At 40.1% G+C, this 115,343-nt stretch carries 98 protein-coding genes and 2 tRNA genes (2 of these 100 cut by a window edge); 42 read left to right on the forward strand and 58 right to left on the reverse strand.

The window, feature by feature from the left end:
- A protein-coding gene (locus PTET_RS09145) for a Bcr/CflA family efflux MFS transporter (protein WP_013465163.1) crosses the window boundary here: on the forward strand, nucleotides 1–795 show its 3' portion. Its footprint begins 405 nt before the window's first position; 795 of the gene's 1,200 nt are visible here — the last part of the coding sequence; its start codon lies off the left edge, out of view; it ends in the stop codon at nucleotides 793–795.
- Between the two features lie 27 nt (nucleotides 796–822).
- Here PTET_RS09145 and grpE read toward each other — a convergent pair whose 3' ends face one another.
- Nucleotides 823–1,434 (reverse strand): nucleotide exchange factor GrpE, encoded by a 612-nt coding sequence (gene grpE, locus PTET_RS09150; protein ID WP_013465165.1) that lies wholly within the window; start codon nucleotides 1,432–1,434, stop codon nucleotides 823–825.
- A gap of 58 nt (nucleotides 1,435–1,492) precedes the next feature.
- Complete coding sequence (locus PTET_RS09155; protein ID WP_096038518.1) at nucleotides 1,493–2,458, reverse strand: HrcA family transcriptional regulator; 966 nt, start codon at nucleotides 2,456–2,458, stop codon at nucleotides 1,493–1,495.
- 339 nt (nucleotides 2,459–2,797) lie between these two features.
- Between PTET_RS09155 and nadK the strand changes: the two genes are divergently transcribed.
- From nadK to PTET_RS09175, 4 genes are all read left to right on the forward strand, one after another.
- On the forward strand, nucleotides 2,798–3,682 hold the full coding sequence (gene nadK / locus PTET_RS09160; RefSeq protein ID WP_024602951.1) for an NAD(+) kinase: 885 nt from the start codon (nucleotides 2,798–2,800) through the stop codon (nucleotides 3,680–3,682).
- Nucleotides 3,683–3,957: 275 nt separating this feature from the next.
- Nucleotides 3,958–4,515 (forward strand): hypothetical protein, encoded by a 558-nt coding sequence (locus tag PTET_RS09165; protein ID WP_013465168.1) that lies wholly within the window; start codon nucleotides 3,958–3,960, stop codon nucleotides 4,513–4,515.
- A gap of 75 nt (nucleotides 4,516–4,590) precedes the next feature.
- Nucleotides 4,591–6,264: a DNA repair protein RecN gene (recN, locus tag PTET_RS09170; protein WP_096038519.1), complete on the forward strand. Its 1,674-nt coding sequence runs from the start codon at nucleotides 4,591–4,593 to the stop codon at nucleotides 6,262–6,264.
- Nucleotides 6,265–6,312: 48 nt separating this feature from the next.
- Nucleotides 6,313–6,630, forward strand: coding sequence for a hypothetical protein (locus PTET_RS09175; RefSeq protein ID WP_013465170.1), 318 nt, complete (start codon nucleotides 6,313–6,315; stop codon nucleotides 6,628–6,630).
- 222 nt (nucleotides 6,631–6,852) lie between these two features.
- Here the strand turns inward: PTET_RS09175 and PTET_RS09180 are convergent, their stop codons facing one another.
- The gene (locus PTET_RS09180) at nucleotides 6,853–8,268 is read right to left on the reverse strand and encodes an FAD-dependent oxidoreductase (RefSeq protein ID WP_096038520.1); all 1,416 of its coding nucleotides are present in this window, start codon (nucleotides 8,266–8,268) and stop codon (nucleotides 6,853–6,855) included.
- 9 nt (nucleotides 8,269–8,277) lie between these two features.
- A complete protein-coding gene (gene gltB / locus PTET_RS09185) occupies nucleotides 8,278–12,735 on the reverse strand; it encodes a glutamate synthase large subunit (protein ID WP_090492327.1) in 4,458 nt (1,485 codons plus the stop codon).
- 726 nt (nucleotides 12,736–13,461) lie between these two features.
- Here gltB and PTET_RS09190 point away from each other — a divergent pair.
- From PTET_RS09190 to PTET_RS09215, 6 genes are all read left to right on the forward strand, one after another.
- A complete protein-coding gene (locus PTET_RS09190; RefSeq protein WP_096038521.1) occupies nucleotides 13,462–14,718 on the forward strand; it encodes an efflux RND transporter periplasmic adaptor subunit in 1,257 nt (418 codons plus the stop codon).
- Nucleotides 14,719–14,753: 35 nt separating this feature from the next.
- Entirely contained in the window at nucleotides 14,754–15,464 is a 711-nt protein-coding gene (locus PTET_RS09195) for an ABC transporter ATP-binding protein (RefSeq protein WP_013465175.1), read from the forward strand.
- A gap of 3 nt (nucleotides 15,465–15,467) precedes the next feature.
- The gene (locus PTET_RS09200) at nucleotides 15,468–16,781 is read left to right on the forward strand and encodes an ABC transporter permease (RefSeq protein WP_096038522.1); all 1,314 of its coding nucleotides are present in this window, start codon (nucleotides 15,468–15,470) and stop codon (nucleotides 16,779–16,781) included.
- Between the two features lie 14 nt (nucleotides 16,782–16,795).
- Nucleotides 16,796–18,001: an ABC transporter permease gene (locus PTET_RS09205; RefSeq protein ID WP_167378574.1), complete on the forward strand. Its 1,206-nt coding sequence runs from the start codon at nucleotides 16,796–16,798 to the stop codon at nucleotides 17,999–18,001.
- A gap of 85 nt (nucleotides 18,002–18,086) precedes the next feature.
- The gene (locus PTET_RS09210; RefSeq protein WP_096038524.1) at nucleotides 18,087–19,415 is read left to right on the forward strand and encodes a sigma-54-dependent transcriptional regulator; all 1,329 of its coding nucleotides are present in this window, start codon (nucleotides 18,087–18,089) and stop codon (nucleotides 19,413–19,415) included.
- Nucleotides 19,415–20,719 (forward strand): sensor histidine kinase, encoded by a 1,305-nt coding sequence (locus tag PTET_RS09215; protein ID WP_096038525.1) that lies wholly within the window; start codon nucleotides 19,415–19,417, stop codon nucleotides 20,717–20,719. The genes PTET_RS09210 and PTET_RS09215 overlap by 1 nt, the downstream gene beginning before the upstream one ends.
- A gap of 202 nt (nucleotides 20,720–20,921) precedes the next feature.
- Here PTET_RS09215 and PTET_RS09220 read toward each other — a convergent pair whose 3' ends face one another.
- Nucleotides 20,922–21,260 carry a Grx4 family monothiol glutaredoxin gene (locus tag PTET_RS09220; protein WP_008113155.1) on the reverse strand — a complete coding sequence of 113 codons (339 nt, stop codon included), beginning with the start codon at nucleotides 21,258–21,260 and terminating at the stop codon, nucleotides 20,922–20,924.
- A gap of 264 nt (nucleotides 21,261–21,524) precedes the next feature.
- Here PTET_RS09220 and PTET_RS09225 point away from each other — a divergent pair, with 264 nt between their 5' ends.
- From PTET_RS09225 to PTET_RS09245, 5 genes are all read left to right on the forward strand, one after another.
- Nucleotides 21,525–22,106: a superoxide dismutase gene (locus PTET_RS09225; RefSeq protein ID WP_010388603.1), complete on the forward strand. Its 582-nt coding sequence runs from the start codon at nucleotides 21,525–21,527 to the stop codon at nucleotides 22,104–22,106.
- Between the two features lie 209 nt (nucleotides 22,107–22,315).
- Nucleotides 22,316–24,238: a PrkA family serine protein kinase gene (locus PTET_RS09230; protein WP_096038526.1), complete on the forward strand. Its 1,923-nt coding sequence runs from the start codon at nucleotides 22,316–22,318 to the stop codon at nucleotides 24,236–24,238.
- A gap of 31 nt (nucleotides 24,239–24,269) precedes the next feature.
- The gene (locus PTET_RS09235) at nucleotides 24,270–25,553 is read left to right on the forward strand and encodes a YeaH/YhbH family protein (RefSeq protein WP_058154832.1); all 1,284 of its coding nucleotides are present in this window, start codon (nucleotides 24,270–24,272) and stop codon (nucleotides 25,551–25,553) included.
- Between the two features lie 18 nt (nucleotides 25,554–25,571).
- The gene (locus PTET_RS09240; protein WP_028835074.1) at nucleotides 25,572–27,086 is read left to right on the forward strand and encodes a SpoVR family protein; all 1,515 of its coding nucleotides are present in this window, start codon (nucleotides 25,572–25,574) and stop codon (nucleotides 27,084–27,086) included.
- A 5-nt stretch (nucleotides 27,087–27,091) separates the two neighbouring features.
- On the forward strand, nucleotides 27,092–27,973 hold the full coding sequence (locus PTET_RS09245; protein ID WP_096038527.1) for a universal stress protein: 882 nt from the start codon (nucleotides 27,092–27,094) through the stop codon (nucleotides 27,971–27,973).
- 10 nt (nucleotides 27,974–27,983) lie between these two features.
- Here PTET_RS09245 and PTET_RS09250 read toward each other — a convergent pair whose 3' ends face one another.
- Together PTET_RS09250 and PTET_RS09255 are read right to left on the reverse strand one after the other, a co-directional pair.
- Nucleotides 27,984–28,955 carry a sensor domain-containing diguanylate cyclase gene (locus PTET_RS09250; protein WP_013465184.1) on the reverse strand — a complete coding sequence of 324 codons (972 nt, stop codon included), beginning with the start codon at nucleotides 28,953–28,955 and terminating at the stop codon, nucleotides 27,984–27,986.
- A 6-nt stretch (nucleotides 28,956–28,961) separates the two neighbouring features.
- On the reverse strand, nucleotides 28,962–29,966 hold the full coding sequence (locus PTET_RS09255; RefSeq protein WP_013465185.1) for a response regulator: 1,005 nt from the start codon (nucleotides 29,964–29,966) through the stop codon (nucleotides 28,962–28,964).
- A gap of 221 nt (nucleotides 29,967–30,187) precedes the next feature.
- On the opposite strand from PTET_RS09255, the gene tpx reads away from it, so the two are divergent.
- Nucleotides 30,188–30,769, forward strand: coding sequence for a thiol peroxidase (gene tpx, locus PTET_RS09260; protein ID WP_013465186.1), 582 nt, complete (start codon nucleotides 30,188–30,190; stop codon nucleotides 30,767–30,769).
- A gap of 75 nt (nucleotides 30,770–30,844) precedes the next feature.
- Here tpx and adk read toward each other — a convergent pair whose 3' ends face one another.
- The 11 genes from adk to PTET_RS09310 form a co-directional block, all read right to left on the reverse strand.
- Entirely contained in the window at nucleotides 30,845–31,489 is a 645-nt protein-coding gene (gene adk / locus PTET_RS09265) for an adenylate kinase (protein WP_013465187.1), read from the reverse strand.
- Between the two features lie 363 nt (nucleotides 31,490–31,852).
- On the reverse strand, nucleotides 31,853–33,766 hold the full coding sequence (gene htpG / locus PTET_RS09270) for a molecular chaperone HtpG (protein ID WP_028835071.1): 1,914 nt from the start codon (nucleotides 33,764–33,766) through the stop codon (nucleotides 31,853–31,855).
- Between the two features lie 130 nt (nucleotides 33,767–33,896).
- Nucleotides 33,897–34,610 (reverse strand): RluA family pseudouridine synthase, encoded by a 714-nt coding sequence (locus tag PTET_RS09275; RefSeq protein ID WP_024602878.1) that lies wholly within the window; start codon nucleotides 34,608–34,610, stop codon nucleotides 33,897–33,899.
- A 105-nt stretch (nucleotides 34,611–34,715) separates the two neighbouring features.
- Nucleotides 34,716–35,324 (reverse strand): recombination mediator RecR, encoded by a 609-nt coding sequence (recR, locus tag PTET_RS09280; protein ID WP_024602877.1) that lies wholly within the window; start codon nucleotides 35,322–35,324, stop codon nucleotides 34,716–34,718.
- Between the two features lie 6 nt (nucleotides 35,325–35,330).
- A complete protein-coding gene (locus PTET_RS09285) occupies nucleotides 35,331–35,657 on the reverse strand; it encodes a YbaB/EbfC family nucleoid-associated protein (protein ID WP_010388590.1) in 327 nt (108 codons plus the stop codon).
- A gap of 60 nt (nucleotides 35,658–35,717) precedes the next feature.
- Nucleotides 35,718–38,051 carry a DNA polymerase III subunit gamma/tau gene (dnaX, locus tag PTET_RS09290; protein ID WP_096038528.1) on the reverse strand — a complete coding sequence of 778 codons (2,334 nt, stop codon included), beginning with the start codon at nucleotides 38,049–38,051 and terminating at the stop codon, nucleotides 35,718–35,720.
- 3 nt (nucleotides 38,052–38,054) lie between these two features.
- A complete protein-coding gene (gene apt / locus PTET_RS09295; protein ID WP_013465193.1) occupies nucleotides 38,055–38,600 on the reverse strand; it encodes an adenine phosphoribosyltransferase in 546 nt (181 codons plus the stop codon).
- Between the two features lie 161 nt (nucleotides 38,601–38,761).
- Nucleotides 38,762–38,884: a hypothetical protein gene (locus tag PTET_RS19285; protein ID WP_255314607.1), complete on the reverse strand. Its 123-nt coding sequence runs from the start codon at nucleotides 38,882–38,884 to the stop codon at nucleotides 38,762–38,764.
- A 72-nt stretch (nucleotides 38,885–38,956) separates the two neighbouring features.
- Nucleotides 38,957–39,709, reverse strand: coding sequence for an HvfC family RiPP maturation protein (locus PTET_RS09300; protein WP_096038529.1), 753 nt, complete (start codon nucleotides 39,707–39,709; stop codon nucleotides 38,957–38,959).
- 54 nt (nucleotides 39,710–39,763) lie between these two features.
- On the reverse strand, nucleotides 39,764–40,621 hold the full coding sequence (locus PTET_RS09305) for an HvfB family MNIO-type RiPP peptide maturase (RefSeq protein WP_096038530.1): 858 nt from the start codon (nucleotides 40,619–40,621) through the stop codon (nucleotides 39,764–39,766).
- A 68-nt stretch (nucleotides 40,622–40,689) separates the two neighbouring features.
- Nucleotides 40,690–41,157: an HvfA family oxazolone/thioamide-modified RiPP metallophore gene (locus tag PTET_RS09310; protein WP_096038531.1), complete on the reverse strand. Its 468-nt coding sequence runs from the start codon at nucleotides 41,155–41,157 to the stop codon at nucleotides 40,690–40,692.
- Between the two features lie 188 nt (nucleotides 41,158–41,345).
- On the opposite strand from PTET_RS09310, the gene PTET_RS09315 reads away from it, so the two are divergent.
- Both PTET_RS09315 and PTET_RS09320 read left to right on the forward strand, forming a co-directional pair.
- Nucleotides 41,346–42,326, forward strand: a complete 981-nt coding sequence (locus PTET_RS09315; protein WP_096038532.1) for a tRNA-dihydrouridine synthase — start codon at nucleotides 41,346–41,348, stop codon at nucleotides 42,324–42,326.
- Between the two features lie 59 nt (nucleotides 42,327–42,385).
- Nucleotides 42,386–42,712 (forward strand): TraR/DksA family transcriptional regulator, encoded by a 327-nt coding sequence (locus tag PTET_RS09320; protein ID WP_013465198.1) that lies wholly within the window; start codon nucleotides 42,386–42,388, stop codon nucleotides 42,710–42,712.
- A gap of 14 nt (nucleotides 42,713–42,726) precedes the next feature.
- Here the strand turns inward: PTET_RS09320 and PTET_RS09325 are convergent, their stop codons facing one another.
- The 9 genes from PTET_RS09325 to pyrC form a co-directional block, all read right to left on the reverse strand.
- Entirely contained in the window at nucleotides 42,727–43,770 is a 1,044-nt protein-coding gene (locus tag PTET_RS09325) for a hypothetical protein (RefSeq protein WP_096038533.1), read from the reverse strand.
- Between the two features lie 61 nt (nucleotides 43,771–43,831).
- Nucleotides 43,832–45,091, reverse strand: a complete 1,260-nt coding sequence (locus tag PTET_RS09330) for a tetratricopeptide repeat protein (protein WP_096038534.1) — start codon at nucleotides 45,089–45,091, stop codon at nucleotides 43,832–43,834.
- Between the two features lie 11 nt (nucleotides 45,092–45,102).
- Nucleotides 45,103–45,720 (reverse strand): energy transducer TonB, encoded by a 618-nt coding sequence (locus PTET_RS09335; RefSeq protein WP_008109338.1) that lies wholly within the window; start codon nucleotides 45,718–45,720, stop codon nucleotides 45,103–45,105.
- Nucleotides 45,720–46,124, reverse strand: coding sequence for an ExbD/TolR family protein (locus PTET_RS09340; protein WP_006792384.1), 405 nt, complete (start codon nucleotides 46,122–46,124; stop codon nucleotides 45,720–45,722). The genes PTET_RS09335 and PTET_RS09340 overlap by 1 nt, the downstream gene beginning before the upstream one ends.
- Before the next feature lie 14 nt (nucleotides 46,125–46,138).
- Complete coding sequence (locus tag PTET_RS09345; RefSeq protein WP_096038535.1) at nucleotides 46,139–46,663, reverse strand: MotA/TolQ/ExbB proton channel family protein; 525 nt, start codon at nucleotides 46,661–46,663, stop codon at nucleotides 46,139–46,141.
- Complete coding sequence (locus tag PTET_RS09350; RefSeq protein ID WP_013465203.1) at nucleotides 46,663–48,027, reverse strand: MotA/TolQ/ExbB proton channel family protein; 1,365 nt, start codon at nucleotides 48,025–48,027, stop codon at nucleotides 46,663–46,665. The genes PTET_RS09345 and PTET_RS09350 overlap by 1 nt, the downstream gene beginning before the upstream one ends.
- Nucleotides 48,028–48,033: 6 nt before the next feature.
- Nucleotides 48,034–48,804, reverse strand: a complete 771-nt coding sequence (locus PTET_RS09355; protein WP_013465204.1) for a DUF3450 domain-containing protein — start codon at nucleotides 48,802–48,804, stop codon at nucleotides 48,034–48,036.
- Between the two features lie 855 nt (nucleotides 48,805–49,659).
- Nucleotides 49,660–49,863, reverse strand: a complete 204-nt coding sequence (locus PTET_RS09360; protein WP_004588138.1) for a cold-shock protein — start codon at nucleotides 49,861–49,863, stop codon at nucleotides 49,660–49,662.
- A 420-nt stretch (nucleotides 49,864–50,283) separates the two neighbouring features.
- A complete protein-coding gene (gene pyrC / locus PTET_RS09365; protein ID WP_028835052.1) occupies nucleotides 50,284–51,324 on the reverse strand; it encodes a dihydroorotase in 1,041 nt (346 codons plus the stop codon).
- A 206-nt stretch (nucleotides 51,325–51,530) separates the two neighbouring features.
- On the opposite strand from pyrC, the gene PTET_RS09370 reads away from it, so the two are divergent.
- From PTET_RS09370 to PTET_RS09380, 3 genes are all read left to right on the forward strand, one after another.
- Nucleotides 51,531–53,900, forward strand: coding sequence for a bifunctional diguanylate cyclase/phosphodiesterase (locus PTET_RS09370; protein ID WP_090492295.1), 2,370 nt, complete (start codon nucleotides 51,531–51,533; stop codon nucleotides 53,898–53,900).
- A gap of 759 nt (nucleotides 53,901–54,659) precedes the next feature.
- The gene (locus tag PTET_RS09375; protein ID WP_008114241.1) at nucleotides 54,660–55,547 is read left to right on the forward strand and encodes a LysR family transcriptional regulator; all 888 of its coding nucleotides are present in this window, start codon (nucleotides 54,660–54,662) and stop codon (nucleotides 55,545–55,547) included.
- 54 nt (nucleotides 55,548–55,601) lie between these two features.
- Entirely contained in the window at nucleotides 55,602–56,366 is a 765-nt protein-coding gene (locus PTET_RS09380; protein ID WP_244186356.1) for a YdcF family protein, read from the forward strand.
- Between the two features lie 152 nt (nucleotides 56,367–56,518).
- Here PTET_RS09380 and PTET_RS09385 read toward each other — a convergent pair whose 3' ends face one another.
- Nucleotides 56,519–57,094 (reverse strand): DedA family protein, encoded by a 576-nt coding sequence (locus tag PTET_RS09385; RefSeq protein WP_033104383.1) that lies wholly within the window; start codon nucleotides 57,092–57,094, stop codon nucleotides 56,519–56,521.
- Between the two features lie 343 nt (nucleotides 57,095–57,437).
- Entirely contained in the window at nucleotides 57,438–58,190 is a 753-nt protein-coding gene (locus PTET_RS09390; RefSeq protein WP_058154849.1) for a Nif3-like dinuclear metal center hexameric protein, read from the reverse strand.
- A 150-nt stretch (nucleotides 58,191–58,340) separates the two neighbouring features.
- Here PTET_RS09390 and PTET_RS09395 point away from each other — a divergent pair, with 150 nt between their 5' ends.
- Nucleotides 58,341–58,703 (forward strand): hypothetical protein, encoded by a 363-nt coding sequence (locus tag PTET_RS09395; protein ID WP_008114254.1) that lies wholly within the window; start codon nucleotides 58,341–58,343, stop codon nucleotides 58,701–58,703.
- A gap of 32 nt (nucleotides 58,704–58,735) precedes the next feature.
- Here PTET_RS09395 and PTET_RS09400 read toward each other — a convergent pair whose 3' ends face one another.
- Nucleotides 58,736–59,212: an HPP family protein gene (locus PTET_RS09400; protein WP_058154851.1), complete on the reverse strand. Its 477-nt coding sequence runs from the start codon at nucleotides 59,210–59,212 to the stop codon at nucleotides 58,736–58,738.
- Nucleotides 59,213–59,313: 101 nt separating this feature from the next.
- Here PTET_RS09400 and PTET_RS09405 point away from each other — a divergent pair, with 101 nt between their 5' ends.
- Nucleotides 59,314–59,889, forward strand: coding sequence for a TetR/AcrR family transcriptional regulator (locus PTET_RS09405; RefSeq protein WP_096038537.1), 576 nt, complete (start codon nucleotides 59,314–59,316; stop codon nucleotides 59,887–59,889).
- Between the two features lie 63 nt (nucleotides 59,890–59,952).
- Here the strand turns inward: PTET_RS09405 and PTET_RS09410 are convergent, their stop codons facing one another.
- From PTET_RS09410 to PTET_RS09435, 6 genes are all read right to left on the reverse strand, one after another.
- Nucleotides 59,953–63,126 (reverse strand): amidohydrolase family protein, encoded by a 3,174-nt coding sequence (locus tag PTET_RS09410; protein WP_096038538.1) that lies wholly within the window; start codon nucleotides 63,124–63,126, stop codon nucleotides 59,953–59,955.
- A gap of 99 nt (nucleotides 63,127–63,225) precedes the next feature.
- A complete protein-coding gene (locus PTET_RS09415; RefSeq protein WP_096038539.1) occupies nucleotides 63,226–64,050 on the reverse strand; it encodes a M90 family metallopeptidase in 825 nt (274 codons plus the stop codon).
- A gap of 94 nt (nucleotides 64,051–64,144) precedes the next feature.
- On the reverse strand, nucleotides 64,145–67,027 hold the full coding sequence (locus PTET_RS09420; protein ID WP_096038540.1) for a ligand-binding sensor domain-containing diguanylate cyclase: 2,883 nt from the start codon (nucleotides 67,025–67,027) through the stop codon (nucleotides 64,145–64,147).
- A gap of 116 nt (nucleotides 67,028–67,143) precedes the next feature.
- On the reverse strand, nucleotides 67,144–67,806 hold the full coding sequence (locus tag PTET_RS09425; protein ID WP_096038541.1) for a CatA-like O-acetyltransferase: 663 nt from the start codon (nucleotides 67,804–67,806) through the stop codon (nucleotides 67,144–67,146).
- Nucleotides 67,807–67,957: 151 nt separating this feature from the next.
- Entirely contained in the window at nucleotides 67,958–68,998 is a 1,041-nt protein-coding gene (locus tag PTET_RS09430; RefSeq protein ID WP_096038542.1) for a Leu/Phe/Val dehydrogenase, read from the reverse strand.
- Between the two features lie 433 nt (nucleotides 68,999–69,431).
- Nucleotides 69,432–70,958, reverse strand: a complete 1,527-nt coding sequence (locus PTET_RS09435; protein ID WP_008112774.1) for a fumarate hydratase — start codon at nucleotides 70,956–70,958, stop codon at nucleotides 69,432–69,434.
- 166 nt (nucleotides 70,959–71,124) lie between these two features.
- On the opposite strand from PTET_RS09435, the gene pabB reads away from it, so the two are divergent.
- From pabB to PTET_RS09450, 3 genes are all read left to right on the forward strand, one after another.
- Nucleotides 71,125–72,483 (forward strand): aminodeoxychorismate synthase component I, encoded by a 1,359-nt coding sequence (gene pabB, locus PTET_RS09440; protein WP_096038543.1) that lies wholly within the window; start codon nucleotides 71,125–71,127, stop codon nucleotides 72,481–72,483.
- Nucleotides 72,476–73,051 (forward strand): NUDIX hydrolase, encoded by a 576-nt coding sequence (locus PTET_RS09445; protein ID WP_008112778.1) that lies wholly within the window; start codon nucleotides 72,476–72,478, stop codon nucleotides 73,049–73,051. The genes pabB and PTET_RS09445 overlap by 8 nt, the downstream gene beginning before the upstream one ends.
- 101 nt (nucleotides 73,052–73,152) lie before the next feature.
- Nucleotides 73,153–74,529, forward strand: coding sequence for an L-serine ammonia-lyase (locus PTET_RS09450; RefSeq protein WP_008112780.1), 1,377 nt, complete (start codon nucleotides 73,153–73,155; stop codon nucleotides 74,527–74,529).
- Between the two features lie 264 nt (nucleotides 74,530–74,793).
- Here PTET_RS09450 and cysB read toward each other — a convergent pair whose 3' ends face one another.
- Nucleotides 74,794–75,771: an HTH-type transcriptional regulator CysB gene (gene cysB, locus PTET_RS09455; protein ID WP_008466190.1), complete on the reverse strand. Its 978-nt coding sequence runs from the start codon at nucleotides 75,769–75,771 to the stop codon at nucleotides 74,794–74,796.
- A 295-nt stretch (nucleotides 75,772–76,066) separates the two neighbouring features.
- Between cysB and PTET_RS09460 the strand changes: the two genes are divergently transcribed.
- A complete protein-coding gene (locus tag PTET_RS09460) occupies nucleotides 76,067–76,822 on the forward strand; it encodes a hypothetical protein (protein WP_096038544.1) in 756 nt (251 codons plus the stop codon).
- Between the two features lie 115 nt (nucleotides 76,823–76,937).
- Here PTET_RS09460 and PTET_RS09465 read toward each other — a convergent pair whose 3' ends face one another.
- On the reverse strand, nucleotides 76,938–78,230 hold the full coding sequence (locus tag PTET_RS09465) for an NCS2 family permease (protein WP_008113045.1): 1,293 nt from the start codon (nucleotides 78,228–78,230) through the stop codon (nucleotides 76,938–76,940).
- A 118-nt stretch (nucleotides 78,231–78,348) separates the two neighbouring features.
- Here PTET_RS09465 and PTET_RS09470 point away from each other — a divergent pair, with 118 nt between their 5' ends.
- The 3 genes from PTET_RS09470 to PTET_RS09480 all read left to right on the forward strand — a co-directional run bounded on the left by PTET_RS09470 (nucleotide 78,349) and on the right by PTET_RS09480 (nucleotide 80,083).
- On the forward strand, nucleotides 78,349–78,810 hold the full coding sequence (locus tag PTET_RS09470) for an SEL1-like repeat protein (RefSeq protein ID WP_033104392.1): 462 nt from the start codon (nucleotides 78,349–78,351) through the stop codon (nucleotides 78,808–78,810).
- Nucleotides 78,811–79,132: 322 nt separating this feature from the next.
- A complete protein-coding gene (locus PTET_RS09475) occupies nucleotides 79,133–79,567 on the forward strand; it encodes a SulA-like leucine-rich domain-containing protein (RefSeq protein ID WP_013465228.1) in 435 nt (144 codons plus the stop codon).
- 39 nt (nucleotides 79,568–79,606) lie between these two features.
- Nucleotides 79,607–80,083, forward strand: a complete 477-nt coding sequence (locus PTET_RS09480; protein ID WP_090492276.1) for a YchJ family protein — start codon at nucleotides 79,607–79,609, stop codon at nucleotides 80,081–80,083.
- Nucleotides 80,084–80,150: 67 nt separating this feature from the next.
- Here the strand turns inward: PTET_RS09480 and PTET_RS09485 are convergent, their stop codons facing one another.
- Nucleotides 80,151–80,453 (reverse strand): DUF6172 family protein, encoded by a 303-nt coding sequence (locus tag PTET_RS09485; protein ID WP_096038545.1) that lies wholly within the window; start codon nucleotides 80,451–80,453, stop codon nucleotides 80,151–80,153.
- A 212-nt stretch (nucleotides 80,454–80,665) separates the two neighbouring features.
- Complete coding sequence (locus tag PTET_RS09490) at nucleotides 80,666–81,193, reverse strand: VC2046/SO_2500 family protein (protein WP_096038546.1); 528 nt, start codon at nucleotides 81,191–81,193, stop codon at nucleotides 80,666–80,668.
- 112 nt (nucleotides 81,194–81,305) lie between these two features.
- Here PTET_RS09490 and PTET_RS09495 point away from each other — a divergent pair.
- Nucleotides 81,306–81,390: transfer RNA gene (locus PTET_RS09495), tRNA-Tyr, on the forward strand.
- A 49-nt stretch (nucleotides 81,391–81,439) separates the two neighbouring features.
- Nucleotides 81,440–81,524: transfer RNA gene (locus tag PTET_RS09500), tRNA-Tyr, on the forward strand.
- A gap of 25 nt (nucleotides 81,525–81,549) precedes the next feature.
- Here the strand turns inward: PTET_RS09500 and PTET_RS09505 are convergent.
- A complete protein-coding gene (locus PTET_RS09505) occupies nucleotides 81,550–82,242 on the reverse strand; it encodes a M48 family metallopeptidase (RefSeq protein ID WP_096038547.1) in 693 nt (230 codons plus the stop codon).
- Nucleotides 82,243–82,487: 245 nt separating this feature from the next.
- Between PTET_RS09505 and PTET_RS09510 the strand changes: the two genes are divergently transcribed.
- Nucleotides 82,488–85,799 carry a PAS domain S-box protein gene (locus PTET_RS09510; protein WP_096038548.1) on the forward strand — a complete coding sequence of 1,104 codons (3,312 nt, stop codon included), beginning with the start codon at nucleotides 82,488–82,490 and terminating at the stop codon, nucleotides 85,797–85,799.
- A gap of 17 nt (nucleotides 85,800–85,816) precedes the next feature.
- Nucleotides 85,817–86,812: a response regulator gene (locus PTET_RS09515; RefSeq protein WP_096038549.1), complete on the forward strand. Its 996-nt coding sequence runs from the start codon at nucleotides 85,817–85,819 to the stop codon at nucleotides 86,810–86,812.
- Nucleotides 86,813–86,859: 47 nt separating this feature from the next.
- On the opposite strand, the gene PTET_RS09520 is transcribed toward PTET_RS09515, so the two are convergent.
- Both PTET_RS09520 and PTET_RS09525 read right to left on the reverse strand, forming a co-directional pair.
- Nucleotides 86,860–87,288 carry a VOC family protein gene (locus PTET_RS09520; RefSeq protein ID WP_244186357.1) on the reverse strand — a complete coding sequence of 143 codons (429 nt, stop codon included), beginning with the start codon at nucleotides 87,286–87,288 and terminating at the stop codon, nucleotides 86,860–86,862.
- Nucleotides 87,289–87,292: 4 nt separating this feature from the next.
- A complete protein-coding gene (locus PTET_RS09525; protein ID WP_028835036.1) occupies nucleotides 87,293–87,949 on the reverse strand; it encodes an HD domain-containing protein in 657 nt (218 codons plus the stop codon).
- A 139-nt stretch (nucleotides 87,950–88,088) separates the two neighbouring features.
- Between PTET_RS09525 and PTET_RS09530 the strand changes: the two genes are divergently transcribed.
- The gene (locus PTET_RS09530) at nucleotides 88,089–89,279 is read left to right on the forward strand and encodes a class I SAM-dependent methyltransferase (protein WP_013465236.1); all 1,191 of its coding nucleotides are present in this window, start codon (nucleotides 88,089–88,091) and stop codon (nucleotides 89,277–89,279) included.
- 9 nt (nucleotides 89,280–89,288) lie between these two features.
- Here PTET_RS09530 and PTET_RS09535 read toward each other — a convergent pair whose 3' ends face one another.
- From PTET_RS09535 to PTET_RS09555, 5 genes are all read right to left on the reverse strand, one after another.
- Nucleotides 89,289–89,585: a PilZ domain-containing protein gene (locus PTET_RS09535; RefSeq protein WP_013465237.1), complete on the reverse strand. Its 297-nt coding sequence runs from the start codon at nucleotides 89,583–89,585 to the stop codon at nucleotides 89,289–89,291.
- Between the two features lie 8 nt (nucleotides 89,586–89,593).
- Nucleotides 89,594–89,974, reverse strand: coding sequence for a response regulator (locus tag PTET_RS09540; protein ID WP_013465238.1), 381 nt, complete (start codon nucleotides 89,972–89,974; stop codon nucleotides 89,594–89,596).
- 226 nt (nucleotides 89,975–90,200) lie between these two features.
- Nucleotides 90,201–94,088 (reverse strand): ATP-dependent RNA helicase HrpA, encoded by a 3,888-nt coding sequence (gene hrpA, locus PTET_RS09545; RefSeq protein WP_174818632.1) that lies wholly within the window; start codon nucleotides 94,086–94,088, stop codon nucleotides 90,201–90,203.
- A 128-nt stretch (nucleotides 94,089–94,216) separates the two neighbouring features.
- Nucleotides 94,217–95,251, reverse strand: a complete 1,035-nt coding sequence (locus PTET_RS09550) for an isoaspartyl peptidase/L-asparaginase family protein (RefSeq protein ID WP_096038551.1) — start codon at nucleotides 95,249–95,251, stop codon at nucleotides 94,217–94,219.
- Nucleotides 95,252–95,375: 124 nt separating this feature from the next.
- Nucleotides 95,376–96,080, reverse strand: coding sequence for a SapC family protein (locus tag PTET_RS09555; protein WP_013465241.1), 705 nt, complete (start codon nucleotides 96,078–96,080; stop codon nucleotides 95,376–95,378).
- 296 nt (nucleotides 96,081–96,376) lie between these two features.
- On the opposite strand from PTET_RS09555, the gene PTET_RS09560 reads away from it, so the two are divergent.
- Nucleotides 96,377–97,087, forward strand: a complete 711-nt coding sequence (locus tag PTET_RS09560) for a DUF6445 family protein (RefSeq protein ID WP_096038552.1) — start codon at nucleotides 96,377–96,379, stop codon at nucleotides 97,085–97,087.
- A gap of 3 nt (nucleotides 97,088–97,090) precedes the next feature.
- Here PTET_RS09560 and PTET_RS09565 read toward each other — a convergent pair whose 3' ends face one another.
- The 8 genes from PTET_RS09565 to PTET_RS09600 form a co-directional block, all read right to left on the reverse strand.
- Nucleotides 97,091–98,626, reverse strand: coding sequence for a tryptophan halogenase family protein (locus PTET_RS09565; protein WP_096038553.1), 1,536 nt, complete (start codon nucleotides 98,624–98,626; stop codon nucleotides 97,091–97,093).
- A gap of 76 nt (nucleotides 98,627–98,702) precedes the next feature.
- Nucleotides 98,703–101,321 carry a TonB-dependent receptor gene (locus PTET_RS09570; RefSeq protein ID WP_096038554.1) on the reverse strand — a complete coding sequence of 873 codons (2,619 nt, stop codon included), beginning with the start codon at nucleotides 101,319–101,321 and terminating at the stop codon, nucleotides 98,703–98,705.
- Nucleotides 101,322–101,900: 579 nt separating this feature from the next.
- Complete coding sequence (gene pgl / locus PTET_RS09575; protein WP_013465246.1) at nucleotides 101,901–102,611, reverse strand: 6-phosphogluconolactonase; 711 nt, start codon at nucleotides 102,609–102,611, stop codon at nucleotides 101,901–101,903.
- Between the two features lie 3 nt (nucleotides 102,612–102,614).
- Nucleotides 102,615–104,087: a glucose-6-phosphate dehydrogenase gene (gene zwf / locus PTET_RS09580; RefSeq protein ID WP_013465247.1), complete on the reverse strand. Its 1,473-nt coding sequence runs from the start codon at nucleotides 104,085–104,087 to the stop codon at nucleotides 102,615–102,617.
- A 235-nt stretch (nucleotides 104,088–104,322) separates the two neighbouring features.
- Entirely contained in the window at nucleotides 104,323–105,969 is a 1,647-nt protein-coding gene (gene pgi / locus PTET_RS09585) for a glucose-6-phosphate isomerase (protein ID WP_096038555.1), read from the reverse strand.
- A gap of 319 nt (nucleotides 105,970–106,288) precedes the next feature.
- Entirely contained in the window at nucleotides 106,289–108,544 is a 2,256-nt protein-coding gene (locus PTET_RS09590; protein WP_096038556.1) for an aminotransferase class V-fold PLP-dependent enzyme, read from the reverse strand.
- Between the two features lie 107 nt (nucleotides 108,545–108,651).
- Entirely contained in the window at nucleotides 108,652–109,728 is a 1,077-nt protein-coding gene (locus PTET_RS09595; protein WP_016900418.1) for an AI-2E family transporter, read from the reverse strand.
- Nucleotides 109,721–109,939, reverse strand: a complete 219-nt coding sequence (locus PTET_RS09600) for a hypothetical protein (protein WP_013465251.1) — start codon at nucleotides 109,937–109,939, stop codon at nucleotides 109,721–109,723. The genes PTET_RS09595 and PTET_RS09600 overlap by 8 nt, the downstream gene beginning before the upstream one ends.
- A gap of 143 nt (nucleotides 109,940–110,082) precedes the next feature.
- Here PTET_RS09600 and PTET_RS09605 point away from each other — a divergent pair, with 143 nt between their 5' ends.
- From PTET_RS09605 to PTET_RS09625, 5 genes are read left to right on the forward strand one after another with little or no spacing between them, the layout of a single operon-like run.
- On the forward strand, nucleotides 110,083–110,733 hold the full coding sequence (locus tag PTET_RS09605) for a hypothetical protein (protein ID WP_013465252.1): 651 nt from the start codon (nucleotides 110,083–110,085) through the stop codon (nucleotides 110,731–110,733).
- A gap of 12 nt (nucleotides 110,734–110,745) precedes the next feature.
- Nucleotides 110,746–112,203: a beta-barrel assembly-enhancing protease gene (gene bepA / locus PTET_RS09610; RefSeq protein ID WP_013465253.1), complete on the forward strand. Its 1,458-nt coding sequence runs from the start codon at nucleotides 110,746–110,748 to the stop codon at nucleotides 112,201–112,203.
- A gap of 54 nt (nucleotides 112,204–112,257) precedes the next feature.
- The gene (arsC, locus tag PTET_RS09615; protein WP_013465254.1) at nucleotides 112,258–112,605 is read left to right on the forward strand and encodes an arsenate reductase (glutaredoxin); all 348 of its coding nucleotides are present in this window, start codon (nucleotides 112,258–112,260) and stop codon (nucleotides 112,603–112,605) included.
- Nucleotides 112,605–113,159 carry an NAD(P)H:quinone oxidoreductase gene (gene wrbA / locus PTET_RS09620; protein WP_013465255.1) on the forward strand — a complete coding sequence of 185 codons (555 nt, stop codon included), beginning with the start codon at nucleotides 112,605–112,607 and terminating at the stop codon, nucleotides 113,157–113,159. Before arsC ends, wrbA begins: the two co-directional genes overlap by 1 nt.
- Nucleotides 113,156–113,608 (forward strand): DUF2069 domain-containing protein, encoded by a 453-nt coding sequence (locus tag PTET_RS09625; protein WP_013465256.1) that lies wholly within the window; start codon nucleotides 113,156–113,158, stop codon nucleotides 113,606–113,608. The genes wrbA and PTET_RS09625 overlap by 4 nt, the downstream gene beginning before the upstream one ends.
- A gap of 63 nt (nucleotides 113,609–113,671) precedes the next feature.
- Here the strand turns inward: PTET_RS09625 and PTET_RS09630 are convergent, their stop codons facing one another.
- Both PTET_RS09630 and PTET_RS09635 read right to left on the reverse strand, forming a co-directional pair.
- Entirely contained in the window at nucleotides 113,672–115,009 is a 1,338-nt protein-coding gene (locus PTET_RS09630; RefSeq protein WP_096038557.1) for an ankyrin repeat domain-containing protein, read from the reverse strand.
- Nucleotides 115,010–115,218: 209 nt separating this feature from the next.
- Nucleotides 115,219–115,343: the 3' portion of an MlaC/ttg2D family ABC transporter substrate-binding protein gene (locus PTET_RS09635; protein WP_013465258.1), read on the reverse strand. Its footprint extends 469 nt past the window's final position; only the last 125 of its 594 coding nucleotides appear in the window; the start codon falls outside the window, past its right edge; the stop codon is at nucleotides 115,219–115,221.

Consider the following 115,343-nt stretch of genomic DNA (forward strand, 5'->3'; position numbering starts at 1 on the left):
GGTATGTCTTACGTGTCTATGATTATGATGATAGCACCGTTACTTGCCCCCTCTATCGGCTCGGTCATTTTAGGCTTTTCGGTATGGTCGACTATTTTTATTGTTTTAGCGACCTATAGCTTTGTTATTTTACTTTTTGTGCAACGTTACTTAATCGATATTCCAATATTTAAAAATGAGCGAAAAGGATTAGCATTATTCTTCTCAAGTTATAAAGTGGTATTAAGTAATACGCACGCCCGCGCCGATATTTTAAGCTCGATGTTTGTGTCGTTTGGCTTTTTTTGCTTTTTAACGTCCGTCCCTTATATTTACCTCGACCTATTTAAAGTATCAGAACAATTGTTTGGCCTGTTATTCGCTTTTAATGTAATGGCGTTGATGTTTGGTAATTTTTTAAATACTCGCGTAGTGCCACGTATTGGCTCACGCAAAATGCTTTATTATGGCTTAATGTGTGGCTTTATCTCTGGCGCAGCATTACTTAGCTTTAGCGTATTAAACTTGTCACTTTACTTTATTGTTGCGGCTATTGCTCCGTTGATGATGAGCCTAGGTATAATAGCAAGTAACGCAGATTCATTGATTTTGATGAAATTTGAGCAAAATACAGGGACTGCAACGGCGGTTATTGGCACCTTACGTTTTGGTAGTGGCGCATTAGTAGGCCCTATATTAGCGGTAATGCATGCACAAAGTGCAGTTCCATTTTCAAGTTTAATGTTCAGCGCAGTTGTACTCACTATCCTAGTGCAGTTAGTTCATTATTTTAAAGACAAAAAAAATGCCTCATAATGAGGCATTTTTTAATTGTATACTTAATTAAGCATCAGCTGCTTTAGATACCATAACCATTGCAGGACGTAATAAACGACCGTTTAATGTGTAACCTTTTTGCATTACTGCTAACACAGTATTAGGCGTCACATCATTACTTGGCTGAATCGACATTGCTTGATGAAAATCTGGGTTAAACTGCTCACCTTGTGGGTTTACAATTTCAACGCCAAATTTAGCCACTGCATCGTTAAAGCTTTTTACTGTCATATCAATACCTTCTAACAAAGGCTTAAGCGTTTCATTTTCTTTATCAGAGAACTCAATAGCACGCTCTAAGTTGTCTATAACAGGAAGTAATTCGTTAGCAAATTTTTCAAGTGCAAATTTGTGCGCTTTCTCAACATCTTGTGCAGCACGACGACGCATATTGTCAACGTCAGCAGCAGCGCGAACGACGCTATCTTTTTGATCTGCAATAGTTTGTTTTGCCGCTTCTAACTCAGCATATAACATTGCAATTTCTGCTTCAGGGCTTTGCTCTTGCTCGGCGTGTTGTTCTGCTGCTTCTACTGCAGCCTCAACGTCGGCTTCCATTTGCGCCACTTCTTCGTTCAATTCTACTTCTTGCTCTGGGTTTTGTGTCTGCTCAGACATAAAATATACGCTCCAATTCTTTACAACTGCGGTAATTATGGGGATTGAATAAAAAGATTCAAGAGCCCGATGGCTCTAATAATTTAAATTCTTGGATTATTTTCTCTAATTGCGCTGATTTCGGACAAATAACACAAAAACGACTTTGATATTCCTGATTTTGAAAGTACGGCACAGTGATCACAATGAGATCATCACAGGTGCTAAAAGGTAAGTTTTCAGCACTGAGAATTGAGACCCCATTTTTAAATGCGAGCTTATCTTCCACAAAATTTAAAAATGAAACACCAATATTAAGACTTTGCTCGCAATCTATTTTTTTATAAAGGTAGTTTTCGCCCACCACGATACTGTTATCTGAGCCTAATTTTTGGCTTAGTTCACGCGTCCATTGAGTTAAAGAGTCATGACAATTACGCGGTGCCGTATTTGCCATTGCCTGCATTCTGTATAGCCCTTCAATGAGCGTTTGCTGGCTAAATACAGTGTTAAGCCAAGTGGCAAACTCGTAGCGTTGGCCGTCACTAGGATCATCAGGCTTGTTAATGCAAATATTATGGCTTTGCCCTGCTCTGTCTAAAAGTAAGATAAGCCAGTTATTTGCGTCAAAGTCGAGTACTTCTACTCTAAATACCTGTTGAGTTCTAACTTGAGGTAGCCCCACACAACAGCATACTTGGTAACGTTGACTCAAGCCATGTGCCAATTCGACTAACTCAGCCTGCTCAGGTTGCCAGTAATTAGCAATAGCATCCAAAGTAAAAAACTCATCAAACCAATACTCAAAGCCATCATTGGTAGGGACTCGCCCAGCAGATGTATGTGGTGAATACAATAAGCCTATTTTTTCAAGGCGTGCCATCGCGTTGCGAACAGTGGCAGAACACACCGCCATACCTTTTTGTTTTGCAATTTTTGTTGAAGGCACAGGTAAGCCATCACCATTACAGTACAGGCTCATAACAGCGGCAAAAATTTGCTGGTCTCGAGGATTTAGTTTCATGTTATCTACATCTATACGCATGACTGTTATATCGGGGCTAGGTATTATTATTTCAAGTATAAGAAATTTAATAAATCTAAATTTTACAGTGAATTAATTAAATCAATTAGTCACTATTAAGCTCTGTTATTTTTGCGGATTAAAATTTGTTCAAACTAGGGGCGATTTAATCGCGATACGAGGTTTATAACCTAGTGGCCTAAGTGAAAACCGAATAACAAAAAGTTAATCGCCTCTAGTCAAAACCCTTCAGTCAGTGTCTGTTTCGCATTGAAAGGCCAACAGACCCTAAGATCTGTGTTTTCAAACACTTCTGTTTTAGGTTACTCTACTAATACCGAAACTTTCAGTGTATATATTATGGACTCTCCCTTTAACACTATTGGCTTGATTGGTAAGCCAAATCATCCTAATGCAGCCGCTACGTTACAACGATTACATACGTTTTTATTAGCTTTAGGCTTTGAGGTGATTGTTGAAAAACGCACGGGAGGTCAACTTAGTGATGTACCTGAGGACAAGCTCGTAAAACTCGTTGATTTGGGAGCGCGCGCCGATTTAGCCATTGTGGTTGGTGGTGATGGCAATATGCTTGGCGCTGCAAGAGTACTCGCTCGTTTTGATATTGCGGTAATCGGTGTAAACAGAGGCAATTTAGGCTTTTTAACCGATTTAAATCCAGAAGGATTTGAAGGCAGTTTAGAACAAGTACTCAGTGGCGATTACATTGAAGAAAAACGTTTTTTATTAGAAGTAGAAGTGTACCGTCATAACGAACTTAAAAGCGCTAATTCGGCAGTAAACGAAGCGGTGCTTCATGCTGATAAAGTAGCACACATGATTGAGTTTGAAGCATTTATTAACGATGATTTTGTATTCTCACAACGCTCTGATGGGTTAATTGTATCGACTCCAACAGGTTCAACTGCCTACTCTTTATCGGGCGGCGGCCCTATTTTAACCCCAGAACTCAACGCCATGTCATTGGTTCCTATGTTCCCGCATACTTTATCAAGCCGCCCTTTAGTGGTAGATGCCGATAACGAAGTACGTTTAAAGCTTAGTTTAGAAAATACCGATAGCTTACAGGTAAGTTGCGACAGCCATGTTGTACTTGCCGTATTACCCGGTGATGAGGTCGTTATTCGCAAAGCAGATAGAAAATTACGATTAATTCACCCAAAAAATTACTCTTATTATAATGTGCTTCGTAAGAAGTTAAACTGGGGTAGCCGTTTATACTAAAAACGGTTGAGCTTTTAGGACTGAGAGTTGTTTAATTGAGGGGCGATGTAATCGCAGCAAGAGATAGTTAATCGAGTGGGCAAAGTAAAAAGCGATTAAAACTACTGCGCATGCTCATATCCCTTGCCTCTAAACAGGTAGGCAAGGCTGAGTCTCTTTAAGTGCGCATGTTTCACCCCAAAATATAAACAATCTCTCAGTTATTGCCAAACATGCAACTTTAGAGCAAAATATCGGGCTAGATTATTAATCATCACCATCAGGAAATTGTAGCAATGACTTATGTAGTATTTCTTGCTTTATTATTGTTAATTACTTTACTTGGCAGTTACTTACTCATTGAAAGTAATCGTAAAAAGACTATTGAAGCAAAGAAAAAGCTGTTTAACGAGCGCGTTGCAAGTACTCAATCACGTTTAAAAATAAAACTTAACGAGTTACTTGATGCAAAAGTCATTAGTGCTAAACACCTTCCTCGAATTCAAGCCGTTGTCAGTAATTTTTTTGTAGTACAGCCACACACTGATGAAAATTTAAACAAGCTAGAGTCGCTATGCGATTTACTTATTAATATACTTAACGAAGAACTAATAAAAACCTATAAAAATAATAACAGCCAAGCTTTTTCCGATACCACTCAATATTTTATAGCAGAGTTACCAGCTCAAGGTATTTTATATAATAAAAACTTTTATCAAGAAGTCCTTCCTACGCTAATTTTAAAGTTAAAAACTGAAGACATAGCGCAACCAGTTGATAGTATTGACCTTAACGATGAAAACCTCCCTATTGATGAAGAAAAAAAAACATTAATTGAGTCCAGCCTTGCTTAAAATATAGAAATTTAATTTGCAAAAAACCAAAACACTGTATAAATTAACAGTTAATTCACTGGATGGATGAACAGTATGTTAATTGGTTTAGAAATTAAAAATTTTGCAATCGTAAGTAATTTAAGCACAGAATGGCATTCGGGTATGACCGCTATCACCGGTGAAACGGGAGCAGGTAAATCAATCGCCATTGATGCATTATCATTGTGTCTTGGAGAGCGAGCAGAAGCGTCTGCTGTGCGCCCAGGTACTGATAAAGCAGAGGTAAGTGCACAATTTGATTTAAGCAATTTACCACTCGCTCATGCTTTTTTAGAAGAGAACATGCTTAATAACGACGACAACGAATGTTTACTTCGTCGAGTTGTTTGTAAAAATGGTCGCAGTAAAAGCTACATTAATGGCAGCCCAGTTACCGCTGCACAACTAAAAGAGCTAGGCCAATATTTAATTTCTATTCATGGTCAACATGCGCACCAGCACCTATTAAAGGCAGAGCATCAGCTACAATTACTCGATGCATATGCAGGCCATCATAATCTTGTTAATGCTGTAAGCCAGTGTTATAAACAATTTGCTGACTTACAAAAAGAATTTAAACAGCTAGAACAACAGCAACAGCAACAAGCCGCACAAAAGCAACTATTGGAGTATCAAGTCGCAGAGCTTGATGAATTTGCATTACAGGCAGATGAATTTGAGCAAATAGAAGCCGAACATTATAAACTCAGCAATAGCCAAACTATATTGCAAGTCTGCCAGCGCGAGTTGCAGCATTTATATGAAAATGATGAACAAAATGCGTGTTCCATTTTACAGCACAGCGCCCAACAATTTACTGAACTTGCACAGTATGATGAAAGCTTAGCCAGTGTGGCAACATTATTATCAGAAGCCGCTGTTCAAGTTGAAGAAGCAAGCCGAGAAGTACGTAATTACACTGAACAAGCCGACTTGGATCCTCAGCGATTAACTGAAGTAGAAAACAGACTCAGTGGTGCAATGGACTTAGCCAGAAAACACCATATAAAACCCCAAGAGCTTGTTGGATTTCATCAAACTATTGCACAAGAGCTTGAGTCGATAAGTAATAACAGCTCACGTCTTGAGCAACTTGAAGGTGAAATTGAACATGCCCTTGAGGATTATCAAAACGCCAGTGAACAATTAAGTGCAAGTCGCCACCAGTATGCGAATACATTAAATGGATTGATCAGCGAAAGCATGGCTAATCTATCTATGGAAAATGGCGTATTTGAAATAGCATTGACTGCACAAAACGATCGCGCTCCAAATAGCTTAGGCTTTGATAATGTTTCGTTTTTAGTATCAACAAACCCAGGGCAACCATTGCAACCTTTAGCAAAAGTAGCCTCTGGTGGTGAGCTATCACGCATTAGTTTAGCTATTCAGGTTATTATTGCGCAAAAAGTCACGACCCCTACGCTTATTTTTGATGAAGTGGATGTTGGTATTTCTGGCCCAACAGCTGCTGCTGTTGGTAAACTACTGCGCCAACTAGGTAAGTCTACGCAAGTAATTTGTGTGACCCATTTACCGCAAGTGGCCAGTAGCGCTCATCAGCAGTTTTTTGTTGCCAAAGAAATTGCAGACGGTGAAACATTTACGCATATGCTGGCGTTGAATAAAGATGGTCGAGTAAATGAGATTGCTCGATTACTGGGTGGTGATAACATTAGCAAAACAGCTAAAGCAAATGCAAAAGAGCTTATAAAAGCGCACGGATAAAGTGAATCGCTTTATAGTGCGTTACCTTGATACGGTGAGGATACATTAATGCAAACGACGGTCATTTATTTTGGCTTAGCAATTAACTGGCTGCTACTGATTGTCAGTATACTTTTGGCTGTTTTTAGTAAGTTTAAACATACACAATTTAAGCAGAGCTTATATCGCTTTTTAAATGTAGCATTAATTGTACATATTGTTATTGCTGTTATGTTAGTTTTTAGCAGCACAGCTATTAGTGGCTTAATAACACTAAGTTGGTTAGTTATTGGCCTACAGCTTGTTTGTAACGTTATTTGCTATAAAAGTGTGAAACGCCGACAAGCCAGAGTGAAACCGAGCCTAGATCACTTCTCGATGGATTAACTAACAGCGCGTTTAAAAAAGCCCACAATCTATGTATTGCGGGCTTTTTTATTTGTAAAATCTTATAATTGTAAATAGCTAGGTCAAAACCTACGTCCCTTTTTGTAGACCTTAAACACCGACTATGGAACCATAAATATTTACCTTTGTTTGTAAAACTGAGGAAATAAAAAAAGCAAACCCGAAGGTTTGCTTTTGACTCCATTCTAACAAAAGCATTATTTACACTTTTAAATAATCCATAATGCCTTCTGCAGCGTTACGCCCCTCAAATATAGCGGTGACCACTAAGTCTGAACCACGAACAATATCGCCTCCAGCAAATATTTTAGGATTAGTGGTTTGATGTGTAAATTCACCTTGCTCGGGTGCATTAATACCACCCCAGTGGTTAATTTCTACGTCGTACTGCTCTAACCAATCCATTTTATGTGGCTTAAAACCAAATGCCATAATCACTTGTGTGGCTTCAATAATATGCTCTGAACCCGGTACTTCCTCAGCGCGACGGCGGCCGTTTTCATCTGCCTCGCCAAGCTGAGTTTTTACCATTTTAACACCGGCTACAGCGCCTTTTTCATCAAGTACAATCCCTTTAGGCTGAACGTTATAAGTAAAAATTACGCCCTCTTCTTTGGCATTTTTTACTTCGCGTTTTGAACCAGGCATGTTCTCTTCATCACGACGATAAGCACACGTTACTTTTAACGCGTTATGACGAATAGAGGTACGCACACAGTCCATTGCTGTATCGCCACCACCTAGTACCACTACTTTTTGGTTTGCCATATCAATGCAGGCTTGTTTAGACTCATCGTAACCCATAACACGGTTAGTGTTACCAATTAAAAATGGCAGGGCATCATGCACCCCCGGCGCATCTTCGTTCTCAAGCCCCGCTCGCATACTCTGATAAGTCCCCACTCCCAAGAATACGGCGTCATACTCATTAAGTATTTCATCCATGCTAATGTCTTTACCTACTTCGACATTAAGCTTAAATTCAACACCCATTTCGGTAAATATTTCGCGACGTTTTTGCATGACTTCTTTTTCTAATTTAAAAGAAGGAATACCAAAGGTTAACAGCCCACCAATTTCAGGGTGACGGTCAAATACCACAGGCTTAACGCCATTACGCACTAAAATATCAGCACAGCCCAAGCCCGCAGGCCCTGCGCCAATAATGGCAACTTTTTTATCAGTCCATGTTACATAGGACATGTCTGGTTTCCAGCCCATTTTAAACGCGGTGTCGGTGATGTATTTTTCAATATTACCGATTGTTACTGCACCAAACTCTTCATCTAATGTACATGAGCCTTCGCATAAGCGGTCTTGCGGGCATACTCGTCCACACACTTCTGGCAAACTGTTAGTACGGTGCGATAGCTCCGCGGCCTCTAAAATGCGCCCTGTACGGATCAGTTTTAACCATTGTGGAATATAATTATGTACTGGACATTTCCACTCACAATAAGGGTTACCACAATCAAGGCAACGATCCGCTTGTGAATTAACCTGATTTTCTGAAAAGGGTTCATAAATTTCTACGAACGATTTTTTACGCGACGAGATTGGTTTTTTGCGTGGATCTACACGCTGCACGTCTATAAATTGATATACATTTTCGCTCATACTGCCCCCTTATTGCGCCTGAACACGTAGTTCGGCGCTACTGCGAGCGCGGTGCCCGAGTAAACTTTTTACGTCACTTGATTTAGGTTTTACTAATTTGAACATCGGTAAATAAAGTTCAAAGTTAGCTAAAATAGTTTCTGCTCTGCATGAGCCTGTTAGCTCTAAATGATCAGCAATTAAGCCGCGTAAATGCTCTTGATGTGAACTTAAGTCATCTAAAGTAACCACTTCAACCAACTCTGGGTTAATGCGTTTCTCAAAATCACCTCGTTCATCTAAAATGTAAGCGAAACCACCGGTCATACCTGCACCAAAGTTCACTCCTACATTACCAAGTACACACACAACGCCACCGGTCATGTATTCACAACCGTTATCACCTACGCCCTCAACAACAGCTTGCACGCCTGAGTTACGTACAGCAAAACGCTCGCCTGCACATCCTGCTGCAAACAATTTACCGCCGGTTGCACCATATAAACAGGTATTGCCAATAATTGTTGCTTTATGACTTTCAAATGACGAACCCAATGGTGGGCGAATAACTAGCTTACCGCCAGCCATGCCTTTACCAACGTAATCGTTAGCATCGCCAACCAAAGTCATTTCAAGGCCACCGGCATTCCATACACCGAATGACTGACCAGCTGTACCATGTAATTCAATAACTACCGGATCTGCGGCCATGCCTTGATTACCGTGTTTATCAGCAATATACCCAGAAAGCATGGCACCTACTGATCTGTCGGTATTACAAATACGACTTACTAATGAAATGCCGCTTGAGTTATCTATTGCCTCTTGTGCCTTGCCTAGTAAGCTCTCATTTAACTCACCTAAATAATGCGAGCTATTTGGTGCACTGCAAAACAGTGTTTCACCTGTTGGGTTATTTGGCTGAGCGATAACCGCTGATAAATCTATTTTTTGCTGCTTCGCTGTTTTGCCTTCAATGGCTTCGAGTAAGTCTAAGCGACCAATTAAATCGGTTAGGTTTGCAACCCCTAAACTTGCCATAATTTCACGCGCTTCTTGAGCAATAAACTTAAAGTAGTTCATCGCCATTTCTGGCAGACCATGATAATGCTTTTGACGTAATGTTTCGTCTTGTGTTGCCACACCTGTCGCACAGTTATTTAAGTGACAGATTCGTAAGTATTTACAGCCTAATGCAACCATAGGCCCTGTGCCAAAGCCAAAACTTTCGGCGCCTAAAATGGCCGCTTTGATGATATCAAGGCCGGTTTTTAAACCGCCATCTGTTTGCAGGCGAATACGATGGCGAAGGCCATTTTCTACCAATGCTTGTTGTGTTTCAGCAAGTCCCAACTCCCATGGGCTGCCAGCGTATTTAACTGAGGTTAATGGACTTGCACCTGTGCCACCATCATAGCCTGAAATAGTAATTAAGTCGGCATACGCTTTTGCTACACCGGTTGCAATTGTGCCAACACCCGGTTCAGATACCAGTTTTACTGAAATCAATGCATTCGGGTTTACTTGTTTTAAGTCAAAAATCAGCTGGGCTAAATCTTCGATAGAATAAATATCGTGATGCGGCGGAGGTGAAATAAGAGTCACACCCGGTACCGAGTAACGAAGCTTGGCAATATAGGGAGTGACTTTTTCACCCGGTAATTGTCCGCCTTCCCCAGGTTTAGCGCCTTGTGCCACTTTTATTTGAATAACATCAGCGCTACGTAAGTAATGTGGGGTGACACCAAATCGACCCGAAGCTACTTGTTTAATACGTGAATTTTTTTCTGTACCGTAACGCAGCTTATCTTCGCCACCTTCACCAGAATTTGAGCAGCCACCTAAACGATTCATGGCAATTGCGAGTGCTTCATGCGCTTCTGGCGATAATGCACCAATACTCATGGCGGCTGAGTCAAACCGTTTATAAAGCTCAGTGGCAGGCTCTACCTCATCAATGCTTATACCCTTTTCTGGCAGTTTTAAAGCCAACATATCACGCAGAGTCGCGACTGGACGGTGATTAACTAGCTTTGCGTATTCGCTGTAATCACTGTACTCGCCGCTACGTACTGCTTTTTGTAACGTTTGAATCACATCAGGGTTGTAAGCATGGTACTCGCCGCCGTGTACGTACTTAAATAAACCACCATGGCTTAACAATTTACGTTTACTAAGCGCCAGTTTATGCAAGCTTTGCTGATCGTCATCAAAGTCGCTAAAACACGCCCCTTTAATACGACTCGCCACGCCTTTAAAACACATCTCAACAATAGCGTCCGATAGACCAACTGCTTCAAACAGCATTGAACAACGATATGAAGCCACGGTACTAATGCCCATTTTAGACATGATTTTGTACAAGCCTTTATTAATTGCTTGACGATAAGCCAGTGTAACTTCACAGTATGACTTATTAATTACCTTGGTATCGCTCATAGCCACAAGTGACTCGTACGCTAAATACGGGTAAATTGCGGTTGCACCAAATCCAAGTAGTACCGCAAATTGATGCGCATCGCGAACGCTGCCAGTTTCAATAATAATATTTGACTCACAGCGTAAGTTATTATCTACCAAGCGTTTTTGTACCGCACCCACCGCCATAGCAGCAGGGATAGGTAATTGATTGTCATCAAAGTTACGATCCGTTAATACCAGCATAATGCAGCCAGATGCGGCTTTTGCTTGTGCTTCATCACAGATGCGCTTAACCGCATTCTCAAGGCCTTCTTCTACGGTGTAAGTAATATCAATCTTACAATAGCTGTAGTGCGCTTCATCGGCGTTAAGTAGCTGCTGCATATCAGCGTACATTAAAATAGGCGTATCAAATTGCAGGCGTTTAGCGTGACCTGTTGTTTCATTAAATACGTTTTGCTCACTGCCAATACACGTTGCAAGCGACATTACATGGTTTTCACGTAACGGATCAATTGGCGGATTAGTAACCTGAGCAAACTTTTGACGGAAATAATCATAAAGTGAACGGTGCCCTTCACTCAGTACGGCAAACGGCGTATCGTCACCCATTGAGCCAGTGGCTTCTTGCCCATTTTCACCCATGACACGAATGACGCTGTCTAGCTCTTCGTTAGTATAGCCAAACATCTTTTGGTATTTGACAAGGGTTTCATCATCAAATGAGCGATTGCCCGCATCTTGCTCGGTAAGTGCTTCAAAAGGCGTTAATCGTTTAACGTTTTCTTCTAACCACGACTTATAAGGGTGGCGTGATTTTAAATCTTGGTCAATTTCATCTGAATGCCAAATTTTACCCAATTTAGTATCAATAACGAGGAGTTCGCCCGGGCCAACACGTCCTTTTTCGACCACTTCGTCAGCGGTGTAATCCCATATACCCACTTCAGAGGCTAAAGTAATAAAGCCATCTTGAGTAATAATATAACGCGCTGGACGTAAACCATTTCGGTCTAGGTTACAGGCTGCAAAACGCCCATCCGACATAACGATGCCTGCAGGGCCGTCCCACGGTTCCATATGCATAGAATTAAAATCATAGAATGCACGTAAGTCGTCATCCATAGCACGGTTTTTTTGCCATGCTGGCGGCACTAGCATGCGCATCGCACGGAATAAATCCATACCACCAGCTAAAAACAGCTCTAGCATATTATCGAGGCTAGATGAGTCAGACCCTGTTTCATTAACAAACGGCGCTGCGCTTTGTAAATCAGGAATAAGCGGCGAAGCAAATTTATAAGAGCGTGCACGGGCCCACTGGCGGTTACCTTCAATAGTATTAATTTCACCATTGTGCGCTAAATAACGAAATGGTTGCGCTAAAGGCCAGCGAGGCTGTGTGTTTGTAGAGAAGCGTTGATGAAAAACACAAATAGCACTGGTCATGCGAATATCAGCAAGATCGAGATAAAAATTTGGCAAGTCAGCAGGCATCATTAAGCCTTTATAGATGGTGACTAGCCCAGATAAGCTCGCAATATAAAATGATTCATCATCCATCAAGCGCTTTTCTGCACGACGACGTGCAACATATAAACGTCGCTCTAAATCTTTAGAACGCCAACCTTCAGGCGCACTAATAAAAATTTGTTCAAACCCAGGCAATTGCTTTAGGGCTATAGGTCCTAGCATTGATGGATCGGTAGGGACAACACGCCAACCTAAAATATTAAGCGTTTCTTTTTCTAGTTCTTCGCTTAAAACATCTTTAGCTGCTTGTGCTAATACCGGATCAGCATTGAGGAAAATCATCCCAACGGCGTAATTTTTACCTAAATGCCAATTATTTTCAGCAGCAATAGCACGAAAGAAGCTGTCTGGTTTTTGAAGTAACAAGCCACAACCATCACCCGTTTTACCATCAGCAGATATACCGCCGCGGTGCTGCATGCGATCTAAACCGGTGATCGCCGTACGGATGAGTCGGTGACTCGCTTGGTTATTTACTTGGGCTATTAAGCCAAAGCCACAATTATCTTTTTCTAGTTTTGAGTCATATAACATGGACCCCTCCCCTTGCTGCACTGTTAACGTGGATGAACGGCTCGACGATTTGCTAACAGACGATCAAAATTAGCGTTATTCCTAACCTGAGTCAATATCTTTCTGAATACATATTCATTATATTGAATATATTTCAACTTCATTAAAAATTATAAAATAATGCTAAATATTAACATTTGAGTAGATATTGGATCGAAAACTTTAATGACACCGGTGTTATTTTTAAGAACTTGTAAATAAAACCTCCTCACAACAGGCAGTTTACGTAAACGTAAAGGAGGCTTAAAATGAATAACTATTCACTAGATATCATTCCATCATTTTTGCTTTATTCGTAATACATCTAAACATGACATTTAATTACATCGACTTCTATTAGCACATAGTTTATTCAATGAATTTGCACGTTAGTCTTATGCTATGCATTAATTAACAACTTTCTTTGCTTTACGTTGAGGTAATCTCACCCCACAGCCAAATCAAAAAAGTGCCCGCAGCGGACACTTTTTATGTCCGCGGACACATAAAAAGAAAGTTTAAAAATAAAAAGTAATTAAATTCAAAAAGATAAAAAATGGCACGCTATTCGAATATCCCATAACTATATAAATTTTGAGGGCATTTGAATGTTTACTATTGGCTTATTTTTAATTTCACCAATTATTCTGTTTATTGCCTCGCTAATGATTACTGTGTTTGAAAAACACTAAGCAAAGAGAACAAATAATGATTAAAGACACTAGCGGGCAAGACACGCAAATCTCACGACCTATAAATTTTAAAAAAAACATATGGCTGTTTATATTTACTGTGGGCTTAGTTGCTCTATGTGTATATGCATTATTAAATACTGATCAAGAAGGTACTATCTCGGTTGATAGAGTAAGCCTACAAATAGCCACAGTGGTGCGCCAATCACTAATACGTGATGTTGCAGCCAGCGGTAAAATTGTAGCCGCCAGAGCACCAAAAGTTTACAGCCCTGAACGAGGCTTTGTTTCATTGAAGGTAAATGCTGGTGACTCAGTCAAACTGAATGATGTAATAGCCATGGTTGAGAGCCCCGAGCTCACAAACGAATTAAAGCAGCAACAGTCTGTTTTAGCTCGTCTTGAGGGCGAGCTACAACGTAAACACCTTGAGGCACGCCGCCAATCATTAAGCTTAAATAAAGCGCTTGATCTAGCACAAGTAGAATTAAACGCTGCCGATAGAGAAAATCGCAGAGCGACTTTGTCAATGCAAAAAAATGTGATCAGTCAAATTGATCATGAAAAAGCCATTGATGAGCTTGCCCGTGCAAAACTTTCTTATAAACATGCAGAGCAAGAAGTTGAATTGTCCAAAGATACACTTGCTTTTGAACTACAGGCCGCTAAACGAGATGTCACTCGTCAACAACTGATTGTCGATGATCTACTTCGCAAAGTTAATAACTTAACAATTAAAGCCACTGTGTCAGGGATTGTAGGTAACTTACTAGTTCAACAAAGAGAAGCGGTAACACAAAGCCAACCACTAATGACTTTAGTTGATTTGAGCAATTTTGAAGCAGAACTACAAGTCCCTGAAAGTTATGCAAATGACCTTGGTTTAGGTATGGACGTAGAGATAACAATGGGCGCTAGCAAAGTGATGGGTACCCTTTCTGCCATTTCACCAGAAGTCAATAATAGAGAAGTCACAACACGTGTACGTTTTAACAAAGACATGACGGGCATCAGACAAAACCAACGATTAACCGCACGTATTTTATTAGAAAATCGTGACGATGTTTTACAGGTTAAGCGTGGGGCATTTTTACAACAAGGCGGCACACAGGTTTATAAAATTACCGGTGATACAGCTCAGCTCATTGATATTTCAATTGGTGCAACCAGCATTAATGCGGTTGAGTTAATTTCAGGGGTTCAAGCTGGCGATGAATTGATTATCTCAAGCTATAACAGTTTCAAACACACACACACGTTATTACTTCGCTAACAATCGCGTAGAACCAAATAATAAAAGGAAAAAGCATGTTAAAGATGAATAATATAAGTAAAGTATATCAAACTGAAATGGTGCAAACCCATGCATTACGTGACTTTAATCTGCACGTTGATGAAGGCGAATTTATTGCTGTAACAGGCCCTAGCGGGTCAGGAAAAACGACCTTTTTAAATATCGCTGGAATGTTAGAGCCCTTCTCCGCAGGTGAATACTTACTTGATGGAATTGATGTCGGTAAGTTAAACGATAATCAACGTGCAGATTGTCGAAATCAAAAAATAGGCTTTATCTTCCAAGGGTTTAATTTAATACCTGACTTAAACTTATATGAAAATATTGAAGTACCGCTACGTTATAGGGGTATTAAAGCCGCAGAGCGTAAACGTCGCATTGAAAAATGCTTAGAACAAGTTGGCCTTGCCTCTCGGGCAAAACATTTGCCACAGCAACTCTCTGGCGGACAGCAACAACGAGTGGCCATAGCACGGGCGCTTGCTGGCGAGCCACGATTTTTATTAGCCGATGAACCTACCGGTAATCTCGACAGCCTTATGGCTCGTCAAGTAATGGAGCTGCTTGAACAAATCAATCGCGATGGCGCAACCATTGTCATGGTCACCCATGATGCAGAACTTGCTCGGCGTGCCCCTCGAAATATTCAAGTTGTAGACGGTCAACTTGCTGATTTCACCTTGTACCAAGGTGCACAAAACCTTAAAAATGTTGCTGGAGCCTAAGCCATGCTTCTACATTACCTCGATTTAAGTTGGCGCAGCTTCAAGCGCACACCGTTAGTAAGCTTTTTAATGGTACTGGCGATTGCCATTGGTATTGGCATCACTATGACGAGTTTAAGCGTTTATCACATGATGTCAGCGGATCCCATTGCGCATAAAAGTAGCCAGCTCTATGCTGTGCAGTTGCAAGTAATGGATGATGGCCACACTTGGTGGACGTCTGATAACCTCCCGCTACAACTAACTTATCAAGATGCTGCAAACCTATATAAATCAGAGATAGGTGGCCAGCGTTTAAAAATGGTGCGCAGTGGATTCTCTGTTTACATAGACTCTGACACAGTAAAACCTTTTAGCCAAAGTGCGAGACTAACAACCCCAGAATTTTTTAATATGTTTGATCTTGAGTTTCTCTATGGTGAAAAATGGTCTCTGCAGCAAGAAGAAAACGCGACCCCCGTTGTTGTGATCAGTGAAGAGTTAAATAATAAGCTTTTTGCTGGCGAAAATTCAGTGGGTAAAATTATTTACCTTGATGATGCGAGTTATGAAGTGGTTGGGGTTACTAGAAACTGGCCATTAACCATCAAATACTACGATTTAAATAATGGTTCATTTAATGACCCTGAACAACTTTTTATGCCATTTAGTCTTCTTGAAGCAAAACAGCTTGGTAATTGGGGGAATACCAATGGTTGGAAACATGAGGATGTTAGAAGCTTTAGTGCCAAGTTACAGTCAGAAATGGTGTGGATTCAATTCTGGGTTGAATTAACTAACGAACAACAAAAAAATGATTATGAAAATTATTTATTAGCCTACATGCAAGAGCAACAAAAGCTTGGTCGTTTTAATCGCAAAGAGTTAGCTTACAGTATTCGAGATGTTAACCAGTGGATGGCCTATAACAACGTGGTCAGTGAAGATAACAAAATTTTAGTCGCACTTAGTTTTATGTTTTTGGCTGTATGTTTGGCGAATATTCTCGGCTTATTACTTGCAAAATTTTTACGTCGAGCTCCAGAAGTCGGTGTACGCCGTGCACTTGGAGCCAGTAAGCGACAGATTTTTATGCAACATATTATCGAAGTCGCCATGCTAGGACTATTAGGTGGGCTACTTGGTATTGTCCTTGCCCAGTTTGGCTTATTGGGTGTTCGCCAAAGCTATAGCTACTACGAAAGCTTAGCGACCATGGATTTAACCATGTTATTGAGCGCCCCACTCATTGCAATTAGCACCTGCATAATAGCTGGGCTTTACCCTGCTTGGCTGGTATGTAAAACCAATCCTGCAATTTACCTAAAAAGCCAATAAGGACGAACACTATGATGTTAGAAATTAAACCTATTTTCCATGCACTGTGTCGATCTAAAGTTGGTGCGCTGTTGTTACTTATCCAAATAGCTATTACTACTGCTATTGTCAGTAACGCAGCGTTTATTATTCAAGATAGAATGACTTATCTTAATCAGGATACAGGATACCCCGAAGATGAAATACTTGCTTTTCATGTCATGCACTTTGGCAAAGATGTCAAAAGCCACCAACAATTTGAACTTGATGAAGCGATGTTAAGAGCTTTACCCGCAGTGAAAGACGCCGCCTATATAAACAACATCCCCTTATCGGGAAGTGGTAGCTCTTCTGACTTCAGTATAAATTCAGCCCCTGAGCCTGGGCTTTCTGCAAGAACTGCTTACTTTTTTACAGATGATCATGCAATTAACACGCTTGGGGTTGAACTTATTGCTGGACGCAATTTTAGAGAAGACGAAGTTGTTGTAACTAACGATAATGATCAGCGAGCCAATGTTACCATTGTGACACAGGCATTATTAAATGAGCTATTTCCTGATGAAGATGGATTAGGAAAAACAATATTCCTTGGTGATATTCCAATGAAAGTCATTGGTGTAATTAAGCATGCAAAAGGCCCATGGCTCAAAGACAGCCGCCCAAATAATGTCGCATTAATTCCTTATATAAATCCTAATATTTCGGGGAATTTTTTAGTTCGCACAGCAGCCAATGAGCGGGCAAATATTGCTAAACGAATTGAAGACGAGATGCTAGAAAATTACAACAAACGTGTAATTATCCGAGTTCGGGGCCTTGACCAAGATAAAGCCCAATACATGGCTGAAGACACATTGATGATGCGTATGTTAATTGTGCTCATAACCATACTGGTATTGGTAACCGCACTGGGCATTTTTGGTTTGACGCTATTTAATATAAACAAACGTACCAAGCAAATTGGAACCCGTCGTGCTTTAGGCGCTCGTAAATCTGCAATTGTTAATTATTTTTTAGTTGAAAATGCGCTGATTTGCATTGCTGGCTTATTTTTAGGTGCTATTTCAGCACTTTTACTCGGTCAGTTATTAATGCAACATTTTTCAATAGCGGCATTACCATCAAGTTATATTGCTGTCACGGCAATCATGGTGTTCACAATGAGTCTTTTGGCTGTATTTGGCCCAGCTAAACGCGCGGCAAATATTTCGCCGAGTATCGCAACCCGAACCATATAGCACAGCTCCCAACCTATGCTACACTGGCTAAACGCGGTGTAGCATTTTCAATATTTAAATAATAATAAACAGCGATTAAATTAACATGGAAAAAATACTTATCGTTGATGATAATCCTGCAATTTTAGATGCTCTGTCATTATTGCTAGAGATTCACGACTATAAAGTGGTTACTGCAAATAGCCCATTTGAAGCTATTCAAATTGTGCAATACCAGCGTATTGCACTTGTACTTCAAGATATGAACTTTAGTAACGACACAACTTCAGGAGAAGAGGGAAAGTTACTCTTTTATCAACTTAGAGAGCTAAATCCCCATCTGCCCATTATTCTGATCACTGCATGGACTGAGCTTGAAACAGCCGTTGAACTTGTCAAAGCCGGTGCGGCTGATTATTTACCAAAACCATGGGATGATGCCAAGCTTCTTACCTGTGTTAATAACCTAATTGAACTAGGAAAGACAAAAAAACAAAATCAAACCTTATTGCGCCACCAGCAAGAGCGTGAGGCATCTATAGAAAATGCTAATTTAGTAGGTTTAATTTATCGCAGTACGGCCATGGAGCAATTAGTTAAAATGGCATTACAAGTCGCCAAATCTGATGTCTCAGTATTAATAACAGGCCCAAATGGCAGTGGTAAAGAGCGCATAGCACAAATTATTCAAGCAAACTCACCTCGCCAAAATGCTGCGTTTATTACGGTCAATGCAGGTGCCCTTCCCCATCAACTAATAGAAGCAGAATTATTTGGTGCAGAAGCAGGTGCTTTTACAGGGATCACAAAACAAAGGATTGGTCGATTTGAAGCAGCTGACGGTGGCACATTATTTTTAGATGAAATAGGTAATCTCCCTTTATCAGGGCAAATGAAGCTCCTACGGATTTTACAAACGGGAGAATTCGAGCGCTTAGGTTCAACCCAGACCCGAAAAGTTAATGTCCGTGTAATATCAGCGACCAATGAAAACCTAACAGATGCAATCAGCAAAGGACAGTTTAGAGAAGACTTATACTACCGCTTAAATGTAATTGAACTTAACTTACCAAGTCTTAACCAACGACCGGATGACATACTTCCTCTTATTCGTCATTTTTTAGAAGAACGTGAGCTGGATTTACAATGCGAAAACCTACTTTTAGCCCATTCATGGCCCGGTAATGTTCGTGAACTTGAAAATGCATGTAAACGAGTCAGTGTGCTTAAACCCAGCGGTGAGATAAGCATCGATGACTTTGGTTTAACTCCTATTACGCCTCAAACACTGACTCAAAAAATAGAGCCTAACAAACAACAAATTGAGGATGCCATGCGTTTACATAAAGGGGTGATTGCCAAAGTAGCACGTGAGTTTGGCCTTAGCAGACAAGCACTCTACCGTCGCCTTGATAAGTTTGAGATTGCCTACTAATGGTTAAATCAAGATACCGCTTTTCTTTAACGTCTAAAGTGATTTTAGTATGTGTATTTTCCTCTGCGATCCCTGTTTTTATCTGTTGCTGGCTGCTGGATGTTGACGGTATAAAAACAGCACTAAGTGTTATTTTTACAGCCACTCTGAGTAGCTTTTTAGCTCATCGACTCAGTGGTAAACTGGTTCAAGGTATTACTTCATTAGAAACTGGCTTATTAAATTTTAAGGATGGGGAACTATCAACTTTACTGGCCTATAACCATAATGATGAATTAGGTCATTTGTGCCAGCTTTATAACCAAACTGCAAAGCAATTAAGACAAGAAAAACAATGGGTTTACCAACGAGAGTTAATGCTTGATAAGGTATTACAAAACTCCCCTCAAGCTGTATTATTAGTTAATGATAATGATTTTATTGTTTATAGTAACCACAGTGCGAGAGATTTTTTTAATGCAAGTACAGCCCTTGAAGGCGAAAAAATCTCACCATTATTGTCTAAAGCCCCACAGCAAATAATTAATGCCGTTAATAAAGGCGTAGATGGTTTATTTATTCTTGATAAAACAGAACAAGAACCGCAAACATGGCATCTTTCAATGGGTCGCTTATTGCTTAACAACCAACACCATAGGTTGTTTGTTTTTAAACAATTGACCCGCGAATTGAGCCGCCAAGAAGTTGAAGTTTGGAAAAAGGTTATTAGGATCATTAGCCATGAACTCAATAACTCACTAGGGCCTATGTCATCCATGTTACATAGTGCACAACTGTTAACGCAAAAAGTGGATGAACCTCGTTTAAAGCGCGTTTTCACTACCATTGAAGAGCGAATAAAGCATTTAAACGAGTTCGTTCAAGGCTATGGTAGGTTTGCTAAACTTCCACCACCTAAAATAACAACGGTTGACTGGCATTCATTACTCGATCAATTACAAAGCCAATGGCAATTTAATTTCGACCTTCAAAAAGACATCACTACAAAAGCCGATCAAACCCAAATAGAACAATTGCTCATTAACCTGTTGAAAAACGCACATGAATCAGAGTCGCTAGCGGAGCATATCAGCTTAAAAGTAACACAAGATAGCCTCGGCACTCATATTAATGTGAGCGATCAAGGAAAAGGTATGAGTGAAACAGTTATGGCCAGTGCGCTTATCCCTTTTTATTCTACCAAGGTGGCAGGAAGTGGATTAGGTTTGGCACTGTGTCGAGAAATTGTTGAAGCCCATCATGGGCAAATTAGCCTACACAATCGGGACGTCGGCGGGATCAGTGTTTTTGTAAGTTTACCTTGAGAGTTGTTTAACTTTAAGGCTGAAAACTCATCCAATTTAGAAATGATACAATCGCGTTCTGAAGTTTATGACCTAGTGAGCTAAGTAAAAACCGCGAAAAGCTGCCTACTCATTCGGTACTGTCATCGTATAAGCAACTATGAGTAAATACTTTATAGACATAAAAAAAGCTGCAAATTGCAGCTTTTTTTTACCTAAACGCTTATTCAGCGTCTGCAGGTTTATGCTTTGCAGCTGTTTCAGTGATCAGTGGTTGTAATTCACCACGTTGAAACATTTCAATGATAATGTCACAGCCACCAATTAACTCGCCTTCAACCCAAAGTTGCGGGAAGGTAGGCCAGTTAGCGTAAGCAGGAAGCTCTGCACGAATGTCTGGATTAAGTAAAATATCCACATATGCAAACGGTTCACCGCACGACATTAATGCTTGTGATGCTTGTGAAGAAAAACCACAATTAGGCAGTTTTGGTGATCCTTTCATGTATAAGATGATTGGGTTTTCAGCAATTTGCTGTTTAATTTTATCGATGGTTTCCATTTACAACCTCAAAATGACGATAGCGAACACATTAGGCCTTGAAAAAGTTTCACTGTGGCCTCAGATATATAGATTAACATAGGCAATTAAAGCCTCAATCTTAAATAGCTTTAGCAAGAGCATTGCTGTTTGCTAAAACTTGAGTAAAATACTCAACAATTATAGTAACACTATATTCCTGTTTGGTATAGATAAGTGCCCTGTTTGCGCAGGCATTACGTATTACTAAATAGACTATCAACCAAAAGAAGATGGAGATAAAAAATGGCATTTGAACTACCGTCACTACCGTATGCAATTGATGCACTTGAGCCACATATTTCACAAGAAACGTTAGAGTTTCACCATGGTAAACACCACAACACTTATGTGACTAAACTTAACGGTTTAATCCCAGGCACTGAGTTTGAAGGTAAATCACTTGAAGAGATCGTATGTTCTTCAGAAGGCGGTGTATTTAACAACGCAGCTCAAATCTGGAACCACACTTTCTACTGGAACAGCCTATCTCCAAATGGCGGTGGCGCTCCAACAGGTGCAATTGCTGATGCAATTAACGCTAAATGGGGCTCATTTGACGCATTTAAAGACGCGTTAAACGACAAAGCAGTAAATAACTTTGGTTCAAGCTGGACGTGGTTAGTTAAACTAGCTGATGGTTCACTAGACATCGTTAATACATCTAACGCTGCAACACCATTAACAGATGCAGGTGTTACACCAATCCTAACCGTGGATTTATGGGAACACGCATACTACATTGATTACCGTAACGTGCGTCCAGATTACCTTAAAGGTTTCTGGTCACTCGTTAACTGGGAATTCGCGAACGCTAACTTCGCATAATTAGTTTTAAACTAATCTTTAAAAAGACGCTTAGGCGTCTTTTTTTATGTCCGCTACTTTATTTGATTAGGGTTATACGTAGGTTGTTTTCTAAAAGTGCATCATGATCATTTTTCATATAAATTTTTAATTTTATTGCACAAAAATTTAAATTCGTGACTAGACTTTAAATAGTGAATACATTTTCCAAGTAGGTTTCGGAGGTCATTATGACTATTTTTGATCACTACCAAGCACGTTATGAATCAACACAAGAAGAAGAGTACAGTGTTGCTGAGTTTCTAGAAATTTGTAAAACCGATAAGTCTGCTTATGCCAGTGCTCCTGAAAGATTACTGATGGCCATTGGCGAGCCTAAAATGGTAGATACCGCTACCGATACTCGTTTAAGTCGCTTATTTTCGAACCGTGTTGTTGCACGTTACCCTGCATTTGCCGATTTTTATGGTATGGAAGACGCCATTGAGCAAATTGTTTCTTATCTAAAACACGCCGCGCAAGGATTAGAAGAGTGTAAACAAGTGCTTTACTTGCTTGGTCCGGTGGGTGGCGGTAAGTCATCGATTGCTGAAAAGCTAAAGTATTTAATGCAACGAGTGCCTATTTATGCAATTAAGGGCTCCCCGGTTAATGACCATCCGCTGTCATTATTTGATCCCGTTGAAGATGCCAGCCTACTCGAAAAAGAATATGGAATTAAGTCTCGTTACCTCAAAACGGTAATGTCGCCATGGGCCGCAAAACGTTTACAAGAATTTAATGGTGATATTAGTCAATTTAGAGTGGTTAAACGCTTCCCATCAATTTTAAATCAAGTTGCGATTGCTAAAACAGAGCCCGGAGATGAAAACAATCAAGATATTTCTGCTCTTGTCGGTAAGGTCGATATTCGCCAACTTGAACACTTTGCACAAAATGATCCTGATGCTTATGCCTATTCAGGCGCATTATGTTTAGCCAACCAAGGCTTAATGGAATTTGTGGAAATGTTTAAAGCCCCCATAAAAGTGTTACATCCGCTTTTAACAGCTACCCAGGAAGGTAACTATAACGGCACAGAAGGCATAAGCGCCCTGCCATTTAACGGCATGATACTCGCCCACTCCAACGAGTCAGAATGGCAAACCTTTAAAAACAATAAAAACAACGAAGCCTTTTTAGACCGTGTTTATATTGTTAAGGTCCCTTATTGCTTACGAGTGACCGAAGAAATTAAAATTTACGATAAGCTTATTGAACACAGTGAGCTTTACAACGCCCCCTGTGCGCCAGGTACACTTAAAATTTTAGCTCAATTTACCACTCTTTCGCGCTTAAAAGAACCGGAAAACTCAAGCATTTACTCTAAGATGCGAGTTTACGATGGTGAAACCCTTAAAGACACCGATCCAAAAGCGAAGTCGTATCAAGAGTATCGTGATTATGCTGGTGTTGATGAGGGCATGACCGGTCTTTCAACCCGTTTTGCGTTTAAGATTTTATCGCGAGTATTCAACTTTGACACCACCGAAGTGGCCGCCAACCCTGTGCATTTGTTTTATGTGCTTGAGCAACAAATTGAGCGTGAACAATTTAGTGCCGAGGTTGAAGAACGTTATTTAAGCTTTTTAAAAGGCTATTTAATTCCACAATATGTTGAGTTTATAGGTAAAGAGCTACAAACCGCGTACTTAGAGTCATATTCAGAATATGGCCAAAATATTTTTGACCGCTACGTTATTTATGCTGACTTTTGGATTCAAGATCAAGAATACCGCGACCCTGATACAGGGCAATTATTTGACCGTGATGCACTCAACGCTGAGCTTGAAAAAATAGAAAAGCCTGCAGGTATTTCAAACCCTAAAGATTTTAGAAATGAAATTGTTAACTTTGTACTGCGTGCTCGCGCTCATAACAATGGCAAAAATCCGCTGTGGACAAGTTATGAAAAACTACGCACGGTTATTGAGAAAAAAATGTTCTCAAACACGGAAGACTTACTCCCTGTTATTTCATTTAATGCAAAAACATCAGCTGAAGATCAGCAAAAGCATGAGGACTTTGTTAATCGTATGGTTGAAAAAGGCTACACGCAAAAACAAGTGCGCTTGCTATCTGAGTGGTATTTACGGGTTAGAAAATCGCAATAACCTTCATAATTGCAGTTTTTAGGAGGTCATTATGGCGCATTTTATCGACAGGCGTTTAAATGGCAAAAACAAAAGCACAGTTAACCGCCAGCGTTTTATTAGACGTTATAAAAAGCAGATCAAAGAAGCGGTGTCTGATGCGATCAATAAACGCAGTGTCACTGATTCAAGCTCTGGAGAGAGTATCTCTATTCCGCAGCGTGATATTAGCGAACCTACTTTTCATCAAGGTAGAGGCGGTAATAGAGAGCAAATACACCCTGGGAACGATCAGTTCTCTACTGGCGACAAAATAGAACGCCCTAAAGGAGGCAAAGGCGGTGGCGCAGGCGAAGGTGAAGCAAGTGACTCTGGCGAAGGCCAAGATGAATTTGTTTTTTCTATCTCTAAAGATGAATACCTTGATTTGTTATTTGAGGATTTAGAACTCCCTAATTTGCAAGAAAATCAGCTTGATAAGCTAGTGCAAATGAAAACCCATCGCGCTGGGTTTTGCAGTGATGGTATGCCCAGTAATATTGATGTAGTGCGCTCATTACAAGGCTCTCTAGCTCGTCGTATTGCAATGACCGCAGGTAAAAAACGCCGCCTTAGCGAGCTTGAGGGGCAACTAGCACTGCTGCTTGAACAACCACACTGTGATAAAGCCGCTGTGGCCTTATTACAAAAAGAAATCGACACACTCAAACAGCAAATAAAAACCGTGCCCTTTATCGATAATTACGACTTACGTTTTCGTAACTACGACAAGCAACCACACCCAACCAGTAAAGCGGTGATGTTTTGTATTATGGATGTGTCAGGTTCAATGGATCAAGCAACAAAAGACATGGCAAAACGCTTTTACATTTTGCTTTATCAGTTTTTAACTCGCAGCTACAAAGACATCGACGTTGTGTATATTCGCCATCATACCCAAGCCAAAGAAGTTGATGAGCAAGAGTTTTTTTATTCACAAGAAACAGGCGGTACCATTGTTTCAAGTGCACTAAAACTGATGAATGAAATAATAGCTGAGCGCTATAATGCTGATGAATGGAATATATACGCAGCACAAGCTTCTGATGGTGATAATTGGGCCGATGACACGCCCCAATGTGGACACATTTTACGTAATAAAATACTTAAAGCTGTTCGCTATTTTGCCTATATAGAAATTACCACACGTGCTCATCAAAGTTTATGGCGCGAGTATCAAAACATTAGTCAAACGAACAGTAATTTTGCCATCCAGCATATCCAAGGTGTTGAAGATATTTACCCTATATTTAGGGAGCTATTTAAAAAAGGTCGTCAACAGCAAGGGGCTGCATAGCCAAAGCGAGGTAGCATTATGAAAGATAATCGAATAAGTGATGGGCCCGATTGGACCTTTGAACTATTGCAACAATACCAAGACGAAATAGCGCGTGTGGCTGAGCACTATAAGCTAGACACCTACCCTAACCAAATTGAAGTGATCACCGCAGAACAAATGATGGATGCCTACTCAAGTGTAGGCATGCCCATTGGCTACACTCACTGGTCGTATGGTAAAAAATTTATTCAAACGGAGCAAAATTATAAACGCGGCCAAATGGGACTTGCGTATGAAATTGTGATTAATTCGAACCCCTGTATTGCTTACCTAATGGAAGAAAACACCCTTCCGATGCAGGCACTGGTTATGGCACATGCTTGCTATGGGCATAACTCATTTTTTAAAGGTAATTATTTATTTAAAACTTGGACTGATGCAGGCTCAATTATTGATTATTTATTGTTTGCTAAAAACTATATTAGCCGCTGTGAAGAAAAATACGGTATTTCCGAAGTAGAAAGCATACTCGACTCATGTCATGCATTAATGAGTTACGGTGTTGATAGGTACAAACGTCCACAACGAATTTCGTTATTTGAAGAGCAAAAGCGTCAGCAAGAACGGGCTGAGTATTTGCAATCACAAGTTAACGAATTATGGCGTACCATTCCTTCTCAACAGCAAGAGTCAAAAAAACACGAACGCCACTTCCCGCAAGAGCCACAGGAAAATATTCTGTACTTTATTGAAAAAAATGCTCCTTTACTCGAGTCATGGCAGCGAGAAATCGTCAGGATAGTGCGAAAAATATCACAATACTTTTACCCGCAAAAACAAACCCAAGTAATGAATGAAGGTTGGGCCACTTTTTGGCACTACACTATTTTGAACCATTTATATGATGAGGGAAAACTAACCGACTCATTTATGTTGGAGTTTTTACAAAGCCATACTAATGTTGTGTACCAACCTCCATACAATAGCGATTATTACTCAGGTATTAACCCCTATGCACTGGGCTTTAATATGATGGTTGATATACGTCGTATTTGTGAAAACCCAACAGAAGAAGATAAACGCTGGTTCCCTGAGCATGCGGGCAGTGACTGGCTCGAGACACTGCACTTTGCAATGCAAAATTTCAAAGATGAGAGTTTTATTAGCCAATTTTTATCCCCTAAGCTGATTCGGGATTTTAAATTATTCACCATAGTCGACCATGCTAGTAACCCACATTTAGAAATAGGCGCTATTCACGACGATAATGGCTACAAAGCGGTTAGAGAAGCACTTTCTGCACAATATAACCTTAGTAATCATGAGCCTAACATACAAGTTTACGATGTTGACTTACGCGGCGACCGCTCTTTAACCCTACGATATGTACCTCATAATGCCGTTCCACTGGCTAACTCCCATGGGGAAGTATTAAAACACCTTTACAGACTATGGGGCTTTAAGGTAAAACTGGAACAGGAGTCAAATTCTGGTGAGATTTCAACCATTGGTCAATGTCCAATTGATGATTCACGCCATACAACAGAGTAAAAATAATGGACAAAAAAAAGCTTCTTGTACTGATTGATTCGGTTGAATTTGCAAAAACGTCATTGAAGCATGCTAAACAAAAAGCGCTGCAAGGGAATAAACATATTGATATTGTTGCATTTAGCTTTGAAGAAACCGGCAATATTTTATTTTCTCTGTCGCCAGAACAACTACTTGCGCTGCAAGATAAATGCCTTTCATCATTAAGGGCACAGTTGGAGCCACTGATTAGCGCAGAACTGGAGGGTTGCAGTTATACCTTTCAAACCGCATGGCATGAAGCCCCCGAGCAGTGGCTTAACGAAGATATTAATACTGATGACTACGAAATGGTGATAAAAACACGCCATATCGACAGCGACAGCCAATTTAGTGAACTTGATTGGCAACTTATCCGCTTTACGCCCATCGCTTTGTATTTAGCGGCAGATAACAAATGGCGCAAGCATACCAACATACTCGCCGCACTTGATTTAGCCAGCGAAAAAACCGCAAAACATAAGCTTAATCAGTCAATTATTAAATATGGCCTAGCATACGCACAGCGAACAGACTGTGAATTTTATGCCGGCTACACAGTGTATATTTCTCCAATATTAAGAGATTTAGGCTTAGTATTTTCAGAAGAGCAACTAGTCAATGCCTTTGAGAAATTACCTCAATCACAGCAACAACTCATTATTGATAATAACTTACGCGACAAACTTTATATTAAAGCGGGTTTACCTGAGCAGGTGATCCCAAGCTTAGCGGCCAAGCTCAATGCTGATTTAGTGATTATAGGATCTGTTGGGAATGTAGGAATTAAAGCAAAACTCATTGGTAATACTGCAGAAAAAATAATGCGCTTACTTAAAACTGACTTGCTTATTTTACCCCCCAATTAAAAAATGATGCCTAAGCATCATTTTTTATATCAGCGTATACCGACACTTTATTTCGACCTGTTTCTTTTGAATGATAAAGCGCTTTATCGGCAGCTTCAATCCAGCGTTCGTGATCTTTAAACTGATCATCAAAACACGCAATACCCACACTAATGGCCATATGCACCGTGTGCTCATTGTATTTCGCCGGAGAGGTTTCAATTAATTGGCGTAAACGTTCAGCAAATACAATCGCCCCTTGTTTATCGGTATCTAATAAAGTAACAACAAACTCTTCACCGCCGTATCGCCCAGCAATGTCTGTTTCACGCAATGCAGTTTTCAGTAAACTCGCTATATGACGAAGTGCTTCATCTCCAGCACTGTGTCCAAAATCATCATTTACCTTTTTAAAGTGGTCAATATCAAAAATTAATAACGAGCAACAACCTTCGTTTCGCTTCGTTCGTAAAAATTCTTGGTGCAGTAAGTGCTCCCAATGCCCTCTATTGGCAAGCTGGGTTAAACTATCTGTTTGGCTTACTTGTTCTAGTTTTTTATTTAACTCTTCTAGTTCTTTTTTGTTAACCGCAATATCTGTCACATCGTAAATAATAATACAAATATGCTCGACTTCGCCTCGCACATTGGTAAGTGGAATAAACGTGGCATTTTGATACATATAGTCCGCTTTACCGGTAATTGGTCGGTAGTTTTTAAAACGAAAAATATACGGCTGCTGCTCCCAAATAGTAAATGAACGATTCTTTAATACAAACACTGACTCAGATTTACTTCTAAACCATTTTTCATCAATGGCCGGAAATAAATCAAATAAGTCTTTGTCTTTCACAGCGCTCGGTAACAAACCAGAATGATTTTCCATAAAACCATTCCATACATGCACTTTGTATTCTCGATCGAGTACAACAAGACCGACATCAACCGTATTAAACATATCCATTAACCAATGGATTTCATTCAAATCTAAATCAGCTGGCATAAATATTTAATCTTCTAGTAGATAAGCAACTTTGTATTTCAAAGTTTTCAGTGAATCTTCAGTAAAGAGCAACATTAAATCACAACTAATATCATGATTTTCAATACCGTAACTTATTTCTATGGCTAGAGTCCGTTGCCAGCGCGACTTATTCGACTGAACAAGTTCAGAAACGTCCCGATGCTGCCCCAAAACTATTGGATGCCCTTGGCTAAAGGTCATGTCGAGCTGTTTTGACAAGCCGGTTAAAATAGCGCCAATTAAAATGTTACTTACATCCATTAGCAACTCTAACTCAACCTTGTCGTTTAGTTCACCTTCGTAATTCATCAGTGAGGCTATTTCTTTAAAACTAGAGTCATTTAAAAGTAATAATGCCTCGCCAGATACCCCGCCACCTATAAAGCCTTGGCAAATACCCGATGTAGTATCATTGGTATCAACAGAGCTTAACGCCATGTTGAGCTCACTGACTTCTAAAACATTAACATTAGGAATGGGTAACTTAACAAATACATTAAGCAGTCTTGCAAGTAAATCTCCCGCTTGACCCATGGCAACATTAGTCAGCTCTTGATATATATCACGAACATCAGGGTCAACTTGTTCACCTAACGAGTGAGACATGCGTTCACGCAGTGCTCTATCTCTAATACCATGATGTTCAATAATGGCAGCAAGCTTTTCGGGGGAACACGGTTTTTGAATAAAATCTATGGCGCCAAGCTCAAGCACACGTTGATGCGCACTCGGTTGAATATCGCCTGATACCACAACAGTGAGAACGTCGAGTCCTTGCTCTTTCATTGCAGCAAGCACGCCATAGCCGTCCATTTCTGGCATATTTAAATCAAGGAAAAGAATTTCAGGCTGGGCTTTAGTTATTTGTTTTATGCAGTCTACACCGTCACATGCAAATTCAACTTTAATATCCCAATCATCGGGTAAAGAGCGAGCTAATTGACGTCTAGCTAGTTTTGAATCATCACAAATTAAAACCGATGTTGACATATTATCTCTCTATTTTAAAACTTGTTGTACGCTGACACCGCAAAAAATAAAGGCACGGATATTATTAATTAATACCTATTTCTTATATATACATAGTAATCAAAGTATTGCTTATTTACAATTTTAGGGAAAAATAAACGCGTCAATTATTCTGCTTGGTAACTCCATCACAGTATAATACACTCACCACTATTACGTTAATTCTTAAAAGGAAAAAATCCATGCGTCGTTCATTAGCCTTTGCATTGAGCCTATTTTGTTGCACTAGTTTTGCATCAGAGTTACCTGAAAACACCTTAGATGCAGGAAAAGTAACAGCGCAAGGTAAACCTGTTACGTTACTAGGCCAAGGCCTCAAAGTCGGTGCTGATGCGCCAAATTTTAAAGTGGTCGACGACAGCTTTACTGCCATTACATTAGAAAATTACCAAGGGCAAGCTGTATTAATCAGCGTAGTACCAAGCTTAGATACTGGCATTTGTAGCCTACAAACAAAGCATTTTAATGAAAAAGTAGCGCAACAGTTTCCTGGCGTGGCCATGTTGACGATTAGTGCCGACCTACCTTTTGCACAAAAACGTTTTTGCAAAGCAGAAAATATCGATAAAGTTACGACACTGTCTGATTCTGTATGGCGTGATTTTGGCCAAAAGTATGGGTTAATAATTAAAGATATGGGGTTACTTACTCGCGCTGTTTTTATTCTCGATAAAAGCCATAAAGTTATATATAAACAATTAGTTAGTAGCTTATCAACCGAGCCTGAATACGATAGCGTTATTGAAAAGCTTAAAACGCTTTAAAGGTCGAATTTCAGATAATAAAAAACCGCTATGAAGCGGTTTTTTTTTAATTATGCTTTTAATTTTAGATAAAAATTAACCCAAAAGCTCAGCTAGTTGCTTGCTTACTGCTTCAACCGCTTGAGTACCGTCTAATTTATGGTACTGCGTATTACCCGCTTGCGCTTCTGCTTGGTAGTAGTCAACCAATGGCATTGTTTGCTCATGGTAAATGCCTAAGCGTTTACGAACTGTCTCTTCTGTGTCATCCGCACGGATAATAAGCTCTTCGCCTGTTTCGTTGTCTTTACCTTCCTCTTTTGGTGGATTGTAAACAACATGATAAACACGACCAGAACCAGGATGAACACGACGGCCACCCATACGCTCAACAATCACTTCATCAGCAACATCAAATTCAATAACGTGATCAACGACAACGCCATTATCTTTCATTGCATCAGCTTGTGGAATGGTACGTGGGAAGCCATCAAGTAAAAAGCCTTTCTCACAATCAGGTTTTGCAATGCGCTCTTTAACAAGGCCAATGATGATGTCATCAGAAATTAACTGACCTGCGTCCATTACTTTTTTTGCTTCAAGGCCAAGTGGTGTGCCCTCTTTAATTGCAGCTCGTAGCATATCACCGGTAGAAATTTGTGGAATACCGTATCTATCCATTAAAAACTGAGCTTGAGTACCTTTACCTGCACCCGGCGCGCCCAAAAGAATAATGCGCATATCATTGTCCCCTAATATGAGAGTTTATTTTTAAAGTCTGAATTCTTCCACAAGCGCCGCAGATACTCAAGTAACTTATACTAATTGTCTAGAGTCTGTTGGCCTTTGCGGATTAATATTTGTGCAAACCAGGGGGAGTTTAATCGCGGCGCAAGGTTTGCAACTTAGTAGGCTGAGTAAAAATCGAGCAAAGCTTCTGCGTCCTGCTCACGCCATTTGCCACCATCCATGTAGGCAGACAGACCCCTTCGGTCAGCGTATATGCAGCAAATTTAACCTTTAAAAATCAATAAACTCTATGCTCCAGCGCATAAAAAAAGGGAACAAACGTTCCCTTTTTACTCAATCATTGATTTTTAATACTTATTTACTTAAATCAAGCATAAGTTTATTTAAGCGAGTGACAAATCCAGTTGGATCTTTAAGCGTACCGCGCTCAGCTAGTAATGCTTGATCTAGCAATACATGTGACCACTGCGCAAATTTATCTTCGTCTTGCTCATCATTTAAATGCTTAACAATCTGGTGCTCAGGGTTTAGCTCAAACACAGGTTTAGCTTCTGGCACTGCTTGACCTACTGACTCCATCAGCTTTTGCATTTGCGAGCTCATATCATTGTCATCGCTCACCACACAGGCTGGCGAATCGGTTAAACGATGTGTAAAGCGTACTTCTTTAACATCATCACCTAATGCGGTTTTAATACGCTCAATAAGGCCTGCAACTTCTTTTTCAGACTCTTCTTGTGCTTTTTTAGTTTCTTCGTCGTCTAAGTCACCTAAATCTAAATCACCGCGAGTAATTGATTGAAATTGCTTGTCTGCAAATTCAGTTAAGTGGCTCATCATCCACTCATCAACACGGTCACTTAGTAGTAAAACTTCAATGCCTTTTTTGCGGAAGATCTCTAAATGCGGTGAGTTTTTAGCTGCAATAAATGAGTCAGCAACAACATAGTAAATTTTATCTTGGCTGTCTTTCATACGCTCAATGTATTGTTCAAGCGATACATCTTGAGTGTCTGAATCGGTATGCGTTGAAGCAAAACGTAATAGCTTAGCAATGCTCTCTTTGTTAGCCGCATCTTCTGCTGGACCTTCTTTCATTACTTGACCAAATTCATTCCAAAACGTTTGGTAATCATCGGCTTTGTTTTTCGCCATACGCTCAAGCATTTTAATAATACGCGACGTACACCCCTTACGGATAGCTTGGGTCACTTTGTTATCTTGAAGTATTTCACGCGATACGTTTAGTGGTAAATCATTTGAATCTAATAGACCTTTAACGAAACGCAGGTAGCTTGGCATAAACTGCTCAGCATCATCCATAATGAATACACGTTGCACGTATAATTTTAAGCCACTTTGGCGCTCGCGGTTCCATAAATCAAACGGCGCTTTTTTCGGAATGTATAACAAACTGGTGTATTCAGTTTTACCTTCAACTTTGTTATGTCCCCAACTAAGTGGATCTTCCCAGTCATGGCTTACATGCTTGTAAAATTCTTTGTATTCATCTTCAGAGATTTCAGACTTATCACGCGTCCACAATGCCGTAGCACGGTTAATGCTTTCCCACTCACCAGGAACTGCTGGAATTTTCTCACCGTCTTCGCCTTCAGACTCTGGTACTTCTGCTTTGTACATTTGTACTGGTGTAGAAATATGATCAGAGTATTTAGTCACGATACTACGAAGGCGCCATTCGTCTGCGTACTCTTTTTCTTCTTCACGTAGGTGTAGAATAATGTCTGTACCGCGGCCTTCTTTTTCAATTTCTTGCAGCGTGTATTCACCTTCACCTTTTGATTGCCACTCTACAGCTGTTGTCTCGCCTGCTTTACGGGTACGCACTGTCACTTCATCAGCAACAATAAACGCTGAGTAAAAGCCCACACCAAATTGACCAATAAGTTGTGAATCTTTGCTTTGGTCGCCCGTTAAGTTTTTGAAAAACTCTGCGGTACCCGACTTTGCAATTGTACCTAAAGAGCTGATCACTTCATCACGTGTCATACCAATACCATTATCAGAAATGGTTATCGTATTGGCTTCTTTATCAGCACTAATACGTACACGTAAATCAGCATCACCTTGATATAGGTCGCCGTTTGATAACGCTAAAAAGCGTAATTTATCGGCTGCATCAGATGCGTTTGATACAAGCTCACGTAAAAATATTTCTTTATTAGAATAAAGCGAGTGAATCATTAAGTTTAGTAATTGTTTTACTTCTGTTTGAAAGCCTAATGTTTCTTTTTGTGCTGCAGTCATTTATGTATCTCCAATTTGCAAAGTGTCTGCGTTATGCACTTAATATGGGGGGAGGTGTCAGAACTTCAAGGGAAAAAAGTAAAAAAAGCTGCCAGCAAAAAACAACAATATTATAAAAAGCAATAACTGTTCAAAATGGGCTAGCACAGTGTAAATGCATCGGCTTTTGAGTGCTTGGATGATGAAAGTATATATCGCTGGCATGTAACTGCAAACGCGACGCCATCTGCTCACTCTGTTCACTTTTATACAAATCGCAGCCTAAAATAGGATGCCCAATTGCATGACTATGAATACGTAATTGATGCGTTCGACCAGTAACGGGGGTAAATTGCACTAACGTCTTGATTGGTTGTATAAAACGCTTAAGTACTGTGTAGTGTGTTAAGGCCGCTTTGCCTGTGGTGTTACATAACTTAACACGAGGAAAATAGAGTTTGTCTTTAGCAATCGGGTAATTTATTTGTCCGTGGTTATCGCACACTTTTCCTTGCAACATAGCGACATAGCGTTTGCTTATGGTGTGACTTTGAAATTGTTGATTGAGGTTTTTTGCCGACTCACTATTGAGTGCCACCAGCATGATCCCTGAGGTTCCAAAATCTAATCGATGAGGTAACTTTGCTTCTGCAAAGGCGGCTGTTTTACCCTGTTGACCATTGACTAAACGATAATGAACGGAATCCCAATTTAGTGGGTTTTTACCCGACAAACTCAATAAACCGCTAGGTTTATTGATCACTAAAAGCGCCTCATCTTGATAAATAATTTTTATGTGTTCATGGCAAACAGGTGCGATAAAGTCATCAACAATCACATTAGCACTTTGGGTTATTGCAGCCATACCATCCTTAAACTTTTGTTTATATTGCAATTAAAGCCAACAAAAAAGCCTACAGCATGTATGTAGGCTTTTAAAGTAAGTTCAAATAGTTAAGCTTAAAATAAACTATTCATGGCTGACTAATCGCCTACCGCTAAATGCATGCATAAGCGTCATTCCATCGACTAAATCAAGCTCACCACCAACAGGAATACCATGAGCAATACGCGATGCACCCACATTGTTTTTGTGGCAAAGCTGAGCAATATAATGCGCCGTTGTTTCGCCTTCAACCGAAGGATTTGTGGCTAAAATGACTTCATTAATACCGCCTTGCGCAAGCTTTTGCTCGAGTACATCAAGGCCAATTTCTTTAGGCCCTATGCCATCAATCGGTGATAAATGCCCCATTAATACAAAGTAAAGCCCTTTGTATTGACCTGTTTGCTCAATGGCGAGTACATCCGTTGGCGATTCAACAACACATAAAATACCACTGTCTTGGCGTTTAGTGCTTAAGCAAATATCACACTGCGCCTGCTCGGTAAATGTGCGGCACGATTGGCAATGACCTACAGCGCTCATTGCTTTAGTCAAGGCATTACCAAGTTGAGCACCGCCTTTACGGTCGCGCTCTAACAAATGAAACGCAATACGCTGGGCAGACTTCGGGCCAATACCTGGCTGACAACGAAGTGCCTCTATCAGCGATGTTAAACTATCTGAAAGTTGCATAGTTGCTTAGAACGGCATTTTCATACCAGGCGGTAATTGCATACCGCCTGTCACTTTGCCCATACGCTCTTGCGTTTCTTCAGCAACGCGGCGAACAGCATCATTACACGCTGCTGCAAGTAAATCTTCAATCATGTCTTTGTCGTCTTCCATTAAGCTCTCATCAAGCTCAACACGGCGCACGTTGTGGTTACCAAGCATGGTTACTTTAACTAAACCGGCACCAGCTTCACCAACGACTTCCATTGTTGCGATTTCTTCTTGGGCTTTTTGCATGCGCTCTTGCATTTGCTGCGCTTGCTTCATCATGTTACCCATTCCACCTTTAAACATAATCGTCTCTCTTTCTTTTAATACATTAACTGAAGTATAAATAAGGGCACTGATAGTTAATTACAATGCCTGAATACTGTTTTCGTCAATTTCAGCGCTAAATAACTGTTGAAATTGTACTATATTTTCATCACTTGTGATCACATCAATCGCTTGCTGATGACGACCTGCATCAATTTTTTGTTGAATTAGATAAGGCGAGTCAATCACCCCACTGGCAAAGTCGATATTTAGCTCAACGTTATGCCCATAAATAGTCGATAACGCCACATTTAACTTTTGGCGCAGCATAGGCGTATCTAAATGCTTTTGCGATTCATCGACTTCAATATGAAAATGATTGTCTTGCTTGGTAAAAATTGAATGCAAGGCAAACTGGCGCATGCGCCCGCCAAGCCCCATTCGCTTAATTAAATAAGCCCATTCATCTTGTTGATGGGCAAATCTAATTTCACTGATGGGGCTTTGAAAATCATCCGGCACCGGAATACTTGGTGCTTGTTCAACAACAGGAGCCGGTTTTTGCGGATTAATTTGCTCTAATAGCTCAGGTGCAAGATTTTCGGTAATTGTTTGGTGCTTCGCTTTAAAGTCAACTTTATTTGCAGGTTTAGTGCTTACCTGTGGCTTGCTCCCTGACATGGGGAGCGCTGGCTTTTTTGGTAACTCATCACCCGTCTCACTATCCCATGGAGGCGGCTCCTGCGCTACAGCTTGAGGTGTATTGCTAATAGGTTTATCGACGGGCCTAGCAGGGGTCGATTTTGGCACAACAGGTTTTTCGGTTGCTGCGCTTGACAGTTTGCCCGCACCGGAAATATTTCTGTCACGTAAAATACGCGCTATTGCAGACTGTGCACGTGCTTCTTGCTCGCCCATTGTTGGCGCTGAATGCTCAGTGCTACTAGGTACGTTTGATAGCTCAGGATTAAATCCTTGGTCAACCGCGCTACTCATTACATCATCGTATTGCGCTGCAATGGTTTGTTCTACATCGCTGTGCTGCATGTAGGCATCATCTTCGCTTTGACGCTGCGCTTGTTCATCGCTCATTGGCGTTGTATCAGACACGTTTGGCTGACTTTGCGTTGACTCTTGCTCAATGTGAGTCCGGCTATTATCAGAGCGCGAAACCTCAGGCCCAGCAGCCTCTATTGGCTGTGGATTATGTATTGATGGCTGACTTTCAGTGCTATTGCTCTGCGCTGGTTTATTTTTATTTAAAATATCACGCAATGCATTGGTACGCCCTGTGGCATTTTGCTCTGGCGCGGGTTGCGAGCTAGGTGCTGAATGCGTCGTTTGTGAGTGCTCAGGTTGAAATGCTAACAATCGTAGCATAATCATCTCAAACCCTAAGCGTGGTTCAGGCGCCCACTGTAAATCTTTTTTGCCATTCAGTAATAACTGATAATACACTTGAATTTGCTGAGCATGAGTGTGCGCTGCAACATGCTTAATGTAGTCAGCATTATTGCTATCAAGTGCTGCCGCTTCAGGCACTAATTGGCTTAATTGAATAATATGAGTAAGTGCAATTAAGTCATCAAGTAGTGCAATGTAATTAGGATTTCTGCTCGCGACTTGGGCAACTTCAGCCATTAAGGCTGCGCCATCCTGCGCGAGTAATGCAGCGAGTAAACTCTGACTATAATGGGTATCCATTAAACCAAGCATGGCTTGAACAGCTTGATTATTAATATCGCCATTTGTTTGGGCAATAGCCTGATCGGTCAGGCTCAGCGCATCTCGCATACTGCCATCGGCTGCTTTAGCAATAATACTTAGGGCATCATTATCAAAATTGAGATGCTCTTGTGTAAGAACATGCTCAAGCTGTTGCTTAATTTCAGCTTGCGACAAGGCATTTAAATTAAACTGTAAGCAGCGCGATAAAATAGTTACCGGTAATTTTTGTGGATCGGTGGTCGCCAGTAAAAACTTTACATGCTCAGGTGGCTCTTCGAGCGTTTTTAATAAGGCATTAAAGCTGTGCTTTGACAACATGTGTACTTCATCAATTAAGTACACTTTATAGCGTCCGCGGGTTGGCGCATATTGAACGTTATCGAGTATTTCGCGAGTATCTTCAACTTTTGTGCGTGAGGCCGCATCTATTTCGAGTAAATCAATGTAGCGCCCTGCTTCTATATCAACACAGCTACTACATTGACCACATGGTGTGGCAGAAATGCCCTCATCACAATTTAAGCTTTTAGCAAAAATACGCGCAATGGTCGTTTTACCAACACCACGGGTTCCAGTGAATAAATAAGCGTGATGCAGTCTATTTTGACTCAGCGCATTAACCAGCGCTTGTTTAACATGAGACTGCCCAACCAATTCATGAAAGGTTTGAGGACGCCATTTTCTCGCTAGAACCTGATAACTCATCGATTATTCGCCTTCGAATTCAACCAATTTTAGGATTTTAATACCCATTTTTTCAACACGCTGCTCCCCACCTAGTTCAGGTAACGATACGACGAATGCTGCATCTGTGGCGTTGCCGCCTAATTTTGCAACCAACTTGGCTGTTGCTTCAATTGTACCACCGGTCGCCAACAAGTCGTCAACTAGCAATACTTTGTCACCGGCTACAATCGCATCAGTATGAAGCTCTAATGTATCTTCACCATATTCGAGTTGGTAATCTTGGCGAATAACTTCGCGCGGTAATTTACCAGGTTTGCGAACAGGGATAAAAGGAATTCCCAAGGCATAAGATAGCGGTGCACCAAAAATAAAGCCACGCGATTCTGTGCCAATAATTTTAGTAAAACCTTGATCTTTATAGGCGTTAATAAATGCATCTATGGTTGCTTTAAACGCTTCAGGGTTTGCCATTAGGGTTGTTACATCGCGAAACATAATGCCCGCTTTAGGGTAATCAGCAATTGTAGTAATGCTGTTTTTGATAATTGCTGGTGTTACTTGAGTCATAATTTTAACTGCTCAATGGTTCATATTACAAAGCAGGTGATTATAACCTTAAGTGAGCGTAAATTGCGAGTTTGCGGTAGTTATAAAAATTCAGGAAGGGTAAACAAGATAAAAAAATATAAGGCTGATGAAAACAACAGCCTTATGAAATAAAGCAAAAATTACGTCAAGCTGGTGATCCAACCTAAAATAGCATTTAAACACCCTATTCCAGCAAACACGGCTAAAAATGCAAAAAAGTAAGCCGCATTAAACGGGTCTTTAAACTCTTTATCATCTGACATCGGTACAACCTTTTATTAAGCACAACAAATAAAGGCGTTATAATAGACGATGTGAAATAATCTATAAAGAGCTTAATCTTGATTTTTTGTCACTATAATTTGACGCTGTGCCATAGCTGTTAAGGTACTCAGTGCCCCTTGAGTTATTTGCTCAAGGCTAAATTGAGGTGCATTTTCACTGACTTGCTGGCAAACATGCGCAAATGTGCTTCCTGCGTTATTGTCAATAATAGACAAAAGCATGGCGGTCATCGCATTAGTTGCTAAAAATTGTACTTCATCGTCTTTATCTCTGTACACCACAAAATAATGTGGCTGCTCAGAGGGCTGTTGCGGTTGAAACGCTTCGCTAATATGTTGTACGGGGAATTCATAGCTTAAGTTACGTGCCGTTTTAGATAAATATAAAGGGCTTTGGGTTAATTGATTCGTTACCAGTTCGCTCTCATCCAAGTCAGCCTGAGTTACCGATACATCAAGCTCAATCCATTCATAATGCGCCAGCGCTAGCATAAACACAGGGTCGCACTCTTTGGGCACATAACTTGTCATTAAATACGTTATAAACTCTTCAGCAATATCTAAAAAGTAAGGCGACTGACAATCATGTTCACTAAAAAATTCACGAACACGTAACTGCCATTGTTGCTCAGTGTAAAGTGTTTTTAATACCGGAAATGCTGATGAAACAAACCCATTGATGTTATTAAAAAAAAGCTCCCGATAAATAGCCATACGTCTGTCTTCAACATCTGCTGGGCAAGGGTTCGTTTTGGGCTGGCGAATATGAGCCATAAACTCATTTTGAATATCGATAAAACTCATAGTTAATACTCTTTTAAAACCATGCTGTTATTATTACAAGCTGCATAGGACTGTTTAAGCACTTTGCTCAGTGGATAACCGCTGCAGGTGCTTTGCTTGTAATTGATGAATTATATCCAGCTCTTTGGTTAACACGTTAATAGGTGGAATATTAAAGTCCCGCTCTAACAGCGTCGGAAATACACCATGTGTTTCATAAGCGCTATCGAGCAACTGCCATACGGGATCAATAACATCGGCGCCATGAGTATCTATAATCAAGTCCTCGGCTTCGTTGTAATGCCCTGCAACATGGGCATAAGCAATTCGGTTAGTTGGCAATGCAGCTAAAAAGGCATGTGCATCGTAGCCATGATTAACTGAATTAACATAAATATTATTTACATCTAGTAGTAACTGGCAATCAGCCTGTTCTAAAATAGCGTTTGTAAATTCAAGCTCAGTTAACTGTTGTCCAGGCGCGCCATAATAAGACACATTTTCCAGCGCAAGTGGGCGTTCTAAAATATCTTGTACCTGTTTAACCCGAGAAACAACATGGTTAACCGCCTCCTCAGTGAAAGGGATCGGCATTAAGTCATACATGTGTCCTTTTCCTGAACAATAACTTAAATGCTCGCTGTATACTTTAATATTATGAGTATCAAAAAACGGTTTTAACGACTTTACAAATTCAAGGTCTAATGGCTCAGGCGAGCCAATGGAAAGTGACAAACCATGGCAAACAAAATGATTAGTATTGGTTAACTGTTTGAACTGCTTTTCAAAGCGTCCACCTAACTTTAACCAGTTTTCTGGGGCCACTTCCATAAACTCAATTTGTTTTGGTACAGCACCGTCTAGCTCATCTAGCATTTCCCTGCGTAGGCCTAAGCCAACCATGCCAAAGTTAGGCGTTTGAATGTGAGCCATAATAAAACCTCATATTAAATAAAAAGGGCCTAATAGGCCCTATAGCTTAACGTATTTAAAAGAAAAGTTTAGTGACCACCGCATTTACCTTCGCCACATTTACCTTCTTTTTTGGTTTTAGCTTCACCGCATTTACCTTCGCCACACTTGCCTTCTTTTTTGGCCTTAGCTTCACCGCATTTACCTTCGCCGCACTTGCCTTCTTTTTTGGCTTTAGCTTCACCGCATTTACCTTCGCCGCACTTACCTTCTTTTTTGGCCTTAGCTTCACCGCATTTGCCTTCGCCGCACTTACCTTCTTTTTTGGCCTTCGCTTCGCCGCATTTACCTTCGCCGCACTTTCCTTCTTTTTTGGTTTTAGCTTCACCGCATTTACCTTCGCCGCACTTGCCTTCACCTGCGTCTAACTGGTAACCAGCAACCATTTGCTGAAATTCAAATGGGTTAGCTTGTACATCTGCACTGGCCATACTTGCACTACCAACAACCACTGCGCCGAGTGTTAATGCAATTGAATTTTTCTTTATTGTATTCATTTTTTATTACCTTCTAAACTTGTTGAACATCATTATACAAGTAGACCTGCATAAAACTAAAAACTTTCACATTATCTATTTTTTCAAAAATAACTTAGTAAACTAACTATGAACCCTAATAAGCGTTTTATCAATTTATGATTTACAGGTAAACTGGCGCTCTTTTTCAGTAATAAATTAATCACACTATGAAACTTGTTTTAGCACCTATGGAAGGTGTCGTTGACTTTAAAATGCGCCAACTACTCACCGACATAGGTGGCTTTGATCTTTGTGTGACTGAATTTATCCGCGTTGTAGATACTTGCTTGCCTGATAAAGTATTCCATCGTTATTGCCCTGAACTAAAAAATGCAGGGCTAACTCGATGTGGCACGCCAGTTAGAATTCAGTTATTGGGCCAAGTGGCTGACGTCCTAGCTGAAAATGCAGTAAAAGCGGTTAGTTTGGGCTCTCATGGTGTTGACTTAAACTTTGGCTGCCCGGCAAAAACGGTGAATAAAAGCAAAGGGGGCGCTGTTTTACTCAAAGACCCTGAACATATGTATTCAATAATTAAAACTGTAAGGGATGCCGTAGACGCTGAACACGAGGTAAGTGCAAAAATTCGCTTAGGTTTTGATGATGATAGTAATAGCCAAGAGATTGTCGATGCCGTTGTCAGTGCAGGTGCGAGCAGTATCGCCATTCATGCGCGAACTAAACGCGATGGCTATAACCCGCCTGCCTATTGGGAAAAAATCCCTCCTTTAGTTAAAGATAAACAAATTGCGGTGGTCGCCAATGGGGAGATTTGGCAGGTAGAAGATGCCCTTTTATGCCAAAAGCGCAGCGGTTGCACTGACTTAATGATTGGCCGTGGCGCCCTTTCACATCCTGATTTAGCTCGTAAAATTAAAGCTCATATTAATAATGAAGATTATAGTGAGTTAACGTGGGAAAATATTTTACACCATATTATTTACTCATCCATGCACCAAACCGCCAGTAAAGATACCAAGTACTTTGCCTCACGCACAAAACAATGGCTTGGTTATTTAAAACGTCAGTACCCACAAGCAGGACTATTATTTGACGAAATACGTCGTTTAAAAGCCAAAGATGAAGTGGCAGAGGTATTAAAAAAATATGCGAAAGCGCCACAATTTGATACAAATCATAACATCTAAGATAATCTAACTAGATAATAGCAGTATCACTGAGGACTAATTTAAGGGTTATACTGCTAATGCATCATCAGCAACGACTAAACGATGAAATTGAAAGTGTTAAAGCGACTATATTAGGCTTGCTATCACAATCTACACACCCTACACATCAAAATTTGCTTTGTATACTAACCCGTACCTCAAATGAAGAGTGGCTTGATATAGCAGCTCAGCAATTAGGCACCGAGTATAATCCCTTGATTGAGCGTATGAATAAGCTTGAAGCGGCAATAAGCCAAATTGACATTGGCCAGTATGGTTACTGTTGTGACTGTGAGGAAAAAATATCAGCGCAGCGCTTAGAGCAAGACCCTGCAGCGCAGCGATGTGATCAGTGCGCTAGTTAATAGCGCACTAAAGTTTAATTAAGTAGTTGTGGAGCAAAACTAAACGCTTGCCCTGGATAAAAAAGAATATCTTCAACTAATAAAGTCGCTTCCTCTTCACTTATGTTTAATCGTTTAAGTAAATTTAAGCGTGCTTGTGACAATGTCCAAGCGTGATAATGCACCCCTAGATCAGTCTCCATCATAGCCATATAGAGCAGTTCATCGGCTGGTTCTAATTGTGAAGCGTTAGCCCTCAGAGGTAATAGCGTATAACCCGTTAACCAGTCTAAACCCGCTATTTTCGAATCAGTTAAAAGTAATGTGGTAAGCTGTGAGGCATTTGAGGCTTCTACCGTTGTTTGCTGTTTTTGACTCTGCATTGATTTGAATTTGCTATCAATACGACTTAGCCACTCAAGCGGTGAGAGCACAGCATTTGCAAAATAATTTAATTTACTTTGATACCACTGACTGCCATTAGCAAGGCCTGATAAACCAATGCTGCCTCTTGGCTTATAGTGCGCCAAATAATTGTTTAACTCACTCAACGCTGCATTAAGTTCAACCGGTGTGTTAGTGCGATTTATGGCTTGTTGCACGTACTTTTTTAAATAACTATGTTCAACTTTATTTAGCTTTAAATTACTTTGCTCGGCAGCTTCTAGCTGAGATTTTACAAACCTTAACCATTGCTCAATATTTTTATACTGGGCATCATTTTTCGCCATAGTGAGCATATTAGCCAAAACATTTGTTTGTACAGGCCATGCAAAATAGCGCTCTGGGAATCGCTCAGCAATAACTAAATAATTAACCTGATTGGTTTGCTCTGCTGATAACTGCATTTGCATTAGCTGATGATAAATAGCGTGGCGACGCTTTAAATAATCATCTGTAAAAGGGAGCTGCTCATTACTGAGCTGTGTAACCTGTGAATTCGGTTGCGCACTTAAAGCCGTATTAAGTGATATTAACGCGCTTTGCGCTTCTTCATAAGATGAAAATATATCTGTAGGCTTAGAGCAAGACGTTAACAGCAAACAAAATAGCAGTGAAATAATAGGCGTTTTTTTCATGTCAATTCCAATAAAAAAAGCCCCAATGGGGCTTTTTAAAAATACTAGAGTACATTAAATACTAAATTTTAACACCGTTGCGAGCGGCTTTATCTTTAATATATGTAGCCCAACCTTTAGCAAACCTACGTGTGCTTGGGTCGTCCATGGCTTTAGTAATAGCAGCATAAGCTTGCTTATACTTACCTTGGTAGTAAAACGCTTCAGCTAAATCTGAATAAATAGTGCCTTTTTTATCAGAGCCAAGCTCTAATGCTTTGTTCAAACGAACAACAGCAGCGCTGAATTTTTCAGATTGTAAAAGTAATGAACCTGCTTTGCGGTAGAGCTCAGCGTCGTCATCAAATTTAGCAGCTTCTTCGTAATACTTAGCAGCTTTCTCTATATCTTTCGAACGATGGTAGTTACTAGCAATCGCGCTAATATTTTGCTTAGTGCGTTTTACTTTCTCTTCTTTAACAGCCTTTTCAAGCGTTACTGCTGCTTTGTAAGGAATTTCGTTTAAAGAATAAAAGTTAGCCAGTACTTTGTATTCAACTTCGTTTTCGAAGTAACCATTCTTGTATGCAACTTCCATAGTTGCTAGACCTTTTTGGTAGTCTTCGGTTTGTAAATAATACTTACCTAAACCTACCCAAGACTTTTTGTCTTCAGGCCATACACGAACAATTTCTTCTGCAACTTTAACCATATCTTGATATTGCTTTTTCTCAAAATAGGCAGCTAATTTAAGTTGATAAGGAGCTTTATTTGGCTCTTCAGCTAACTTAATTGCTTTATTTGCCGGTTCAAGAACCTGATCAAATTGTTTAAGCTCATAGCTTGCTTGCGCAATACGAGTGTAAACTTTCGGGTCCTCTTCACCTGTGAAGTCCATCCAATCAGAATATGCTTGCTTGGCAGCACTGTATTGTTCAGTACCCGCATACATATCGCCCAAAGTTTTTAAACCTTGAGCCTGATCAGCAAAGTTCAATACATCCGGTGCAATCGCTGCTTTCATATACTTAATTGCAACTTTGTATTGCTCTTTTTGAGCGTACATGCTGCCTAAGTAACGATTAACAGTTGCTTTATCAAAGTCATTAGACGGATCTAACTCTTTCAATAACGCTATTGCACCATCAACATCATCTTCGTTATACAAATCAAACGCTTTAATTACTTTTTTACCAGTACGTTCGCCCATGATTTTAGTTTTTGCTTTCTTACGCTCTTCAATTTTCGCGTAATCTGGCGCCGCTAAAACAGGTGCAGTTAATGATGCACCTGACACAGACATAAGAATTGCAAGTGCAGTTACTTTAGAAAAATTTCTCATTACTCGCCTCCTTAGTTGCCTTGGTTAAGTTTAAAGTCTAGTTGAACTTGTAAACCAACTTGCTTTTGTGGTTTCCCGTCAATGATCTTAGGACGGTATTTCCACTTACGCAATGCACGTTTAGCTTCACGGTCAAAGATACGTTTTGGATCTGCGTCGATAACATCAACGTCAATCACGCCACCTAACTCATCAATTGTGAACGAAAGTTGAACCCAACCTTCTTTACCATCACGTGCTGCTTGTGTTGGATATTTTGGTTCAATACGAACGATAGGTGTCGCATCACCATCTCGTCCAAATGCACCTGGACCACTTAGTCCACCGGCCGTGCTTCCCACATCGATACTTGGCATATTAAATGACAAGCCACCAGTATTTGGGTTGCTATTTTCCGGCTGTGGCGGCTGCGGTTTAGGCGGCTGCTTTGGCGGTGGCGGAGGCGGAGGCGGTACACGCTTCCTCTCCTGCACCTTAGATTCAGGCGGATTCGTCATAATTTCGACTATGATCTGCTCTTTTTGTTCCGTATTACGGTCAGCCCCACCAGAGATGAGGTATGCCATGAAGTAGAACAAGCCGAAAGTAACTGCCCCACCTGCAATCAGTGAAAACAGAAAACGAATCATTACTGATCTCCAGCTATTGAAATTCTCAGGTTATCACCCGTCGCTTTAATCTGGTCCATCACTTTAACCACTGTGCCGTGTTTTGCTTCTTTATCAGCTTGCAAAATTACAACATCAGTAGGTTGTTCTGCTAATAAACTTTCGATTTTTGCTGAAACACGTTCAACATCAACCTGCTGTTTATCAATCCAGATTGCACCGTCACTGCGAATTGCAATAAAAATGTTAGCATTTTTTTGCTTCGTAGCTTGGGCAGCTTTTGGTTTATTGACCTCGATACCAGCCTCTTTAACGAACGATGTAGTTACGATAAAGAAAATAAGCATGATAAATACGATGTCAAGCATTGGCGTCATATCTACCGCTGCTTCTTCTTCTTCACGAAAACGTTGTTTACGTGCCATATTTAATTCTCTCTCTAGTGATGAGGCATACTATCTACAAGCTTGGCTTTCACCATTCTCGCTCTTGCCTCAAGGCGTGAGCTAAAGAATACCCCAGATAGTGCCGCAACCATTCCAGCCATTGTTGGGATTGTTGCCATTGATATGCCTGATGCCATTAAACGTGCATTACCTGTACCTTGGGTTGCCATGGTTTCAAAAACCGCGATCATACCCGTAACAGTACCAAGTAAGCCTATTAAAGGACATATAGCTACTAATGTTTTAATCAACAACATACGCTGATCTAATTTTTCAGACGCTTCAGAAATCCATGCTTCACGGATTCTGTGTGCGTACCAAGACGTAGTGTCTTGGCGGGCATCCCACTTAGCTACAATTTCCTTCGTTAAAAGAGGAAACTCAGCAAGTAAGAACCAATAGCGCTCAATCATTAAAACCCACATAAGAAAGAGTGCTATCGCGACCACGTATAAAACCTGGCCGCCTGTGCCAACAAAATCCCTGATAGATTCCCAGATCTCCATCAGGACTAGCATTAGGCTTTCTCCTTCTCCGCGTGAGTCGCGATGATACCCGCGCTTTGCTCATCAAGGATATGTAGTACCGACTTACTACGACCTGCAACAATTGAATGAAGTAGGATAAGTGGTAGTGCTGCAATTAGACCTAGCGCTGTAGTTACAAGTGCTAGAGAGATGTTACCAGCCATGATCTTCGGATCGCCCGTACCGAACAATGTGATTGTTTGGAACGTTAGGATCATACCGATTACCGTACCTAGTAGACCTAGTAATGGTGCGATAGCAGCAAGGATCTTGATGATGTTAATACCCGCTTCGATGCGTGGCGTTTCACGTAGAATCGCTTCATCAAGTTTAAGCTCAAGGTTTTCAACATCTTGATTTTTGTTGTCAGAGTACACTTTAAGAATACGACCCAATGGGTTGTTTGTATTCGGTGTAGACAAGTTCTTAAGCTGAGCTTTGATCTTAGAAGTAGTAAGCGCTAAATCAACGAAACGTACTAAGAAGATTAAAAGACCTACAGCAAGCAATACGGTGATGATGTAACCAACTTCAGCACCTTGCTCGTAGTACTCCATAAGAGACTTCTTCTGCGTGTTGATACGTAAGATTGCACCACGTGTAGGATCCACGTATACGCCAGCGTAATTATCAGCTGAAGTACCTTCTAGATCAGAAATACCTTTTAAGATATAGCTGTCAGGTTGCTTACCTAGAGGCTGTATAGACTTAGTCTCTGGTGAGTAGATTAAGTAGCCATCGTCTGTAACTAAGTTGAAGTTACCGATACGTGTTACTTTTTTCATTGACGGGTTACCGTCAAGACCTGCAACTTCAGTTTCAAACGTTGAAACTTTAGCTGACTCAGTCATTTCTGTTTGAAGTGAAATCCAAAGTTCTTCTAACTCACGAACTGTTGGAAGTTCTTTAGCCGCAGCTAATGAACGAAGTACTTCAGCACGTCCTGGTTTTTCAGCACTTACTAAAGATGCTTCAATTGAACCAATCGCGTCAGCTGCTGCACGACGAACAACACCAAACATTTCACCTAACGTACCTTGCGCGTTTTGAAGAGCTTGCTCTTTTTCCGCTAAAGTATTTTCGTTTTGTGCATATTCTTTGCTAAGACGATCACCACGTGCTTTTTCAGCAGCTAATTGGCTTTTCGCTTTGTTAAGTAACGCTTGCTTATCAGCACGATCTGATAAGAACTCTTGTTCACGTTGCTTATTGATTTTCCCTTCAGAAATACGCTCTTGCTTTACTTGCTCAAGAATTTTATCTAAAGCATCAGTATTTGCATGTGCATTAAGCGCGGTACCGGCAGAAACAGACAGTACTGCTGCAACAGCAAAACCTTTAAATAGTTTCTTCATTATTGATTACTCCGCGCCAAAAATTGGTAGTTTAACAAGTTCTAGTGTGGCTTGCTTACGCGCCATACGGATCACTTCTTTAACAGGTTTTAGGTATTCTTCACCTAATTCTTTCCACTGTTTAGTGTTGTTATCCCACACCCAAGCGTGTTTTAGATCGAATGATTGCGCTACATAAGTGATACGACCTAAACGACCGATATCAACGTTAATGCTACGACCATCAACATCTAAAGTACCTTGAGAAGCAGTTACAGCTGAACTGTATGCTGTTTCAACAGTGTACGCTTCAAGTACCTGACGGAACTTCTCAGACGTTGTTACAGATGCAGATGCCATGATCTCACGTAATCTTTCAACACGTCCAAGACGAGTTTCAAGGTTAAATGGAACGTCCGCTTTGATGAATTGCTCAAGCGTATCGATCATGCGATACATCAAAGGCACAACGTTTTGTTTAGTGTTATCGATAGTCGCGATTTGACGATCGAACGATGCGATAGACGCATTTTGGTCAGCGACCAAACGTGCTACGTGATCGTTGTACACTTTCATAAGTTCAGTCTCATCAACGATGCTACGGTACTCAGCGATTAGCTCCTGAGTTTGACCATATACATTGTCAATTTTAGTTTGAGACTTAACCGCAGCCTTTTGAATTGTTTGACCTGCTTTTTGCACGTCATTCAAAGGATCTGCAATCACATTGCTGCTTGCAAATGCAAAAGCGCCAACCAACGCAGTTGCTACAAGACTCTTTCTGATTTTAACAGACATAGTTCCCAACCAATTAAGTAATGTTACTTTTATAATTTAATTATCAACCCGCAAGGGGAAGACAACCCTGATATCTTTTAATAGATATCAACTTACCAATAATGCTAAATGCATTAAGTCATGTCAACTTCATGTTTCGCATAACCTATAAATAAATCAGCTTGTTTGTAAGATATTTAAAGGGCTCACACAAAAAAATTAACATTATCGTAACTAACGTGACAAATGCAATTTCAGCAAAGCCAGATATAGTAAGAATACTGATAAACAACCTAGTTAAAGTAAACAAAAATATAACATTTAAAATTAACTTAATCGTGGCTGAAAAAAAATTAAAAATAAGCTTATTTTCTGTCCCGAATATTCTTTTTTAGTGGTTTTTGAGACTTTTTAAGCTAAAAATACAGCTAATCGTTATTATTCGCGCATTCGTCGCATAGTAATAAGGACGTGCCGATTATCTAAAAAGCAATACAAAGGAGGGGAAATAGATTACAAAGAATCATTTTTATTAACACCTGTGTTTTTTGTTTCTACTGATCATTAATATCCTGCCGATTTTTTATATTATTCCATGGAGAAATATCAATCTTACGCACTTTTATGAACTCAATATAATTAAACTCACATCAAGCAGTAGACTAAATTTAAATCGCTAGGCGATCATTGGGCAACAACGGACTCGCGCATAAAGGTTTACGTTTAATTTGGTATATCGGAGTTAAAAATATGAATAACGGATATCAGAAATGAAAGGCAATACAGAGAGATTAAAAATAGAGTTGATAATTATTTAAGAATTATGGTGAAACAGGTTAGTGTTTCACCACGATGAACTTAGGTTCACATAATAAATTATGCTACTTCTACGTTCTCAGCTTCAGGGCCTTTTTGACCTTGCTTGATGCTGAAAGTCACTGCTTGACCTTCGCTAAGAGTGCGAAAACCAGAACCAGTGATTGCGCTGAAATGTACAAACACGTCAGGACCATTTTCTTGTTCAATGAAACCAAAGCCTTTAGCTTCGTTGAAAAATTTTACTTTACCAGTAACCGACATACTAAATTTTCCTGTAAGTCAATAATTAAAATTCAGCCATATAATTATGGCAATATCCTCCCTGAGTCAATGCCCAAAAAACTGGAGGTGATAGTACAGGAAGAAGTAATAACCAAACCGGTAACCTTAAACGCAGCACAATACCGTAATTCAATACGCAAAAACTCAAAGCCAATTAAGATTAACACATTAAAATTTTTTTAGCTCTATTAATTAGGATTTATTTTTGAAGTTTCATTGTTTTACTAACGACGGTGTAACCTTTTAATTTTTATAGAAAATAACAAGCAAAATATTGTATTTTTTATAAACAGATTACAATTGCTTTAAAATAGTTTTTATCAGTATGTTTTTTAGCCACTTAAAATAAAAAACCACCTTGAATTTAAGGTGGTTTAAAGTTTAGTGTTTAAATATTAACTATTTAACTTGCCAGTCGATAACGCTCTCGGCTTTGATTGGTACTACTTCAGAGTCACCTAGCGAGTAGCTTGCCGGCACTGTCCAAGGCGATTTTTCTAAGGTAATAGTGTCGGTGTTACGCGCTAAGCCATAAAAATCTGGACCAAAATGGCTTGCAAAGCCCTCTAACTTATCAAGCGCACCAGCCTCTTCAAAAGCTTCTGCATAAAGTTCAATAGCAGCATGTGCAGTGTAAGCACCTGCACAACCGCATGCAGCTTCTTTTTTATCTTTATAATGTGGCGCTGAATCAGTGCCTAAAAAGAATTTTTTATTGCCACTCGTTGCTGCCGCCATAAGTGCTTGCTGATGAATGTTTCGCTTTAATATAGGTAAACAATAATAATGTGGGCGAATGCCCCCTGCTAACATATGGTTACGGTTGTATAGCAAATGATGCGCAGTAATTGTAGCTGCTACGTTATCAGAGGCACTTTCTACAAACTCGACTGCATCTTTCGTTGTTATGTGTTCAAGAACAATTTTAAGCTCAGGGAAGTCAACGACAACATCGCCTAGAATAGTCTCTAAAAACACTTTTTCACGATCAAATATATCAATAGACGAGTCGGTTACTTCACCGTGGACGAGTAACAGCATGCCAACTTCTTGCATTGCTTTTAACACCGGATAAATATTTTTAACCGATGTTACGCCAGAATCTGAATTTGTGGTTGCACCCGCTGGGTACAATTTAGCTGCAAATATTTTACCCGTTGCTTTTGCCTTTTTTATCTCTTCTGGTGTCGTTTTATCAGTAAGATAAAGTACCATTAGTGGCTCAAACTGCCCTTGAGGTTTCGCTGCCATAATGCGCTCTCGGTACGATAATGCGGTTTCAGTACACGTGGCTGGCGGTACTAGGTTTGGCATAATGATCGCGCGGCCCATATAACGACTGATATCACGTACTGTATCTTTTAGCTGATCCCCGTCGCGTAAATGTACATGCCAATCATCGGGCCTAGTAATCGTTAGAGTTGTCATTTTGCTCGTCATCGTAAAATCCTAATGCTTAAGTTAACTGATCATAGGCATATGGGGTTTTCGAGTAAAGACCTTATTAAAAATAATCCTTAGATACTATATATAAAGTAAACTTTACACTTCACGCTTCTCATTTATCGTTTTATTTTGTAGAAAGGTTAATATTAGGTTAACGTATGTACCTTTAATAATAATTATAAGGCCTACCTTCGTTGCCTATGTCGAACACTATCGATACTACTAAAGCGCTCGAAACTAAAACGGATCAATTGAGTATAATCAATCAGTTCTCCTCTAGTTTATTGCAACTGAATACGTTAGAAGCGCTCTTTAGTTATGTCACCACACAAGTTGTTAATCGACTTGGATTTGTCGACTGCGTGATTTATTTAGCCGATGACAGCCAATCTACGCTAAATCAAGTGGCGTCTATGGGTATTGAAAGCGAACACACTAGTTATCAGTCAGAACGAAAGTTAATCCGCTTTAATGAGGGGATAACGGGCTATGCTGCATCAACTGGGCAAGCTTTAATAATAGGCGATGTAACTAAAGACAGCCGCTACATTGCTGATGAGCGCCCTGCGCAATCAGAGCTGTGTGTGCCTCTAATATATAAAGATAAAGTACTCGGCGTAATTGACTGTGAACACCCAATAAAAAATTACTTTACCAGTTCACATTTAGAAATTTTAACTACCGTTGCCCACTTACTAAGCGCAAAAATAAATCAAGTGAATACCGTCAACAGCTTGCAAGATACCGTTCGGCAACTTAATAATGCGCAAAAATTAGAAAGTAGCCTACTGCAAATAGCTAACTTAACCTATAAAGCACAAAATTTAGATACCTTTTTTAAATCGCTGCATGTGATTATTGATAGCCTCCTTAATGCAAGTAACTTTTTTATTGCTTTGTATGATAAAAAAGAAGATGTTCTAGATTTTGTCTATACCGTTGAAGGCGGTGTACAAACAAACACGCATAAAATTATTTCAAAAGATCAGTTAAAAGAAACAGCCTCTTACTATTTATTAATTAACGAGCGCCCTTTACTGCTTAATAAAGAGCAATACCGACACTATATTGAGCAAGGCCACTTTAAATTGGTCGGTGAACTAGCAGACTCTTGGCTTGGTGTGCCATATAAAGTTAATGAGCGCATGAGTGGCGTTATTGTCGTACAAAGCTATGACAAGCAACATTACTACAACGAACATGATAGCTCGCTGTTGACGTATGTGAGCCGACAAATAAGTATGGTTATAGACAGGCATTTAGCTCGCCAAGAACTCGAGCACAAAGCACTGCATGATGAACTAACAGGGCTTGCCAATCGTTCGTTACTAATAGAAAGAATGAAGCATGCAATTTTACGCTTGAATCGCGCTAAAAAAGGTACTTTTCATGCTCTGCTCTACCTTGATTTTGATCGCTTCAAAAGTATTAATGATTCGTTAGGCCATGAAGTAGGTGACCATTTTTTAATTGCTATTTGTAAATTGATTACTCAAACCGTTCGCAATACTGATACCTTTTCTCGCTTAGGTGGCGATGAGTTTGCTATTTTTATGGAAAATCTCAGTCATCGTGACCAAGTAAACGATGCCCTCGCTCGAATAAAAACCGCCCTGTCAGATCCCATTGATATTGATGGTCATTTACTGCAACCCTCTACCAGTATTGGCGTTGCATTTAGCGATAATGTAAACGATGAAGCATTTGTTTTATTACAGCAATCAGACGCGGCTATGTACGAAGCAAAATCATCAGGGCGTGGCCAAGTTAAGTTTTTTAATAATGTCATGCGTAACAAGTTAAAAACACACGCCGACCTTGAAAATGATTTACAACACGGTATTGAGCATGATGAGTTTGAACTGTATTTTCAGCCTATTTTTAACATTACTAGCAGTGACGTTATGGGGTTTGAAGCTTTAGTACGTTGGCATCACCCACGAAAAGGGTTTGTATCGCCAGGTGACTTTATCCCCATTGCAGAAAAAACGGGGCAGATTATCAATTTAGATTTGCATTTGCTCGACCTTGCAGCACAGCATATCGCTTTATGGCAACAACAAGGGCATCGTTTTTTACGCGTTACGGTTAATGTTTCATCTCGCCACTTCGCAAGTTTAGAGTTTGTGGATCAGCTTCATGCAATCTACAAAAAACATCAACTACCTTTAGGCTCATTATGTCTAGAAATAACCGAATCGGGATTGATTGAAAATTTAGAGTTAGCAACACAAATTATTCAAGGATTATCGCCTTTAAAAGTATTGCTCTGTTTAGATGACTTTGGCACCGGTTACTCTGCCCTTGGTTACTTGCATCAACTGCCTATTCATGTCCTTAAAATTGATAAAAGCTTTATCGATAATTTAAAAACCACAGTCAATCCATTGATTGATGCTATTTTAACCTTAGCCATTTCATTAGATCTTATTGTTATAGCAGAAGGGATAGAAAGCCCTGAACAACTCGCTATTTTGCAAAAAACCCAATGTGATTATGGCCAAGGCTTTTTAAAGTCTAAACCTGTTACAGCAAAAGAAGCTATTTTACTAATACATAGCCCTCTTTAATTAATAAGCCAGGGTTGCTGGCTTTTAAAAATCACAGTAATTTCTTACACGCTTTTGCCAGCCCATTAGCTGGCTGTTCTATTGAATGCTATATGACTTATTTTGCCAACACTAACTCATGCAACGTCACTCTATAGCTTTTTGCAACCTGCTTAGAACTGCTTACTTAAGTAAGGGTCTATTTAACCAGTAGAAAACCTTATAATTAGTTTTATGTCACATTGTTCTTAATAAAAATCTTTAACCCCGTTAGCGAATGCTTTAATACATTACATTATTTAAAGGCGTATACGAATTGGTATTAATGTATGCCAATGAGTAGCCCCTAATCATTCAATCCTTGCATTCGCTGCTTTTTTCAATCGTATATCCTTTACACCTCAGTTGCGTTTACTGAGCTTTTGCCTGCCAAACCCTTCGCCGTAAATTTTAATTCGCATTTTAACCTCGCTATGAAACATCTAAATATTAATGTCGCGCTATAACCTACTTATTTTAGAGAGTTACATGACAATAAAGTTATCTGTTACCAGAACAATAATCATTAATAAAAAACCCAAACAAACATGAGATAAATTCAACAACAAATAAAAAACTAAACACTGTTTGACTCAACAAAGTTAAAAAACTTAATGTTCGCAGTAAAAAACACACTAAAGTGCAATTTTATAGCCATCCAGACGTTGAAACGGTTTTTGTAAAGGCGTAGTATGTAATGAATCTGAGCTATACTCACCATATCCATGAGATTTATTAAAGATGATTGACATTAAACACTTAAAAACAATTGCTACCCTTAAAGAAACGGGTTCTCTCGTCAATACAGCCCGCGAACTATTTTTAACTCAGTCAGCTTTATCACATCAAATCAAAGATTTAGAAAACAAATTAGACTGCCAGTTGTTTGAGCGTAAAACTCAACCAGTCCGATTTACACCTCAAGGTATGTTATTACTTGAATTAGCACACGAAATATTACCTAAATTAGAAGCCACCAAGTGCCGACTCAAAGAAAGCCTAAACCAGCCTATTTCGCAGCTGCGTTTAAGCGTTGAATGTCACGCCTGTTTTCATTGGTTATTGCCTACTATCAAAGAATTTAATAACTTTTGGCCTGATATAAAAATTGATTACGAGCGTGGCTTTAGTTACGACGCTATCCCAGACTTATTAAATGATGAATTAGATCTCGTGCTTACATCAGATATTCGCGACCCTGACAAACTCGAATACGCCCATTTGTTTGACTTTAAGCTGAAACTGATTGTGGCACCAGATCACGACTTAGCGAAAAAAGCCTATGTAACTGCGCTTGATTTGAAAAGCGAAACTATTATTTCTTACCCTATTCCGCGTGAGCGCCAGGATATATTTAAGCATTTCATCCAAAATGCGCGTTTTGACGGCACGCTAAAAACGGTTGATCAAGGTTTACTTATATTTCAATTAGTCAGTGCAGGTATGGGTGTGGCCGCCTTACCCGATTGGTTAGTAACCCCGTATGAAAGCCAAGGGTTAATTAAGTCAATTCCACTGGGCGCGCTTGGTTTAACGCGTCCAATGTACTTAGCGATGAAAAAAGATATGAAAGACAATCCAGTTTATCGTCACTTTTTAAACACCTGTAAATTAAATAACGGTCGATAAACCTTAAACTTATGAGTAACATGCTAATAAATATACTTAACCATGTTGCTCATTATGTTTGAACTAAAAAAAATACTGGGCGGCTTGCTCATGCCGTTACCTTTGTTGGGTTTAGTAAGCCTAATATTACTTATTTTTGCGCTCAAACAACGAAAGGTCACAATCGCTTTATCTTTAATGAGCCTTGTAACTTTGCTACTTGCCAGCACCCCTTTGGTGGCCAACTTACTGATTAAAAATAGCCAACCAACCTCATTGGCATTTAATTATCTTAAACACCCCAATTTAGATAAAATTGTGGTGCTTGGCTGTGACATAAACCCCAACCCTGCATTGAGTGCTAACAGCCAGTTAGGTAATTGTGCGTTAACCCGTTTGGTAGAAGGAATAAGACTTGCTAACATTTACCCTCATGCGCAACTGATTGTTTCAGGTGGGGGGTATGAAAAAGTCACCAACAGTGCGTTAATGTATAAAACCGCGATTAGCTTGGGTATTAATAAAAATCGTATTGTGCAAAATCCAAACGCAATGGATACCGCCCAAGAGGCAAAACTTTTAGCCTCGAAACTCGTTGATTACAAGGTCGCTTTAGTCACCTCAGTAAGCCATATGCCCAGAGCAAAGAATTTATTTAATGCGCAAGGCATTAACGTTATCCCTGCCGCAACCGACTATCACAACTTTGCCGCTTTCCCTTGGTATAAACAACTCATACCCAATGCAAAAGCATTACTAGTAGTTACCCAGTATGCTCATGAAGTTATTGGCAATGCGTGGATAAATGTACGCCGTACAATTAACCCTGAAGCACTTTAATTAAATTAACGCTTATTACGCTGGGTAAATTCCCCCTGTAAAACTGCGATTATTTGCGTTTTACACAGGGGGTTATTAAAAAATAAAAACTGAATATTCGTTTGTTTGGCTAAAATAACATCTTTAACTAAAAAATAGCGTTGGCTGTTTTGTTATTCTTGGTGAGCTTTAACCTCAGCTGTTTTATTCCAAAGCCGATACAGTGTTACTAAAAATACGCAAAGAAATAATAGACTTAGTGCTGTTAAATTCTCAACACCTAAAGCATCAAAAGTAGCACCGAAAATGTAGCCTCCACCGACTAAAACAATAACCCATAGCAGTGCAGAGCATCCATTTAACACACTAAAACGGCGCCAACTAATTGCTGTAAGCCCTACGGGAAGGGCACCAATCGTGCGTAATCCTTTAGGATAACGATATAAAAAAATGTAGGCTGTGCCATGGCGTTCAGCAAGCTCACTGGCTGTTTTGAATAATCGACCAAGGCGGCCTGGTTTTTCAAGCCATGCCGCGCCATACGCTCTTGCTAAAGCAAAACGTAATTCATCGCCCAAGTAGCCACCCATAAAAGCAGCCAAAGCAACAAAACCAACATCTAGTGCGCCAGTATGTGCAGCATAGCCTGCGAACAAAGGTAGCCATCCACTTTTTAACGCACAATAACCAAAAAGTAACAGATAAACCAACAACCCGTACTGCTCAATTAAAGCTAATACCCCTTCCATTTCATTCCTTTAAAGTAACTACCTTAGTAGCAAGCAAAGTAACATTGTAATTTAAACGAGGTAAGTACAGCGAAAGATCTGTGTTTTTTGCAATATAAGAATGGATGTAATTATGATTTTAAGCGTAGGTTTATATCTATTACGTTTATTAAATTTTTGGGATGCATAAACCAAAAATAATTAACTCACAAAAAGGATAAAAGGGTATGCGGGTATATAAAAAATCAACATACTGACTTACCATAGTTTGCTAAATTAGCTATTTAGAACGCTATATTTTAAATAACCTACCCGAAATACGTTACAAGTAGGTTATTTATAAAATTACTTTTAAGCTAGGTGTTTACACAGGATTGTCTATGTCAATAAATGTCACATCAAAGCCATGTTTATCGGCAAGGTATTCACCCAACGCTTTAATACCGTAGCGCTCGGTAGCGTGATGACCAGCGGCAAAAAAGTCGATATTTTGCTCGCGTGAGCTGTGAATGGTTTGCTCTGATGCCTCACCAGTTAAGTAAGCATCAATACCTTGCTCGGCTGCTAAGTCGATATACCCTTGCCCGCCACCTGTACACAAAGCGATGGTTTCAATTTTATCAGTACGTACTAAACTCGTTAGTGGCTCGCGCTTAAGCACTTGGCTTATTTTTTTGGCAAATTCACTGCCCGTTAGCGGCGTTTTTAAACGCCCTTTCATCGCTACACTGTTGTTAGTTGGCTCAAGGCCTGCTTCAATTTCAATATCGAGCAATTGCGCCAGCTGTGCGTTATTACCCATTTCAGGGTGAATATCTAACGGCAAATGATAGGCAAATAAATTGATGTCGTTAGCTAAAAGCGCAGCCACACGACGTTTTTTCATGCCAGTGATAGGTTGTGACTCGCCTTTCCAAAAATAGCCATGGTGTACCAAAATAGCATCAGCATTATTTTCAATCGCGGCATCAATAAGTGCTTGGCTTGCTGTTACACCCGTTACTATGGTGCGTATCTCATCTTTACCTTCTACCTGAAGCCCGTTTGGACAAAAATCGTTAATGGTTTCTGGCTTTAACAGGGTGTTTAATAATTGATTAAATTCTCTACGTTGCATACTACTTACCTTACTTTGCACTGAATTTTGTACAAATTTTGGCGGTTATGCACTAAAAATGAAAGGAAAATCGCAAAAAATTGAAAAACAGTTCTAAAATAGGTATAAATACCTCTTCTTTATCTGTGTAAACAACGTATAGGGTCTCTGATGAGCAAACTAGACAAAACAGAAGTGTTATCTGCCTTTGAAGCTGCATATGAAGCTGCCAACGGTAAAAAACCTGAAATAACAACTAAACCTGGCTGGTATAGCATTGATGGCGGCAAGAACATGCGCCTAGCTGATGTAGCAGAGCTGACTAAAGAATTAAGCTCTGGTAAGTCTACAAAAAAAGCTGCAGTAAAAGCACCTGCTAAAAAAACTAAAAAAGCTGCTCCTGTAAAAGCACAGAAAAAAGCGCCTTTCACCGTGATCACACAAAACGAAGAAGGCTACACAGCAGAAGAGCTTTGGATAGTTGAGCTTGCTCGCAAAGATCACGATTGCCGCCTACCTCGCGGTGTTGTTTGATCAGCTGAGTGCTTTGTATAAAAGAAACCGCGTTAAGCGGTTTTTTTATATTTATTATCCATCAAGTATTGAATAATCCACCTCGCAACAAAGCCAGACAAAACTATGAATACAGTTCCTGCCAGTACTGGCATTATTAAAAAATCCCAACTTTGGCCAGACTCAATAATTAAGATAGGGTTTGCGCCGGCAGCAGGGTGAATAGTTTTTGTGATTATCATTAATGTTATAGCAATACCCACAGCCAGCCCAATCATAATCGCACTATCAGCACTATAGTAGCTAAAAGCAACCCCAATCATTGCGGTCAGCATATGCCCCCCTATTACGTTTTTTGGCATAGCTAACGGGCTCTGCGGTACGCCAAAAACAAGTACAGCTGTTGCGCCGAATGGCGCCATTAACCAAATACCGTAATCACCCATATAATTTAGCCACGCCAAAAACCCCAAAACAAAAGTAGAAAAAACGCCTGCGATTAATGCCGACTTTATTTGCTCACTATGCATATTACCTCCTCAAAAGTAGACCGACTTGTCTACACATGCAATATAGACAAGTCGGTCTACCTATGTCAAGCTGTGTTTTTACTGCTCAAATTTGGAATATCATGGATAAACAACAACAAATAATCAGTACGGCACTGAGTCTTTTTTATAAAAAGGGTATACACGCTGTTGGTATTAATGAAATTTTAGCTGTATCGGGCATTGCAAAAAAAACCTTATATAAGCACTTTGAAAGCAAAGACGCGCTTATTTGTGCTTGTTTAGTCGCACGTGACATCTGCTTTAACGCTTGGCTTAAAAAAATATGTATACAACCAAGTGCTATGTTAGTCGCACAGGCAATTTTTGCCGGACTGAAAAAGTGGATTAATAATGAGGTTTCAGAGTTAGGGTGTTTTAATGGCTGTTTTTTTATTAATACTGCAGCTGAGTACCCTGTAGAGAACGACCCTATTGCCAAACTTTGCAAACAGCACAAGCAAGCGAACTTTGAGATCATACTATCAGCTCTTTTAGAAACACCTGAATTTGCTCACAATAGAGAAAAAGCAATTGAAGCCACGCAACACTTACTTATTTTAAAGGAAGGTTATATATGTAGAGCGAGGGTGATGCATGATGTAACAGTGACTCCACCTAGTGATAATATTTTAAAAGCGATAGTAGCGGTTAGTTAAATAGGTAAATACAGTATAAAAAAAGCGGCTAAATAGCCGCTTATTAACTAAAAAATGGCTGCATTATTCAAAAAATAATGGTTCACGCTGTTTTTTGCCTACTTCGTTCATGGTGGCTGCGTCGAACAAACGGCCGTTGATCATGGTGTAATCAATTTTGTCTGAATCACGAATGTTTTTCAGTGGGTCGCCATCAATAACCATTAAATCTGCCAGTTTACCGACCTCTAATGAACCCACATTTTTATCTAGGCCTAAATATTTTGCCGGATCGAGTGTAGATGCTCTAATTGCTTCCAGTGGCGTCATGCCGCCTTGGGCAAACATCCACATTTCCCAATGCGCACCTAACCCCTCACGTTGACCATGCGCCCCCAAATTAACAAGTACACCTAAATCTTGTAACTCAGCCGCTACGCGAGCATTGTTAAAGTGATTATAGTGATGATCGGGTGCTTTAACTCGGCGCATTGAGCGCGGTAATAATTGGTTTTTAGGCACAAATTTACTTAAACGTGGATGATTCCATACGTCCGTTTTATCATACCAGTAGTTTTCACCCCAAATACCGCCATAGGCAACCACCAATGTAGGTGTGTAACCTACATCACTTTGTGACCATAGCTGCTTAATATCGTCATAAATATGTTCAACAGGAATTGAATGCTCAATGCCTGTATGGCCATCGACTACCATACTCAAGTTATGTTGTAATAATGACCCCCCTTCTGGTACTACCATCATTTCAAGCATTCGCCCTGCTTCTATAACTTGCTGACGCTGCTCTCTGCGCGGTTGATTATAAGATTTAACACTAAACGCACCCACTTTTTTAAGGCGCTCTAAATGAAATTTAGCATCATCTAATGAGTCAATATGCGAGGTATACCCAGGCATATTCGCGCCGTATAAAATAGTACCGGTAGAGAAAATACGCGGACCAACGATCATCCCCGCTTTTTGCATTTCACTCGCGGTAAATATTTCAGTGGTGTCGTTTGATGGGTCGTGAATAGTAGTAACACCCAGCGCAAGACCTGCTAAGTTTTTCCAGTTTTGCTGCGGGATAATTTCATCACTGGCTTGTGAGCCATGAGCATGGGCATCTACAATGCCAGGCATAATTGTTTTACCTGTTACATCAATGACCTTTGCCCCCTTAGGAATACTCACATCAGCAGCAGTGCCAATGGCTTTGATATGTTTGCCATCGGTAATGATCACGCCATTTTCAATGACCTTTTCACCCTCCATGGTAATAATTTTAGCGCCAGTTAATGCAATCATGCCCTGTGGTTCAGCCATTTTTTTACTAAAGCCGATATTAGTCCCGCTTTTTACTTTAACGTCTTTATCATCTGCTTTATTAATAGCAAACATACCCTCTAAACTGGCATGGTAAAGCTCAGGCCCCAGTGTCCAATACAGTTTATTGCTGTTGGCACTCCAGCTAATGTTTTCACCGGCGCGTACAGATAGTTGCTCAATTGGAAATTGACTGTCTTTGGGCCCAATATTTATCGTTTTGCCGCGCTCTACAAATGGAGTAACAAATACTTTAAAGCGCTCAGCAAAAGCTAAATACTCACCATCAGGAGAGACTCTAAATTCAGTGGCGTGCTCTGACTCATACAGTTTACGTACTTTTTTACTTTCAAGCTCTACCACACTCAACGTTGGTTTAGGCCATGGGCTCATAATATAAACACGATCGTTGGCACTGCCAAACTGAGGTTGATAGCCGCTTTTAGAAATGAGCTCACTTTTTCCGCCTTTAGCACTAACACTGTATACCCCAGGATGCAGTGACCACTTAGGGTTTAAAATGCTGCCGCCGCTGGCTTTACGATACACCACGGTTTTGCCATCTGGACTAAATGTTGGCTCTACGTATTTTCCCGGCTCTTGTGTAATAGTGTCGCCACGACCACTGCGTGCAGAGACGACACGCACGGTGCCTTGTTCGTTATCATCCCACGTGGTGTAGACAATGTTTTTGCCATCACGAGAATACTGCGGGAATAACTCATAATGATCGGTTTGCTTAGTTAAGCGCTTTATTTTTCCTGATTCTAAGTCGCGCTTGTAAATATAGCCCAATGCTTCAAAAAGTGCGGTTTCACCGTCAGGGCTAATTTGCACATTACGCAGCATTTTTACATCAAACTCATCAGTGTCGATATTTTGAGTAAAACGCACTGCTTTTTGAATTTTTTTCGTGGTGTCTACTTTAAATGCAATATTGCTAACTGATTTATCATCGACATTGAGTTTATGAAGGGTGCCACCAGCCCAAAATACCAGCTCTTCGTTATCTGGGGTCCACGCAATAGTCGGATATACGCCATGAATCGCCCACGTTTCTTGCATATCGCGCTCTAGCTTGTCGTATAGCTTAGTATGCTCACCACTGGTTAAATCATATAAGTACAGGCTGGTTTGAAAGTCATCACGCTTTATGTACGCTAGTTTTTTACCATCTGGCGACGGCGTCGGTCTTATTGCCCCGCCCATGCCACTTATAATGGTTTCTATGTCGCCTGTTTCACGGTCATAACGCTTAATTTTATAAATACCGGCAACAGAGTCTTTTGAATAATGAAAAGTTTTACCCGGGGTTGCATCATGCGAAAAATAAACATACCGACCATCCGGTGAAAACATGGGTTCACCTAAATCTTTTTGATCGTTTTCACGTTTAGTCAGTTGCACCCCTTTACCGCCGGCTTTGTGATAAAGCCAGACCTCACCTGCGCCTAGCGAGCGACTGGCGGTAAAATGCTTACGTGCAACTAAATAATCGCCATCAGGGCTCCACGCAGGGCTATTGAGTAATCTAAATGTTTCGTCAGTGACGGCGGTTTGGTTTTCGCCGTTAACATCCATTATCCAAATATTGTCACCACCGCCTTGATCTGATGTAAAAGCAATGTGCTTGCCATCTGGGCTAAAGCGCGGCTGCATTTGCCATGCAATGTCTGAGGTTATTTTAGTCGCTTTACCACCACTCATTGGCATGGTGTAAATATCGCCCAGTAAATCAAATACTAAGGTTTCTCCGTCAGGACTTATATCGACATTCATCCATGTGCCTTGCTCTACACTAATAGATGCATCAACAAATTGCCCTTTAGGTGAATCAACTTGCCATTTTTTTTCATCCGTTTGCTCTGCGTGTGCGTGGCCTAATGCCAATGAAACCGATAACGCGAGTGCTGTTTGCAGCATTTTTTTCATGCTTATCTCACTTATTATTGTTGCTGTGTGTTGATCTATTACATGATTGCAACAAAAACGCCAGCAAGTTACCAGCGTAATAGGATGAAGTGCATAAAATTAGTGCCAAACAATAGGATCAAATTGATAAAAATCCACTAGCAAATGGTAAATTTCAGGGTCTTCACGGCGTAAATCGGCGGGTTTCTCTAAGAATGTTTCGGTGATCACCGCAAAAAACTCAGCCTCATTGGTGGCTCCATAGCTATGTATTACATGCGGCATACTATAAGCAACATGGGTTTTTAACTGCGAAAACGCTCGGCTAAACACTCGCCCCCATTGTTGGTATTTTGCCTGTGATGCAAGTAGTGGCGTGCCGGTGGTTTTACCGGTTTCTTGATCAAGTTGATGTGCAAATTCATGAAACACTAAGTTATGCCCATCACTGGGTAAGCGGTTGCCCTCAAGCACATCATGCCAGCTAAGCACCAATGTTCCCCCCGGCCACGATTCACCTTGCCTTACTGTATTATGAAAACTGACAAGACCTGCGTTATCGCGGCTTGATTGGGGCGCGTAATACGCGCTGGGGTAGAGTAAAATTTCTTTTACGTTTTTATACAAAGGCCAAGGCTTGTTAAGCACCAGCAAGCAGGCATCGGCGGCAATAATGAGTTTCATTGCCTCCGTTAGTTGCAACCCATCGCAGCCAACAAAACGCTTTTCATTTAAAAACCACACAATATGGGATGCTAACTTGGCTCGCTCTGCATCGGTCATTTTGTTGTATATGGGCATAGCACGCAGTAACAACGTGTGTTGTTGCTCATTTAACAATAAATCACTGTATTTACGGTGCCACACGGCATTTTGAATATCAGGCCAGCGCCAAAACATTAAAATAAATACAATTAAAACAAAAATTAATAGCCCATTTATCATTGGGTCGTCCTAAATCAAACCATTTAGCTTTAACGCCAAAATACTGCGCCCGTATTATTAAAATAGTAATGGGTGCAGTGAGGCTGTTTTTCAATCACATCACTTCAGTTCGATTTCGGCCATTGTTTTTTGCCTTATACAAAGCTTGATCAGCCCGTGATAATAATCGGTCATAATCATCAACATCACCAGAGTCAGAAACACCAAAACTCACGGTTACGCTGAGGCCTTCTGCGATATTTGAAAAGTTTTTATTTTCAATACATTTGCGTAACTTCTCGCACATTTCTTGTGCCTGCACTGCACTCGTATCGGGAAACACAAAAGTAAACTCTTCGCCACCCCAGCGAGCTACCTCTTGCTCACCTTCGCAGTGCGCTTTAAGAATGTTAGCTACTTCACATATAACCTGATCACCTATGAGGTGTGACCAACCATCGTTAATCCGTTTAAAGTGATCAATATCCATAATAGCGATAGCAAGTGATTTATTACATGCTTTAAAGTCTGAAAAGTTATCCGCCAGCCAGCCATCAAATGCGCGGCGATTCGGTAAATCGGTAAGCTGATCGTGTGTGGCTTGATACGCAAAGGCACTGGCTTGCTCTTGCAGTGCTTGCGTTTGCTTCACCACTCGACTCGTTAATTCCTTTTCAACTTGTTTATAACGATATAAGCGGTAGCGATAAGCGCTATATATCACCACCACAAAAAGAAAAAACATAAACAACTTAAAGCTTGTTTTTTGCCAAAAGTGCGATTGAATTTCAAAGTTAACGACTTTGTGATTTTGTTGCCAATCAGTATTTGGATAGGCTGCACGTACAGCAAAAGAATACTTGCCCGCAGGTAAGTTAGTGTATTCAGCAGTCGCTATGTGTTGACGGTTGATCCATTCGTTATTAAAGCCTTCCAATTTTGTTTGAAAGTTTAATCGCTGCGGCATAATAAAGCTCAGTCCCGCGTATTGAAATGACAAGCGCGTCACCCCTGGTGGTAAAATAATAGTTTCACCGTCTATAGGTAACGACGTTGGTTTACCATCAACAGAAAAGCTTTCAACAATCGTTGGTAACGCTATTTTAGTGGCTTCTTTTAAACGTTCCGGTTTTACTGTACTCACCCCTTTTGCGGTAGCAAACCAAATTGTGCCATCTGAATGAGCGGTTGCAGAGGGGGTTGAACCGCCATTTGCTTGTGCACTGAGCATGCCATCACCCTCATCGTATAATTGAAAGGCGAGCGTACCTCTATTGTTAGATTTTGAATCAAGCAGCTCATTTACCTGCTTATAATTGACTTCAATAATGCCACGGTTACTTGATAGCCAAAGTGAGTCTTTAAACTGCACAATTTGAAAAAGCTTATCAACGGGTAAACCTAATTCACGCCCTAAAATAGTCATCTTTGCGTTTGAATGCTGATAACGAACTAAGCCGCGATCGGTAGCCATCCACGTATATTTATCGTCAATGTAAAAGCCAAACGCATATTGGGCGGCAAATTCAGCAGGAAACTCAACAGGATTAAACACGTCAGTTTGAGTGTCATAAACCACGACCCCATTACCGGTTCCTACCCAAATATTAGCTGAGTTATCTTCACTCAAGGCTAAAATAAACCCACTCGGCAGCTCTTTTTCATTAGTAAATTGGTTTAAGCTACCGTCGGTATTAACGCGTGTCAGCCCCATGGCCGAGCCTATCCACAAGCGATTTTTTGAATCAAAAAGTAAAGATCTTACTTCATTACTACCTAAGCCATTATCACGGTTTAAATAAGGTATGAGTTCGTTATTTACCACTTTTAAAACACCCGAAGTGTATGTGCCTACCCAGACATCACCTTGGTTTTGCTCTAGTAAGCTTAATACTGAATATGGCGAGCCTTGTTTAGTGCCTTTAATATGGCTGATCTGATTATTGTGCAGCCGATCTAACCCCGTGCTTCCGCCTATCCATAAACTGCCATCGGAATGTGACAATACCGTACGCACATAATCGCTAGATAAGCCTCGCTTTTTGCCCCACGATGAAAACGGCGCTTCTCTTAACCTAAATACACCAGCATTGGTGCCTACCCAAATACTATTTTCTCTGTCTTGTAACAAAGAAAGAATACGGTTAGCGGGTAAACCATTTTTAGCATCTAATTGCTCTAAACCATCGACGCTAAGCCTAAAAACACCTTTATTAATGGTGCCAAACCACAGATCCCCATGATCATCTTCTAACAAACTGGAAATAGATTCCGCGTCGAGTTGTGGGTGAGGCGATTCAAATAGCTCGCCATTAAGGATTCGTGCCCCTCTTTCACTTCCTATAATGAGTCGACCTTCACGGGTGATTAATAAGGTATATACGGGAGCATCTGGTAACCCTTGTTGTGGCGTCATCAAAGTGGGTTTGTAGTTGACTATTTTATACAGGCCATCACTGGTTGCTGCCCATATAACCCCCTTGGGGTCTTCAATGATTCGATACGCACTGACATTTTGTATTATTGGGATGTCTTGAGTGCTACTAGCTGAACGATAAAACACACCATCATTCTCAAGCGCTAGCCACAAGTTATCATTTTTACTTTTAAATATATGATTAACCATCGCTTGGGCAGGTGGTTGCGTGTCCCATTGGCGATGTTGATATAAGCTAATACCGCCGCGCGCCCCTGCAATAAGTAAACCGCCATCAGATGTAGGGGTTAGCGCACGTACGCCTGAGTCAGGCAAGTCAGTAATTTCGGAGCGAGTAAATAACTTAAACTCTTGGCCATTGAAGCGGGCAAGTCCTTCCCAAGTACCCACCCATAGATACCCATCTTGTGTTTGTGCAAGGCTATTAATGCTATTGTGAGGAAGACCCGTACGTGTATTCCAAGTTTCAAAAAAATAATCACGTAACGGCAAACGAGTCTGCTGTTGTGCGTCAACAGAAAAAATCACCAACAAAATACATAAAATCACTAAGCGATTCATCAGATATTGCCTTTATAATTATAATTATTAATTTTTATATTTGGGTAAGTTTAGAGTGACAATTTAAGTTAAAAGCACTGCTGGCAAATAATAACATAAAATTTACAACTTTTTCATTAATTATTATTACTTAAATTATCAAATGTATACTGCAATTGCTTTATAAATTTAGCGACATGAAGCCCATCCAACAACGCATGATGAACATCAATAGCAAGCGGCATTTTACCTGTCTCAGTGTTGTATTGGCCAAACACAAATTTAGGAATACCATTACTTTGACCGTGGGTAAATGCATGCGAAAAGCTGCTAAAGTTTAGCCAAGGTAATACAGAAACATGAATTAAATCTGCTTGCCCTTCAGTTGCTGCAAACGCATCAGAAAACAGTGGGTTTAATTTTGTGGTATCGCTAATAACTTTCGCCTCACGGGCAAATTCATTTAACGACTCGTGTAATTTAAAATAACTAAAGCGAAACGACTCATCATCGGCAAGCTCGACTACACTTGCCCGCGTAGCACTTAAGTAACAAGGTTTTTGGTTAATAATGCGCAGCATCATCGGCTCATACTGATGACAGGCTTTTAATAAGCAATAAATATAACCATGAAAAAAAGCAATATTAGCTTGTTTACAGGCGGTATATAACTTTTTCGCATTCAGTTGTACGCACAGATTAAAATAAGGCTGAGTGAACTGCTGAAATAACTCAAAGTGTTGCTTTCGAGGCCATTGCTCAAAATCAAGAGGGGTAATAGAAAAATCAGTAGAGGACATAAAATATAGATAAAGTGTAAAACTAAATTTTACCGTGCTTTATCTATATTCGCATTAACTAAAATGACGCTTTGGGTGTAGTTATACCAAAGTCTTACATAAGGTATAAAAAAGGAGCGTATTTCGCTCCTATTTTAAACCGAGTGGAAACTTAAAGTCCGTTTTCAATAATTTCTTGTGCCAGTTCATCGGCAATTAAATGCGTTGATTTTTGCTCTTTTTCACTACGGGTAAAAATTTCACTAAGTGTATCGTAAATTCTTTCTACGTGTTTATTAGAAGCCTCTTTACTGTAACCCTCTGGTGCAGTTTCGTAATAAACGTTAATAATACCACCTGCATTTATTACATAATCAGGCGCATATAAAATACCTTTTTCACGTAAAATTTCACCATGGCGTGATTCAGCAAGTTGATTGTTTGCACAGCCTGCTACTATCGTTGCTTTTAAGCGTGGGATTGTTGTGTCATTAATAGTGGCACCTAATGCACAGGGTGCATAAACATCCACATCTAGGTCGTATATTTCATCAATACCAACTGCGGTTGCGCCAAAATCATTTACTACACGTTCTACTGCAGCTTGATTAATATCGGTAACAAATAACTCAGCACCAGCTTCAGACAAATGTTTACATAATCCATAAGCTACTGCACCTAAACCTTGCACCGCAACTTTAATACCAGAAAAGTCTTGAATACTGCGTTGATGGTTAAGCGCTGCTTTCATACCTAAAAACGTACCATAGGCTGTAAACGGCGAAGGGTTACCACTTTTTCCTTCAAGGCCTAGCACGTAATTTGTTTCTTTGTTCATTAACGCCACATCATCACAGGTAATGTTTACATCTTCTGCTGAGTAGTAGCTACCATTTAGTCGCTCTAACTGGCGACCAAATGCGCGAAATAACTGCTCTGATTTGATTTCTTTGGCATTACCAATAATAACCGATTTACCACCACCAAATGGCAAGCGTGCTACGGCATTTTTATAAGTCATCCCTTTTGATAAACGCAGCACATCATATACTGCGTCTTCATCGTTAGCATAATCCCACATTCTACAACCGCCTACCGCAGGGCCTAAGTTTGTGTTATGTACCGCAATAATGGCCTTCAAACCAGACGCTTTGTCTGAACAAAAAACCACTTGTTCATGGTTATCAAATTCAACTTGATTAAATACAACCACTTTAAATACTCCGAAAATAATGGGCCCTTTTGGGCAAGCACGCTACAAATTGTCGAGACTTTATCACTTCAGTTAATGGTTCGCCACACTATGAGTAGATAAACCAAATAAAGCGCGTCAAAGTGAAAAATAAAATGACTTATCGTTAAAAGTAAGCATAAAAATTCCAAAAATAACCATTTGATTAAGTATAAAAGCTAAAAACACCATCGCAATTAAAGCTTACGCTTACGTGAACGTCACCTTGCAGTTATTTGTAAACTTAACCATACACCCTAAAAAAGTATACTACAGCTTAAAATACAGTGGCTTATACACTAATTGCCTACGCAGCATAAACTGGTCTGAGGTGTATAAGTCTTTGCAAATGTAAAAGTAAATAAAAAAGCGAGCACACAGTGCTCGCTTATATGATTGCTTTTTAAGTAAAAATTTACTTCATTTTGCTGTCTAGCTCTTCAATTTTTGCTTTCCAAATAGCAGGGCCTTGGGTGTGAGCATTTGCTCCTTCACTGTCTACGGCAACTGTTACTGGCATATCTTCTACTTCAAATTCGTAGATAGCTTCCATACCTAAATCTTCAAAGGCAACAACACGTGCTTTTTTAATAGCTTTAGATACTAAGTAAGCCGCACCGCCTACCGCCATCAAATACACTGACTGGTGCTTTTTAATAGACTCAACCGTTGCAGGGCCTCGTTCAGCTTTACCAATCATACCCACGATGCCGGTTTTTTCTAACATCATATCGGTAAATTTATCCATACGTGTTGCCGTTGTAGGACCCGCTGGGCCTACTGCTTCATCGCCTACTGCATCCACAGGGCCAACGTAGTAAATAAACTTGTTATCAAAATCAACACCTTCAGGTAAACCTTCCCCTGAGTTGATCATATCCTGAAGACGTTTATGAGCAGCATCTCGACCCGTTAAAATAGTACCTGAGAGTAAAACGGTTTCACCCATTTTCCATTCTTTAGTGTCTTCTTTAGTAAGAGTATCTAAATTAACACGGCGTGTGCCCTCACCCACTTCGAAAGTCACTTCTGGCCAATCTTCTAATTTAGGTGCTTTTAAATTCGCAGGGCCTGAACCATCAAGGGTAAAGTGAACGTGGCGCGTAGCAGCACAATTTGGGATCATAACCACTGGCTTTGAAGCCGCGTGAGTTGGCGCCGTTTTAATTTTAATATCAACAACCGTGGTTAAACCGCCAAGGCCTTGCGCACCAATACCTAATTTATTCGCACGTTCAAAGATTTCTAAACGCAGCTTTTCTTCTGTTGTTTCTGCGCCGCGCTCAATTAGTTCATGAATATCAACCGGATCCATTAATGACTCTTTGGCCATTACCGCTGCTTTTTCTGCAGTGCCACCAATACCTATGCCTAGCATGCCTGGTGGACACCAACCCGCCCCCATTGTTGGTAGCGTTTTTTCTACCCACTCAGCCACATCGTCAGATGGGTTTAACATCACCATTTTACTTTTGTTTTCTGAGCCGCCGCCCTTAGCAGCGACCATCACTTCGACTTTATCGCCTGCAACTAAGTCAATGTGAACCACTGATGGCGTATTATCTTTAGTGTTTTTACGTGTTCCCGCAGGATCTGCAACAATCGATGCACGTAAAGGGTTATCTGGATTTAAGTACGCACGACGCGTTCCCTCATCAACCATTTGTTGTACTGTTAAGTCGGTTTTATCCCAATTAACATCCATCCCTACTTTTACGAAACAAGTGATGATCCCGGTATCTTGACAAAGTGGGCGCTTACCTTCTGCCGACATACGCGAGTTAATTAAAATTTGCGCAATCGCATCTTTAGCGGCTTTACTTTGTTCTTTGTTATACGCTTTCTCTAGTGCTTGAACAAAATCAAGAGGATGGTAAAACGAGATGTATTGCAAGGCATCTTCAATGCTATCAATAAAGTCTTGCTGACGAATTGTACTCATAGTGGTTCCTTAAGTTGTTGTTACTCACGCAGCACGTAAGCGATATCAAACCCGTGACGGTGGTTCGAACTGTTTTCAACTACAGCGCTCACTAAACGCTGCCAAATAAATTTGACTTATGATACCCTCCCAGCCCGTTTGGAGCCAGTTCTTATAGGGGTAGTAAATGCTAAACAATAAAAAAAATTGTGTTGAATTAGCCATATCACAAAATTGTATTGAGGTATTTTCGCATTTTGCTCATTTGCCTTACGCCATTTTATTAGATTCGGGTGATAGTGATCACATAAACAGTCGTTTTGACATTATTGCGATTGACCCCCAGAGCACCCTTGAAGTCGAAAATAATCAAAGCGTTTTTAATAACCAGCCAAACATAAAAAGCTGCTTTGAAATAATGAATAATGAACTGGCAAAGTTAGACAGCACTAAAGCTGCCAACAACTTACCTTTTAATGGTGGCTGGCTGGGTTATTTTGGCTATGACTTAGGCCGTACTATAGAGCAACTACCAAGCAGCGCTTTACACGACATAAATTTACCGCAAATGGCGGTTGGGCTTTACCTCGATGCACTGATTTACGATAAACAACTGCGCACGTGGTTTTATGTTTCGCAGCCCAATGTAGACCGCCTTTGGCTATATCAGCAATATTTAGCGCAACCACCTAAACACGAAAGCTTTTCGCTTACATCACCGTGGCAGTCAAATATGAGTCAGACTAGCTATAGCGAAAAGTTTGCCGCGATTGAAGAATACCTAAAAAGTGGTGATTGCTATCAAATTAACTTAGCGCAGCGTTTTAGCGCACATTACCAAGGCTCGCCTTGGAGCGCCTATGTTAAATTAACTCAGGCTAATAAAGCGCCTTTTTCTAGTTTTATTAATCATCCTCAGGGCGCTATTTTGTCAATCTCACCCGAGCGTTTTATTGCAGTACACGACAATAGAGTAGAAACAAAACCCATTAAAGGGACTTTACCTCGCAAAGCAGATGCCCTTGAGGATGCAAAACAAGCGACCTTGCTGGCAAATTCGAGTAAAGACCGCGCCGAAAATGTCATGATAGTGGACCTGCTGCGAAATGATTTAGGAAAAGTCGCTAAACCGGGCTCGGTTATTGTGCCCTCATTATTTGCTATTGAAAGTTTTCCGGCGGTACACCATTTAGTGAGTACGGTCACCTCAACCCTTGATGAGGGTAAAACAGCGGTTGATCAACTGGAAGCTGCGTTTCCCGGTGGTTCAATTACAGGCGCACCAAAAGTCCGTGCCATGGAAATAATAGAAGAACTAGAACCACATAGACGTAGCATTTATTGTGGCTCTATTGGTTACATTAGTGGCTGCGGCAATATGGATACCAGTATTACTATTCGAACTTTAGTCACACATCAACAACAAATATATTGTTGGGCTGGGGGTGGTATTGTTGCTGATTCAAAAGTCGAATTGGAATATCAAGAAACTTACGATAAAGTAAATAAAATACTTCCTATATTAAATGAAGGTCGCTTTGAATAGTGAAACCATTTCGGCTCGTTTTCAATTAAACCGCAGTTTAGCCGTGGATCAGCTCAAAGATAATAAAAAAAAGCGCGCAAGCGCAGTAATGCTGCCATTGATTGATATAGATAACGAAGCACATATTTTATTGTGTAAGCGACCAACCTACCTTCATCACCACCCTGGGGAGATTTGTTTACCGGGTGGCAAGTTTGAAATTGATGATGTTAACCTACGCACCACCGCACTGCGTGAATTACATGAAGAGCTTAATATTGCCCCGCAAAATGTCCATGTGTTAGGTCAGTTACCAGAATATTCAACCCTGACCGGATTTACTATACGCCCCTTTGTAGGCTTAATTAAAAAAGAAACAGTGTGGGAAAACGACCACAACGAAGTGCAAGCTAGCTTTTTACTCTCTATAAAAGCGCTGAATAACGCGGCTAACTGGCAACCTTTGCCCTTTGAACGAGGTGGAAAAATCATTACCTTAAATGGCTTTATCACCCCACATGGGCTTTTGTGGGGAGCCACAGCCAGCATTATTAAAAACTTTACAAAACAACTCGCCATACCAGTTTAAATCTTTACTAATAAGGGTTACACACCTGCGTTTCCACGTTATTATAGTCGACCGTTCAAAGAACAGCTTAATGCTGAGAAAACTAAGTAGAGACACACATTATGATCAGTGCATTTGATATGTTTAGCATTGGTATTGGCCCTTCATCGTCACATACCGTTGGCCCAATGCGTGCATCACGCTTATTTGTTAATGACCTAAACGAACAACAACTATTAGCAAATGTGACCGATGTAAAAGTAGAGCTTTACGGCTCGCTTGGCCAAACAGGTGTTGGCCACGGCTCTGGTAAAGCAGTGATACTTGGCTTAGCAGGGTATGATCCTGAAACCATTGATGCCGATTTAGTGGATGACATACTCGCTAAAATTGAAAAAGAACAGGTTATTTACCTAAACCAAACTCACAAAGCTAAATTCCCTAAGCAGGGCGCGATTGTTTTTCATCGCAGAAAGACACTCCCTAAACATTCCAACGCAATGGAAATTATTGCCTATAACAATGGCGAAAAAGTATATAGCAAAGTTTACTACTCTATTGGTGGCGGATTTATTGTTACGGATGAAGAGTTTGAAAAAGAAAAACAAGCCGCTTTAGATATCCGTGAAGAAAACCCAGCCCCGTTCCCGTTTGGCTCGGCTAAAGAATTACTCGAAATGTGTAAAGAGTCGGGTTACAGCGTATCAACGTTAATGATGAAAAACGAAAAAACGTTACGCAGTGAAGAAGCCATTAAAGATGAGCTATTTAATATTTGGCAAGTAATGAAAGCCTGTATTGAGCGAGGTATGCGCACCGAAGGTATTTTACCTGGCGGATTAAAAGTAAAACGCCGTGCGCCAAGCTTATATTTAAAGCTAAATGTAGAAGTCAGTAACGATCCGCTGCGCGCCATGGACTGGGTTGATTTATTCGCATTAGCTGTAAACGAAGAAAATGCAGCCGGAGGACGTGTAGTAACTGCCCCCACAAATGGCGCAGCCGGAATTTTACCTGCAGTATTAATGTATTATCATACTTTTATTAAAGAAGTAGACCGTGATATTGCTACCCGCTACTTATTAACTGCCGCTGCAATAGGCATTTTATATAAAAAGAATGCCTCTATTTCTGGTGCTGAAGTGGGTTGCCAAGGCGAAGTCGGTGTTGCTTGTTCAATGGCCGCAGGCGCACTTACTGAAATTGTTGGTGGTAACGTTGTACACGTAGAAAATGCCGCTGAAATTGGTATGGAACATAACTTAGGGTTAACCTGTGACCCTGTTGGCGGCTTAGTGCAAGTCCCCTGTATTGAACGTAATGCAATGGGCGCTATTAAAGCAATTAATGCGTCGCGCCTTGCTATACGCGGTAGTGGTGAGCAAAAAGTATCGCTGGATAAAGTAATAAAAACCATGCTCGATACGGGTAACGATATGAAAACAAAATACAAAGAAACCGCTCGCGGTGGACTGGCCGTTAATATTATCGAGTGCTAATTAACCTGAACTCTGGTTAAGAGATTTACTAACATATTGAATCAAAATGATATTTATGTTTATTTTCTCTAGCTAGAGATTTTTAGTGAAAACAAGGCGAAATTACGCGTCAATAGCTAGCCTATTGCAAGTAAATTCAACGCAGTTAGCGCTGAAAATAGCTGCTTGAGATGGATTTATTATCCACAGTTCAGGTTAATTACATAGCACAAAAAAGCCGCTTAGTTGCAAAACTAAGCGGCTTTTCATTGCTGTTTATGGCGGTTACTTAACCGGCAATTCAATATCAGCAAATAATTTATCAACATCTTCTTGATTACGCAGTAAACTCGCACGCTCTACTCGCTCTTTAGTTAAATGCGGTGCAAAACGTTCGATAAAGTCATACATGTAGGTGCGTAAAAAACTGCCCTTTCTAAAGCCAATTTTAGTCGTGCTCGCCTCAAATAAATGGCTAGCATCAATGCACACTAAGTCGCTGTCGTTTACCTGATCAATTGCCATAGATGCAACCACACCCACACCTAGCCCTAAACGCACATACGTTTTAATGACATCGGCATCGGTGGCAGTAAATACAATATGTGGCTCTAATCCGTAAGCATTAAATGCTTTGTCGAGCTCCGAACGACCTGTAAAGCCAAATACGTAGGTAATGAGTGGGTATTGGGCTATATCAGCCACTGTTAAATTATCCACTTTTTTCGCAAGGGGATGATCTTTAGCAACCACAATACTACGATTCCAATGGTAGCAAGGCAGCATTACTAAATCTGAATATAAATGAAGCGCTTCTGTGGCAATGGCAAAGTCAGCATCACCGCGAGCGGCTGCATCCGATATTTGCTGTGGTGTACCTTGATGCATATGCAGTGATACCGCAGGATATTTTTGAGTAAAGCCTTTAATTACACTCGGTAACGCATACCGTGCTTGTGTATGCGTGGTAGCAATATTAAGTTTGCCTTGATCCGGTAAAGTATGTTCATTCGCAACCGCTTTAATACCCTCAACTTTTGAGAGTATTTCGCGTGATATGTTAATGATTTCCTCGCCAGCGCCTGTAACATGAGTTAAATGCTTACCACTGCGGCCAAAAATTTGTACACCGAGCTCATCTTCTAACATACGTACTTGCTTAGAAATACCAGGCTGGGAGGTAAATAAACTCTCAGCCGTAGCTGAAACATTTAATTTATGATTTTGAACTTCTACGATATATCTAAGTTGTTGTAATTTCATGGCTATGTAGTTTCGTTATAATTCACATTGACAGATAAAAGCGCACCCTAACTATAGGTAGCTATATAAAAGGCTGATTAATGTTACATAATATAACAATTAATTTGTTGAAATTTCAGGTTAACACAATAAATAAACTTGAGGTAGCAATGATTATCAGCAATCGAAACATAACATATTAAGATTTAAACGCTTTATGGTGACGCTTTTTTCAGTTAATCTGAGCAAAGTTTCCCACCTTTTATATATTTAATGTAAGATTAGATAATAAGGTTAAGAATTTGAGAATTATAACATGATAGTTTCCATTATAATTGTATTAATTGTTGCACTTATAGTCATTGCACTATGGGTTAGTGCTGTTCAGCAACACAAAGAAAAACAAGAAGCTGAACGACGCAAAGAGTTAACAAAACAAAAAGCAATCATTGAAGAAACCGAAGAAGCATTAATGAATAGCGCCAACATTCCACTTTCAGAGGCAACTCAGCGAATATTACAACGACGAATTCATGATGCGCTCAGTCAAATGGTGTCTATTTCAAGCGGAGGTAGTGGACTAAAAAACCGCTTAAAAGAAGCAAAAGAGCGACTACAAAACCCAATTCAAGACGGTTCAGATGGCTTTGTATTACCAGGCAACGACAAACAACTGATATCACTGATACAAGGCATTAAAAAGTTACGCACTATTATTCGTTCTGAGCATAATAAAGGCAAAGTAGACAGCCAAGTATTTATTGCAGAAGACAAACGCCTTGAAAAGCTACAACTAAGAATCAACATTGAAAGCCAAATAAAACGAGGGTTATCAGCGCAAATAGCTGGAATGATAGGCTCTGCTAGGCAGTACTTTGAAAAAGCAGCTGCCACACTTAACAGTGTTTCATTTAATGACGATTACATTACGGCAAAACGAGCTGAAGTTGAAGGCTACCTTGAAACGATAAGTAATGAACTCAAGGCATCAAATGCTACATCATTGAAGAAAAAGAACGAACAAGAGCAAGATGATTTAGACGTATTATTTGCACCTAAAAAGAAATGGTAATTCCTTTCTAAATAAAAAAGCCCATGCAGTTGCATGGGCTTTTTTTTGAATAGGATTTTGCCCCATTTTGTGTTTACATATTAGGACATATACACATTCTAACAAGCTGACTGCATTAAGATAAAAATGCGAACTTAACAATAAACAAGGCAGTTAAAATCCAAACACTAATGCTTACCTGATCTTTTTTGCCACACAGCACTTTTACCGCCGTATAAGAAATAAAACCAAGTGCAATACCGTGTGCAATTGAGAACGTCAGCGGTGTCATTAATAATACAACACTCACCGGAATTGCATCAGTCATGTCGTCCCAATTCACAAACTTTAAGTTTTGTAGCATCAATACAGATACATATAAAATAGCTCCCGCGGTTGCGTATGCAGGCACCATTTGAGCTAAAGGCGCAAAAAACATCATCAGTAAAAAGCAGCAACCCACAACCACAGCGGTCAAACCCGTTCGACCACCAACAGATACACCTGCAACAGACTCAATGTATGACGTGGTTGTTGAAGTACCGAGCATTGCACCTGCAATGGTTGCTGTGCTGTCGGCGCTTAATGCACGACCTAAACGCGGCATATTACCGTTTTTATCTGCTAAACCAGCCTTCTGAGTTACCGCAACTAACGTGCCTGAGGTATCAAACAAATCAACGAATAAAAACGCAAAAATAACACTCAACATCGACAGTTCAAACGCGGCACTAAAGTCCAGTTGCATAAAGGTCGGCATGATAGAAGGTGGCATAGCAATAACACCATGATACTCCACTAACCCCATAGACACAGCAATCGCGGTGACTAGTAAAATACTAATCAGTACGCCACTTTTAAAATCGCGATAAAGCAGTGCAGCAATAACAAAAAAGCTGAAAATAGCCAATAAAGGACCAGGCGAGGTAATATCACCCAACTGCACCAGTGTTGCAGGACTTGATACAATAATACCGGCACTTTTAAGTGCGATGAGAGCTAAAAATGCGCCAATACCCGTTGCTATTGCTTGCTTGAGCACCAGAGGGATTGCATTAATAATCCACTCTCGCACCTTAAATAAGCTTAGAATTAAAAATATACACCCTGACATAAATACCGCACCCAACGCAGCTTGCCAGCTATAACCCATACCTAATACAACACCATAGGTAAAAAATGCATTTAATCCCATACCCGGTGCCAATGCCAGTGGATAATTGGCCCACAAACCCATAATAAAACACCCTATTGCAGCAGCAATACAGGTGGCAACAAAAGCAGCACCTTGGTCCATACCGGCTTCTGCAAGCATAGCTGGGTTTACGAATACGATATAAACCATCGTAATAAATGTAGTCATACCGGCAATACATTCACGGCGAACCGAAGAATCATTTGCACGGATTTTGAATAAGGCTTCGAGCATAATAAACTTGTGGTTGTAAAAAGTGGCGAGATTTTAGCATAAAAATAACTTTTTACAGGACATTTTACCTTGCTATATACTAAACTAGCTAAGTGATTAAAATAACAAACGAAGTAGCATGATCAAAACGACACCAAGTGGCCAAGACTTAGAGCAACAATTAGACAACATTCTTTCTTTTGTAACGCAACCAAGCGATGCAAATCTCCCTGCGAGCTCTAAAAACACCGATCAAGACACATTAAATAAAGCCCTTTATTACCTTAAAAATGAACAAGGCGCCTTAGCCGCAAAATGGATGCGTTTGGCAGCAATGGCAGGAAATTATCGCGCGCAGTTTTATTTAGGGCTGTTTTTTATAAAAGGACAAGGTGTGCCGCAAAGTGTATTTCATGGTGCTGCGTGGCTTAGCTTAGCCGGTAGTCAAGGCTATGAACCTGCCATAGAAGCAATGAGCGATATACGAAAACATATTAGTACCAAACGACTTAAAGATGCTCAATGCTACGCAGCCAGCCTGTATGAACAAATTCACCAGTTACAATTTTCACATTTGATCCCCTCTAGTAGCGAAAAATAATTTCATTGCCCAGCAACTCATTTCATCTGTAAATTAATTAAGCGTTTATAGCCAAAGCAAGCACGCTTAATTAATTTAAACTACTGTATACCCCCTGTTCATCTGTATTTATTTGCTCCCAGCCTTAAAATTAATTCTGTGGGGATTAATATCCAATAAAAATTAAATCTTTGTTATATATAGATTATTTGTATATTTATAGTAACTGTCGCGTTTTAAGATGAATAACTGTACAAAAAAATAGCAAAAAACACTTGCACCAAACAACTGTATAAACTACTGTATGAATGTACTGTATAAAAACCCAGTGAGTGAGAAGATTATGTTACAGCCAATTACCGTAAGAACAGTTAAAAGCTACCAGCAAGATGACCAATCAGATTGTGTTAACGTTGTACAAATTGAAGATGAAATTTCAGCAACGTTTGAGTTATTAAAAGTATTACACCAATACAACAGCCTAAACGCATGGACACTGTTAATAGCACCAGATAACGTACCGAGCAAAGCGCTACTTGATTCATGCTCAATTGATACCAGTAAATTACTGGTTATTCGTCAAAAGCATTTAGTTAATTTAGAGTATGTTTTAAGTTCTGCACTTCACAATGGAAATTTTGCCGCGGTGATCACCTGGACTGACATAATAAATAACCAACAACTGTCGCAGTTATCATTAAACTTGAGCCATACGCGCACTAAGTTGTATTGCTTTAGCAAAAAAAGCGCTCATTCTGAGATTTCACTTACGCAATAAGCTTGATAAACTAGCGTTTTAATACACAGTACATTTATCATGACTTCTAACGCCCTATTATGTTTTTGTGGCAGTCAGCAACCTTATGCTGATTGCTGCGAGCCTTTTCATTTAAAAACCAAACAGCCACACACACCAGAGCAACTTATGCGTGCACGCTACAGTGCTTATGCTGTTAAAAACGCGGTTTTTGTTCGTGAAAGTTATGCAAAAGAAAAACAAGCTGAAAATTCAATTTCAGAAATTAAAGATTTTGCAAATAGTTGCCGTTTTATAAACTTAGCCGTATTAGACTCTGGTTATAATGATGAAACAGGATTTGTTACATTTAAAGCTCACTACTTTTATCAAGATTTATATTGCGAGTTGGCAGAAAATTCAAGGTTTATTAAAGAAGATGGACAATGGCGATACCTTGATGGTGAGATTACACCGGTTGCCGATATTAAAGTAAAACGTAATGATACGTGCCCTTGTGGCAGTAATAAAAAATACAAAAAATGTCATAGTGTATAAACTTCAGCTACAAAAAATGGGCCACAAGGCCCATTTTCAAAAACTACACTAAACACAAATTAGCGTTTTACTCGCCATCATCTTCTTCGAAATCTTGACGCTGTGCAGGTCTTGCTAAAATCTCTAAGTAAAAAGAAGTTAAGCCTTGCTTTTCAATTTCACTGATGTGATTGTTAATTTCAGCAACGTGAACCACTTGGGCTTCTTCAGCCGTGATACCAAACTTACAATCAAATGCCCAGTAGTCGGCATCAACAGGTAAAGTTTTATTACGTTCTCTTTTCAAATATTTTTTCACTTCATGCTTTGCAGCATCAACCATACGAGGGTATTTGATTTTCTCATGATTCAGCGTGAATGTTTTCTTCATTACGTTCCTAATTACCTTGGTTTAATGATAATGGCATTTAATGTCATACCATTTGCGCCATTATAGCAATTGCATTTAAATTTTGGATGCTTTTTTTATATTAAATCAGTTATTAAAATAAAGCACTTATAAAACCAATAGTTACTTATTACTATAAACACAGTTTATTACAATCAAATGGCATGTATAAAGCAGTAATTGAACACATATAATTAGGCACTAAACAAATGTAATGGCTGGTGGATAGCTTCATTTTGTAAATCATCATAAAATGCCACCGCATCCATTTGAGGGTTTGATAACTCGGTGTTGGTATTTTGGATTCGTCGACGTACCGCTAATTCACAGTTATCCATCACGTTAAGCGGAATGTGGTTTTTATCATCACGAATATTAAATGGCTCAGGCTTTAAGCACTGAGTTAACTTTATATCACTCATCCCTACAGCGCTTCCCATTTTTGCTAAAAGCTCTGTGTTATTTTTACCAATTAACATATTAAAGGTATCTGGCGCTAATGGCTGCTTTGGACCTGCGCCAAATTGTTTACGCAGAGCATCTTCATCGGCATGATAATGCTTAGTGTCACTTTTGGGTAGGTGGAATTCACTAAAATCGAGTGCATCGTGAGAGAGCATTGCTAATAAAAGTGCAAACTCGCCTCGGCGGTTTTCGTGCACACTTTCGTTAAGCCTCGTTTTTAACTGGCTCTCCGTGATTAACAAATCACCAATCTGCATAGACTTTAGCCTATTTAACTAATTAATAAGTATTTATCGGCTAAATTTGAATTTTCTTTAGCTTTTTTCTTTACTTAAATAAGAAGTTTGCTATTATCTGCCGCGTTGCATTGGAGGGGTTCCCGAGCGGCCAAAGGGATCAGACTGTAAATCTGACGGCTCAGCCTTCGCTGGTTCGAATCCAGCTCCCTCCACCACTTTTCTTAGGCTAAGTTAAGTGGGGCCAAATGCAATAACAATTAGTGTGGAGGGGTTCCCGAGCGGCCAAAGGGATCAGACTGTAAATCTGACGGCTCAGCCTTCGCTGGTTCGAATCCAGCTCCCTCCACCACTTCTCTTCTCTACCTTATTTCTTTTTATTCAAATACCCACTGTAAACTCATACCATGATTGTTTAACCAGTTACTTGCTTGTTTATAATCTGAATAAAATAATCCCACACGTTGCCAAAATTGAGCGCTGTGATTTAAATATTTTAAATGTGCTAATTCATGAACAATCACGTAGTCAATGACCCATGTCGGTGCACTTGCCAAGTGTAAGTTGAAGGTTAGTTCACGCCTGCGATTACAACTACCCCAGCGACGTTTATACAATTGAATATGAATATTACTCGGTAGCTTTTCACCCATCAGCTGACAATAATCGTTAACTCGCATTTCAATATAACTTTCTAATTTCTCATGCAAAAACTGCTCTAGCAAACTTTGATACATTTGCGTTTGATGCTTTACACGTGAAGAAATACTCAGTAACAGCGTTTGGCTTTCATTGTGCTGCTGCCATTGAGTGCGTGCTGCGTTATCAAATTGCACATTAACAGCTTCATTAAATAATTTAATACTCTGGGTTTTGAGTGGAAACTGTCGTGTATCGGCTTGAATTTGTTGCTTATGTAACTGAGCATCAATCCAGTCCTGTTTACTTAACAGCCATTCATTAATTTGTGTTTTCGTTACAAAATGGGGCGCATATACCGTAAGCTCACGTTTTGCGACTTTGATAGCCACTGTTTTTCTTCGCTTACTTCGCTTTAAAGTGTAATCCAACAATGAATGCTGCCTATTTATAATTAACCACTGGGTTTTATTTTACCTTGTACCATAACGGCTGATCTATAAATAATCCCCACTAAATGCCATTTTAATAACAATGCATTTAGTGCTACTCAATAAATAGTATGGTTTAGAGCTTAAAACACTTACGTTGCTTTTGTAATTTATAACTCAATACCTTGTGATTATTATTGTATTTTATATTAGACTGAATTTAAGAGTTATTATGTGAATGATTGATGTTAGCTAATTTTTTTATAAATGAACCAGATCCAAGCCTAATTATTAATGGTGTATACGACCCAAGTTTAGTGACACTATCTATACTCACCGCAATTTTTGCAGCTTATTTTTCTTTGCACGTTATCGATTTAGCAAATAATACACATTTTAAATCTTATCGAAAGTTAGCCAATATAACCGCAGCCTTAGTCCTTGCCGGAGGGGTCTGGAGCATGCACTTTATTGCTATGCTCGCATTTTCTTTGTGCACTACAATTGAATACGACCCCACACTCACTTTTGTGTCGTTTATACCGGCGTTACTGGCATGTACCATTGCTTTTTCTTGTTTGAAAACATATAGCTCTAACCCTCGTATTATCAATTTAATTCTAAGCTCTCTTTTATTTGGCGCGGGTGTTGGCACCATGCATTACAGCGGTATGGCCGCGATGCAATTAAGTCCTTTACTTCGTTATGATCCAATATGGTTTAGCGCTTCAATTGTTGTTGCAGTGCTGCTGTCTTTTATAAGTCTCTATGCACGTTTTCATTTACCAGCACACTTTAAAAAATTAACGCCTGTGCATAATCGTATTATTTGCGCCCTTATTCTTGGCCTTGCCGTGGCTGGTATGCATTATATGGGCATGGCTGCTACGCGATTTATTGCAACAAGCCCGATAATTAACGAGCAAACAAACCAATCACATCTAACCTTTATTGCTATTAGTGTGTCGTTCGCCACGCTTTTATTAACAGCGGTGGTTGTGATCATCAATGGCATGATCCGTTACAGAATGCTGTTAGGGAAAAAATCAGCTGAAGAGTCTCGCCTTGATGCTATTTTATCAACTGCCATTGACGGCATCGTTACTATCAATATTAAAGGCACTATTTTGAGCTTTAATAAAGCCGCAGAAACAATTTTTGGCTGGCAAGATAATGAGGTCATTGGCCAGAATGTAAAAATATTAATGGCTGATGATATTGCTAATCAACACGATGCTTTTTTAAAAAATACAACAAACCATGAGGTAAAACGTGTTATTGGTGTTAATCGCGATGTGTGGGCAAAACATAAAAATGGTCATCAATTTCCAATTCGCTTAGGGATTGGTGAAGTAAAGCAATTACAAACTGAAACATTGTTTGTAGGCTTTATTACCGATTTAACTGAGCAAAGAGCGTTACAACAAAGCTTAATTGAAAAAGAGCGACAATACCGTACCTTAATGAACAATATGCCCGGTGTGGTATTTCGCTGCTTGTTAGATGAACACTGGAGTATGTTGTTTATCAGCCCTAGCGTCTATGAACTAACGGGTTATCGCGCTGAAGAATTTACTGAGCAGCGTATTACCTTTGCCGAGCTTATTGTTAAAGAAGATGAAGCGGCGATTTCTTTAGCGATTGATCAAGCAGTTGCATCGACCAGTCAATACTCAATTGAGTACCGCATTCGCCATCGCAACGGCAATATTATTTGGGTACTCGATCAAGCAAGTATTATCACTAACTCTAAAGATGATACACGCTGGGTTGATGGCGTTTTAGTTGATATAACCAAGCGCCATGAATATGAGCAAAGCTTAAAGCAAGCTAAATACGAGGCTGAAGCAGCCGCGCAAGCTAAACAGTCTTTTATGGCAAATATGAGCCATGAGATACGTACCCCCATGAATGCAATTATTGGCTTTAGTGATATTTTAATGGATAGTCCGCTTAATAAAGAACAACAAAAACAAATTATTACCGTTAATAACGCTGCGCGTTCTTTATTGCATTTACTCAACGATATCCTTGACTCAGCAAAGCTAGAGAAAGGTAAACTCGAAATTCAAAAAGTACATTTTAACTTGCAAGAATTGCTCGATAATATTGTGTCGACATTTTGGCTTGATGCAAAACGCAAAGACTTACAGCTCATTTTAAAAATAGCTGACAATGTAAATCCATTTTATTTTGGTGATGATACGCGTTTACGCCAAGTGCTAACCAATTTAATCGGCAATGCGATAAAGTTTACTGAGCAAGGCCATGTTACTGTTTCGGTTACTCATAAACCCAATCAACCCATTTTATTTGAAGTACAAGATAGTGGTATAGGTATCGAAAAAGGTCGCCTTGAGGCTATTTTTAAACCCTTTGAGCAAGCAGATGGCACCACAACACGCCGATTTGGTGGCACAGGGCTTGGCACAACAATTAGTAAGCAGCTGGTTGAATTAATGGGCGGCAAAATATATGCACAAAGTACCCTTGGTCAAGGTAGCTGTTTTTCCTTTACTGTTGGGCTTGAGCCAGGCGAAAAAAGTCAAGTGCAAGCCATTAGTAAAAACGCATTTAACTTACCCCCATTAAAAATCTTAGTGGTGGATGATATTGAACAAAATATCGAACTACTCACTATTATGCTTTCCCAAGCAGGCCATCAGGTAAGTAAAGCAAATAATGGTTTTGAGGCCATTGACATGTTTAATCAGCATCGCTTTGATATTATCCTAATGGATATTCATATGCCTAAATGTGATGGGATCAGTGCCACAGCATCAATTCGCTCTTTAGAGCAGCAAAAACAACTAAAGCACACGCCAATAATTGCCTTAACGGCCAGTGTGCTACAGCAAGATAAACTAACAGCCAAACAAGCGGGTATGAATGGTTTTACAACCAAACCCATTGACATAAACCAACTCAACCAAGAAATAGCACGGGTGCTTGGGCTTGCTATCAGCCAGTTAGTAACTAACGATCCAATAGATTCAAAACTTCGTATAGATTTTAGTAAAGGCGAAAAAATGTGGGGCAGCAAAGAGAAACATCTCAAAGAGGCTGTACTCTTTTTAGCTCAGCATCAAAATAGTATGCAAACCTTGGCGGCCATTAAGCTAAACGATAAACATCATGCTCATATTTTGCATAATTTAAAAGGTCTTGCCGGTAATTTAGCGCTCAATAATTTATCTTACTTAATTACGCAAGCTGAAAAACAACGTGATATAGCCAGTTATACTCAGTGCATATTAAAATGTCAGCAAGAGTGGCAGCAGCTAGCAGATGAATTATCACACTTACACATTGCTTTTAAAGAGAATGAATTACAAAAAGAAACCGTGTCAGATGCTGAATTTATTCACCAATTAACGCTTTTACTCAGCCAAGCTAAACGAGCAGAGTTGGATGATACGTTATTAAGTTATATTGTAAGAATAACACCCGAACAACACAAAGTTGCTATTTTAAATATTTATGAGCAGTTTAATGACTTTGAATTTGATAATGCACAAACACAGCTCAACGCATTATTAACAACACTCAATAACTAGCTCTTCTGAGGATACCGATGGATCAATCGATAAGTCAGGCGCGAATATTAATCGTCGATGATGAACCTGCAAATTTAAAAGTAATGCGCGAGGTCTTAGCGAGTAACTACCGTTTATCGTTTGCTAAATCGGGGGCTGTGGCACTGCAATTAATAGAAAACGATCCGCCAAAACTCATTTTACTTGATGTAATGATGCCAGATATGAATGGCTTTGAAGTGTGCAAAATTTTAAAAGCTAATCCTAAAACCGCACACATTCCGGTCATTTTTGTCACCGCCCTCACGCAAGAACAAGATGAATCGGAAGGGTTTTCGCTAGGTGCGGTTGACTATATAACCAAACCTATTAGCCCTGCGATTGTAAAGGCAAGGGTAAAAACTCATCTTTCTTTAGTACAAGCCGAGCAACTAAAACAAGCACATGTAGATTTAGTTGAGCGATTAGGTCGCGCGGCAGAGTATAAAGATACCGATACGGGTGAGCATATTGCACGAATGAGCCAATACAGCAAAGTACTTGCTTTAGCGTTGGGAATGAACGAACAACACGCAGAATTATTACGCCAAGCTGCGCCAATGCACGATGTCGGAAAAATAGGTATTCCTGATTCGATACTGTTAAAACCTGGCAAATTAACCCCCGACGAATTTGCACACATGAAAGAGCATGCCGCTATAGGGGCTAAAATATTGGCTAACTCACCTTCCCCCTTACTGCAACTTGCCCATGTGTTGGCTATTGAACATCATGAAAAATGGGATGGCACAGGTTATCCTAATGGGTTAAAAGGCGAGGAAATCTCCATTGAGGGGCGGATTGTAGCGATTGCTGATGTATTTGATGCACTTACATCAAAACGTCCTTATAAAGAGCCTTGGAGCATTGAGCAAACACTAGAGCATATGCAACAACAAGCAGGAAAACACTTTGACCCTCAGCTGGTTGATCTTTTTATTAGCAAAATAGACGCTATTTTAGCGATAAAAAAGGCTCATCAAGAACGCGATTGAATCGTCTCTTTTTTGAACAAATATTACTGCGCAAAGTTCAACAGGACCTAGCCCCTTTTGGCATTGTGAGAGCCTAACGCTACAGCTGGAAAATGCTGTTTTATAATGCGGTAGTCATGGGAAGTGATCTCATGGCTATTGCCACTGTTATCTTTAAAATACATAGAAAAAGTCACGCCATGATCAGCCAGTATCGTTTTAATTTCAAGCTGCTCAAAATGTGCTAACCACGCAATAAATTGCTCACCGGCTGCAGCAAAAGCGATTCCTTTACTTGTCCCTGGTGCCTCAAATAAAGCTAAACGTGTGGATGCGTTTTCATCTTCAAGCGTTAAAGGGCCTTTGCCTTTTTCATTCCAAAATGCTAATTCCTCTACTACGGTAAAACCAAGCACCTTTTCATACCAATCAACGGCTTGGGTGAGGCTTTGAACATTTAAATGACAATGATCAATACCGCTCAATTTTGGCCTCACTGTCTTACCCTCCAATTTCAGATTTTAACTGCTCTAAAAAGTCATACATATAATCTGTTCTTCTAAGTGCTTCAGCTTTAGCTGAAGGTGTATTCATACTTTTTGCAATATGCAGCAACTTTATAAAAAAATGATCTAAGGTGTACTGTTTATCATCAGGTTCACGCTCTAAACAAAATGGATCATTAGGATTGTACAAAAGTCGGCTTATTGAGCCCCCCACTTTCATACAACGACTAACACCAATAGCCCCTAAGGCATCCATTCTGTCAGCATCTTGTACAATCTGTGCTTCAACGGTTTTAATAGCAATATTGGCGCTAAAACTATGCGCGGCTATGGCGTGGTGAATATCATCAAATAGCGCTTCATCATAGCCAATAGACGCTAAAAAACTAATCGCTTTATCGGCAGCCATCGTTGAAGCTTTTGCCCTATCGGGATGGTTTTTTGCTACGGCCACACAATCATGTAACCACGCAGCAGGTAAAACAACATTCATATTGGCTTTTTCAGCAGTGCATAATTTAACTGCAACACGTACTACCCGTTCAATATGGGTAATATCATGGGCTACATCAGCATGGATAAGTGCTGTTATAAATTCTCTGCATTGCTGATCAAGTTGCTTTAATGAAGGGCTAAGGGCTAAATTGTTCACCGAGCTTCCAAAAATCTATTTAAACGAGGTAATATCCCCTACTTTAACGCGATTTATAAGGCCCTTGCAAAACATTCATTGTATGTTGCGCGTGGCTTGACTAAAATACAGCGCTTATTTATTACTACAGAGAAGCCCTATGTCATCTGCCGTTTACCTGCAAGCTGGTCGCGATAAATCATTAAAAAGAAAACACCCTTGGTTATTTTCTAAAGCCATCAAAAAAATTAAAGGTAAACCTGGGTTAGGTGACACGGTAACCATACACGACAGTGAAGGTAAGTTTTTAGCCACCGCGGCTTACAGCCCGCATTCACAAATTCGCGCGCGTGTTTGGAGCTTTGATGAAAAAGAAGTCATAGATCAACATTTTTTCGAGCGTCGCCTACGTCGTGCTTTAGAAGCTCGCAGCCATGCGATTGAAGAAGGTGGACTGACCGGTTTTAGGCTTTGCGCCGCTGAATCCGATTATTTACCGGGTGTTACCATAGATAAATTTGATAACACCTTGGTTTGTCAGTTACTCAGTGCCGGTGCTGAGCGCCACAAAGGTGAAATTGTTGGCGCATTAATGGCTATTTTCCCAGGCTCAAATATTTATGAGCGCTCAGATGTAGATGTGCGCACTAAAGAAGGCTTGGAGCCAATTAAAGGAGTGCTTTGGGGTAATGAACCCACAGCGCCAGTTATCATTGAAGAAAATGGTTTAAAAATTGAAGTTGATATTCTTGAAGGCCATAAAACCGGCTTTTATTTAGATCAACGTGATAGCCGTGCTGCACTGGAGCGTTTTTCAAAAGATAAAACCGTATTAAATTGCTTTAGTTATACGGGAACGTTTTCTCTTTATGCCCTGCGTGGTGGCTGTAAGCATGTAACCAATGTCGATGTTTCACAACCAGCTCTTGATACAGCAAAGCGCAATGTTGAACATAACAACCTTGATTTAAATAAAGTCGACTTTGTAAAACAAGATGTATTTAAGTTATTGCGCCAATACCGTGAAGACGGCGTGATGTTTGATACGATTGTGATGGATCCGCCTAAATTTGCTGATAATAAAGCGCAGTTAACTGGGGCATGTCGGGGTTACAAAGATATTAATATGATTGCGATGCAAATATTAAAACCAGGCGGCACACTGCTTACTTTCTCATGCTCTGGTTTAATGGAACAAAATTTGTTTCAAAAAGTGGTTGCAGATGCAGCACTTGATGCAGGTAAAGATTTGCTGATCATGGAGCGCTTAAATCAAGCAGCTGACCACCCTATTGCGGGCAGCTACCCTGAAGGCTTTTATCTTAAAGGCCTTATTTGTAAGGTTTACTAAACACTAATTTTAGTTAAACTCAATAATTTCTAGCCCTGCGGTTATCGTGCCATCCTCTTCTGTGCTGGCACGTATCACCTTTGCAGTGGCTTTTAACGGTGCAATGCTTGGATGGGTTGATGCAATATCAACCGATAAAATTGAGTTAAGCTCTAATAAATCATCGAGCTGCAAGGAGAGCCCTGTTGCACTTAAGTCAAGGCAGGTGCCTGTGTAACTTAGTCCTGCGACGGGCTCAATCGAGGTTAACTTAGCGGGTGTGTTAACCTGCATACGTCTGTAGTTTCGCTTATCTTCAGTAAACATAATTCCCTCTACACAATATTATTAATTTTTTCTCGTAGTACGGCGATAGAAAAAGGTTTTACAACGTAAGCATCACACCCTGAGTCAAAGCCTGCTTGTTGCTCAAGCTCTGACTCAAGTCCTGATATCATCACCACCGGAATGTGTTTTGTCTCTGGCGTATGTTTAAGTATGCGACAGGTATCATAACCATCAAGCCCCGGCATACATACATCAAGCAAAATAATATCAGGCGGATTAGCAATGGCAGATGCTAAACAACTTTTACCAGAATCAGCATAGCTTAAATCAAATGTTGATGCTAACCCTGCTTTGAGTATTTCAAAATTGAAATACTCATCATCAACCACTAACAATTGTCGCGCTTGGTGTTTTAGTAATGAGGACATAGCAATGTCATTTCCTTCTCAAGTTAGTCCCTTAGGGTCTGTTGACCGTTCAAGGTTGAATTTGCAGTAGCCTGTTTGGTATTTAGGCAAGGCAGAGCCTATGTGGTGTGGTTTTTACTTAGCCCACTAGGTTACAAACCTTGCGCCGCGATTAAACCGCCCTTAGTTTGAACAAATTTTAATCCACAAAGGTCAACAGACCCTAGCTTAATAGCGAATAAAGGGATTATTCAATTTCTTTTATCGCATTTAAAACACGTTTTGCTGAAATTGGATAAGGTGTACCTAAGGTTTGCGCAAATAAGGATACGCGTAATTCTTGCTGCATCCAAAAAATAGCCTCAACATCGTCAGGCAATGGCATTCCTTTAGGGGTTTTATTCGTCAGTTTTTTATATTCTTGCGCCACTTTTTCAAGCTCTAGCACACATAATCTATCACGATTTGGGTCGACGGGTAGCTTTTCTAGTCGTTTTTGAATCGCTTTTAAGTAACGAATTAAATCGCCGAGCTTATCCGCCCCATGCTGGCTCACAAAACCTTTAAAAATAAGCGATTCTAACTGAGATTTAATATCGCCATGGGCAGTGATCATGGTTAAATCTACTCGCCCTTTCATTTTTTTATGCAGCGCATGAGCAATACTCAGTACTTGCTCTACTTGGGTTGCAATTGCTACTACGGTGTCGCCTAATTCGCCGCGAATATGCTCTTTAACCGCTTCAAATGCATCACTTGTACGAATATCACCATATTTAACTAATAGGCTATCAACACCCGATGCGATACAGTCATCAATTAAATCTGCAATTTTACCAAAAGGATTAAAGTACAACCCTAGCTTAGCCTTGTTTGGTAAATTTTGCTGCAGGTATTTAATGGGTGATGGTACGTTTAATAACACTAAACGACGCAACCCCTGCTGGTGCGCTAATTGCGCTTTAATTTCGTTATCGAATAACTCCACTGCCGCCGTTGATTTTTTATCCACCAGCGCAGGGTACGCTTTAATTTCGTACTGACCTTGCTTTTTCACATAGGATGTTGGTAACTCTCCAAAATCCCACTGTGTTAAATCGGTTTTTTCTATGCCTTTGTCGGCGACTTTAGATAAGGTGTCGGTGACCTTGCCTTGTAGCTGCGCTTTAAGTTTAGCTAAATCGAGTCCACGTGCCAGTAGCTTGTCGTGTTCATCGCGCACTTCAAATTGTAGCCTTAAATGCGGAGCAAGCGCAGTTAAATCCCACGCCTCAGGGTCTACACGGACGCCGGTCATACGTAGTAATCGATTGCTTAGCGAGTCGATTAACGAGCCTTGTAATGGCTCTATAGCCGCTAACACCGCATCGGCATAATTGGGCGCAGGAACAAAGTTACGACGCAATGACTTTGGTAATGACTTAATTAACCCACAAATTAACTCATGACGAAATGCCGGTATATGCCAATCAAAGCCACTTTCTTGCACTTGGTTTAACAGTGCAACGGGTATTTGTACGGCAACGCCATCAACCGCTTGGCCTGGATCAAAGTGATAGGTAAGCGGCAGCATCAAATTATCTTGCTGCCATGTATCTGGGTAGTCAAATTCGGTAATGCTGCTGGCGCCATGTTGCATGAGCTCTTCGCGCGTCATGTGCAGGTAGTGTTTGTCTTGTTGTTTTTGTGTTTTATACCACTTAATAAACGCAGCACGATTGTTAATATCGCTGGGTATTTTCTTCTCGTAAAACTCAAACAAGGTTTGCTCATCAACTAAAATATCGCGTCTACGAGACTTGTTTTCGAGCACTTGAATATCTTCAATTAATTCGCGGTTATACGCTAAAAATGCTTCATTTAATCCAAGCTCTTGTTCAACCAGCGCCGAGCGGATAAATAATTCGCGGCTTACTTTAGGATCAATCTTGCTATACACACACCGGCGTTTATTAACGATAAGCAGGCCGTAAAGTGTTTGTTGCTCAAAGGCAATGACTGCACCGGGCTTTTTCTCCCAGTGTGGCTCTGTATAGCTTCGTTTTACCAAATGTTGAGCAAACGGTTCTACCCAGTTCACATCTATTTTGGCATTAATACGGGCATAGAGTTTACTGGTTTCTACCAATTCAGCCGACATCATCCACTTGGGGCTCTTTTTAAACAAGCCAGATCCTGGAAAAATATGAAATTGGCTATTACGTGCGCCTTTATACAGCTGCTTTTCGTCTTTAAAACCGATATGACTGAGCATGCCACTTAACAGTGCTTTGTGAATAAGCTCGCTGTCTGCAACATTAGTGGTGGCTTTCATTTTCATTTCATTGCACACAGTGCTGATTTGATAAACGATGTCTTGCCATTCACGAATGCGCATATACGCTAAAAAATCTTTTTGACATAGCTTTCTAAACTGGCTATTGGTCAGCTCACTTTGCTGCTCTTCGAGGTAATTCCACAAGTTTAAAAAGGCGATAAAGTCAGAGTCTGGATCGTCAAAGCGACCGTGTTTTTCATTCGCTGCCTGGCGTTTTTCTTGTGGTCGTTCTCGTGGGTCTTGAATTGAGAGCGCAGCAACAATAATAATCACCTCACGCAATGCACCCAGCTTATGCGCAGTCAGCACCATTTTTGCTAAACGCGGATCCACTGGCAAACGACTCAGCTCTCGACCAGATTGCGTTAAACTGGTTTTTTGATGACGTTTAGCTTCTTTTACCGCTTGTAACTCTTCAAGCAGTGTTAAACCATCGTTAATGTTGCGGCTATCTGGGGCTTGCACAAAAGGAAATTGCGCCATATCACCCAACCCTAATGCCAGCATTTGTAAAATAACTGACGCTAAGTTAGTACGCAATATTTCAGGATCGGTAAATTCAGGACGTGATAAAAAATCGTCCTCTGAATACAAGCGAATACAAATACCCGCTTCAACACGTCCACAACGCCCCATTCGCTGATTAGCACTAGCTTGCGAAATAGGCTCTATGGGTAAACGTTGAACCTTTGTACGGTAACTGTAACGACTAATACGCGCCGTACCCGGGTCAATAACATAACGAATACCTGGCACCGTTAGCGATGTTTCAGCGACGTTGGTTGAGAGAATAATGTGGCGGCGCGAATGCGGCGCAAAAATACGATTTTGCTCAGCGTTCGATAGCCTTGAATACAAAGGTAATATATCGGTGTGTTTTAAATTACGCTTACTTAGCGCATCGGCGGTGTCGCGTATTTCTCGCTCACCGTTTAAAAAGATCAGAATATCACCGGGGCCTTCAGCGCAAAGTTCATCGACCGCATCAAAAATCCCCTGTAACTGGTCGCCTTCGGCTTCCATGTCTTCTTTTTGGATATCACTGATGGGGTTATAGCGTACATCCACAGGGAATGTCCGGCCTGATACTTCAATAATTGGCGCATCATCAAAGTGCTTAGAAAAACGTTCTGGATCAATGGTCGCTGAGGTAATAATAACTTTTAAGTCAGGACGTTTAGGAAGTAAATTTTTAAGGTAACCTAAAATAAAATCAATGTTTAAACTGCGCTCATGCGCCTCATCAATAATAATGGTGTCGTATTGATTCAAAAAACGGTCTTGTTGTATTTCAGCTAATAAAATACCGTCGGTCATCAATTTTATATAACTGTTATTAGAAACCTGATCGCTAAAGCGAATTTTAAAACCCACTTGCTGACCAAGCTCGCATTGCATTTCTTCTGCTATACGATTGGCAACGCTACGTGCAGCTAAACGTCTAGGTTGAGTATGGCCTATATACCCATCAACCCCACGGCCTAACTCTAAACACATTTTAGGAATTTGTGTGGTTTTACCTGAGCCGGTTTCACCAGCAATAATCACCACTTGATTATTAGCAATGGCCTCTTTAATGGTGTCTTTTTTTTGACTGACCGGTAATTGCTCAGGATAAGTAACGTTAGGTAGCCCAGCTAAACGCTGCTCGCGAAGCGATTGACTGCGACTGATATCAGCCGTAATTTTTTCAAGCGCACTGGTAAGTTTTGCCTCGTCGGTAATTTTTTTTACGCCATGAAGGCGCTTTTTAAAACTGAATTGATCTTTTTTTAAGCACGTTTTTAGCTCGCCAAACAACTGACCTAGGTTTACCACCTGCATACCTTATAAAAATTAGTCAAAGAGCCCCGATTGTAGCAAATTAAATGGCTGGGGTTAATCCTGTAAAGGACATAACAATCAGCGGATTATTATATAAACCTCCAGCCACTAAAGAAAAACGCTTATTCGTCGCTAAAAATACCTACATAAGTCGCTTGCGTATTCGATTTACTCGCACGGTACATGCCTGTGGTGTTAAACGGCAGGCTAATATTGCCTTTTGTATCAACAATAATAACACCGCCTGTGCCGCCAATCGGTTTAAGCACCCCATTTATTACTTCATCCCCGGCTTGGGCAATGGTTTTACCTTGATATTTTACTCGTGCGCAAATATCGCTTGCCACATTATAACGAATAAAATATTCGCCATGGCCGGTTGCCGATACTGCACACGAGGCGTTTTCTGCAAAGGTACCCGCGCCAATAACTGGTGCATCACCAATACGGCCAAAACGTTTTGCGGTCATTCCGCCAGTTGACGTACCCGCGGCTAAATTACCTTGTTTATCCAGTGCCACCGCACCCACAGTCCCCATTTTATAATTAGCGGGTAACGCCTTGTGCGCTGCTTGATAATCTTTATTGGTGCTTTTGCTCGCCTCTAGTTTTTCCTTTGCTTTTAATAAAGCTTCATAGCGATGCTTTGTATCAAATATATTATTCTCTACTAAGCTAACGCCTTGCTCTTTAGCAAACTCTTCTGCACCTTGGCCACTTAACATCACATGCACCGATTTTTCCATCACTAAACGGGCAAGTTTAATTGGACTTTCTATGTGCTTAATGCCCGAAACCGCTCCAGCTTGGCGGTTACGACCATCCATAATAGAGGCATCTAACTCATGGCTACCATCATAAGTGTATACCGCGCCGCGTCCGGCGTTAAAATAAGGCGATTGCTCTAACACTTCAATGGCTGCTGTGACTGCATCAAGGCTTTCTCCGCCTTGTTCAAGTTCCTTATACCCAGCCTCAACAGCTTGAGCTAATTTATCGCGGTAAGCTTGCTCTTGAGCAGGTGTAAATTTACTTTTTTCGATTGTGCCTGCCCCGCCATGAATCGCAATGGCAAACGGCGTGCTCGCACTCAATGCAGATGAGCTCACACTCATTAAACTACCGCAAAGCAGTCCTAGTAATAGTGATTTTTTCATTGTGCGTTCTTTTGTTAGTTAAGATTAAAACTAATGTGAATGGTTACGTGGGGTTTTTCAAGTGAACTGAGTTTAATGGCATAAAAAAAGCGCCCTGAGGCGCTTTTTAAATTCTGTTTAAAAATTACGCTTGTTGCGCTTTTAAACGTGCTAAACGTGCTACTTGGTGAGTAGACGTTAAGAAAGAATAGATAGGTGCTAAATAACCGCGTTTACGAAGCTCTAGAAAGTCTGCATCGCTTAGCTCATTTAGTTTTTTCTCATCGATAAGGTAAATACCGTTGATGTCTTTTTTCTCGCCTTTAATATCAACCGTTAGCGTTTGTGCTACTAGTAATTCTTTATCAGCAAGGAATTTAGTAAACGCATCAGTGACTTGTGAAAACTCAATGAACGATACTAACGCTTCTTTACGACGCTTAAGGTAATCAGTTTCTTCACCGTTTTCGAATAATGCATTACCCTCTTCTTCACCAACTAATGAGCTCGCTTCGTCAATTACAATACCAAATTGATCTTGCTCAGGGTGCTTTACTAAACCTAATGGGTAACGAGTCGTTGCCATAGGTGCAAATGCTGCTGTCCATTTGTCGCCATCAACAAATAAGTTTTCACCTGGCTCTAGGCCAAACATAGCAACCGCTTGAAAAGTACCTGTTTCGTTATTTTTAACAAAAGACATTGGAAACTCATTGGCGATACGCGCAAACTCGTGTGCTACAACTGGCACTAAGTGTTGAGTTTTCATAAATTCGATATTGATGCCATTTTTAATTTTAGTGTTGGCATGTTTTTCGTTGTGTAAAGGCTGTACTTGTTGCTCCGCCATGTTACTGCTCCGTTATTTTATAAATTTGATTTTTTACTGTTAGTGCCCTAAGGCTAAAGGTTTTGGCAACAAAAAGGAAGTGAAAATTTTGTGGCAGTTTGTAGGATATTAATTAACAAAAAATTATCGTTGATTATTTCAACAAATAACCAATAAACGCCACTGAAGAAGAAATTCGTAAACACAATGAGCTCAAAAAGCGCCCTTTGACAACGCTGTCTTCGGTGGTATATTAATTTTGTGCCTAAATAAAAAGTTCTCACTTAAATAAGCCCATCAAAAATAGACATTAAATAATGAAAAATTTAACTGTAAACCCAAACTTAGTAATTAAAAAGTTGATGATCCCAGGCACTAAACTATCAGCCTTCGTTGTAGATGATTTTCTTTTAGATACCAATAGTGTAATGAATTTTGCCCATAACATAGCCTATTTTAATCCTATGTTTTCAGACAATTCTTTCTATCCTGGCATTCGCGACAATATGCCACAACCGTACTTGAGGTTGCTGCACGCATTTTTTCAAAATGAAATACTGCCTAAAATAGACAATAAAAATTATCAAGAGTCTATTCTTCATAAAAGTTTACTTTCATTAGTTTCATGTAAACCGGCTAATTTAATTGTCGATCAAAAAGTGCCCCATATCGATTCATGTGATGAAAGAGACTATGCGTTTGTGCATTATTTATCTGGTGAGGAACTCGGTGGCACCAGTATTTATAAATACATACCGCAAAACATTATTGAATTTAAAGAGCAACACAAACCACTATTGGCAGATATAGTTAACGATGTTAAAAATAACCCTGATGAACATCAAGGCTATTTAGCGGGTACCACTAGCTTGTTTGAGCAGGTATTTAAAATAGATGCTAAATTTAATCGCCTTGTTATTTACCAAGGTAACTTATTACACAGTGCAAATATTTACTCTGAGCAAAGCTGCTTAGCCGATGCTAAAAAAGGCCGTCTGTCGATAGCCTCTTTTGCAAGTGTAAGATAGGGCTTAGATTGACTGAAGCCCATACTGTTTAATTTTATTTAAAAGCGCTCTGTGATCAGGAAGCTTATTTATTAAATAGTGATCAATCTCAGCTCTTTGTTTTAAACGCGCTAAACAGTGTGCCTGTTCTTTATCGGGGCTGTTAGACGCCTTAGTATTGTAATTCATTCCATAAAGTACAAATAAGAAGTTCTCTAGATAAAACACTTCAAACTGACTAAAAAAATCATCTCTGACTGGGGTAAACTCTTTCCACAAATTAAGTTTTTCTTTTAATGACGTGGAAATAGTGTCTTGGTTTTTATTTGCTATCCAAAAAGCTGAATCAGTGCGGTCTGATATACAGTAGTGAAGTTTAATAAAATCAATCACCCGCTCCCATGCATACCCCATAGCATGATTAAAACGCTCTTCTAATTGCTCTAGCTGCGTTGTTGATGATGGGAAGCGCAACGTTAAAAATTTAGCTGAAAAGTCAGTTAATAATATTGACGTTGCCTCTAATGGTTCTAAAAAGCCTTGCGCTAAGCCAAGGGCAACACAATTTTTATGCCAAAACTTTTTCCGGTAACCGACCCGCATTGGTATTTTTCTGTAGGTAAGATCTTGCTTACTGTCACCTAAATAACGGTCAAGTTTTTCATGTGCCTGTTCATCCGTCATATGGTTATCTGAATAAACAAAACCGACTCCACGCCTATTGGTGAGCGCAATATCCCAAATCCAGCCAGCTTGATGAGCGGTGGCAAGTGTATAAGGAGGAATAGCATCATCGGCTTTGGTTGGTACTTGCACCACTAATGCGCTGTTAATTAATAAACTCTCAGATACATCAACAAAGGGAATCTTTAACGCTTTACTCATAAGTAAAGATTCAAAGCCTGAGCAGTCAATATAAAAGTCAAACTCAAGCTCTTCATTGTTATCTGTAATAAGTGCAGCAATAGCGCCGTCATCGCCAAGCTTTACCTGTGTAACATGGGTGTGTATATGCTCTACAGAAAATTTTTCTTTTGCATTACAAGCAAGTAGTTGCGCAAACTTGCCTGCATTAAAATGATACGCGTAAGCCAACTCCCCTTCATATTGAGCATTAGTGATATTTTTAGGTGCTAAGCCTGCCTCACAAATAACATGCTGAGAAGATAAGCCCTGCGCATAACTTTGACTTTTCTCTTTGTTATTTAACCAATAAGAAGTTAAATGCTTGGCATCATAAGAGCTTGGCACATCAAATAAATGATGAAAAAAGTTGCCTTCGCCATGTTTTTTCTTATCCATCCAGTTAATAAACTTTATTGACTGCTTGAACGTTGCATCACATTGCCTAATAAATTCATCTTCACGAATACCAAAGCTTTTTAGGGTATTCCTAATATCGGGGACTGTGCCTTCACCGACACCAATTGGCGGTATATCTGGGGACTCTATTAAAGTAACAGATATACCTTTACGATTGAGCATCTCTTTGCCAATGTGGTTTGCAGCTAACCAACCGGCTGTTCCACCACCTACAATTGCAACTTTTTTTATATCCATAAATCACCAATAAAGTTTAACCTCGTAAAAAAGCCCAGCAATGCTGGGCCTAGGTTATTTTTACTCATTTAGCGTATTAAAAACGCATTGTTACACCAAGTTTGTAACGTGCTTCACCTTCAAAACTCCACACTGGGAAGTCATTCAGTAAATCAGGGTTTGGTAATGAGGTAGATGCATCATTGTTACCCAACTGAACGCTGTCTTCCTCTGTTAGGTTAATCCCTTCGAAAGTAACATCTAAGTAATCAGTTACAGAGTATGTTGCACTGAAATCTAGCTGTCCGTAGTCTTGATGCGCGCGGTTACCGTACCAACCTGGTGCTTCACGAATAATAAACTCTGAACGCCAGTTATATGCTAAACGGGCAGAGAAATCATCATTTTCATAAAAACCAACTACGTTATAGCTGTTTTTAGATGAATCAGAGAATACCCCAACACGGTCTGGGTAATTCTCTGCTGGTGCTTTCGCATCTGAATAGGTGTAGTTAAATGAATAACCAAAGCCGTTATCGAATGAATCTTGAATTTGGAACTCAATACCTTCGATTGAACCACCCGTACCATTTGTTGATGAGCTTACTGTCCAACAGTCATATTGCTGAGCACCACACGGTGGCTCGCCGGCATCTGGGTTAGTCGTATAAACGGGGATGTCGATACCAATTTGTTGGTTTGTTTGTTGTTGGGTAGAAATAAATGAGCTTACTTCTTTAGTGAAGTAAGTGACGCTTAACATAGCATCGTCATCAAAGTACCATTCAACACCAATGTCTGCCTGGAACGCTTTAAATGGGCTTAAACCTACATTACCCGTATTTAACACTTCATTTAAAGGACGGTTATCTGTATAACCCGCTAGATTACGCGTTGCAAATAAATCTGCGTAATTAGGGCGAGAGATAACTTGTGCTGCTGAGGTACGTAAGATTAAGTCGTCAGCTAAGTCCATAACCACGTTTAAGCTTGGTAAGAACTCACTGTAATCGGCTTTGTCTGTAGATAACGTCGAGTCGTAAACACCTTCATCACTTAAATCATAGTAATCTGACGAAATATCAGTTGATATGTAACGAACACCTAAATTACCGCGAATACCACCGGTGTCAAAATCAGCCATCGCATATAAAGCAAAATTTTCTTCTTCTATGGTGCCGTATGCTTGTGGACGTGCTGTATAACCTTCTGTCATTGCTAATGAATCAGCAATCATTAGATCCATATCAGGTTCAGGTATTACAAAACCACCACCGGCAGTCACGGTACCAGGGTAGTATTCATTAGCATTACGTACAGGTACTAAATCGGCATTCACATTGGCTGCATTACCATCTTGTACAACTTTGTGATCGGCATATCTTAAGCCCGTTTTAATTGCGGTAATAACACCAAGCTCAACAGGAATTTCAAAGTCTAAATTTAAGTAACTTTCTTCATCTGAATCAGGGTTATATTCAGGCGCCCAAGTTTGTGGGCTGATGGTATCAGGTAAAATGCTAGCATCGTATGACTGGTTAGCTAAATTAAATCTAGTCACGTCGCCAGTCATATCAATAGACCCATTTAAGTCGCTATTGTTATTTGCAAACATACCATAGTTTGCCGTTGTTACATCACTGTCTGCGCTTGTTTTACCTACACGACCTTTAAAGGTGAATAACTCTGAGTCATATTTCCAATCTAAGTCAACAGTATCAGACTTCATGCTTGCTTTACGCGCCCATGTTTGGAAAAAAGCCGTGCCATTGCCGTCGATATTACGCGAAACACAGTTACCTGAGGCGTTCGTTTGTTCACATGAACCATCACCTGGGAATATAATGATTTGCGAGTTAGCATTGTTAGCATCTAGCTCTAAACTTGTATAAGTTAGACCTAAAACTAGCGAGTCTGATGGCTGATATTGCATAGCTACATTATACGCAGTACGCTCACGAGCTTGCTGGAAGGTTGTAGGTGCCATACCGCCACTCCAACCACCTGACGATTCAATACCGTTACGTTGATAATCTACTTCTGATAATGAACCCGCAGCTAAGATACCAAATGTTTCACTATCATTTTTCCAGCTGTACAAGCCAGAAAGCTCAGGATCTGTCTCTTCAGATACTGTACCGTAATCAGCTTTAACACTAGCAAATACAGTGTTTGCATCTAAATCTAGCGGTTTACGAGTTTTAACAATTACAGTACCGCCGATACCACCTTCAACTAGGTTAGCTTGAGATGATTTATAAACTTCTAAGCCACCTACTAATTCAGAAGGTAGTAATGAATAATTAAAGCTACGATCGACCGCTTGTTGATCGAACCAGCTAGTTGAGGCAACAGTATGACCGTCAAGTAATGTGCGTGTTAATTGTGCTGATGCACCACGGATAGATACTTGCTGACCCTGTCCAAATTGACGAGATACACTGACACCAGAAATACGACCAAGAGATTCACCTACATCGCCATCAGGAAACTTACCAACGTCTTCAGCTGTTACAACATCAACAACGGCATTTGAAAAACGCTTGCCGTTTAAGTTTTCTTTATTTGAAGCGCGAATACCCGTAACTTGGATTACTTCAACATCTTCTTGAACTTTAGTTTCATCGGCTGCGAATGCAGCACCAGTGAACCCGGCTCCCATTACTAAGCCGATATTTACTGCTAATAAGCTTTTTTTAAAATTTTTAGCTAACACAGGATTCCCCTTGAATCATTTTGTTGGTTTTTGTTTATCATTTTGCCTACCGCCATGACAGCGCTGTCATAGTAGTAACAAACCATACATGCAAAATTACAATTTTGCTACATTTTTCCGCTCTTTTTGTATGAAAAATAGCTAGTTCAATATTAAAATACTGATTTTAAAGGAATTAATTGTTGCGTGAAAAAGCCGAATTAAATTTGTTTAATTCGTTCATATTTCCAGCATGTACTTGAAGCATTTTTAAATTGATTTTGTTTAAAACAACGTGGTGAGTAGGAATTTTCAAACCGTAAAACATGCTTGTGAGTTAGTGTTTAATAAATTTAACCATTTGATTTTTTAGCTATAAGTAAAATTTATTCAGGATTTACAATCGGTGTAAAAGCCTATTTTATACTGCTCATTGTGGAGGCAATACTCAGCATTTCATCTTTATCTCTGCGCGGCTTTGTTTAATTCAGCAAAGAGTAAAACAGATCAGCAATAAAAAAGGTCAGTAGCAAAAGCGACTGACCTTTCATTAAACCATCAATACAAAGAGGTTTAGCGCACATCTAATTTATATTAAAATTAGGGCGCCCAATACACTTCAATGTTGATCTCAGGGTGATTTAATACCGCACGTAACGGCATGTCATTCACATCGCCCCCCGCTAAAGCTTGTTTATAAACAGCCAGCTTTTCATCGCCACTAATTAACAATTTAACCACTTTAGATTGTGCAATCGCATTTAACGTTAAGCTCATGCGCTCAGTAATACTGCCTGTTACGTCACTTTGTATCGCGTTGATAGCGCACACAAGTTGGCTTGAATCTAGGCCGTTTTTCAGGCCTTGTGCATGTGGGAATAATGACGCGGTGTGGCCATCTGGGCCCATGCCTAAAATAGTCACATCAAAAGGACGTTTTAATGCTTGAAACTGCGCTTCACAGGCATCAACCCCTTGCTCTGCAGTGGCTGCCGTATTTTTCATGCTAATAAAATTAGCCGCTGCACCATGGTTTTGTAACAAAGTACGCTTGATGAATGCTTCATTACTCTTTTCATGACTTGCCTCAACCCAGCGCTCATCAACCATAGCAACATCAATGTTTGCCCAATTTAAATCAAGGGTCGATAAATGTTTATAAGCCGGTTCTGGCGATGAACCGCCTGAAACCATTAATACTGCACGGCCATCACGCTCAATACCATCACGTAAAGCATGCTCTAACGACTGAGATAATTCATCAGTCAGCGCAGCTTTATCGTCAAAAAACTTTTCTACTATTGTTGCCATCACTTATGCCTTATCGCCAGTATTAAACCAAACATGATTATTCTCTGCTAATAATTCATCTGCATCTTCAGGGCCCCAACTACCGGCTCTATACAGTGCTGGTTTACCTTTTTCTTGCCAACGTTCAATTATTGGATCAATCCACTTCCATGCTTGGCGTACTTCATCACGATGAATAAATAATGATGGATTATTCGCTGCAGCATCAAGCATTAAACGTTTGTAAGCATCTGAGTGAAAGCCATTACTATATGCTTGCGACAGCTCAATGTTCATCGTTACAGGTTCAAGTTGCATGTCTAAATTATCTAAACGCTTCGACATCAGCGTTAATTGAATGCTTTCTTGTGGTTGTAAACGGATCACCAAACGGTTTGGCTCGATATTACCTACGCTGTCCTCATACACGTTATGAGATACTTTTTTATATTCAACCACAATTTCAGCGCAGCGCTTTGCCATACGTTTACCGGTACGCAGGTAAAAAGGCACACCGGCCCAACGCCAATTATCAATGTGCGCACGAATAGCCACGAAGGTTTCAGTTTTACTTGCTCCTTCGTTTAGCTCTTCTAAGTAACCTGGGACTATTTTACCGTTTAAATCACCCGGTACGTATTGCCCACGAATAATATTGTCATCAACATCGCTGCCCTCTAATGGGCGTAATGCTTCTAATACTTTTAACTTTTCATTGCGAATACTATTGGCTTTAAGTTTATGCGGTGACTCCATTGCGACTAAGCAAAGTAGCTGTAACAAGTGGTTTTGCACCATGTCACGCAAAGCACCGGCTTTATCATAAAAACCAGCGCGGCTCTCAAGCCCTACCGTTTCTGATAAGCTAATTTGGATATTATCAATCGATTTAGCATCCCACATGTTTTCAAATAATGAATTTGAAAAACGCAATGCCATTAAGTTTTGAACGGTTTCTTTACCTAGGTAGTGGTCAATACGGAAGATTTGATCTTCGTCGAAGTACTGTGCAATTTTCGCATTAATAACTTCTGCAGACTCGCCACAATAACCAATTGGTTTTTCTACAACAACACGTGAATTGGCTGTTATTAATTTTTTAGTGGATAGAATTTCACAACAAGTGCCATACACAGCTGGCGGAAGAGATAAGTAAAACACACGAGATTTATCGCTGTCGTCTTCATCAAGAATTTTTTTCAGTACATCCCAGTTATCATCCGCTTCGGTAACATTACTCACTACAGGCACTAAAAACGCTGAGAACGATTTCCAATCCTTAGCGTTATACTCGCCTTCGCTTAAAAATTCTTGTAATGCTTTGTGTGCGGTATCAATGTATTCATCACATTTACTTTGTTCGCGCACGGTAGGCAAAATACGTGAGCCTTGCGGTAAGTTACCTTCTTGATATGCTCGATACATTGCAGGAAGTAATTTGCGTAACGCAAGATCACCACCGCCCCCAAAAATTATAATATCAAAAGGATTAAGCATAGTTACTCTCTACGTTTATGCTACCTGCCACTACCGTATTGGTAATCAGTTATAGCGGTTTATTATCTGGATAATGCAGGCCTTAGCACAAAGCCTACTAATGTTGTTCGTTATATGCGCCATAAAAAATGGGTCTAGGGACACTGTAATTCCTCTCACAAAAATACAGGCCCTAGGACTCCAGCGCTACCCGTTCAAAGGTATTTGGTTACTTATTGTGTAATAAGTGAATGTGTTACTGCGTACGGTGTTGTTTGTAGTACGCCATTAAGCCCTGTGTTGAGCTGTCGTGCTCATTAACCACGTTATCGTCGGTTAATTCAGCTTCAATTTTAGAGGCTAAACCTTTACCAAGCTCAACGCCCCACTGATCAAACGAACATATTTGTAAAAGAATACCGTGGCAAAAAATCTTATGTTCATACAGTGCAATTAAACGACCCACCGCTTTTGCATCAACCGTGTCTAATAATATAGACGTTGTTGGGCGGTTTCCTTGATGAATTTTATGCTTTAGTAGCATTTCAATTTGCGCAGGCGTTTTGCCTTTGGCTGCTAAATCAGCGGTTATCTGCTGCGCATCTACCCCGTTCATTAATGCTTCGGTTTGTGCAAAAAAGTTCGATAATAAAATATTGTGATGCTTATCAACGTTAACCTGTGGTTTTACAGAGCCAATAAAGTCCGCAGGGACAATTACATTGCCTTGGTGCAAACATTGATAAAACGCATGCTGGCCATTTATTCCCGTCATGCCCCAAATAATAGGCACGGTAGTGTAAGGTACGGTTTGCCCATCAAAAGTGACGTGCTTACCGTTACTTTCCATTTCACCCTGTTGTAAATACGCAGGCAACATATGCAATGCTTGGTCGTAAGGTAAAATAGCTTGCGAATCAAACCCTAAAAAGCTGGTATTCCATACACTCAACAGCGCCATAATTAAAGGAATATTCTGCTCAAGCGGTGCCGACTTAAAGTGCTCGTCAACTTCAAACGCCCCTTCTAAAATAGCTTCAAATGCTTCAAAGCCGGCATAAAGTGCAATAGGTAAACCAATCGCACTCCAAAGTGAAAAACGACCGCCAACCCAATCCCACATGGTAAATACGTTTTCGTCACTAATACCAAATGCCGCGGTTTTTTCTAAATTGGTGCTTACTGCCACAAAATGCTTTGCTATGGCGCTTTTATCTTTGGCGCTATTTAAAAACCAATCAACCGCTGTTTTTGAGTTGGTCATGGTTTCTGAGGTAGTAAAGGTTTTTGACGAAATAACAAATAACGTTGTTTCAGGGTCAACTTTATTCAATACCGACGCGATTTGTACGCCATCAGCATTAGAAACATAATGAACGTTTAACGGCTTATCAACTAATGCTTTAAGTGCTTCAGTTGCCGTTTGAGGGCCTAGGTTTGAACCCCCTACACCAATACTCACTACATCTTTCACCGCTTTACCGGTGTAACCTAACCACTGTCCACTGCGTACTTTTTCAACAAAGGTTTTAATTTTAGCAAGTTCGCTATCGACCGCCTCAGTAATATTTTCACCGTCAACAATAAGCGGTGTATGGGCGCGATTTCTAAGTGCGGTATGCAATACGGCACGGTCTTCGGTGATATTTATTTTCTCACCGGCAAACATTTTTTCACGCCACGCTTCAATATCACACTCTTTAGCTAATGAGATTAATTGAGCGAAAACTTTCTCATCAATACGTTGTTTTGAATAATCAAACAATACACCAGGAATGTGAGTAGAAAATTGAGAAAAACGAGAATCGTCTTGTGCAAATAAAGTTTTCAGATGTGTTTGTGCCATCTTTTGTGCACTATTTTCTAGTGCTTGCCAACTTACTAACTCAGAACGGCTCGCCATGTAAACATCCCCTAATTTATTAATCTATTGATTTAAAGCGCTTTATTTAATTTTTTACGACGCAAAATAACCGAATTTTGTAAAAAGCAAAGCCCAATACTATAGCTTAAAAAGTCTAATTTGCGTTATTTTTATAAGCTTCGATGCAGATAATAGCGCAATTTTTTACTTTTGACACCGGTATCATAAAATTAAAAATTGAATTTAACAACTGATCAGCCCTTCTCTTTAATGAAGATTTTATTAATTTCTAACTGATCCAAATTAAAGCGAGCAAAAAAAAGGCCGACAAATGTCGGCCTTTCCTCTAAATAAACAATTAACCGGTTAACGCTAAACCACCCGATAAGTTATAAACACTGCTGTAACCAAGCTCAGTCAAATTTGCTGCCGCAATTTTTGAACGGTTACCACTGCGACACACTAAAATATACTGGTTGTTTTTGTCCAATTGGCCTTGCGTAAGTGCATGAGCCATTCGACTTAAAGGAATATTTAAGGTTTTAGCTATGGGTACGTTTAGCAATGCGCTTAAATTATTAGCGCCGTGTTCATAAGGTTCTCGGGTATCAATTAAATACGCATTGCCCTCTACCAGTATTTCTTTTGCTTGGTTAAAACTTAATTGCGAAGTTTCTATAGCAGGCTTAGCATTAACATAACCACAGAGCGTGTTGGCTTGTGTGTGTTGTTGTAAATCTGCTTGCTGTTTTTGTGCGGCAAATTCAGCGTCATCAATATCACCTTTAATTAGCTTTTGTAACAATGGCGTTTGCTGCTGTTGAACAGCCCAGTTCATTGCAAAGCACTGTTGGTAATCATGCCCTGAACACACCACACTTTGCGGATTAAGCTCTGCTGCTAACATCGTCAAAGAATGCGCCATTTTCATTGCATCCCCGCCATCAAGCGCGGTATTTCCAAGCCCTGCAGGTAAAATTAAATCACCGCAAAAGCAATACTGAACATCTCCATTATTCGCTTTTAATAAATAACTCACGCTATCTTGGCTATGCCCTGGTGTGGCTAGCTTTTCGAGTACGTGAGTGGTTAATTGCAATGTGTCGCTATTCGTTGGCCAGCCTAATTTATCAACCTCTCCAGCGACTAAGTATTCTTTAAGTGCGCTGCGCATTAAATCAAGTGCGCAGTGACGTTCTTGATGCTCATGCGTATTTAAAATAGCGGTAATAGTTAAATTTTGCGTAGTTACTATTTTTTCAAAGCGAGGGATCAGTTCAATAATCGGATCGATAATAAATGCATGTTGATCATCTGTTACATACAACCAACTACATGCACCTTGGTGTCTAAATTGGGTAAGCCCTAAAGCACATACTTCTTGCAAAGGAAAACTGCTATCAGAAATCACTAAACAGTTAGCTTGTAATACCGTTTTAAGCGCTCTAATTTGTTCACATGCATCATCTATTTGCGCCATCGTAGCAGCAGGGCCAAATGACAAACGAATAGCGTTTTCACTTTGCCAGTGTGAGGCTCCCATCGCATCAAGCACAAAGCTCTGCGTAGCTCCCGTGCTGCATGCAGAGCCACCGCTGACCCTAATACCTGCAGCGTCAAATAAATCAATAACTTCTTTACTAGTTAAATCGTTAACCGCAAAATTAAGCGTTGTGGGCACAGAGCAGGCAAAGTCATGATTAAAGGTAATACTTCCAAAAGTATCAACTAAGGCGCTATGGAGTTTATCCCGATACAAGTTAAGTACATCTATTGATTTAAAAGTCTCGTCTTGTTTATCTAGCAGCAAACTAAACAGCTTATTGAGCCCAGCTATACCAGGCAGGTTTTCTGTACCAGAGCGCATGCCACTTTCTTGGCCGCCACCGGCTATAAAAGGCGTGTATGGGCTGCCTTGACGAATATACAATAAACCTATGCCTTTAGGTGCATAAAGTTTATGCCCTGAAAAAGGCGCATAATCAATCGTTGTTTCACTTAGGTTGAGCTGTTGTTTGCCAAGCGCTTGTACACAATCAACCATCCAAGTGACTTGGCTATTACGACTACGAATCACCTTTTCTATGGCGCTTAGATCTTGGTAAACACCGGTTTCATTATTAACGGCCATCGTGCAAATCATCAAAGCGTCATCAATATGCTGAGCAATAAAGTCTAAATCTAAAATACCATCACGATTAACCGGAATAGCAATAATATCAGCGTTAATCTCAAGCACTGTATTCCAATGCTTTAGCGTATTAGGCACCGCTTTATGCTCAGTTGCCCCATACAATAAAACGGGGTTTGGCTTTGTATGGTGTTTTGCATTAATGAGCGTCGATACGATGGCGGTTTGAATCCCCTCAGTGGCACCGGAGGTGAATAAAATATCACCTTGCTGCGCGCCAATGACGGTACGGGCTTTTTGCCTAGTTTGTTCTAATAAGTGCTTGGCTTGAATGCCGGTTATATGAGGACTTGAGGGATTACCAAAACAAATTTGCATAGCATGGCACACCACCTCTGCAATACATGGCAATACAGGTGTGGTCGCATTTGCATCGAGATAAACTTGAGCTTTGGGTTCATCTGGCAATAAAAACTCTGACATTAAAAACGCACCTTATTACTAAAAAATATATCTTATTCCCAATAGTACATAGTTTTGACAGGAATGAATAATAATCTTTAGTAATTAAAGTGCGTTTACTATACCTTTTAGTTACCGAGCTCTTGCGCGAGTTCTTCGTGTTTGGATGACCAGGCATTAATAAGTGCTTTGACTAATGATGCTAATGGAATGGCAAAAAACACTCCCCAAAAACCCCATAGCCCACCAAAAAATAGTACCGCAACAATAATAAATACCGGATTTAAATCAACCGCTTCAGAGAACAATAAAGGCACCAATACGTTGCCATCGAGCGCTTGAATAATGCCGTATATAATTAAAACGGTCCAAAATTGAGTTTCTAAACCAAACTGAAACAGCGCTACTGCGGCCACTGGTATAGTTACTAACGCTGCGCCCACAAACGGAATAAGCACCGAAAAGCCTACGAGAACGCCTAAAAGCGCGGCGTACCGTAAGTCCAGTATGGTAAAAGCAATAAACGACACAGAACCAACAATTAAAATTTCAAATACTTTGCCACGAATATAATTCATGATTTGCTGATTCATTTCATGCCACACTTGTAAAATTAAGCGGCGTTGGCGTGGGATCATTTTAGCAATGCTGGCACTGAGCTCTACTTTATCTTTGAGCATAAAAAACACCAGTAGCGGTACCAAAATAAGGTAAATTAACCATGCTACAGCGTCTTTTAATGAATTAAGCGACGCAGACAATACCACTTGGCCAAAGTCGAGAACTTTGGTTTCAACGGTTACTACAATCGATTGTACTTGCTCTGCGCTAATAAGGCTGGGGTATTTATCAGGCAGATCGAGTAAAAACGATTTACCTTGTTCGACCATATGCGGTGTTTCTTGGACTAGGTTACTGCTTTGCTGCCAAAGCACAGGGCCTATAACCAATATTAAAGTGAGCATAATGCCAATAAATATCAGCATTACTATGCTGGTGGCAGTAAAACGCTTAAGGCCAAACCGTTCTAAGTGAACCACAGGCCAATCTAATAAATAAGCTATGATCAGTGCCACTAACACAGGCACAATTAATGGGCCAAAAAAATACAACATGGCAACCAGTGCCAACAATAAAAAAAGTAAAGTGACTGAATCAGGATCAGAAAACTTTTTTTCATACCATGCTTTTACATATTCAAACACGTAACGGCTCCACTAATAACAACCCCTGTTGTTTATTTAACTTGTAATAATACGCTTTTTTTTGCAAATATCGTTCAATATCATCAGTGTTTTGTTCTTGTGAGATATTAAAGGTAATTGCTTGTTTTAACGATATTGCATCACGCAGCCCTAATTTAAACTGAATAAATTGCTGTGGGCATTTATAAGCGCGTAAATTTAGCTCTAGCATACTCGTTTCGCTACCTATTCACATTAATAATAAGTCCTATAACAGGGCCAATTGAGATTAACCGCAGTTAAATTTAACTTTTTCTTAAAACAACCTCTGCAATGGTTTATCCTTATAACATCGTTAGCTATCAGGATACGTTAATGCCTAATTCGCATAATAAAGCGCAATTGCCTAGCAATCCAACTCTCAAAGAAATTAATTGGTTTAAAAAGCAAATTAATTGGGGGGAGCTGCCGCATTTTTATCATTTAGTGGCTTCGTCGGTAAGTGAATGTGAAAGTATTTTAGATCACGGATTTGATAATGCCATTAAGCGTATTATCGACAAACGCAATTGGAATTTAGAAGCGCTGGGAATAGACCCCAACGAGCTTTATGAAAAAGAAAGCAATAACAAACCACGAATTTCACTGCATCAAGTGTTTACCGAGCGTGGTTTTGAATTACAAGCCTTCCCTTTTTCTAATGATACCGCCATCGATAGGTACGCACGACATGATGAGACAATGGAGTTTAGATTATGGGATCCATTGACGATGAAAACCGTTATTCGCATTAATCAGTTACATAAATTCATTGGCTTTTACTTAGACCAAGGCGATGAGGCAGATAAAGCGCTTATATTACATTCTCACAAAGTGGTTCATAAAATTATTGCTTTTTTACAAACTCAATTGAACATTGTTAAGGTTGATGGGGTCACAATAAAGGCGTTTTATCAACTATGTGAAAAGGACAGCCGTTTATACACAGATGATCCTTCAAGTGCTAGTGCCCCTGATAAAAAATAAACAAGGAATATAATGCAGCTAAAATCAGCCTTTATCACTTTATGCAGTGCAGCGCTTACATTTAGCCTACTGATAAGTGAGCCGTTAAAGGCACAAACCAATCTTCAACTGCCCGACTTAGGCACTTCAGCCTTACAAGCATTGCCAATTGAAAAAGAAAAAGCGATTGGTGAAGTGATGATGATGCAGATCAGAGGCTCATCGCCTTTGATTAACGATCCGGTGCTTGATGAATACCTAACAACTTTAGGTAGAAAGTTAGTTGCTAACGCCAATGATGTACGTTTTGGGTTTTCATTCTTTTGGTTAAATAATCCCGAAATCAATGCATTTGCATTTTATGGCGGCCATGTTGGTGTACACACCGGATTAATAGCCCAAGCCGATAACGAGAGTCAATTTGCATCGGTTCTTGGCCATGAAATTGCACACGTTACACAGCGCCACTTAGCAAGGCGCATTCAGCAGCAACAAGATAATAGCGGGCTTACCATTGCCGGCATGATTGCTGGTATTTTAGCCGCGGTTGTAGCCCCTGATGCCGGTATGGCTATTATTTCAGCCAGCCAAACACAATCAGCTTTCAGTCAGCTGACACATAGCCGTTCTGCCGAGCAAGAAGCAGACAGAATGGGCATGCAAACCCTCAACAACGCAGGGTTTGATGCCAGAGCATCAAGTGAATTTTTAACTAAACTTGCCGCACAAATTCGTTATAAATATAAACCACCGGCGTTTTTACTCACTCACCCTCTTCCTGAAAGTCGTGTGTCAGATGTTCGCCTTCGCGCCGAGCAATACCCTAAACGCCAGGTAAGCTCGAGCCTTGATTTTGACTTAGCAAAAAGCCGAGTCCTGGCGCGTTACGATAACAAACCCGAAAACGCAGAAGCCTTATTTAGAAAGTTAATGCGCGAAAACACCTATAACAACGTAGCATTACAGTACGGCTTAGCTATTAGTTTGCTTGATCAAAAAAAGACGGATGAAGCACAGCCTATACTTGATAAGTTACTAGCAGACGATCCTAAAAACTTATTTTATATTGATACCAAAACAGATTTACTCATTGCACAAAAAAAAGCCGCAGAGGCTGTTAGTTACTTAAGCGAGCTAAATAATTATCGGCCAAATAACCAAGTGATCACCTTAAATTACGCCAACGCGGCACTAGAGGCTGAGCAATATGAGTTAGCTGAAAATATATTAAAGTCGTTTTTACTGGAAAAACCCGATCACAGTTTAGGCAAACAGCTTTTAACTGACGCCTACAAAAAACAAGAAAAATTGGCGGCCTACCATGAAGCCAATGCCGATGTATTATCTCAGTATGGTGCGTATTTAAAAGCGGCCGATGAAATACAAAAAGCGCTTAATTTTGTAGAGCCAAGTGAAAATGTTAAGCAACAGCGCTTAAAAGCGTTACTCACACAGTATCGGTTATTGCAAAAAGAGCTTGCGAGGCTTTAAGTCTTTAGTGAGTTCACCTAAAATAGCCACAATTTATACTTTGGATGTATTTTTATGTCAGTTACTATTTATCATAATCCGCGTTGTTCAAAATCACGCGAAACCCTTAACCTATTACAAAGTAAAAACATTGAACCGAGTGTTGTTGAATACTTAAAAACACCCCTTTCTCATGAGCAAATTAGTACCTTAGTTTCTCAACTTGGGTTTAATTCGGCACGAGATTTGATGCGCATCAAAGAAGAGCAGTACAAAGCGCTTAATTTAAAAGATGAAAACAGCGAGTCAGTGCTTATTGATGCCATGGTCAATCACCCAAAACTAATTGAGCGCCCTATTGTAGTAAATAACAATAAAGCCGCCCTAGGTCGCCCGCCTGAAAACGTATTAAGCGTTCTATAATGAGCACAACCATCGTGGTGCTGTATCACTCAAGCCATGGCTCAGTAGAGGCTATGGCGCATGAGATTGCAGAGTCAATAGAGCAACAAGGCGCAACCGCATTACTGCGTACTTTTGTGGCCAAAAACCCGCATGACATTGTGATCAGTAAAGATGATTTAGTTGCCTGCGACGGGCTTGCATTTGGTACGCCGACCCGCTTTGGCATGATGGCCTCACAAGCAAAAACGTTTTGGGAAACCACCAGCGATCTTTGGCTCAAAGGCCAACTTATTGATAAACCTGCCTGTGTGTTTTCATCATCAAGCAGTATGCATGGTGGCAATGAAGCAACCCTACTCAATTTGTCATTGCCTTTGTTACACCATGGGATGATGTTGATGGGCGTACCTTACGATGTACCTGAGTTGCTCGGCACCGAAACAGGAGGAACACCTTATGGCGCCTCTCACGTTGCAGGTAGCAATAACAGCTCAACCCTGAGTAAGGATGAAATTAAAATATGTCAAAGCGTAGGAAAACGCCTGACTCAAGTTGCGAGTAAACTTAAATGATTCAAGCAAGCGAGCCTGCTAAAAAACCGATTACCATTAAATTTCAGCGCCTAGCCTTATTTGGTTATATTGGTCTGCTTATTTTAATGCCGTTATGGATGTTTGTATTAGCCCCTAGAGACGGCCACAGTAACACCTTTCTTTTCTTAGTGTATGTATTGCCACTATTACTGCCATTAAAAGGCATATTACAAGATAAAACCTACACCTATGCGTGGGCTAATTTTATTGTTATGTTTTACTTTATTCATGGCTTTACATTGCTGTGGGTCGCACAAGATGAGCTTATATGGGTATTGCTTGAGTTATTATTTGCCTCATCTATGTTTATTGGCTGTACTTATTATGCGCGCCATAGAGGGCAAGAACTTGGGCTTAAAATTCGCAAGCTTAAAGATGAGCTCGCTGAAGAAAAAGCCGCACACGAGCACGATAAAAACAATCCGTAATAAATACCCTACAATGCAAAAACGCGCTAATTAGCGCGTTTTTTTGTAGCAAAATATTAACTTTTAAACTAACTCGCTTAAAGCTGCCAGCCCCACAATACAGGCTAAACCTAGTTGTGCAACAAGACTAAAAACAGACATCATTCGTATTAAAAACAATCCCCATGGGTGTTTTACATGCGGATACAATGAGCAACGCTTTAAGTTCGTTGCAAAGAAAAAACACACCACCGCCGTCATGGTCATAAAAAGAGTAAGCTCACTTTTTATAGTGATGTTTTCATCAAAAAAGAAAAATAACTGTAGCGGTAATAATAAAGCCACAACCGCATGTAGCACATGCACCTTTTTAATTCGCTCTAGCTGCCCCTCTGGCGATAACTCTTTAATACCAAAGTCACGCTCAAGGCACTTAACTAAGTTGCTGGCTTTTATACTAACCGCTAATCGGTAACAACTTAACCCCTCGTTATTTCGCGCTCTAAAGTCATACCCTGCTTTGAGCAGTAAAATCATTAACGATTCGTTTTTACTTATCACCGCGTAATGCAGCGCCGTATTACCTTGGCCGTCTACCGCTTTTTTATCTTGGTACTGCAGGAGTGTTTCTACTAAATTTACGTAGCCTTTTTCTGCCGCCCACATAAATGCTGTTTTATTATCTTCATCGGTTAAGGTGCCCGTGGCGCCTTGCTCAATAAAGCGCATTGCCATGGTTTGCTTAGCTTTTTTCTTGTTTAAATGCGCAAGTAAGGCATTTTCTAAAAGCACAATAGAGTCAACATCAGGAGACACCTGAGTTAACAAAGTAAAGTAATCTTTGCCAGCAGCCACTTTTTCGCTGGTCAGCTCTGCTAAGTGGTCAATATCAGCAATCGACTGGGGAATATGCGCACTTAAACGCTCTCTAAAATCGACCTCTTTCCAAATAGCTAAGGTATCTGCAGCAGAGAGCTTTGCACCTTGCTCTAGCGCATGCTCTATCAGAGTAAAAAAGCGTTTACTAAAAAATAAGCTATTTAAAGAAAGTGGCGTTTCAATGTTATTTTGTGCCGACACACTTGCATACTTTTCAAGTCGCTGACACAGCATTAGCACAATATTTTCTATGCTGTAATCATTGGCAAAATAATGCTCTTTCAGTGCAGCAATATACTCTTGTGCGTTTTCATCATATTCAGAAATATGCTGAAAATAACACTCTTCAAATGGCTCTAAGGGGGTTAACCAGGTTAAATAATAAATTGGGGGTAAAACAGTAGTGCATACACCATTATCTTCTTCAGTAGAGCGACAGGCGGGCCAAGCTTCTAAAGCATCTAAAATGAAGGCACCGTTTTGTTCAACCAGCCCTTTGACCAGTAACGGGTATTCCTTTGGCCAAATTAGTACATTTTCCATTAAAACAACACAACTCCAGTGTAGCTCGGGTGAGTAGTCAGTTATAACAGTATTTAGCTGACACCACGCTTAATCAAAGAAGCCAATATTCTACCACAGCTAGGTAGCCAAGCTAGCGTAAACTCATGCAATATAGGCCAAAATACAAAAGCAGCTAACGACATACGTCATTAGCTGCTTTTAGGTTGGAGCTGTTAATTGCAAAAGTACTAACTTTGCTGAAGTTCTGCTGTGACTTGGTCTAATCCCACATCAGAAATACGTTGAATGATCTCTTTTTGCTTAGCACTGAGCAACGAAATTCCCTCTGCAACAATATCGTATACCTTCCACT

Origin of the sequence: Pseudoalteromonas tetraodonis, from assembly GCF_002310835.1 — a bacterium.
Lineage (GTDB): Bacteria > Pseudomonadota > Gammaproteobacteria > Enterobacterales > Alteromonadaceae > Pseudoalteromonas > Pseudoalteromonas tetraodonis.

Coding starts and splice junctions, on each gene's coding strand:
- grpE (WP_013465165.1), bottom strand. CDS start 1,434: ATGTCTGAGCAGACACAAAACCCAGAGCAAGAAGTAGAATTGAACGAA.
- PTET_RS09155 (WP_096038518.1), bottom strand. CDS start 2,458: ATGCGTATAGATGTAGATAACATGAAACTAAATCCTCGAGACCAGCAA.
- nadK (WP_024602951.1), top strand. CDS start 2,798: ATGGACTCTCCCTTTAACACTATTGGCTTGATTGGTAAGCCAAATCAT.
- PTET_RS09165 (WP_013465168.1), top strand. CDS start 3,958: ATGACTTATGTAGTATTTCTTGCTTTATTATTGTTAATTACTTTACTT.
- recN (WP_096038519.1), top strand. CDS start 4,591: ATGTTAATTGGTTTAGAAATTAAAAATTTTGCAATCGTAAGTAATTTA.
- PTET_RS09175 (WP_013465170.1), top strand. CDS start 6,313: ATGCAAACGACGGTCATTTATTTTGGCTTAGCAATTAACTGGCTGCTA.
- PTET_RS09180 (WP_096038520.1), bottom strand. CDS start 8,268: ATGAGCGAAAATGTATATCAATTTATAGACGTGCAGCGTGTAGATCCA.
- gltB (WP_090492327.1), bottom strand. CDS start 12,735: ATGTTATATGACTCAAAACTAGAAAAAGATAATTGTGGCTTTGGCTTA.
- PTET_RS09190 (WP_096038521.1), top strand. CDS start 13,462: ATGATTAAAGACACTAGCGGGCAAGACACGCAAATCTCACGACCTATA.
- PTET_RS09195 (WP_013465175.1), top strand. CDS start 14,754: ATGTTAAAGATGAATAATATAAGTAAAGTATATCAAACTGAAATGGTG.
- PTET_RS09200 (WP_096038522.1), top strand. CDS start 15,468: ATGCTTCTACATTACCTCGATTTAAGTTGGCGCAGCTTCAAGCGCACA.
- PTET_RS09205 (WP_167378574.1), top strand. CDS start 16,796: ATGTTAGAAATTAAACCTATTTTCCATGCACTGTGTCGATCTAAAGTT.
- PTET_RS09210 (WP_096038524.1), top strand. CDS start 18,087: ATGGAAAAAATACTTATCGTTGATGATAATCCTGCAATTTTAGATGCT.
- PTET_RS09215 (WP_096038525.1), top strand. CDS start 19,415: ATGGTTAAATCAAGATACCGCTTTTCTTTAACGTCTAAAGTGATTTTA.
- PTET_RS09220 (WP_008113155.1), bottom strand. CDS start 21,260: ATGGAAACCATCGATAAAATTAAACAGCAAATTGCTGAAAACCCAATC.
- PTET_RS09225 (WP_010388603.1), top strand. CDS start 21,525: ATGGCATTTGAACTACCGTCACTACCGTATGCAATTGATGCACTTGAG.
- PTET_RS09230 (WP_096038526.1), top strand. CDS start 22,316: ATGACTATTTTTGATCACTACCAAGCACGTTATGAATCAACACAAGAA.
- PTET_RS09235 (WP_058154832.1), top strand. CDS start 24,270: ATGGCGCATTTTATCGACAGGCGTTTAAATGGCAAAAACAAAAGCACA.
- PTET_RS09240 (WP_028835074.1), top strand. CDS start 25,572: ATGAAAGATAATCGAATAAGTGATGGGCCCGATTGGACCTTTGAACTA.
- PTET_RS09245 (WP_096038527.1), top strand. CDS start 27,092: ATGGACAAAAAAAAGCTTCTTGTACTGATTGATTCGGTTGAATTTGCA.
- PTET_RS09250 (WP_013465184.1), bottom strand. CDS start 28,955: ATGCCAGCTGATTTAGATTTGAATGAAATCCATTGGTTAATGGATATG.
- PTET_RS09255 (WP_013465185.1), bottom strand. CDS start 29,966: ATGTCAACATCGGTTTTAATTTGTGATGATTCAAAACTAGCTAGACGT.
- tpx (WP_013465186.1), top strand. CDS start 30,188: ATGCGTCGTTCATTAGCCTTTGCATTGAGCCTATTTTGTTGCACTAGT.
- adk (WP_013465187.1), bottom strand. CDS start 31,489: ATGCGCATTATTCTTTTGGGCGCGCCGGGTGCAGGTAAAGGTACTCAA.
- htpG (WP_028835071.1), bottom strand. CDS start 33,766: ATGACTGCAGCACAAAAAGAAACATTAGGCTTTCAAACAGAAGTAAAA.
- PTET_RS09275 (WP_024602878.1), bottom strand. CDS start 34,610: ATGGCTGCAATAACCCAAAGTGCTAATGTGATTGTTGATGACTTTATC.
- recR (WP_024602877.1), bottom strand. CDS start 35,324: ATGCAACTTTCAGATAGTTTAACATCGCTGATAGAGGCACTTCGTTGT.
- PTET_RS09285 (WP_010388590.1), bottom strand. CDS start 35,657: ATGTTTAAAGGTGGAATGGGTAACATGATGAAGCAAGCGCAGCAAATG.
- dnaX (WP_096038528.1), bottom strand. CDS start 38,051: ATGAGTTATCAGGTTCTAGCGAGAAAATGGCGTCCTCAAACCTTTCAT.
- apt (WP_013465193.1), bottom strand. CDS start 38,600: ATGACTCAAGTAACACCAGCAATTATCAAAAACAGCATTACTACAATT.
- PTET_RS19285 (WP_255314607.1), bottom strand. CDS start 38,884: ATGTCAGATGATAAAGAGTTTAAAGACCCGTTTAATGCGGCTTACTTT.
- PTET_RS09300 (WP_096038529.1), bottom strand. CDS start 39,709: ATGAGTTTTATCGATATTCAAAATGAGTTTATGGCTCATATTCGCCAG.
- PTET_RS09305 (WP_096038530.1), bottom strand. CDS start 40,621: ATGGCTCACATTCAAACGCCTAACTTTGGCATGGTTGGCTTAGGCCTA.
- PTET_RS09310 (WP_096038531.1), bottom strand. CDS start 41,157: ATGAATACAATAAAGAAAAATTCAATTGCATTAACACTCGGCGCAGTG.
- PTET_RS09315 (WP_096038532.1), top strand. CDS start 41,346: ATGAAACTTGTTTTAGCACCTATGGAAGGTGTCGTTGACTTTAAAATG.
- PTET_RS09320 (WP_013465198.1), top strand. CDS start 42,386: ATGCATCATCAGCAACGACTAAACGATGAAATTGAAAGTGTTAAAGCG.
- PTET_RS09325 (WP_096038533.1), bottom strand. CDS start 43,770: ATGAAAAAAACGCCTATTATTTCACTGCTATTTTGTTTGCTGTTAACG.
- PTET_RS09330 (WP_096038534.1), bottom strand. CDS start 45,091: ATGAGAAATTTTTCTAAAGTAACTGCACTTGCAATTCTTATGTCTGTG.
- PTET_RS09335 (WP_008109338.1), bottom strand. CDS start 45,720: ATGATTCGTTTTCTGTTTTCACTGATTGCAGGTGGGGCAGTTACTTTC.
- PTET_RS09340 (WP_006792384.1), bottom strand. CDS start 46,124: ATGGCACGTAAACAACGTTTTCGTGAAGAAGAAGAAGCAGCGGTAGAT.
- PTET_RS09345 (WP_096038535.1), bottom strand. CDS start 46,663: ATGCTAGTCCTGATGGAGATCTGGGAATCTATCAGGGATTTTGTTGGC.
- PTET_RS09350 (WP_013465203.1), bottom strand. CDS start 48,027: ATGAAGAAACTATTTAAAGGTTTTGCTGTTGCAGCAGTACTGTCTGTT.
- PTET_RS09355 (WP_013465204.1), bottom strand. CDS start 48,804: ATGTCTGTTAAAATCAGAAAGAGTCTTGTAGCAACTGCGTTGGTTGGC.
- PTET_RS09360 (WP_004588138.1), bottom strand. CDS start 49,863: ATGTCGGTTACTGGTAAAGTAAAATTTTTCAACGAAGCTAAAGGCTTT.
- pyrC (WP_028835052.1), bottom strand. CDS start 51,324: ATGACGAGCAAAATGACAACTCTAACGATTACTAGGCCCGATGATTGG.
- PTET_RS09370 (WP_090492295.1), top strand. CDS start 51,531: ATGTCGAACACTATCGATACTACTAAAGCGCTCGAAACTAAAACGGAT.
- PTET_RS09375 (WP_008114241.1), top strand. CDS start 54,660: ATGATTGACATTAAACACTTAAAAACAATTGCTACCCTTAAAGAAACG.
- PTET_RS09380 (WP_244186356.1), top strand. CDS start 55,602: ATGTTTGAACTAAAAAAAATACTGGGCGGCTTGCTCATGCCGTTACCT.
- PTET_RS09385 (WP_033104383.1), bottom strand. CDS start 57,094: ATGGAAGGGGTATTAGCTTTAATTGAGCAGTACGGGTTGTTGGTTTAT.
- PTET_RS09390 (WP_058154849.1), bottom strand. CDS start 58,190: ATGCAACGTAGAGAATTTAATCAATTATTAAACACCCTGTTAAAGCCA.
- PTET_RS09395 (WP_008114254.1), top strand. CDS start 58,341: ATGAGCAAACTAGACAAAACAGAAGTGTTATCTGCCTTTGAAGCTGCA.
- PTET_RS09400 (WP_058154851.1), bottom strand. CDS start 59,212: ATGCATAGTGAGCAAATAAAGTCGGCATTAATCGCAGGCGTTTTTTCT.
- PTET_RS09405 (WP_096038537.1), top strand. CDS start 59,314: ATGGATAAACAACAACAAATAATCAGTACGGCACTGAGTCTTTTTTAT.
- PTET_RS09410 (WP_096038538.1), bottom strand. CDS start 63,126: ATGAAAAAAATGCTGCAAACAGCACTCGCGTTATCGGTTTCATTGGCA.
- PTET_RS09415 (WP_096038539.1), bottom strand. CDS start 64,050: ATGATAAATGGGCTATTAATTTTTGTTTTAATTGTATTTATTTTAATG.
- PTET_RS09420 (WP_096038540.1), bottom strand. CDS start 67,027: ATGAATCGCTTAGTGATTTTATGTATTTTGTTGGTGATTTTTTCTGTT.
- PTET_RS09425 (WP_096038541.1), bottom strand. CDS start 67,806: ATGTCCTCTACTGATTTTTCTATTACCCCTCTTGATTTTGAGCAATGG.
- PTET_RS09435 (WP_008112774.1), bottom strand. CDS start 70,958: ATGAGTACAATTCGTCAGCAAGACTTTATTGATAGCATTGAAGATGCC.
- pabB (WP_096038543.1), top strand. CDS start 71,125: ATGCTAAACAATAAAAAAAATTGTGTTGAATTAGCCATATCACAAAAT.
- PTET_RS09450 (WP_008112780.1), top strand. CDS start 73,153: ATGATCAGTGCATTTGATATGTTTAGCATTGGTATTGGCCCTTCATCG.
- cysB (WP_008466190.1), bottom strand. CDS start 75,771: ATGAAATTACAACAACTTAGATATATCGTAGAAGTTCAAAATCATAAA.
- PTET_RS09460 (WP_096038544.1), top strand. CDS start 76,067: ATGATAGTTTCCATTATAATTGTATTAATTGTTGCACTTATAGTCATT.
- PTET_RS09465 (WP_008113045.1), bottom strand. CDS start 78,230: ATGCTCGAAGCCTTATTCAAAATCCGTGCAAATGATTCTTCGGTTCGC.
- PTET_RS09470 (WP_033104392.1), top strand. CDS start 78,349: ATGATCAAAACGACACCAAGTGGCCAAGACTTAGAGCAACAATTAGAC.
- PTET_RS09475 (WP_013465228.1), top strand. CDS start 79,133: ATGTTACAGCCAATTACCGTAAGAACAGTTAAAAGCTACCAGCAAGAT.
- PTET_RS09480 (WP_090492276.1), top strand. CDS start 79,607: ATGACTTCTAACGCCCTATTATGTTTTTGTGGCAGTCAGCAACCTTAT.
- PTET_RS09485 (WP_096038545.1), bottom strand. CDS start 80,453: ATGAAGAAAACATTCACGCTGAATCATGAGAAAATCAAATACCCTCGT.
- PTET_RS09490 (WP_096038546.1), bottom strand. CDS start 81,193: ATGCAGATTGGTGATTTGTTAATCACGGAGAGCCAGTTAAAAACGAGG.
- PTET_RS09510 (WP_096038548.1), top strand. CDS start 82,488: ATGTTAGCTAATTTTTTTATAAATGAACCAGATCCAAGCCTAATTATT.
- PTET_RS09515 (WP_096038549.1), top strand. CDS start 85,817: ATGGATCAATCGATAAGTCAGGCGCGAATATTAATCGTCGATGATGAA.
- PTET_RS09530 (WP_013465236.1), top strand. CDS start 88,089: ATGTCATCTGCCGTTTACCTGCAAGCTGGTCGCGATAAATCATTAAAA.
- PTET_RS09535 (WP_013465237.1), bottom strand. CDS start 89,585: ATGTTTACTGAAGATAAGCGAAACTACAGACGTATGCAGGTTAACACA.
- PTET_RS09540 (WP_013465238.1), bottom strand. CDS start 89,974: ATGTCCTCATTACTAAAACACCAAGCGCGACAATTGTTAGTGGTTGAT.
- PTET_RS09550 (WP_096038551.1), bottom strand. CDS start 95,251: ATGAAAAAATCACTATTACTAGGACTGCTTTGCGGTAGTTTAATGAGT.
- PTET_RS09555 (WP_013465241.1), bottom strand. CDS start 96,080: ATGGCGGAGCAACAAGTACAGCCTTTACACAACGAAAAACATGCCAAC.
- PTET_RS09560 (WP_096038552.1), top strand. CDS start 96,377: ATGAAAAATTTAACTGTAAACCCAAACTTAGTAATTAAAAAGTTGATG.
- PTET_RS09565 (WP_096038553.1), bottom strand. CDS start 98,626: ATGGATATAAAAAAAGTTGCAATTGTAGGTGGTGGAACAGCCGGTTGG.
- pgl (WP_013465246.1), bottom strand. CDS start 102,611: ATGGCAACAATAGTAGAAAAGTTTTTTGACGATAAAGCTGCGCTGACT.
- zwf (WP_013465247.1), bottom strand. CDS start 104,087: ATGCTTAATCCTTTTGATATTATAATTTTTGGGGGCGGTGGTGATCTT.
- pgi (WP_096038555.1), bottom strand. CDS start 105,969: ATGGCGAGCCGTTCTGAGTTAGTAAGTTGGCAAGCACTAGAAAATAGT.
- PTET_RS09590 (WP_096038556.1), bottom strand. CDS start 108,544: ATGTCAGAGTTTTTATTGCCAGATGAACCCAAAGCTCAAGTTTATCTC.
- PTET_RS09600 (WP_013465251.1), bottom strand. CDS start 109,939: ATGCTAGAGCTAAATTTACGCGCTTATAAATGCCCACAGCAATTTATT.
- PTET_RS09605 (WP_013465252.1), top strand. CDS start 110,083: ATGCCTAATTCGCATAATAAAGCGCAATTGCCTAGCAATCCAACTCTC.
- bepA (WP_013465253.1), top strand. CDS start 110,746: ATGCAGCTAAAATCAGCCTTTATCACTTTATGCAGTGCAGCGCTTACA.
- arsC (WP_013465254.1), top strand. CDS start 112,258: ATGTCAGTTACTATTTATCATAATCCGCGTTGTTCAAAATCACGCGAA.
- wrbA (WP_013465255.1), top strand. CDS start 112,605: ATGAGCACAACCATCGTGGTGCTGTATCACTCAAGCCATGGCTCAGTA.
- PTET_RS09625 (WP_013465256.1), top strand. CDS start 113,156: ATGATTCAAGCAAGCGAGCCTGCTAAAAAACCGATTACCATTAAATTT.
- PTET_RS09630 (WP_096038557.1), bottom strand. CDS start 115,009: ATGGAAAATGTACTAATTTGGCCAAAGGAATACCCGTTACTGGTCAAA.